Origin of the sequence: Streptomyces sp. NPDC046887 (assembly GCF_040644755.1) — a bacterium.
GTDB classification, from domain to species: Bacteria; Actinomycetota; Actinomycetes; order Streptomycetales; family Streptomycetaceae; genus Streptomyces; species Streptomyces lichenis.
In genome coordinates this window covers 56,726-166,872 of sequence record NZ_JBEYXH010000015.1, presented here as the reverse complement: position 1 = coordinate 166,872, position 110,147 = coordinate 56,726, and the positions used below count along the sequence as shown (strand labels likewise).

The following is a 110,147-nucleotide window of genomic DNA, read 5'->3' as shown; positions in this document are numbered from 1 at the left end:
GGGGGGGGGTGGGGGGGGGGGGGGGGGGTGGGGGGGGGTGGGGGGGCGGGGGCGGGGGGGGCGGGGGGCGGGGGGGCGGGGGGCCGAGGGGGTCCGGAGGGGTGGGGCGGTCACCCGATCGTCAGCGGGCGCCCGGCTTCTTCTAGGACTTCTTCACCGGCTTCTTCTCCGGCTTCTCCGGCTTGTCCTGCTTGTCCGGCAGGGAGGCCTTCAGATACTTCGCGGTGGTGGTGTCCGCGCCGGCCGCCATCTCGGCGGGGGTGCCGGTGAAGACCACCCGGCCGCCGTGCTCACCGGCGCCCGGGCCGATGTCGATGATCCAGTCGGCGTGCTTGGCCACGTCCAGGTCGTGCTCGATGGCGATAACCGTGTTGCCCGCGTCCACCAGCCGGTCCAGCAGGGCCAGCAGGTTGTCGACGTCCGCCATGTGCAGTCCGGTGGTCGGCTCGTCGAAGACGTACACACTGCCCTGCTCGTGCAGCCGGTCGGCCAGCTTGATGCGCTGGCGCTCACCGCCCGACAGCATCGACAGCGGCCGGCCCAGCGTCAGATAGCCGAGGCCCACGTCGGCGATCGGCTCCAGCTTGCGCACGATCGACTCGTCCTCGAAGTAGTCGTCGCGGGCCTGGACCACGGTGAGGTCCAGCACCTGGGCGATGTTGCGGCCCTTGGTCTCGTACTCCAGCACGTCCTGGCGGTACCGGCTGCCCTCGCAGACCTCGCACACGGTGGTGACCGGGTCCAGGAAGGCCAGGTCGGTGGTGATGGTGCCACGGCCCTTGCACTCCGGGCAGGCGCCCTTGGCGTTGAAGCTGAACAGGCTGGCGTCCACCCCGTGCTCCTTGGCGAACTGCTTGCGCACGGTGTCCCAGATGCCGGTGTACGTGGCCGGGGTGGAGCGCGGGTTGATGCCGACCGCCGACTGGTCCAGCACGATCGCCTGCGGGTGCTCCCGGGTGAACACCTTGGACACCAGCGTGGACTTGCCGGAGCCGGCCACCCCGGTGACCACGGTGAGCACCCCGGTGGGGAAGTCCGCGTCCAGCTTGTCCAGGTTGTGCAGGGTGGCGCCGCGCACCGGCAGCTTCCCGGTGGGCTCGCGGACCGAGTCCTTCAGCCCCGGGGTGGCCCGGAAGTGCCGGCCGGTGATCGTCTTGCTTTTGGCCAGCTGCTTCACGGTGCCGGTGAACACGATCTCGCCGCCGTCGGCGCCGGCCCCCGGGCCCACGTCGATCACATGGTCGGCGATGGCGATGACGTCCCGGTTGTGCTCCACGATCAGGACCGTGTTGCCCTTGTCCCGCAGGTCCAGCATCAGCCTGTTGAGCCGGTCCACGTCGTGCGCGTGCAGCCCGACGCTGGGCTCGTCGAAGATGTACGTCATCCCGGCCAGCGCCGAGCCCAGATGCCGTACGGTCTTCAGCCGCTGGCCCTCGCCGCCGGACAGGGTCCGGGTGGCGCGGCTCAGGGTGAGGTAGCCCAGGCCCACCGACTCGATCCGGCGCAGCGAGGCCAGCGCGGCGGGCACCACCGGTCCTGGCCAGCGGTCCGCGACCCGCTCCAGCTCCTCGATCAGGTCGCCGATCTCCATGGCGCAGTAGTCGGCGATGTTCTTGCCGTCGATCCGCGAGTCCAGCGCCGCCCGGTTCAGCCGGGCGCCCTCGCAGGCCGGGCAGGTCCGCTCGGTGACCACCCGCTCGGTGGACTTGCGCTCCTTGTCCTTCAGCGCGTCCAGACCCGGCTTGACGAACCGCCGGGTGAAGCGCGGCACGATGCCCTCGAAGTCGTTGATGGCCACGTTGTTGAACTCGTCGGGGCGGATGGTCTGGAAGCCCTCCCCGTACAGCAGGAGGTCCATCTCCTTCTTGGTGTACTTCCTCAGCGGCTTGTCCGGGTCGAACACCGGCTCCAGCCCTTCGTCCCGGGCCCGGCCCTTCTCGTACCGGCTGATCTGGGCGTACCGCTTCCAGTAGTTGGTGCCCACCGCGAAGTTGTCGTGCTGGATGGCACCCTCGTTGAGGGACTTGTCGCGGTCCAGCAGTTTGTCCAGGTCGAGTTGGAGGGTGGAGCCGAGTCCGTCGCACTCCGGGCACATGCCGTGCGGGTCGTTGAAGGAGTACAGGTTGGACGGGCCCGCGCTGGGCTCCCCGTAGCGGGAGAACAGCACCCGCAGCACCGGGTTGACCTCGGTCATGGTGCCCACCGTGGAGCGGGTGCCGCCGCCGACCGGCTTCTGGTCCACCACGATCGCCGGGGCCAGGTTCTCGATCAGGTCGAACTCGGGGCGCTCGTAGCGCGGCAGCCGGTTGCGGATGAACGCCGGGAAGACCTCGTTGAGCTGCCGTTGCGACTCGACCGCGATGGTGCCGAAGACGATCGAGGACTTCCCCGAGCCGGAGACCCCGGTCACCACCGTCAGGGAACCCAGCGGAATGCGCAGGGTCACCCCCTTCAGGTTGTTGGCCCGGGCCCCCGTCACCACGATGTGCTGCCTGTCCTCGCGCATGGGCGCTCTTCACTCCTTCGTGTAGCCGTCGTACCGGTCCTGCCGGGCTGGTCGTCCCGGCCGGATCACCCGCTGCCTGTCACTGTGCCCACCGGAGCCGTACCCGCCGCCTCGGCGGCCAGATCACCCAGCGAGATCCGGCCACCCCGGGTGAGCAGCTCCAGCAGGAACTTCTCCGGGGCGCCGCCCTCGGTGCCGGCCAGCCCGGCGAACCAGTCGGCGCTGGCCCGGCCGATCCGCTGGGTGTGCTCGACCGAGGGCCGCCGCCGCTCCTCGTAGGCGCTCAGCGCGGCCGGCAGGGAGCCCTCCGAGCAGAGCGCCCCGGCCAGCGCGGTGGCGTCGTCCAGGGCCAGCCGGGTGCCGGAGCCGATCGAGTAGTGCGCGGTGTGCGCGGCGTCGCCCAGCAGCACCACATTGCCGGAGGACCAGGTGGCGTTGCGCACCTGGAGGAAGCGGCTCCAGCGGGAGCGGTTCTCCAGCAGCCGTGCGCCGGCCAGCGGCTCCGCGAAGAGCCGGGCCAGCCCGGCGGTGTCCGGCAGCCCGCCGCCCCCGGGCACCTCCACCAGGAAGGTGGAGCGGTCGGGGGTGTACGGGTAGGTGTGGGCGACCACCGGGCCCTCGGCGGTGTCCGCGACCAGGAAGGTCAGCCCGGGGAACGCCCGTTCGGCGCCCAGCCAGATGTAGTCCGGGGCGGTGCGCTCGGTCTCGGTGCCGAACCGGTCGGCCCAGGCGGTACGGGTGGCCGAGCCCGCCCCGTCGGCGGCCACCACCAGGTCGTGGGCCTCGGCGAGCACGTCCGGGCCGGGGGCCGCGGCGCCCTCCTCCACCCGTACGCCCAGCTCGGCGCAGCGCCGCCGCAGTGCCGTCAGCAGGGTGCGGCGGGACAGCGCGCCCAGCCGGGGCGCTCCGACCGACAGCGGGCGGGCACCCCGGTGCACGGTGACCTCGTCCCACTCGACCAGCTCCCGGGCCAGCGCGTCGGCCGTGCCCGGGTCGGTGGGCCGGAGGGTGTCCAGGGCGGCCGACGGCAGGATGACCCCAAAGCCGTAGGTGTCCTCCACCCGGTTCCGCTCGTAGACGGTGACCTCGGCGGACAGTCCGGAGAGGCGGGCGGTCGCGGCGAACGCCAGCCCCGCCGGGCCTCCGCCGATGACGGCGATCCTCACCTGCTGCTCCTCTCGGTCGGGATGTGTCAGCGGGCGGCGCGCAGCAGCCCGGAGACCTTCTCGATCACCTCGGCGGGTGCGGGCATGGCCGCCATCTCCGCGGCGGTCTCGGCGGCCGCCTTGGCCGGCTCCGGGTCCTTCAGCAGCCAGGTCAGCGCCTCGGTGACCCGCTCCGGCCCGGCGTCGTCGATGTCCAGGACCCGGCCGGCGCCCCGGGCGGCCACCGACTGGGCGTTGCTGACGTTGACGGTGCCCGGCATCGGGATGGCCGCCTGCGGCACCCCGGCGGCGAAGGAGCTGAGCATGGTGCCCGAGCCGCCGTGGTGGACGATCGCGTCGCAGCCGTCCAGCAGCGCCCGCAGCGGCACCCACCGCTCGGGGCGGACATGCGGCGGCAGCCGCTCGGGCAGCTTCGGCAGCTCGGCGTCGGCGGTGAGCAGCACCAGCTCGGCGCCCAGGTCCCCGGTGGCGGTGACGATGTCCCGGTACAGCGCCCCCTCGCGGGTCATGCTGGCCGCCGATCCGCAGGTGGCCACCACCCGGGGGACATCGCCCCGGGTGAGCGCCCAACGCGGCAGCTGCCCGCCGTTGTTGAAGCAGCCGTAGCGCATGGTTAGCCGGTGCCGGGGGCGGCCGATGGCGGTGGGCACCTCGGTGAAGTTCGCCAGCGACGGCGGCAGCACGTCGATCTCGATCTCGGCCTCGGTGATCTCGCCCGCGCCCAGCCGCTCGGCGTGCGGGGCCAGATAGTCCAGCGCCGGGCCGAAGGTCGGCAGCGGGGTGCCGTAGCCGTGCAGCACCGCCGCGGTGCCGGCGGCCCGGGCAGCGACCAGGGCCGCCGAGTGGATGCCCGGGTAGACGATGGCGTCCGCGCCCCAGGACCGGGCGATCTCCACCAGCTCGTCCAGCATCCGGGCGCCCACCTCGCCGAACGCCCGGCCGTGCACCTCCAGCGAGGTCGCGTCGTCCGGGGCCTCGCCCGCCTCGGCCCGCTCCAGGGCGGCCAGCAGCTCGTCGTAGGGCTGCCGGGCGCCCTGCTCGGTCCCGGCGTCGGCGGTGACCAGCCCTGCCGCCTGCGCGGTACGCGCGGCGGGCCCGCTGGTGGCCACCAGCACCTCGTGGCCGGCGGCCAGCGCGGCGTGCGCGGTGGGCACCAGCGGCATCAGATGGGAGGTGACGGGCATCGAGGTGAACAGATAGCGCATGGTCGGCTCCTCGGCGGTCGGTGCGGTCGGGTGGTCAGCGCCGCAGGGCCTCGGCGCGGGGCGGCGCCACCGGCAGCCCGGCGGGGTCGGCGGAGAACTCCGGCGGTACGGCGTCGGGCACCGGCCCGCCCGCCGGTCGGCGGTCGGCCAGGTCGACCAGGTACTCCCCGTAGTCGGTGCTGGAGTGCTCCTGGCCCAGCTGCCGCAGCTCGTCGGCGCCGATGAAGCCCATCCGGTAGGCGATCTCCTCCACACAGGCGATCCGCACGCTCTGGCGCTGCTCCAGGATCTGGATGTACTGCCCGGCCTCCAGCAGCGCGTCATGGGTCCCGGTGTCGAGCCAGGTGAACCCCCGCCCCAGCTTGACCAGTTCGGCCCGGCCGCGCTCCAGGTACACCTGGTTGATGTCGGTGATCTCCAGCTCGCCGCGGGCCGACGGGGTCAGCGTCCGGGCGATGTCGACCACCTCGTTGTCGTACATGTACAGCCCGGTGACCGCGAGTTCGGAGCGCGGGTGCTCCGGCTTCTCCTCGATGCCCAGCAGCCGGCCGTCCTCGGCCACCTCGGCGACCCCGTACCGCTGCGGGTCGCGTACCGGGTAGCCGAAGATGGTGGCGCCGTGCACGGTACGGGCCTTCTCCCGCAGCAGCGCGGAGAACCCGGGCCCGTGGAAGAGGTTGTCGCCCAGGACGAGGGAGACGTCGTCGTCGCCGATGTGCTCGGCGCCGACCAGGAACGCCTCGGCGATCCCGCCGGGGTTCTCCTGCTCGGCGTAGCTGAGGTTGAGGCCGAGCCGTTCGCCGTCGCCCAACAGGGAGCGGAACAGCGGCAGATGGTCGGGGGAGGAGATGATCAGGATGTCCCGGATCCCGGCCAGCATCAGCACCGAGAGCGGATAGTAGATCATCGGCTTGTTGTAGACGGGGAGCAGCTGCTTGGAGAGCACTCCGGTGAGCGGCTTCAGCCGGCTGCCCGATCCGCCGGCCATGATGATGCCCTTCATGTCCCGTTCCTCCTTGAGCCTGTTACGGATCCTGTTGCGGAGCCTGTTCAGCGACGGTGGTGGCGGGCGGCTGGTAGGCGGGGAGCAGCCCGCGGTCCAGCGCCTCGGCCAGGGTGGGGGCCGCCCGGTCGGCGTCCGACAGGACCGGCTCCGGGTGGCGGGGGACCGGCAGCCCGAGCGCCGGGTCCAGCACCGAGACGGCCGACTCGTCCGCCGGCCGGTACGGGGTGGACAGCAGATAGAGCAGTACGGTCCCCTCGGCCCGGGCCGCGAAGGCGTGGCCGATACCGGGCGGGCAGTACACCGCCCGGGTCCGGTCGGCGTCGGCGGTGAGCCGTACGGTGTCGTGGCGGCCGAAGGTCGGCGACCCGGCCCGTACGTCCACCACCAGGTCCAGTGCCTCGCCCGCCACACAGACGACGATCTTGGCGGTGGCCGGGGCGCCGTCCCGGCCGGGCACGGCGTAGTGCACCCCGCGGACCACCCCGGCCCGGTTGACGCTCAGCCCGCTGCGTACGGCACGGAACGGCGGCACGCCGGGCAGCCCGGACCAGTCGGCCTCCTCGTACAGCGGGCGGAAGGAGCCCCGCCGGTCGGGGAAGACCGGCAGGACGACCTCCAGGGCGCCGGCCACGGCGAGTTCACGGGTCTCCATACGGCTGCCTCTTCCTTGGGAGTCCGGGGCTTGCCCGGGCGGCGTCCGCCGGACAGAACGGACACCGCCCGGCACCTCCCGGGGCAATCAGCCCCAGGTGGTCCCTGTGGCGTCAGACCCCCAACTGGCCGAGGACCGCGCGGCCCAGGGGCGTCGACGGGTCGCCGAGGTCCAGCGGCAGGTCGAAGTGGTCGCGGTCGGCCGCCACCAGCTCGGCCACCGGCCGCCCGGCGGTGCGCAGCGCCTCCGCGTACTCGCGCTGCTGCCGGGCGTACTCGGCGGTCTCATGCTCGCCGAGGGCCAGCAGCACCCGCTCGGCGTACGGCGGCCCGGTATGCAGCGGGCTCAGTGCGCGGGCCTCGGCCGGGGTCAGGCCCAGGGCCTCGTCCACATAGCTGCCGACCACCGGATCCAGGTCGTACAGTCCGCTGAGCAGCACCAGCCCGGCGAGCGGTACGCCCTCCGGGCCGGTCGTCGCCAGCGCCACCAGATGGGCCCCGGCCGAGCTGCCCGCCCCGTACACCGCGTCGCTCCGGCCGCCCAGCTCGGCGGCGTGCTCCCGGACGAAGGCCAGGCCCCGGCGTACCGAGGCGGCCATCTCCGGCAGCCGCCGGGCCGGCGCCAGCCCGTAGCCCAGGGCCACGAACCCGGCGCCGGCCGCCAGCAGCGCGGGCGCGGCGAAGCAGGCGTCCTCCTTGGACGACTCCTGCCAGTGCCCGCCGTGCACGAAGACCAGCAGCGGGCTGCCCGGGCGGCGCGGCGGGAAGTGGTGCAGCCGCTCGGCCGGATGCGGCCCGTAGGCCACGTCCGCCCGGTGCGCCAGGGTGGCGCGGGCGCTGTCGCTGAGGGTCCGGTACGCGGCGAGGGTGCCGGCCGCGTCCCGGGCGGTGGTGCTGGGCGACAACTCCCGGTCCTGATTAGCCCGTTCGCGCCCGGCCTCGGTGGTCATGGCGTTGCGGCCCGGCGGCCGGTGACCACGCCGTGCGGGGTCCAGCCGGTGCCGGTGGTGCGGCCCACCTCGGTGAAGCCCGCCTCCCGCAGCCAGCCCTCGCACTGCTCCCACCGGTAGATGGTGGAGTGCCGGAACGGCAGCGTGGTGAAGTAGACGTTGTCCAGCGCCGCGTAGAGCGGACCGGCCCCGTCGTCGTCGCTGAAGGCGTTGAACACCATCACCCGGCCGCCGGGCTCCACCGCCTGGTGGGCCTTGCGCAGCAGGGCGAGGTTCTGCTCCGGCGACCAGATCACCAGCTGGTGGGCGAAGAGCACGCAGTCATGGCCGCCCGGGTAGGGGTCGGTGAAGATGTCCGCCGCCGCGGTCTCGACCCGCTCGGCGAGACCCGCCTCGCGGATGTTGCGCTCGGCGACCTCCAGCGCCCCCGGCCGGTCCAGCACGGTGATCCGCAGCTCCGGGTGGGCGCGGGCCAGCGCGATGGCGTTGACGGCGTCGCCGCCGCCGACGTCCAGCACCCGGCGCACCCCGGCGAAGTCAGTGCCCTCAACCAGCACCGGGTTGGACAGCGCCGACCAGGAGTGCATACAGCGGTAGAACAGCTCCTCCAGGCCCGGCACCCCGGACAGCCGGGTGTACAGGTCCTTGGTGTCGCCGGGGAAGTGGCGGATGCCCACGTTCTCGCCGGTGCGCAGGGACTCGGTGTAGTCGGCGGCCGGGAGGTAGGAGACCCGGTCCTGGAACTCCACGATGTCCTTCAGCACCGGCCACAGCCCCTGGGCGAAGGCGGTGGCCACCGGGGAGCCGTTGCGGTAGGTGCCGTCGGCGACCTCGGTGAGGCCGAGCGCGGTGGTGCCCAGCAGCAGCACGTCGGCGGCCCGGCGCTCGATGTCCAGGGCCTCCGCCACCCGCTCGGCGGGCAGCGGCCCCTCCTTCTCCAGCAGGTCGAAAAGGCCCAGCCGGCAGCCCGCGTTGAGCTGCTGGAAGGCGGCGTAGCCGAAGAGCACCGGGACCAGCCGGCCCAACTGCTCGGCGCCCGTTCCGGGGGCCTTGGCGAAGACGGCGTCGGCGGCCGCGTCGGCTTCCGTCACTTGGCGCTCACCGCCCCGGTGCGCACCATCGGCTCCGGGACCGGCACGATGAAGCCGCCGTGCTCGGCCAGGAACCGCGACTCCTTGGCCAGGATCTCCTCGGCGTAGTTCCAGGCCAGCAGCAGGTAGTAGTCCGGCTGCTCGGTCACATCGCCCGGCGCCAGCACCGGGATATGGGTGCCGGGGGTGAGCCGGCCCTGCTTCTGCGGGGTGGTGTCGGTGCAGAACTCCAGCTCCTCGCTGCCCAGTCCGCAGATGTTCAGCAGGGTGGTGCCCTTCGCCGAGGCGCCGTAGCCGGCCACCCGGTGGCCCTGCGCCACCAGCCCGCGCACCAGCGCCGTCAGATCCGTGCAGGTCCGCCGCACCCGGGCCGCGAAGGCCTCGTAGCGGGCGTCGGAGAGGTAGCCGCCGTCCCGCTCGGCCGCGATCAGCTCCCGTACCCGCTCACTGGTCTGCCAGCGGCCATCGGCCCGGCCCGCCGACACCAGCACCGAGCCGCCGTGCACCGCGAGCCGCTCCACGTCCACGGTGCGCAGCCCGTGCCGGCTGAACAGCCGGTCCAGGGTGGAGATCAGGAAGTACGACAGGTGCTCGTGGTAGATGGTGTCGAACGCCAGCCGCTCGACCAGGTCCACCGCGTAGGGCACCTCGATGGTGAACAGCCCGTCCTCGGTGAGCAGTTCGCGGGCGCCCGCCAGCACATCGGCCACATCGTCGATATGGGCGAAGACATGACGCCCCAGGATCAGCGAGGCCTTGCCGTGCTCACCGGCCACCGCCCGGGCGGTGGCCGAGTCGAAGTACTCGGGCAGCGTGGGCACTCCGCGGTCCTCGGCGATCCGGGCGAGGTTGCGGGCCGGGTCCACGCCCAGCACCCGCGCCCCGACGGCTTCCCGGAAGGCCAGCAGCTGGTCACCGGTGTTGCTGCCCAGCTCCACCACCAGGTCGCCCTCGGCGAGCCCGTACCGGTCCCGGGCCAGCTCCGCCACGTTGCGCATATGGCGGGCCATGGTCTCGGAGTCGGAGGTGACGTAGGAGTAGGTGCGGTACAGCACCTGCGGGTCGACCACCGCGGTCAGGCTCAGCAGCCGGCACTCCCGGCAGGAGATCACCTCCAGCGGATAGGCCCGCTCCTGGGCGACGGAGTCGGTCACCTCCAGGAAGCCGTTGGCGAGCGGCACCTCGCCGAAGGAGACCACCTCCTGCCACTCCTCGCTGCCGCAGACCCGGCAGGTGGTCACATAGCGCACCACGTCGTCGGTGTCGGTACTGGTGTTCTGGGGCGTGGTCATGCCAGGTCCTTTCGACGGGGAGATCCGGCGGTACGGTTACGGGCCCGGGGGCCGGTGCCCGCGGGGGCCCCGGCGCCGGTACGGAAGGTGAGCAGGGCGTCCACCACCTGCTCGGCCTGTGCGTCGTCGAGCGCGGTGTGCAGCGGCAGCCGCACCAGCCGGTCGGCGACCCGTTCGGAGACCGGGCAGCCGCCGGGGGCGGAGCGCCCGTAGCGGAGGCCGGCCGGGGAGGTGTGCAGCGCCTGGAAGTGGATGGTGGCCTGGACCCCGCGCTCGCGGAGGTGGTCCAGCAGCGCCGACCGGTCCTCCTCGGCCGGCAGCACCAGGTGGTACAGATGCGCCGAGTGGGCGCGGCCCTCGGGCACCGCGGGCAGCGCCACGTCCTGCTCGGCCGCCCAGTCGGCGAGCCCGCGGTGGTAGATGTCCCACAGCCGGTGGCGGTGGCGCTGCACCGCGTCGAACTCCTCCAGCTGGGCCGCCAGCAGCGCGGCCAGCACCTCGGGCAGAATGTAGCTCGAACCCAGGTCCACCCAGCGGTACTTGTCGACCTGGCCGAGGAAGTAGCGGTGCCGGTCGGTGCCGCGGTCCCGGATGATCGTCGCCCGGTCCACCAGCGCCTCGTCGTTGACCAGCAGCGCCCCGCCCTTGCCGCAGTGCACGTTCTTGGTGGCGTGGAAGCTCTGCGCCGCCAGGGCGCCGAAGCCGCCGAGCGGCCGGTCCCGGTAGGTGGCGCCCAGGCCGTGGGCGTTGTCCTCGATCACGGGTACGCCGTGCTCGTCGGCGATCCGCCGGATGAGGTCCATCTCGCAGGCCACACCCGCGTAGTGCACCGCCACGATCGCCCGGGTCCGCTCGGTGAGCGCGGAGCGCAGCGACTCCTCGTCCAGGGTGAGGGTGTCCGGGTGGCAGTCCACGAACACCGGGACCGCCCCGCGCAGGGCGAAGGCGCTGGCCGTGGGCGCGAAGGTGAACGAGGGCATCACCACCTCGTCACCCGGCGCCAGATCCAGCAGCAGCGCCGCGATCTCCAGCGCGGAGGTGCACGAGGGCGTCAGCAGCACATGCGGGGAGCCGGTGATCCCGGACAGCAGCTCGGCGGCGCGGGCGCTGTAGGGGCCGTTGCCGTCCAGGTCGCCGGATTCCAGCACCTCGGAGAGATAGCGCTGCTGCTTGGCGGCGGTGTGCGGGACGTGGAAGGGCACCGTGCGGGTGCCGGCCGGGGCGATGGTCATCGGGTCGGCTCCAAACGGGTGGGGGCGGTCATCGGGTCAGCTCCAGGAGGGTGAAGTCGATACGGACCTGCTGCTCCGCGTCCGCGTGCGCCGCGTACACCGGGTCGGTGCCCAGCTCGGTGGCGGGCACGGTGAACGCCTCCTGGACGTGCACCCGGACGCCGAAGCCCGCCTCCGCGGCCACCTCCTTCAGCCGCTCGGCGCTGCCCATGGCGTAGCTGAAGCCCAGGAACAGCCGCCCGCCCGGCGCCAGCCGCTTGGCCGCCTCGCCCAGGAAGCGGCGGTGCATCCCGTACCCCGGGTCGAAGAAGTGGTAGGCCAGCGCCGACTCGTGCTGCTGCTCCGGCGGGGCCTCGATGAACGGCGAGTTCCAGAAGACCAGGTCATAGGTCTCGTCCGGGGGCACCGCCGCGAACAGGTCGCTGGTCAGCGCGGTCACCCGGTCGCCGACCCCGTGCCGGGAGGCGTTGAGCTCCGTGGTGCGCACCGCCGCCGGGTTGATGTCCAGCGCGGTCACCCGGGGCACCCCGGCGAGCGCGCCCATCACCGAGGCGACCCCGCAGCCGCACCCCATCTCCAGCAGGTGGCTCACACCCTCGTACGGGAGGGAGGAGGCGAACAGGCCGGTCGCGTAGTTGTACTCACCGCCCAGCACCCCGCCGAGCTGCGTCCACTCCCGGTCCAGCAGCGTGAACTCCCGCTGCTGGTCCTGGTCCGCCACGGCGTGTGCGTAGGCTTCCTGCCCCATGGTGAGGCCGAGTTCGTTCATGACTGGGTTCCTCCGGTCGGGGTTCGTGGGTTCAGGGGGGCGTCACAGCACCGAGCGCATGGTCCACAGCTCGGGGAAGAAGCGGTGCTCGTTGATCTGCCGCAGCCAGGAGGCGCCGTCGCTGCCGCCGCTGCCCCGCTTGGCGCCGAGCATCCGCTCCACCACCAGCAGATGGGTGGCCCGCCAGCGGGAGAACTGGTAGGCCACTTCGAGCAGTTGCTCGGCCAGCTCGTACACCGGCCGATGGCCGTCCGGGTCGCGGTAGACGGCCTCCCACACCTTCTCCACGCCCTCGTCGGGCGTGTACGGCACGGCGGGGTCGCGGTCCAGCAGCGGCTCCGGCACCGGCAGACCCGTACGGGCCAGATGGCGCAGCACCTCGTCGTACAGCGCGGGCCGGGCCAGCTCGGCCGCCAGCTCCGGGAAGGCCGCCAGGTCCGCCGAGCGCACCATGGCGGTGCCCCGGTTGCCGAGGGTGAACTCCAGCAGCCGGTACATGAAGGACTGGGTGCCGGATGCCTCGCCGAGGATCCCCCGGAACTCCAGGAACTCGTCCACCGGAAGCGCGTTCATCGACTCCCAGGCGTCCACCAGCACCCGCTGGCTCCTGACCCCTCGGGCCAGTGCCCGGCAGGCCGCCTCCGGCCGGTCCTCGGCCAGCCGCTGCCGCGCCTGGTCCACCTCCAGGTGCACCATCCGGAACAGCAGCTCCTTGACCTGGCTGATCAGGATGAACGACATCTCGAACGGCGAGTCGGTGCGCGGGTGCTGGATGGTGTGCAGGGTGTCCATCCGCGCGTAGTCCACATACTGGTTCCCGGTGCCGGCACCAAGGGCTGTCCCGCTCCCGGTGCCGATCCCGGTGGTCTCCCCGTGGGCGTACGGGCATCCGCCGCTCATCGCTCCCCCTCCGCTGATCGCTTCCCGCTCCCTGCCGCCGCCGCCACCTCGGCGAAGGCGGTCACCGCGTCGAAGACGTCCGTGTAGGACACGTAGAGCCCGTTCAGACAGAGCCGCAGCAGGTCCGGCGGCCGGGCGTCGGTGAACACCCCGCGCTCCATCAGCGCCGCCGACACCGCCGGGGCGTCCGGGCAGCGCAGCGCGACATGGCCGCCCCGCCGGTGGTGCTCGGTCGGCGTCACCACCTCCGGCCGTACGCCATCGGGCAACTCCCTTATCAGCGCCGCCAGATAGTCCCCGAGTCGCAGGCTCTTCGCCCGTACCGCCGCGACCCCGGCCCGCTCCAGCGGGTCCAGCGCGGCTTCCAGGGCGAGCAGCGACAGGATCTGCGGGGTGCCGGTGCGGGCCCGGGTGATGCCGTCGGCGGGCTCGAAGGTGCCGGCCATCTCGAACGGCCGGGCATGCCCGTGCCAGCCGGTGATCGGCAGATCCAGCGCCGCCTGGTGGCGGGTGGCCGCGTAGAGGTACGCGGGGGCGCCGGGCCCGCCGTTCAGGTACTTGTAGCCGCAGCCCACCGCCAGATCGACCCCGGCGGCGTCCACCTCCACCGGCACCGCGCCGGCCGCGTGGCTCAGGTCCCACACCGCGACCCCGCCCGCCGCGTGGATCCGCGCGGTCGTCCCGGCCAGGTCCAGCAGCTCACCAGTACGGAAGTCCACCGCGCCGAACAGCACCGGCCCGACCTCGCCCCGATGGGCCTGGAGCACCGCCGCCAGCTCCCCGGCCGTGCACTCGACCAGCCGCAGCCCCAGCACCCGGGCCACCGAGGCGGCCAGATAGCGGTCGGTGGGGAAGTTGGCCGCGTCGCAGACCAGCACCCGCCGGTCCGGCCGGAGCCGGGCGGCGGCGGCCACCGCGTTGAACAGCTGCACCGAGGTGGACTCACCGACCACCGTCTGCCCGGGGCCCGCCCCGATCAGCCGCCCGATCCGGTCGCCCACCCGCTCCGGCGCGTCGAACCAGCCGTCATCGAACCAGCCGCGGATCAGATGCCCACCCCACTGCCGCCGCACCACCGCGTCCAGCGCCTCCGGCACGGCCCGGGGGAGCGGGCCCAGGGAGTTCCCGTTCAGCTGGATCACCCCGTCGGGCAGGGCGAATTCCGCGCGGAACGCGGCAAGCGGGTCCTCGGCGTCCTCTTTCCCGGCCCACAGACGAGTGGATTCCACTGATCAAACTCCTCGGTATCCGATCTTCCTTCGGCTTCCTTCGGCTTCCGGCACGGCGGTGACCACGGCCGTGCGGCACATCAGCCGACTCAGTCGACGATCAATCCAAAGGTGAATGGGGCGCTCGACCGGTATGGACACAGTCGGCGCGCACTGTAGACCTTTCTATCTTCGCCCCGTCTCAAGTTTCAACGGGGTCCCGTGTCAATGGACTTCAAGAAACCGTCAGACGTGCTTCAGAGGTCCTACAGACCAGGTCAGAGAAGTCCCGCGACCGCACTGACACCGGAATTCCCGGCCATACGACCCCCGGGCGCCGATAGTGCTCGCGCCCGCCGGGCGAACCACGGACATCGGCGACAGCGTCGGCAACAGAGGGGACACGCGCATGGACACCGGGCACGACAGGACACGTCAGCTGCCGTCGCAGGGGGCCGCTCCCTGCCGGGGACCGCGCTGCACAGCGGAGCCCGATCGCGCGGCCGCCCGCGCCGTGCCCGGCACGAGTCTGTGCCTGTCCTGCCGTACCCGGCTCGCCGAAGCGCTGGTCCGGCTGCCCGGCCTCTACCGGGAGTGCGGCGAGCGCCACTTCGGCTCCCGTCGGCCCGCCTGGGAGCGTCCGCCGACCCCGGCGGGCCCCCCGGCCGTACCGCTGCACGCCCCGGCGGCGGACGTCCGCCGCGCCGTGCTCGGGGTGCTCGCCTCCTGGGCCGGACTGACCGTCCAGAGCAGCGGCCTACGGGCGCCGCGCCGCACCGTCGCCGATCTGTGCGGCTTCCTCCACCGCCACCTCGGACTGCTGGTCCGCCACCCAGCGGCCGCCGAACTCGCTGCCGAGGTCGCCGCGTTGCAGGCCCGCGCCGAGCGCGTCGCCCACCCCGACGAGACCGCCAGGGTGGCCGTCGGACCCTGCAAGGAGTCCGGCTGCGGCGGGCTGCTCACCGCCCGCCCCGCCCAGGGCCGCCGGCGGCCGGCCCGGGTCTCCTGCGACGCCGACCCCGCGCACGGCTGGAGCGTCACCGAGAGCGCGGCCCGGCACAACCGGACCGTCGCCGCCCCCGAGACGACCCGCGGCCCGCGTGAGACGGCGCCCAGCCGGGTGCCGCGCTGGCTGAGCCAGCGCGAGGTCAGCACCCTCTGGGGCGTCTCCTCCAGCAGCGTCTACCGGCTGGCCAGCGAGCGGCGCTGGCAGCGCCGCCGGGTGTCCGGCCGGGTCTACTACGCCGCCGACGACGTCCGCCGCGCCCTGGCGCCCGCCACCGCCTGAGCCCCCGCCGCCTCACCGGCCGGGTCGGTCAGCGACCCGGCCAACTCCCGCGGCGCCGCCCCGGCCACCGTCACCGTCAGCGGGTCGGCGGCCGGGGCCACCGTGCACTCCAGCACCGCCGGCCGCCCCAGCTCCACCCCCTGCACGATCCGGAACCCGTACGCCGTCTCCGCCTCCGGCTCCGGAATGCCGACGTCGGCGAGCCACACCCCCAACGCCAGCCCCACCGAGGCGCAGGCCGCGTCCTCCTCGATGGCGTACCCGGGGGCGAACAGCCGGGCCGTGGCGGTACGTTCCGAGGCATCCCAGTGGAAGACGCAGAGGTCCGGCAGCCCGTGCCGCTCCATCGCGGCCGTGTCGACCCGGGCGGCGGCCACCGCCTCGGCGCGTACCGGCAGCAGATGGAACAGCGGCCCGAACCCGGCGGCCAGCACCGGCCCCTCGCCCAGGTCGCCCGGGGACAGTCCCGCCGCGGCGAGCAGCGGGGCCGCGTCCAGCGGGCGGACCGGCTGCGGGCCGGAGGCGGCCAGCACGGCCCGCTCCCCGTCCGCCCGCAGCTCGGTCAGCTTCTCCCCGCACTGCTGCACCACCCGCCCGGCCGGCAGCCGCCCCGACCGGACCAGCGCCACCGCCGTCCCCACCGCCGAGTGGCCGCCGTACGGCGACTCCCCGGCCCGGGTGAAGACCCGCACCCGGTGGGTGGCCCCCGGCGCGGTCGGCGGCAGCACGAACACCGTCTCGTCCACCCGCAGCCGCGCCGCGACCCAGGCCATCTCCTCCGGCCCCAGCCCCTCCGCCTCATACACCACCGCCAGCGGACTCCCCCCACCACTCCCGGCGCCGAACACCCCCACCACCTCGAACGCGTACGACATCATCCCGTTCCTCCTCCCAACTCGGCGGCCGCGAAGCCCGTCAGCACGTCCTCCCGCCCCGCGAAGGGGAAGTCGGGCCGCGGCCAGTGCACCACCAGATCGGTGAAGCCCAGGTCCGCGAAGACCCCGGAGGCGTCCCGGTAGCTCTCCACCGAGTCCAGTACCCCGCCGACCGAGCCGCCACTGAGCAGCAGCCGGCGCAGGGTCGCCGGATCGCGCCCGGCCGCCTCGCAGGCCCGGTCCACCTCCGCGAGCTGCTGCTTCAGCAGCGGGACCACCTGCTCGTACGGTTCGTTGTCGAACAGGTTGGGTGCCCCGCTGGTCACCCACACCTCGGCGTACCGGGCGGTGAGTGCCATGCCCCGGGGGCCGGCGGCGGCGACCGCCAGCGGCACCCGGGGCCGGGCCAGGCACTCCGGCCGTACCACCGCGTCCTGCACGGCGTACCAGTCACCCCGGAAGGTGGTCCGCTCCTCCAGCAGCAGCCGGTCCAGCAACCCCACGAACTCCTCGAACCGAGCCCCCCGCTCCCGCCGCGAGATCTCCCGATCCCCCCGCAACCGGGAGTCGAACCCCTCCGCCCCGGCACCCACCCCGCACACGATCCGGCCGCCGGACACATCGTCCAGCGAGACCAGCTCCTTGGCGAAGTCCAGCGGGTGGCGGAAGTTGGGGCTGGCCACCAGGGTGCCCAGCCCGATCCGCGAGGTGGCCTCGGCCGCCGCCGCCAGGGTCGGCACCGCCGAGAACCAGGGCCCCTCACTCAACCAGCGCCACATCAGATGGTCATACGTCCAGGCGTGGTCGTACCCCAACTCCTCCGCCAGCAGCCACCGCTCACGAGCCACAGCCCATCGGTGCTCAGGCAGCAACAGCACTCCCTGCCTCATCACTCACCCTCCTCCGATATCGGGTCACACAGCGGCCGGCGCCCGCCGCGCCAGATCAGCCGCGAATCCGGCCGCCTCGGCCAGCACCACACCCACCCGGCGCTCGCTGCGGGCCAGCGAGCCGTTCCACACCTCGGCCTCCTCGCCGTCGTCGTCCCGGCCCAGCGGATAGAGCCCGTTGACCGCGAGGTCCAGGCCCACCGCCCGCAGCCGGCGCACCAGTTGGGCGGCCACCGCCTCGTCGGGCACCGGGCCGCGCAGCGTCATGAAGAAGTTGTCGTACAAGACCGCCGTACGCTCCGAGGGCTTCACCGGAGCCTCGTTGATCGACTGCTGGAGCAGCGAGCGGCCCCCGGGGACCAGCCGAGCCGCGACACTGTCGTGCACCGCCCGCTGGGCGCCGAGCGCGGCCACCACCCCGGCGGCCCGCGGGTCGTCGGTCCAGGGCAGTGGGCGGCCCCGCAACAGGCTGCGCACCTGGTAGAAGTCGGGCGCCCAGGTGCCGCTGAAGCCCCGGTGCTGGAGGAACATCGCCGGCCGGATCAGCCGCTGGTAGAGCGCGGTCGGGCAGGAGCCGCTGTAGAGCAGCATGGCGCTGTACCCGTGCGCGTAGCACTCCAGCCTGGCCATCGCACCCGGCCCGGGCACGGCGTCCGGCCCCTTCTCGCCCACCTCCTCCAGCACCCGGCCCATCAGCCGCCACAGCGCGAAGGTCACCTGGTGGCCGATGATCCAGCGGAACCAGAACAGCTGCTCGTACGAGGAGGCCGGGGCCGCGTCCACCAGGGCGGCCGCGCCCGGCCCGCTGCCCGTCAGCGCGCCCAGCTCCCGGGCGATCCGGTCCGGGTCGCAGGGCGGCAGCGTCACCGGTCGGTGCTCGGTACCGGCCTGCGCGCGCCCGGCCGGCGGCATGGCCAGCGGCTCCAGCCCGTACGGGAAGTCGCCGAAGTCCCAGCCGTCGACCCGGATCGCGGTGGCGGGCGTGCGGTGCGGGGTCAGGATGCTCATCGGTCCCCCTCCGGCACATACGTGAACTCGTACTCCAGCCCGTTGACGTCGTACAGATACAGACTCCACACCCCGTCGTCGTCCACCACGATCTCCGTCGGCCGCTCCTCCCGAGCGAACGCGTACCGCCCCGAGTCGTAGAGCGCATTCCACCGATCCCGCACCGCCTCCAGCTCCTCCGGCGCGTCCACCGTCAGGCAGACGTGCTGGAACTGGAAGTCCTCCTCGTGCGGCATCTCCTCGGTGTGACCGGACCGGTCGAACAGATGCAGCCGCAGATCGCCCACCGCGATCTCCACCAGCCGCCCGATCCCGGGGAGCCGGCTCAGCGTGAGGTCGGAGAAGCGGTCCAGCTCCCACTTCTTCTCCGCCCCCAGGAACTCCAGATACCACTCCAGGCAGTTGTCCAGATCGGCGGTCTGGACCCCCAGATGGTGGATACGCGGTCGCACCGCCGCCCGGAACGGGACGCGCGGTGCCGTGGTCTGCTCGGTCAAGGACATGGCGAAGCCCTCCAGGCTCTCCTGGGTTCTCGGGTCTCATTGCTTCCGGCGCACCGGGGCGCGGCGACTCGCACACGCGCCCATGAAGGTGCCGAACTCGTCACGACATGGAGGAAGTTGCTTCAACCCCAGGTCAGCATGGTGGCGAGGTTAGGCCACGCTAGCTTCGGCCGATTTCAGGGGTCAATGCAGGAACGACAGAGGGATCTGACGGGTTTGTCAGGTCCTTCACAGAGGAACCCGTGCACCTGCGCCTCCGGCCGCCGGCCTTCCCGGTCGGCCGTTTCCCCCGCCCCCTCCCCTCGTTCTGGAAGTCATGGACACCACCCCCATCCTTGTCCTGGGAGCCACCGGCTCCGCCGGCCGCCGCGTCGCCGCGCGGCTCAAGAACCTGGGTGCCCCGGTCAGAGAGGCCTCCCGGCACGGCGCCACCCGTTTCGACTGGGACGACCAGGACACCTGGGAGCCCGCCCTCACCGGCGCCGACCGGATGTTCCTGATGGCCCCCGACGGTGTGGCCGTGAACCCCGACTTCGTCCAGCTGGCCGCCGAACTCAAGCTCCACCACATCGTGCTGCTCTCCAGCCGCGGCATCGAGACCATAGGAGACCGCCGCCTGCTCGACGCCGAGGAGGCCGTCCGCTCCTCCGGCACCGCCTGGACCATCCTGCGGGCCGACTGGTTCGACCAGAACTTCGACGAGGGCCCGTTCCGCGAGGCGGTCCTCGGCGGCGAGATCGCCGTCCCCCTGGAGGGCACCCGCCAGGCCTTCATGGACCTGGACGACCTCGCCGCCGTCGCCGCGACCGTATTGACCGAGGACGGCCACACCGACCGCACCTACGAGGTGACCGGCCCGCGCGCCATGACCTTCACCGAGGTCTGCGCCACCCTCGCGGACGCCGCCGGCCGCCCGGTCGCCTACCACGGCGACGAGTCCGCCTACCGGGCCGCCCAACGCGAGATCGGCCGCGCCGAGGAGGCCGTCGAGCGCGACATCGCCTCCTTCGCCGCCCTCCGCGCCCAGGGCGACGCCACCGTCACCGACACCGTCCCCCACCTCACCGGCCACCAGGCCCGCCCCTTCGAGCAGTACGCGGCAAGGGCGGCGGCGACGGGGTGCTGGCGGGGGGAGGAGGACGGGGGCTGAGGCCCACCAGCCCCACGGCGCCCCGCCGGGTGTTTCCGGACACCCGGCGGGGCGCACTCATGAGCGCCTCGGCGTGCGGGCGCACGGGCGGGTGGCCGGGTGGGCGTCGAAGATCACCGCCCGGCCGATGCCTGCCCACCCGCTCCTACAACCGCCCCTGCATCTCCCCGCGAGGCGTCACCAGTTCCAGCCGCTCCGGCCGCTCGGATGTCCACGTCCCGGGGCCGAGTTCCGGCCGCAACACCCACACGGACCCGCCACGCACATCGGTGACGACCCCGTCCCGCCCGGCGTCCCTATCGCGCACCAGATCGCCCACCCAGGGCGTCCACTCCCCGCTCACCCGTCCCGCCTCCCGCCCAACTCGGCCCACACGGCCTTGCCGGTGGGCAGCGGAGTCGTGCCCCACTCGTCCGCCAGCGCGGTGATCAGCACCAGCCCTCGCCCGATCTCGTCCCGCGCACCGGCCCGTCGTGGCTCCGGCGGCACCTTCGACCCGTCGGCCACCGAGATCCGCACCCGCCTCCGAGCCGGTCTTTCGACCATGACCCGGATCGTGCGGCCCTCCGCATGCCGGACGGCGTTGCCCGCAAGCTCGGAGACGACCAGGACGGCGTCCTCGACCACATCCCGCAGCCCCCAGGCGGCTAACGCCAGCCGTACCAGCCGCCGCGCGGTGGCGGCGCTCTCCGGTGAGCGGGACAGTGTCTCGTGGTAGCCGGGGTGCCCGGTCGGATGGGACCGCGTCATGGATTGCGGCATGTCGGTCTGCTTCCTCGCATCAGCCGAACCCCGAGGTCGTACGCACGGCCCTCAGGGCGTTGTCCGCTTATGGAAGCGGGCAGCGAGACCGGCTGACAGGGACGCAACGTCCCACTTTCGGCACGCTATTCGCTCACCCCTCGCCCATCCCGACGAACTCCGCCAAGGAGCCGAGCCCCGGCGGGCGGTTGGGCAGCGTCCACAGGTCGCGCACGATGGCCACGGCCAGAGTGTGGTGGCGCATCCATGTCGGTGCCACCCGCCGCAGCGATTCCAGAGCCTTCACCGCCCCGGCCGCGTCGCCGAGGTCCGTATGCGCGCGGGCGACATCGAGAAGCAGCCAGGTTCGCCAGGACGGCGGGGTGTCCTTGGAGAGCCGCATGCCCTTGGCCAGCTCCAAGGCGTCCTGGGGCCGCCCGTACTGCACGGCTAGGCGGACGCGTTCGATGCGGACCGAGGATGGACTGAACACGCTGACCATGCGGTTGTCACTGCCGGGTGGCAGCTTCGCGACCTGGGCCGCCCGCTGCTCCGCCGTCTCCATCATGGCCGCCGCCCGCTCGTAGTCGCCGCTCCGCGCGGCCGAGGTGGCGGCGCTCATCGTCAGCGCGCCCCACACCTTCAGACCGTCGGCCGTGCCGATGAGCCCCTCCCGCACCAGGTCGTCGGCCACCCGGAGCGCGATGCTGAGGGCGTCCTCCAGTCGCCCCTGCCGCTGATAGGTCCAGGCCGTGGAGTTGACGATCATCGGTACCAGCAGCGGATCACCGGACATCCCCGCCGCGGCTATGGCCCGTTCCAGGCCGATCAGAGCCAGGTCGGTCTTGCCCATGCGTACGGCGACATGCCCCGCGAGCTGCAGCGCCTTGCCCAACGCCCCGAAGCCGGCCTTCCTGTCCTCCTCGTCGGACGAGGCGGTCGCGGTGCGCGCGTCCGCGATGAGATCCGGAAGCGCCTTCATCACGGTGTCGAACTCGGCCGAGTGGTACTGCGTCCAGCCGTCCGCGATCTGCTCACGCAACCGTTCCAGCGAGAACCCCGGCCCCGGCGGCTGCGGCTCGGCCGCCCAGAGCGCGGGCATGACGGCCCGTCGCACGGCCACGAAACGCGGCCCGTCACTCTCACTCGTGGAGGAGACAGCGGGCGGGTCCCCGAGGAGCGTGGTCAGCTCCACCCCGAGACCGTTCGCCAGCGCGTGCAGGGTGGGAAGCCGAGCCGAGTGCTTGCGCCGCTGTTCGAGCTGGCGGATCACATCGACGGACACGCCCGAGCGCTCCGCCAGCTCCTCCTGTGTCAACGAGGCCAGCTTGCGCAGGCGCCGCAGGGTCCGCCCAAGGTCTTCTTCTGCCACGCCGCCACCGTAGCGCCAGCATGCGGTCAGGGGGTCGCGGTCTGGGGCTGCCCCTGCTCGGCCCAGTACGAGGCCAGCATCTCGCCTGGCCAGCGCAACGCACCGCATGAGCTGGGAGCGGAAGCGCTGGACTGGTTTGCCTGGAACCCGGTTCTCGACCGAATCCCGTGAAGGGAACAGCCCAAGGCCTGCCTGCAGGGGGTGGACGATACCGATCTGACTTCGAGGGCGAGCCCGATCGTGGGGCGCCGCTCGTTCGCCCCTGACTGGTCACCCTGCACTCCTCAGCTCGAACCACGTTGTCGGTTGCGCCGCTGAGTGACCGCATAGCAGACCGGCTACGAGGTCAGGACCGTACATCGCCAGGGCCCACAGGGCGCTGATCTCACGGGCACCGGCCCATGCCCCTTCGGTGGTCGGGGTCCGAAAAAGGGTGACATTGATGCCGTGTGCGTCGAAGGGCTCTGAACGTAGATAGCGAGCGCCACCGGTTCCGCACAGGTACGAGTCTGCCCCGGCCACTTTCGCGAGGTCGGCAAGCCTCTCTGAGCGGCCGTTGCGTACGAGGCGCGCACTGCTACGGATGACGGAGCCGCGCCAGCCAAGCAGGTCGAGCAAGAGCTGTGTGGAGGCTTCTGCGGCCAGAGCGGTGCGGTCAGGGGTACCCAGGACGTCGAGGAGCGAGCCGATCACGGTGTCGAGGGAGGACCAGAACGGGCTCTTTCCGTAGTACTGCTGGAGGAGCCTGGTCATGCGCTTGCTGTTCGCTCCCGTCTCCACGATCCGCGCCTCACTAATGAGGCTTCCGCCGCCCGCTCGGTAAACGAGTCGGAAGGGTGAGCCACTGCCTCTGTCGTGGGTCCCGCAGTGCGGCGAGGCGGGCCCGGTGCTGATAGTCGCGCCGGGCGAACTGTACGTCGTCCAGCACGATCCAGCAGTCCGCCGCGTACAACTTGGCCAGTGTGGAAAGCCGGGGGAAGAGGTTGGGCTGATGGATGGCGCACAGCCTGCCCGGCGCCGAAGAGTCAGGATGTGATGAGGCGACTGGTGAATCCTGCGACGAGAAGGTTCTCATAGGCGGCATTCACGTCCTCTGGGACGTCCTGTTCGATCGAGTATCCGAGCTTCGGATACTCGATCACCCGTTGCAGATCACCGACGAGCATGTCCAGGACAAGCCTCTCATCTCCGATGCTCTTGATGTAGTCGTCCAACTTCAGGGGTTCCGAGGCACAGCGCACATCAACCTCGGGCCACAGCTGGCGCGCGGTGGCATACGAACGGCGCTCCATATAGGGCTTGGAGACAATCAGTACCGAAGTAGGGGCAAGCCCGGCGTCCGTGAGGACCTGGCGGGAGTACGTGATGTTGTGCCCGGTGTTGCCGGCGCGGGGCTCCAGGAGGATCGCCTCGTCGGGTACGCCGAGGGAAAGAGCGTGCTCCCGATAATGGACGGCCTCACCACGCGGGAATCGGCGAGCGGTAGTCGGACTGTTGCCACCCGTGAACACGATGACGGGGAAGAGCCCGGCTCGGTACAGCTCGGCGGTGGTGGTTGCCACACCGAGGTCATGACTCCCGAGTCCGATCGCCACGTCGGCCGGCCGGAGTTCGTGACCCATCTGGTGGTAGTCCCAGATCGTCTGGGCGTGCGCCCACTGCTCGTGGGTCACAGCCTGTTGGATGTCCATCGGTCCCGTCACTGGCGTCTCTCCCTGATCAGTGTCGCTCGGAGCTTTTCGCCCCACCGCTTGTGGCATGCCTGCTCTTGATGTTCTCGATGCTGCGGCGTTGATGGCTGAGACCGTAGTCAGCGGCCACCTTTGCTGCCTTGGCGAGAACGGCAAGACCATCATCCAGGGTGTCCGGGTCGGACAGGAGGATGTGGCCGTGGGCGGCGTCCAGACGAACACGTTGCATTGGTGAGTCCGCGGTACCGGTCGTGCGCGCGATGTCGATGTAGTGCAGCGCGGCGGTGAGGTCACCTGCCCCTCGGTGGGCGAGGGCCAGCTTCTGATGGGCCACGGACCAGTCCTCCGGGTCGGAGAGATCCTCGAAATCGCGTACGGCCGTCAACATGACTCGTCTGGCGTAGTCGTGGTTGCCTTCCTTGCTCAGTGCCGTCCCCACCCACAGCCGAGCCCGCGCGCGGTCACGCCGGGAGAGCCGGTCGTCAGCGGCGAGGAACTCGTACTGGTGGGCCGCTGCTTCCCACTGATCGGACATCTCCGCCACCACGGCCAGGGAGAGGTCCAGTTGAGCCACGCGCCGGGGGACATCGAGCTGAGTGAAGAGGGCCCGGGCATCGTGGTAGGAACGCCGTGCCGACAGAGGGCCCATCACGGCTCCCTGATCCTTTGGACGTCTCCCAGCAAGGCAGTCGCGCGTGCGTACAGGTAAAGGCCCTTGTCATCCAGCCCATGCGGTGGAAAGCGAGCCAGCCAGCGGCGTAGCAGGTCTTCCGCGAAGGCGAAGTCCTGCCGGGGGAGGCGAGTGAGAGCTGAGTCTCCGTACCTCGTCTTGGCTGAAGCCCCTGGCCGGGTGGTCATCGACGCCCGGCCAGGGGCTCAGTGCCTTGCCTGCTCGGCCCAGTAGGAGGCAAGCATTTCTCCCGGCCAGGCCGGCTGGCGGACCTCACCGCGAGGTCCCATCTCCTGGAAATAGGGTGCCAGGTCGTAGACCGGCGTCCCGTCCACCGCGTCAAGATCGGTGACATGCAGGTCGAGCCCGTCCACCTTGAGCAGACGCGGGAAACTGGTGGCGAGCTGATTCGGCCGCCGGTGGTTGCGGTGCACGAACGTACCGGTGGGCGGCCAGGCGGGATTGTTGCGGGGGCTACGGGCGTGCAGGGCGACGTCGTCCGCGGAGGTCTGGTCGAAGTGCCAGACGACCACCAGGTGAGAGAAGTCGGCCAGACCCTGCACCACTTCTTCGGGGTAGCTGGCGTCCAGTCGGATCACGGCTTCCACCCCGCCCCAGAAGTCGTCGGCGACGACCGTGCGACCTCCCACGACCCGTCCGATGGGCGTGATGCTCAATGGCATGTCCGTCCCTCCCCTTACGCGCAGGTGTCAAGCAATCTACGTCGCTCGTCAACCACGGCCTACCAACCCTCGCGCCGATGAACTCTCTGTGCAGTCACGCCTCTACGGCTACGAAGACCTGCCGCGCCGCCACCGTGGCGCCGAGGTCGCGAGTCGGGACCCTGCACGGCGGCCCCTACCGGACAAGGCCTTGGAGTCAGCTGCCCACCAGTCGAATGCGTTCCAAGGGCACGTCCCACTCGATGCCGCCGCCCTCAGGGCGCATGAACGCTTGTCGGCTGACGAGCTTGCCTCCCTCCCTGGTGCGCTCTTCCAGGGCGCCCACCAGGTGGCCCGTCCGCTCCGAGATCGTGTCCATCACGAGCGTTCCGCGGGGGAAGGGCAGGTCACCATGGCAGAGCGTCGTTGCGAGACGCTCGAAGGCCGTCACTGGTGGCCCCCTAGCCGAAGTGCTTCGGTCAGGCGGACGGCCACATCGGCGCGCACACTCCCCAGCTCGATGAGCCCCAGCGCCGGAGAGGCCATGTCGACCCGCAGAGAGGGGAGCGTGATCCCAACCTCCGCCAGGGCCGCTCTCAACGCTTCCGCCGCGGCGTACGGATCGACGTCCTGCTCATTCTTCGTCGTCATGGACGCGAACCTAAGAGGCGTGACACGCCTGCCGATACGTTGTTTTCGCGAGTTTGCTCGACAGTCGGCGGCGCTTGCCGACGTTTGCTCCTGGAGCCTGGCTGCCTCTATGCAGCCGAGCCGCTGACCCGGTCATGCTGGTGGTGGATCACCGCCCCGGAAAGGGAGACCTCCATGGCTCGTCAGTTACGGTTCATCGGCACGGACAGCAAGGTCGACGGCTGCCCTGCTCTGCACACGGACCTCCGTACCCACGAGGTCATTATCCAGGGGACGCCCATCACCGACCCTGAAGACCTCGCACAGCTCAAGCACTTCGGCCCGGGCGAGGCGGCGGTGGCCGTCCCGCGCGAACTGCACGTCAACTGGGGACCGAAGGAATCGGAACGGATGCCGGAACGTGTCGACCGGGCCACCTTCCGCCGCCTCTTCGAGTCCTTCGAGCACACCGCCTGGCGGCTGGAGACGCGGCGCGGATACGCCTCCGATCGCCAGGACCCCGACTATGAGGCGTTCCTGGACACCGGCTCGGCTCCCTTCGACCCCGAAGAGGCCTGGTTCGTCAACATCAGGGCCCAGACCGGCGCTGGCAAGACCGTCGGCCGCGTGCGGGTGGCCGACAGCCCGCCCACCACGGAACAGCTCTTCCTGCTTGACTACGCCCGGCACAACGCCATGGTCGGTGAGGACATCCGCTACCTGCGGCGAGAGGAGGCGGACCGGGCCGGGTTGCCCGCCGAGGACTTCTGGATCTTCGACTCACGGTTGGTCGCGCTACTGCGCTTCGACGACGAGGACAACCTGTTGGACATCGAGCTGATCACCGAGCCGGCCGAAGTGGTCCGCTACTGCATCGCCCGTGACGCGGCGATGCACCATGCGGTCCCCCGCGACCGATTCGCCGCGCAGGTGGCCACGGCCCCGTAGCGTGTGAACGGTGAGCACTGACTACCAGCGGGCACGGGACGCCCTGGGGGCGCGGCTGCGCGAACTCCGCTTCTTGTGTCCTGGTGGACGGCTCACCGGCCGGGAACTGGCCCATCGCGTCGGATGGGCGGGCTCCAAGGTGAGCAAGCTGGAAAACGGCAAGCAGACCGCCACCCCCAAGGACCTGCGGGCGTGGGCGGATGCCACGGGTCGGCCCGAGGTCTACCCCGAGCTTGCCGCCCGGCTCGCCGGGTTCGAGTCCCACATCCGGTCCTGGCGCAGGGCCCTGGCCAATGGCTTCAAGCCGTTGCACGAGGGGTTGAGCGCCGAGCTCGACCGGAGCTCGGACTTGTGGGTCTGGGAGGAGTCGGTGATCGCCGGCTTACTGCAAACCCCCGAGTACGCGCGCCATGTCATCGACCGGTACGCGCAGTTGCTGGGCGGAGCCAGTGACATCGAGGACGCGGTGCGCTCCCGGGCGCGGCGGCAGGAGTGGCTGTACCGGCCTGGCCGCACCTTGCATGTGCTGATGTGGGAGGCGGCGCTGCGTTCGCGCATCTGCCCTCCGTCCGTGCTGGCCGCCCAGCTCGACCGTCTCACCGGCATGCTGGGTATGGACACGGTCGAGCTGGGCATCGTCCCCTTCACGGCGTCCGTGAAGATCGTGCCTGCCAACGGCTTCTGGATCCTGGATGACCGCCTTGTCGTCGCCGAGGACTGGCACGCCGAGCTGTGGTTGGACGACGCGGAGAACGTCTCGCTGTATGGGAAGGTCTGGCAGACCCTGCGGGCGTCGGCCGTGTACGGAGCCGATGCCCACCGCATCATCAACGCCGCCCGACGCGACCTGATCCCACAATGACCGGTCGTCGCCGTCAGGTAGACGACCAGTCGCCTTTGCTGGGAACACCCCGCCCGGTACCGGCGTTGCCGCTGATGACGTAGTCTCGCGGCCTGTCCGGCCGTGTACGGAGAAGGGGGAGGTGAGGGGCGTGAGGCGGGAACCGCACCGCACCCTCTGCCCGCGTGCCCCGAGGGCCGCCCGCTCCGTGCTGCTAACCTCGCGCGCGCATATCGACCTCCGGCGCACGGCCGGCGCGCTCTGTCGCTGTTGACGCGAAGGCGCTGACGCGACGCCGCCCCTGAGGCGATTCCGCCCCTTGAGGCGACTCCGGCCCTGAGGCCATCCCGCTGACGCGACCGCTCTGAGGAGCGACGAGCCGTCCGCTCACATCCGGTCCCACCCCTCTTGTGGATACCGGCCTGCCCGACGGCCGTCCTCCGACGCACCCCGCTCCCGAGGCCGGGACCTCCCGTGCTCCACCCTGCCTGCCCGCCGTGCCCTCGCGGGCCCGCGCACCCTCGTCCGGAACACCCAGGAAGGCACCCACCCGTGTCCCTGACCCCTGTCTCCCCCTCCCATCTCCACCTGGCCGTCGCCCTGGACGGCACCGGCTGGCACCCGGCGTCCTGGCGCGAGCCCGGCGCCCGGCCCCGGGAGTTGTTCACCGCCGCGTACTGGGCCGACCTGGTCGCCGAGGCCGAGGCGGGGCTGCTCGACTTCGTCACCATCGAGGACGGGCTCGCCCCGCAGTCCGCCCACCCGCTGGAGCCCGACGAACGGACCGACCAGGTGCGCGGACGGCTCGACGCCGTGCTGATCGCCTCCCGGGTCGCCCCGCTGACCCGGCACATCGGCCTGGTGCCGACCGTGGTGGCCACCCACACCGAGCCGTTCCACATCTCCAAGGCGATCGCGACCCTGGACTACGTCAGTGGGGGGCGGGCCGGGGTGCGGGTGCGGTACTCGGCCCGGCCGGACGAGGCCGCGCACTTCGGCCGCCGGGTCATCCCGCGCATCGAGTCCTTCGAGAGTCCCGAGGCCCAGGGGCTGATCGACGAGTTGGCCGAGGAGGCCGCCGACTATGTGGAGGCCGTCCGCCGGCTCTGGGACAGCTGGGAGGACGGCGCCGAGATACGGAACGCGGCCAGCGGGCGCTTCATCGACCGGGACAAGCTGCACTACATCGACTTCGAGGGGCGGCACTTCAGCGTCCGGGGGCCGTCCATCACCCCCCGCCCCCCGCAGGGCCAGCCCGTGGTCAGCGCGCTCGGCCACCAGGCGCAGCCGTACCGGCTGATCGCCCGCCAGGCCGACATCGGCTTCATCACCCCGTATGACGCCGCCGACACCCGGCGCATTGTCGGGGAGATTCGAGCGGAGCAGCAGGCCGCGGGCCGGGCCGGGGAGCCGCTGCACCTCTTCGCGGACCTGGTGCTGTTCCTGGACGACAGCCGGGCCGAGGCGGAGGACCGGCGCGCTCGGCTGGATGGACTGGCCGGTGAGCCGTACACCTCGGACGCCCGGATCTTCACGGGTACGGAGGGAGAACTCGCCGACGCGATCGAAGAGTTGGCGGGGGAGGGGGTGAGCGGGGTCCGGCTGCGGCCCGGTGTGCTCGCCCATGACCTGCCCCGGATCAGCCGGCGGCTGACGCCGGAGCTGCGCCGCCGGGGCCGCTTCCGGGAGGCGTACGAGGCCGGCACCCTGCGCGGGCTGCTGGGGCTGGAACGACCGGTGAGCCGGTACGCGGCCACAGCCGCAGGGGACGCCGAAGCCGCCAACGCCCCGACCGCGACACCCGCCGTCTGAGGCCCCCGGATACCAGAGAGGACCGCGCACCATGACCGACATAGACAGGGCCGACGGTCGGCCGCTTAAGCAGATCCATCTCGCCGCCCACTTCCCCGGCGTCAACAACACCACCGTGTGGAGCGACCCGGCCGCCGGCAGCCATATCGAGTTCGATTCCTTCGTCCACTTCGCCCGCACCGCCGAACGGGCCAAGTTCGACTTCCTGTTCCTGGCGGAAGGGCTGCGGCTTCGCGAACAGGGCGGAGAGATATACGACTTGGATGTGGTGGGGCGGCCGGACACCTTCACGGTGCTGGCGGCGCTGGCCGCCGTCACGGACCGGCTCGGGCTGACCGGCACCATCAACTCCACCTTCAACGAGCCCTATGAGGTGGCCCGCCAGTTCGCCAGCCTGGACCATCTCTCCGGCGGGCGCTCCGCCTGGAACGTGGTCACCTCCTGGGACGCCTTCACCGGGGAGAACTTCCGCCGCGGCGGCTTCCTGCCCCAGGACGAGCGCTACTCCCGGGCCAAGGAGTTCCTGGACACCGCGCAGGAGCTCTTCGACTCGTGGAGGGGGGACGAGGTCGTCGCCGACGCCGCTGGCGGGGCCTTCCTGCGGGACGCCACGGCGGGCGCCTTCGTCCACCGGGGCCAGCACTTCGACATCCACGGCCGCTTCGACGTACCGCGCTCCCCGCAGGGCCGGCCGGTGATCTTCCAGGCCGGGGACTCCGACGAGGGACGTGAGTTCGCCGCCGCGAGCGCGGACGCCATCTTCAGCCGGCACGCCACCCTGAAGGAGGGGCAGGCCTTCTACGCGGACGTCAAGGCCCGGCTCGCCCGGTACGGCCGCCGGGCGGACCAGCTGCTGGTGCTGCCCGCCGCCACCTTCGTCCTCGGCGACACCGACGCCGAGGCGGAGGAGCAGGCCCGGGAGGTCCGCCGGCAGCAGGTCAGCGGGGCCACCGCCCTGAAGCATCTGGAGTTCGTCTGGAACCGGGACCTGTCCGGGTACGACCCGGACGGGCCCCTGCCGGACGTCGACCCGGTCGTAGCCGAGGAACACATCTCCCGAGGCCGCGCCCAGGTGCGGATGTACCGGGATCCGCTGGCCACCGCCCGCGAGTGGCGGGAACTCGCCGAGGCCCACCAGTGGTCCATCCGGGACCTGGTCATCCACACCGGCAACCGGCAGACCTTCGTCGGCTCCCCTCGGACGGTGGCCCGCACCATCGACCGGTTCGTCCAGGCCGACGCCTCCGACGGCTTCATCCTCGTCCCGCATCTGACCCCTGGCGGCCTGGACCCCTTCGCCGACACGGTCGTCCCGCTGCTCCAGGAGTGGGGCGTCTTCCGCACCGAGTACGAGGGGACCACCCTCCGGCACCATCTGGGCCTGGACCACCCCGACGAGCCGTCGTCCGCCGACCCGCGGGCCGTCCCGGCCGGAGAGGCGGCGGCACGGTGAAGTTCCTCGCCATCACTTTGATCGTGCACCGCCCGGACCCGGTCACCGGGGTGCTGAAGTCCACCCAGGCCCGCTTTCGGGAGGTCCTCGACAACGCCGTCCTGGCCGAGGAGCTGGGCTTCGACGGCTTCGGCGTGGGGGAGCGGCACGAGCGGCCCTTCCTCTCCTCCGCGCCGACCGTGCTGCTCGGCCATATCGCCGCGCTGACCCGGCGGATCCGGCTGTTCACCGCCGTCACCACGCTCAGCCTGCTGGACCCGGTACGCGCCTACGAGGACTACGCCACCCTGGACCACCTCTCCGGCGGCCGCCTCGAACTGATCATCGGCAAGGGCAACGGCACCGCGCAGCGGGAGCTGTTCTCCGTCACCCCCGAGGACCAGTGGGACCGCAACGCCGAGAGCTACGAGGTCTTCCGGCGGATCTGGCGCCAGGACCGGGTGACCGCCCGGACCCGCTTCCGCCCCGAGCTGACCGACGCCGAGGTGCTGCCCCGCCCCTACCAGCAGCCGGTCCGGGTCTGGCACGGCAGCGCCACCAGCAGGGAGTCGGTGGAGCTCGCCGCCCGCTACGGCGACCCGCTGTTCTCGGCCAACGTCACCCACCCCATCGAACCGTACGCCGAGCTGATCGACCACTACCGGGAACGCTGGGAGGCCCATGGCCACGACCCGGCGGAGCTGGCGGTGGGCGCCGGCTCGGCGGGCCTGCTGGTCACCCGCACCTCCCAGGAGGCGCTGGACGCCTACCGCCCCCTCTTCGAGAGCAACCTCGCATTCGCGCGGAAGGCAGGGCTGCCGGTGGTCTTCGAGACCCTGGAGGACTTCGTGGAGCGCAGCTCGGCACTGATCGGCAGCCCCCAGCAGGTCATCGAGAAGGTGCACCGCTACCACGAGCGGTTCGGCCACACGGTGCTGCATGTCCAGGCGGACGCGGGCGGACTGCCCGACAGCCGCCACCGGGACTCGCTGGAACGGTTCCAGGCCGAGGTCGCGCCCGTGCTGCGCGCCGAGATCCCCGACCCACCCTTCCCCTGGGCCCCGGTGCTGCCCGAGGCCGTACAACCGGTAGGGGGAGAAGCCGTACGGGGAGCCGGTGCCGTACGCGGAGAGGAGACCGAGTCGGTACGGGGACGGGGGGCCGAACACCGCCCCGGCACCGCGGTCGCCCGGCTGAGGACCGAAGGAGCCCGCCCATGACCTCACCCTCACCGTCCTCACCTCCGCCGCTCTCCGGTGGCGGCCGTACGCCGCTCGGTGTCCTGGACCTGGTGCCGATCTCCTCCGGGGCCACCGCCGGGCAGGCCCTGCGCCACTCCATCGACCTCGCCCGGCAGACCGAACGGCTGGGCTACACCCGCTACTGGTACGCCGAGCACCACCTCAACCCGGGTGTGGCGGGCACCTCCCCGGCGGTCCTGCTCGCCCTCACCGCCGCCGCCACCTCCACCATCCGGCTCGGCTCGGGGGCGGTGCAGCTCGGGCACCGCACCGCGCTCTCGGTGGTCGAGGAGTTCGGCCTGATCGACGCCCTGTACCCGGGCCGGCTCGATCTCGGCCTCGGCCGTTCCGGAGGCCGGCCCCCGGAGCGGCCCCCGGCCACCGAGCCCGACGGGCCGGCCGTCGAGCGCCGTGCCCCGAACGGGTTGCTCATTCCGCCGCCGTTCTCCTTCGCGCAGCTGCTCGGCTCGCCGCGCGTGGCCCTCCAGCGCCGGCTGCTCACCCTGCCGGGGGCCGAGCCGCAGGAGTACGAGGATCAGCTTGACGACATCCTCGCGCTGCTGGCCGGTACCTACCGCTCCCCGGAGGGGGTGGAGGCCCATGTCGTGCCGGGCGAGGGCGCCGACCTCCAGCTCTGGATCCTGGGCAGCAGCGGCGGGCAGAGCGCCCAGGCCGCAGGCGCCCGGGGGCTGCGGTTCGCCGCGAACTACCACGTCAGCCCCGGCACCGTACTGGAGGCGGTGGAGGGCTACCGGGCCGCCTTCAAGCCCTCCGACGTCCTGGGGCGGCCGTATGTCAGCGTCTCCGCGGACGTGGTGGTCGCCGAGGACGACGAGACCGCTCGGGAGCTCGCTACCGGATACGGCCCCTGGGTGCGCAGCATCCGCACCGCCGAGGGCGCCATTCCGTACCCCACCCCGGAGGAGGCCCGCGCCCTGCCCTGGACCGACCGGGACCAGGCGCTGGTGCAGGACCGGCTGGACACCCGGTTCGTCGGTTCCCCGGCCCGGGTCGCCAGCCGGCTGGAGCAGCTGAGGGACGCCACCGGCGCGGACGAGCTGCTCATCACCACCATCACCCATGACCACGCCGCCCGGTTGCGGTCCTATGAACTGCTGGCACGGGAGTGGGCCGCCAGGTGAGGAGAGGAGAGGAGGGCGGGGCCCGATGGGGGGAGAAGAGGGGATTCGGCTGAAAATCGCAGTGGCCTGCGCCACACTCTAGTTCCGGCGTGAGGACGGAAGCGGGGGCGCATGGCAGACGCGTGGGGCCCGAAGAGTGAGGCGACCGGAAGAGCCGAAGAGGCCGAAGAGGCCGAAGAGGGCAATCAGGTTGAAGAGCCGGGAGAAGACGAAGAGGGCTGGGAGAAGGGCGGGAGGCCGTTGGGAGGGGGCGCCGCCGTACTGGGTCCCCGTCCGACGTACTACAACCACCAGGAGGTCCTGGGGACGCTCGCCGCACCGGTGCGGCGCCGGCTGACCTGGCTGCTGGCGGTCCCGCTGGTGGCGGTGCTGCTGATGGTCTTACGCCCCTGGACCTATCTGCCGGACACCGGCGACGAGGACATCGCCGACCAGGGGCAGGGCGCTCCCTACGACCCGTCCACGGAGGGCGACGACGGCGTGGGCGGCGACGAGGAGAGCGCCCCCGGCGAGGAGCCCACCCCCACCGAGGAGAGTTCGACGGGCACGGCGGCCGCCCAGGCGACGGAGGTGGACCGGATCCTGGAGGAGTCGTCCGGATACCGGGAGTCGGTCAGTACGGCCGTCGCGGACGCCACCGCCTGCGGTCCGCAGGCCGGCCTCGCCGAGGACGCCGCGGACTTCCAGGCCGCGGCCGTCGCCCGAGAGGGGCTCTCCACCCGGGTGGAAGGCCTCGCCGTGGACCAGATCGAGCAGGGGACCGAGGTACAGCGCCTGCTGAGGGAGGCCCTGGACCAGTCGGCCGCCGTCGACTACGACTTCGCCAGCTGGGCCCGAGGGTTGCAGGACGGCGGCTGCCTCCCGGACACCGCCACCGACGCCGAGCCCTATCGCACGGCGGTGGCGGACAGTGCCAAGGCCAGCGCCGCCAAGGAGGCCTTCCTGGAGATGTGGAACCCGATCGCCGAGTCCCACACGCTGCGGTCCTGGCAGGCCGACCAGTTCTGACCGGCCCGTTCCGACCGGCCAGTTCTGCCTGGACCGTTCCGGCTCGCGCGCATCCGCACACCACCGACCATCCGTCCGAAGGAGAGGCATGGCGATCGCATCCGGCATCGCGCCGCCGCCCGGAGCCGACCGGTCCGGAGCCGAACCACCCGCGCCGGGGCCTCCCGTGACCGACCCGATTCCCCCGGCCATGACCGAGGTGACCCGGCTGCTGTCCATCGGCGCCCATCTGGACCGGGAGTTCGCCGACCGGGTGATCGACGAACTGCTGGAGAACCGGCAGCGGAAGGCCGCGCCCGCCTACGGCTACGACGCGGCGACCGTCCTCGGGCACGCGCTCGCGGCCCGCCGGCTGCGCGGTACCCGGCGGGGCGTGATCGCCACGGCCCTCCTGCTGTGGTTCGCGGTCGGGTTGCTGGGCTCGGTGTGGGGAGACTTCGGCGCGACGGTCTTCTGGACGGCGACCGTCATCGCCCTGTGGGCCGCCTGGGCGTCGCTGCTCATCGAGAAGATCGTGGTCCGGCAGATCGTCACCGTCCACCTCCGGGCACGGCCGCGCCCGGGCGCCCGCTACGGCTTCGACGGCGAACCGCCCCAGGACCCCGAGGACATGGAGGAGCAGTACCGGGAGATCAGGGAGGAGCAGGACCCGGCATCCGGTGTCGTCCACTACGGCGGGTACGTCCCGTTCGTCGGCGCGGGCGACCTCCAGCGGTCCTGGTCCTTCGCCGTACTGCTGGACGGCCGCGCGGCCGGACCGCACTCCGCCCTGCGCCCCACCGGCACGGCACCGGACGGACCACCGCCCGCCGAGGAGGCCGGTGCCCGCCGACCCGACCCGCGCCCCTTCACCGGCGCGGAACTCACCGCGTACGTCAGGGACCGGCTCACCTCGCATCTGCTGACCGACGTGGACATGCCCGACCAGCGGCTCGACGGGCTGGAGGTCACCAAGCGCCTCTACGTCCGCGCGGACGGCCCGGCCCCGCCCGACACGGTGACCCTGGCGTCCAGCGAACGGTACGACGAGGCGCGGGAGTTCCTGGTCGTACGGGTCGGCTCCTGGCAGCAGGAACTGGTGCTGACGGTGTTCCTCAACGTCGACCTCAAGGGCCGGGTGCTCTACACCCAGCTGCACGGCTACCAGTTGCTGCCGATCCGGGCCGCCTACCACGAGGCCGACCGGCTGTCCCGCGGGGTGGACGCCAAGGTGCTCGGCATACTGGCCGTCAAGGCGCTGACCGAGACCCTGCTGGGCGGGCTCGCCTCGGTGTTCCGCTCGCCCCGGCCGCTGGTGACCTCGCTGAAGCGGCGGCAGGGGTGGACCGGCGGGCTGAGCGCGATCACCGGTTCCGATGAGGAGGAGCAGGCGTTCGGCGACTGGGGGGCGCTGCACAGTGTCCGCGACCTGGGCGCGAGCGACGGCTACCACCACTACTACCAGCAGATGGACAGCGCCAAGTACCTCAAGGTCATCGAGCGGCGGACCCTTGAGGTGATCTTCGACTTCCTCGATTCCAAGGACGTCGACACCGCCGAGTTCCGCGCCCGCCAGGCCGAGGTGCTGAACGTCGGCATCCTCCAGACCGGCGGCGGCACCATCGTCAACAGCGGCGCCACCGCCGTCGGGCCGGACGCCAGCGCCTCCGCCACGACCGCCCGGAAGGCCGCCAACCGTCCGTAGGCCGCCAACCGTCCGTGAGCCGCATCCGTCCGTAGCGCCGCCAACCGGCTGTAGAGCCAAGAGAAGCGAGTAGAGGAGACAGGGTCCATGAGCACCAGCGGTGAGCACAGCGTCGGCATCCACCAGACCGGCGCCGGCCGCATCCACAACTCCGGCGCGGTCGCGGCCGGGCGGGGCGCCAGGGCGTCCGTCGTCTCGGACGGGGGAGCGGCGGGTCAGGACGGCCCGACTCCGCAGGAGGCCCTGGAGGCGCTGCGCGGGCTGCTGGCGGAGCACGGCCGGGAGCTGCCCGACGCCGACCGGGCGCGGGCGCGCGGCGAGGTGGAGGAGGTGGCCGACGAACTGGCCGCCGAGGAGCCCGACCGCGGCCGGCTGACCGGTGCGCTCGACCGGCTGGCCGCCGCCCTGTCCTCGGTCGCCGCACTGGCGGCCGCCGCCGACGCGCTGCGCACCGCGGTGGCGGGGCTCCTCGGATGACGGGCCCGATCGCCGGACCCGTCTCCGCTCAGCCGACGATGGCGACCGGGGCGTCCCAGGCGTTGCGGTCGACCACGATGGTGTGACCGCCGCGGGTCTCCTTGCTGTTGGCCTTGTACTGGTGGCCGCGGCTGTGGTCGGTGTACAGCTGCGGGTCCCAGGGCCAGTCCTTGGTGGTGGTCTCCTGGCCGTTCCACAGCGCGTACCAGAGGTTCCCCGGCAGGTCGGTGCGGTCCTTGGCGGTGGCGACCGCCTTGGCGCTGGAGGTGCTGAAGCCGTAGAGGCCGGCCCGGTAGGTCTTGGCGCGCAGGGTCTTGGTGAAGGACCGCACATACGTCAGCGTGGCGTCGTTGCACGCCTTGTCGGTGATGTCGTACGACTCCATGTTCAGATAGATCGGGCTGCCGGCCTTCATCCCGAGCGCCGAGGCCTTGGCGACCGCGTCGTTGGCGTTGCTCGCCCCGACCGAGGCCGCGGTGGCCGCGGTGAACCGCTCCTTGCTCAGGCTCTTCTGGCAGAACGGCTGGGCGCCGACGTACAGCGGGATGATCCGCCAGCCCAGGGAGTCCACCGACTTCACCCAGGACCTGGTCAGATTGGGCTGGGCGCAGCCGCGGTTCTTGCCGCCCGCGTAGACCGCGATGCCGCCGTAGTAGCCGTCCTTCTTCCAGGCCTTCATCGCGGCGAGCGAGGGCGCCGTGCAGGCGTCGAACGCCCGGCCCGTGTACGTCTTCTGGGCCGGCCAGGCGGGGGCCGCCATCGAGGTCTGCGCCGCGAACCCCGCCCCGGCGGCCACCACGATCCCCGTCGTCGCCAGGGCGATGTAGCGGCCTCTTCTGGACAACCGGTGCTTCGGCATTTCCCCACCCCATCCGACATCTGGGCTCCGGCCCTCCGGAGCCCGCTCACCCTACTCGTCGGCGGCCGGGCCGAGCGCCCGGGCCAGGGCGGTACGCGAGGAGACGCCCAGCTTGCGGTAGACGCTGCCCAGATGGGAGTCGACGGTGCGGTGGCTGAGGAAGAGGCGCTCGGCGATCTGCCGGGAGCGCAGCCCCGCGGCGGCCAGATCGGCGACCTCCCGTTCGCGCTCGCTCAGCGCGGACCGCAGCTCCGCGGATCGGAGGACCGGCGGGGGAGGGAAGTCCCCCGTCCGGGAATCCGCGGGCCGGGGAGCCGTGGACTGGGAAGCCCCCGCCCGTGAATTCCCCGTCCGGGAAGCCCCTGCCCGGGAATCCGCGGGCCGGGGAGCCGCCGCCGCTCGTGAAGCGCCTGCCCTGGGGTCCCGTGCCCGGATGTCCGCGGTCGGGGAGCCGGCGGCTCGGCGGTCCTCGGCGCGGGGACCCGCGGCCCGGCGATCCTCGGTCCGGGAATCCGCGGCCCGGCGATCCCCCGCGCGGGAATCCGCGGACCGGATGCCCGCGGCTCGGGAATCGGCAGACCGGACGTCCGCGGCCCGACGACCCTCGGCCTGGGGACCGGCAGCCCGGCGGCCATCCGGTCGGAGGCCTCCGGTACGGGAAGCCGCGGCCCCGGAAGCCCCGGCTCGGGGACCCGCGCTCTGGCCGCCGCCCCGGACCGGTCGGGCGCCCGGGGCGAGCCGGGCGCGGATGCGTTCCGCCTCCTCCAGGACCAGTGCCGCCCCGCAGGGCCGGGCCAGGGCCTCGGCCCGGGTCAGGACGTCCAGCGCGGCGGCCGGGCCGCGTACCGCCGCGGTCACCGGTATCGAGGCGATCAGCGTCCACGCGTGCTGCACGGGCAGCCCGCCACCCCGGAAGCCCTCCGCGGCCCGCTCGAACAGCTCCAGCGCCTTGGCGCGCTCGCCGTGTGCCATCCGCAGCTGGGCGGACGCCCGGTGGACGCAGGCCCACTGCAAGGGCAGACCGAGCCGGCCGGCGTCCGCCTCGGCGTCGGCGAGCAGCCGCTCGGCGTACCCGGTGTCCCCGGCGGCCAGCGCGGCGTTCGCCATCAGGGCGAGGAGCGAGGGCCGGAAGGCGGGCTGCACCTGGGGCAGGCCTTCACCGCCCCCGCCGTCCAGCAGTGTCCGCAGACAGCCGGCGGCGTCCCCGCCGACCAGCTGCGCGTGCGCCAGCAGACTGATCGCGGAGGTGGCCCACCAGCCCCGGCCGAGCGCGGCGGTGTCCACCGCCCGGGCCGCGAGCGCGATCGCCTCGCCCGCGTACCGGCGCCCCCTTGCCCAGACCAGCGTCATGGCGCGCATCGCCGTCGCCAGCGTCACCACGTCGGGGGCGCCGACCGCACGGGCCAGCTCCTCCGCCTCGGCGGCCCGGCGCTCCGCCGCGTCGAGCCGGCCGCCCCACTGGTCGATCATGGTCAGGCCCAGCAACTGGTGGGCGCGGATGTGCTTCTGCGCGCCGCCGGTCGCCGCGTCCAGCCCCCGCCGGAGGTGGCGGCGGGCGTCCGGGAACCGCTCCAGGTACAGCTCCGCGCAGCCGAGCAGCGCGAGGACGTCCGGGGTGTGGCCGGCCACCCCGTCCGGCAGCGCGTCCACCAGCGCGGCGCAGCGGGCCACTTCGGGCGCGCCCCGGGCGATGTCGCCGGAGAAGACGTCGCAGAAGGCGATGAGCACACCGAGGGCCGCCGAGGCGACGGGCCCGGCCTCGGTCCGCGCCCGGGCGGCCTCCCGCAGCAGCGGGCGGATCCGGTCGTGGGTGCCGCGCAGGACGTGCACCAGCCCGTACTCGTAGATCAGCTCGGTGGCCTCGGCGGACAGCACGGCGGGCAGCGGCCGGGGCAGCAGCGCCATCCCGGTGCGGGCGATGGCCTCCGCCTCCTCGTACCGGCAGAGCAGCCGCTCCGCGTCGGCGCAGACCGCGTACGCCCGCAGCAGCAGCCGAGGGGTCAGCCGCGCGCCCCCGTCGGCGGCCTGCCCGGTGAGCCGGGGGCCGCCTTCGGCGAGCAGCTCATGGGCGAGTGCGCGGGCCTCCCGGAGGCGTCCGGAGGCGATCAGTGCCCGGCAGTGGGCCAGCTCCCAGGCCGCCCGCTCCTCGACCCCCGGGTCACGGGCGGGCAGCGCGTCCAGGGCGAGCCGCAGCCAGCGGGCCGCGTACGCGGGTGCCTGGGTGACCGCCTCCGCGGCCCCCTCGGCGAGGACGCGCGCCGCGGTGGCCCCGTCGGTGTGCACCAGGTGCTCGGCGTGCCGGGCGCGCTCCCGGGCCGGGGCACCGCGCTCGGCGGCGATCCGCAGCGCCCGGCGGTGGGCGTCCAGCAGGAAGGGCAGCTCGCAGTCGGCGTGGGCGACCTGCCCGACGACCGGATGACGGAACGCCAGCCGCCCGCCGTGGCCCGCCGGACGCACCAGGTCGGCGCGGACCAGCTCGGCGCACGCCTCCAGGCCGTCCCGCGCGCCGAGCCCGGCGATCCGGGCGGCGTCCGCCGGCCGGAAGGCCCCGCCCAGCACGGCCGCCGCCCGCGCGGCCGCCCGGGCGGGCTCGCTCAGCGCGCCCAGCTCGGCGAGCAGCGGCGCCGCCTCGCGCAGCAGCCCGTCCTCGTCCGCGCCCGCCCGCTCCGGCCACAGTCCGGCCTCGAAGCCCGCCGCGACCAGTAGCCGGAGATATCCGGGAAGCCCCTTCGACGCGGCATGCAGGGCCGCCGCGGAGGACCCCGTCCCGCCGGCCGCCACCTCGGGTGCGCGGGTCGGCTCGGCCACCCCGGCCACCCCGGCTACCCGGGCCACCCCGGCTATCTCGGCTGCCTCGGCTGCCTCGGCTGCCTCCGCTATGGAGGCCGCCGTCCCGCCCGGGGTCCCGGAGACGGGGGCCAGGTCCGGGCCCGGCGCCTCGGTCGCGGAGGCCGCGTAGGCCGAGGTTCCGCCGGGACACGCCCCTTTCCCGCCCGCGCCCCCCGGCGCGGAGCCCATGTCCGGGTCCGGAGCCCCGGCCCCGTACGCCATCGATCCGGCCCTGTAGGCCATCGATCCGGCCCCGTAGGCCGCCGCCCCGCCCGCGCCCCCCGGCGTGAAGCCCATGTCCGGGCGCGCCGCCCCGGCCCCGTGCACCACCGCGCCAGCCCCGTACTCCGGCGCCCCGGGCCCGTACTCCACCGCCCCGCCCCCCGTCACATAGGCCAGCGGTCCGGCCGGGCGGTGCCAGTGGTCGAGCAGGGCCGCCACCGCCGCCACATCCAGCGGGCCGGCCTCCACCCGGACGATCCCGTCCGTCCGCACGCCGAGGTCCAGCGCCTCCAGCAGGGCGGGCGGGCTCTGCCGGGGCCGGTGCGCCAGGGCCAGTACGAAGGGGGCGGCGACCGGGGAAGCGGAGGAGGGGGAGTGCATCAGCCGGAGCACCACCTCCAGCGAGGACGGGTCGGCCCGGTGCAGGTCATCGACTAACAGCACGCCACCGGCGGCCCGCCGACGTATCAGCTCGCACCAGGCCGCCGGGTCGGACGGCTCGGCGGCCCCGGTCGACCCCACGGCGGCGCGGAAGACCCGGAACGGACCGTCCTCGCCCGAGCGGGGCGCCCGGGCCCAGATCACCGGCAGCCCGCGGCGCGCCGCCAGGTCCGCCAGCCGGCAGGCCAACTGGGTCTTGCCGGCGCCTGGTTCGCCCGCTATCTCGACCACGGCCCCCCGGCCGCGCTCCAGCCCGTCCAGGAGCCGGGCGAACCGCTCGCTTTCGGCCTCACGCCCCACCACTGGGCCGTCCGCCTTCGGTGACGGCACAACGAACACCGCGCCTCCCCCCTGCGGCCATCTGCACACCCTGGCCAAAGCCACGGCGCGACCGCACGTCAGTTTCGGAACTTCTCCCCCGCTTCCTGCTTCGAATTCAAAGTAACGCGCCGCACTGACAACGGCCCGTCATCGCCCGCGCCTCATTCCGGCACATCCCAGGTGAACCGGTGCACATGGATGCCGAAGTAGGGGAAGGACTCCACCTCGCGCACCCCGGGCACCCTCCGTATCTCGTCGTTGATCAGCTCGAACAGCTCGTCCATGCTCCGGCACACCACCTCGGCGAACAGGTCGAAGGAGCCCGCGGTGGACACCAGGTAGACCACGCCCGGCAGTTCCTCCAGCGCCGCCAGCACCTCGCGCGGGGCGCCGTCCACCCGTATGCCGAGCAGGGCCATCACCGGCAGCCCCAGCCGCAGCGGATCGGTCACGGCGGCGAACTGGAGCAGTCCGCCGTCGGTCAGCCGCTGTATCCGCGCCCGTACGGCGGGTCCGGACAGCCCCACCTCCCGGCCGAGATCGGTGTACGAGGCGCGGCCGTCCTGTTGCAGCAGGCGGATCAAGGCCCGGTCGACGGAGTCCAGTTCGATACGGGCCGCCACGGGACCGCCTTTCGTTCGCAAGGGCGCGAGGGAGCAGGGGCCGCAAGAGCCGCGGGATCGCGCGGCGGCACGGGCGCGGACCGCCGGTCGTCGACCGTACCAACGGCCGCGCCCGCGCCCACCGCTACGTAGCCGGTTCCGTAGTTCTACGGCTGTGCGGGGCCGGGGGTGCCCGGAAGACTGCCGTGCCGTCAGCCCGTAACCACCCCCGACCTGGGAGAACCCGTGAAATTGAGATCCATGGCCGCGACCGCCGTGCTCGGCGCCGTCGTCTTCACCGCGGTGCCGGCCGCCGCGGTCCCGTTCACCGCCTACGCCTGCGGCGGCTCCACCCTGTGCCAGGACGAGGACCCGGGCGACGGGGAGGGCGGCGGCGACTCGGGTGACTGGGGCGGTGGCGACTGGGGTGGCGGCGACTGGGGCGGCGAAGGCGGTGACGGCGGCGGTGGCGATGCCGGCGATGACGGCGGCGACTGGAGCGACGATCCGGGCGACGCCGGTGAGCCGGGCGACCCCGGCGATCCGGGCGACTCCGGTGACCACGGGAACCCCCCGTCCGAGCCCTCGAACCCCGGGATCGAGATCCTGGACGGGCCGATCGGCGAACCCATCGACGCGACGCTGCCCGAGGTCGTGGTGACCGGGCACGCCATCCGCCCGGCCACCCCGCCCAGCCCGGGTATCGCGACGTCCCCCGCGGGTGGCGGCGCCGGTGCCCAGGTCAGAGTGCACAGCCGGGGCAAGGTGTGGGAGGAGCGCGGGGGGAAGTGCTACCGCAACCAGTCCCCGACCGTCGAGGCCAAGTACAGCCGGGGGATCACCTACACGCTCTCCACCCAGACCAGCACCAACATCTCCGCGACGGCGCTCGGACAGCTCACCAACGAACTGAACACGCAGCTCAACACCACCGTCACCGAGACCTACAACTCCGAGCTCACCCTCAAGCCGGGTGAGTCCTGGGCCCTGTTCGTCGAGTACCAGACCAATGTCTACGCGATCACCACGCACGACTTCTGGGGCAACTACTCCACCGAGTTCGTCAATGTCACCGCGCCCACCGGCATCGTGACCGGCCGCGCCTGCTGAACCGGCGGGCCGACTCCCACCGGGGCGGGGCGGCGGTACGGCGGGGCTCAGCCTCCCGTACCGCCGCCCCGCCCTTCTCGTACCGCCACCGCCGCGCTGCCCAGCAGCATCTCCAGCGCCGTGGGGTACGCGCTGTCGTTCATCCGGGCCACCAGCAGCTCAGCGGTGGCCGCGATATGCGGGTGGGTCTCGGCCGGGAGCCGGGCGTAGGTGGAGCGCCAGACCGCCTCGTCGTCGGCGCGGGCCGCCTCCGGCAGGGCGAGGCTGGCGGCGTCCAGCGCCGCGAAGGCCAGCGCCTGGTCGACGAACGCCTGGTAGATCCGTACCACCTCCGGATCGGGCAGCCCGGTCGAGCGCAGTACGCCCAGGATGGCCTCGTCCCCGGCGATCTCGTTGGCCCGTCCGCTCACCCGGTTGGCGGTGAGCACCGCCGCCTCCGGATGGGCGAGGTAGGCCCGGTAGATCCGCAGCCCCACCTCGCGCAGGTCGGCCAGCCACTCCCCGGACGGCTCCCATCCCCGCAGCGCGCGTCCGACCAGCTCGTCCCCGATGGCCAGGGTCAGCTCGTCCATGCCCCGGAAGTAGCGGTAGAGGGTGCTCGGATCGGCGCCCAGTGCCGTGCCCAGCCGCCGCGCCGTCAGCCCCTCGCGGCCGTGCTCGTGCAGCATCCGCAGCGCCGTCTCGACGATCGTGCGCTCCGAGAGGACCGCGCCGCCCTTGGTCGGCCGGCGCCGCCGCCGCTCCGCCTCCGGCACCACCCGCTTGGCCATGCCCGACCCTCCGTCCACCCTTATGCCAACGCCATTGACCTTAACTCCACCCGGCGCCTTTCATGACGGAACCAGGGCTTCACCCTCCCCGGAGCCCGCTGCGAAAGGCACAGCACCATGCGGATCCTGCTCGTCGGCGCGGGCGGCGTGGGCACCGCGATCACCCGGATCGCGGCCCGGCGCTCCTTCTTCGACCACTTGGTCGTCAGCGACTACGACCTCGCCCGGGCCCAGGCGGCCGTGGCGGCGCTCGGGGCGGAGGAGACCCGGTTCAGCGCGCGGCGCATCGACGCCTCGGACCAGGCCGCGGTCACCGCGCTGCTGGCGGAGGAGCGGTGCGACGTCCTGCTCAACGCCACCGACCCGCGTTTCGTGATGCCGCTGTTCGAGGCGGCGCTGGCGGCGGGCGCGCACTATCTGGACATGGCCATGTCCCTGTCGTCCCCGCACCCGGAGCGGCCCTACGAGGAGTGCGGTACGAAGCTGGGCGACGGGCAGTTCGACCGGGCCGCCGCCTGGTCGGAGGCCGGCCGGCTGGCGCTGGTGGGGGTCGGTGTGGAGCCGGGCCTCTCCGATGTCTTCGCCCGCTACGCCGCCGAGGAGCTCTTCGACGAGATCGAGGAGATCGGCGTACGGGACGGCGCCAACCTCACCGTCGAGGGCTATGACTTCGCGCCCTCCTTCTCCATCTGGACCACCATCGAGGAATGCCTCAACCCGCCGGTCATCTGGGAGAAGGAGCGCGGCTGGTACACCACCGCCCCGTTCAGCGAGCCCGAGGTCTTCGACTTCCCCGAGGGCATCGGGCCCGTGGAGTGCGTGAACGTCGAGCACGAGGAGGTGCTGCTGATCCCGCGCTGGGTGGACGCGAAGCGGGTGACCTTCAAGTACGGGCTGGGGGACGAGTTCATCGAGACGCTGAAGACCCTGCACCGGCTGGGCCTGGACCGCACCGCCAAGGTCGCGGTCGGGGGAGTGGAGGTGGCACCCCGGGACGTGGTCGCCGCCTGTCTGCCCGACCCCGCCACGCTCGGCGACCGGATGCGCGGCAAGACCTGCGCCGGCACCTGGGTGAAGGGCGTGAAGGACGGCGCCCCGCGCGAGGTGTACCTGTACCACGTGGTCGACAACGAGTGGTCGATGGCCGAGTACGGCTCCCAGGCCGTGGTCTGGCAGACCGCGATCAACCCGGTGGTCGCCCTGGAGCTGGTGGCCGGCGGCGTCTGGAGCGGCGCCGGGGTGCTGGGCCCCGAGGCCTTCGACCCGCGCCCCTTCCTGGACCTGCTCAACGACTACGGCTCGCCGTGGGGGCTGCGCGAGCAGTGACGGCCGGACCGCGCGAGCAGTGCCGGCCGCTCGTCGGCGGGCGGCCGGCACCGGCGCGGCGCATCGTAGAAGAACCCCCGGCGCGCCGTGGCAGGACACCGAGACACCCCAGGTGAGGCAAGAGATGACCAAGGACCAGACCGAGGGCACCAACGGCCCGCCCCGGCTGAAGGCCGGTGCCATCGGGTTCACCGACGCGCTGGTCATCGGGCTGAACTCCACCTCACCCGCGTACTCCCTCGCCGCGGTCATCGGCCCGCTGGTGGTGCTGGTCGGGGTCTACGCGCCCGGGGTGATGCTCGCTTCCTTCGTACCGATGCTGCTGATCGCCTCCGCGTTCTACTACCTCAACAAGGTCGACCAGGACTGCGGCACCACCTTCTCCTGGGTGACCCGGGCGATGGGCCCGTGGGCGGGCTGGCTCGGCGGCTGGGCCGTGGCGATGACCGGGGTCCTGGTGGTCGGCTCGCTCGCGGATGTCGCCGTCACCTACGGGCTGCTCACCCTCGGCCTGGACGGGCTCGCCGACAACGAGGTGGTACGCCAGGGGCTGACCGTGGCGCTCATCGTGGCGATGACGGCGGTGTGCGTCATCGGCACCGAGGCGTCGGCCCGGGTGCAGGACGTGCTGATCCTCGCCCAGGTGGTCTGCCTGCTGGTCTTCGCCGCGGCCGCCCTCTACCAGGTGTCCGCCGGGACGGCGCCGTCCGGTTCGCTCACGCCCGAGGTCGACTGGCTGAACCCCTTCGGGGCCGGCGGGGCCGCCCTCACCGGCGGGCTGCTGCTGGGCGTCTTCATCTACTGGGGCTGGGAGTCGGCGGTCAACCTCACCGAGGAGGTCAAGGACTCCGCCAGCGCCCCGGGCAAGGCGGGCGTCTGGTCCACCATCGTGCTGCTGGTCACCTACCTCTCGGTGGGCACCGCCGTGGTGGCCTACGCCGGGACGGCCTTCCTCTCCGAGAACGCCGACGAGGAGGAGGCGGTCTTCGCCACGCTGGCCGACCAGGTCATGGGCGGCTGGGACTGGGTGGTGCTGCTCGCCATCTGCACCTCCGCGCTGGCCTCCACCCAGACCACGATCATCCCCGCCTCCCGGACCATCCTCTCCATGGCCCGGCGGCAGGCGCTGCCGAAGGGCCTGGCCCGTATCCACCCCCGCTTCCGCACCCCGGACACCAGCACCTGGTGGGTCGCGGTGGTGGCGGCCGGCTGGTACCTGGTGGTCAACCAGATCAGCGAGAACGCGCTCTTCGACTCCCTGACCGCGCTCTCCCTCCTCATCGCCTTCTACTACGCCCTCACCGGGCTGGCCTGCGCCGTCTACTACCGCCACCACCTCCTCAAGGACCTGCGCAGCTTCCTCTTCATCGGCCTGGGCCCACTCGTCGGCGCCGCCCTGCTGGCCTGGCTGCTGGTGGAGTCGATCGGCGACATGGCCGACCCGGCGAACTCCTACAGCGGCACCTCCTGGTTCGGCCTCGGCCCGCCCCTGGTGATCGCCCTCGGCATCGCCGCCACCGGTGTGGTGGTCATGGTCGTCCAGCGCCTGGTCTCGCCCGCCTACTGGTCGGAGCGCCCCGGCACCGCCCCGCCCGACGCCACCGCCCGCCCCGATGCCCCCGCCCGCCGGAACGGAGGCTGATCCATGTCCATCGTCCTCGGTTACGACGAGTCCGCCGGCGCCGCACGCGCCCTCACCGTGGCCATCGAGGAGGCCCTGGCCCACACCGAGCCCCTGGTCCTGGTCTACGGCGCCGCGGCCCCCGGCGGGGTGGGCGAGGAGTACCGCAGCCACCATGACGCCCTCCGCCAGGTGGGCCGCACCGCCCTGCGCCACGCCGCCGAGGCCGCCGAGGCGGCGGGCGTGCCCACCACGGTGGAGATCCTGGACGACAAACCCGCCACCGCCCTCCTCGCCGCCGCCGAACGCCACCGCGCCCGCCTCATCGTGGTCGGCAGCTGGGGCGAGAGCCCCATGCGCGGCGCCCTCCTCGGCTCCACCCCGCACAAGCTGCTGCACCTGTCGACGGTCCCGGTGCTCTGCGTGCCGACCGAAGGCTGACCCCGGGGGAGAGGGGGAGCTGTTGGCAGCGGTGACATCCTCGGCCGCGGTTCCGGCCGTCAGGCTCCGGGGACTGCCGCGGGGCCGCCGGCGGGGGCGGTGCTGGCGCGGATGACGAGCTGGGGCTCGACCGTCTCCGGGAGGGCCACCGCGTCCGGGGCGGCGATATGCCGCAGCAGGTGCGCGACGGCGAGTTCCCCGGTGCGGGTGAAGGGCTGGGCGACGGTGGTCAGCGGGGGGCTGCAGTAGGCCGCCAGCTCGATGTCGTCCACGCTGACCAGGGAGACGTCCTCGGGGACCCGCCGGCCCAGCTCGGCCAGGGCCCGGATCACGCCGAAGGCCATCTCGTCGCTGGCCACGAAGACCGCGGTGGCGTCGGGGATGCGGCCGAGGATGAGTCCGTTGCGGTATCCGGAGGCGGGCGACCAGTCGCCCTCCAGCGGGGGCGGTACGGGCCGGCCGGCCTCCTCCAGCGTCGCGCGCCAGCCGTCGCAGCGGCTGCCGGCCTCCAGCCACCGCTCGGGCCCGGCGATATGCCAGACGGTCTCATGGCCCAGGTCGAGCAGATGCCGGGTGGCCAGCCGGGCGGCGAGCGTCTGGTCGACGGCGACGACCTCGGTGGTGTCCGTGCGGGAGCCGTCGATGGTGATCGTGGGGACCGCGCGGGTCAGCTGCTCGATGCGCGGGCTGGTGTGGACCAGCGGTACGGAGAGGATGACGCCCTCCACGCCCTGGTCGGCCAGCCGGGACAGCGCGGCCTCGATGGCGGAGGTGTCCAGGGAGGTGGTGGTGGCGGTGCTCACCGCGTACCCGGCCGCCTGGGCCGCGTGCTCGATGCCGGAGGTGACCGCGGCGCGGGAGTAGAAGGTGGTCTGGAGGGTGACCACGCCGATGGTGCGGCTGCGGCCCGAGGACAGCATCCGCGCCGCGTTGTTGCGGCGGTAGCCGAGCTGCTCCACCGCGGCCAGCACCTTGGCGCGGGTGCGCTCCTGCACATGGGGGTGGCCCGAGAGCACCCGCGACACCGTCTGCGCCGACACTCCGGCCGTACGGGCCACATCCGCCATCCCCGGCGGCCGTGCCCCGGCCTGGGCACCCTTCTTCCCCATGACGCCCCTCTCCCGGCCCGCGATCCATGCATGATACCGGCGTTCATCACCGCGCCGAAGAAGCGGACTTTCGGCGAAACAAGCCCTTCACAGCTCTTGGCATCGATAACAACGGCTGCCATAGTCGCAGTCATCGAAGCGCGCCGGCCGCTGTCCCCGGCGGCGCCCCATCTCTCCCCGCGGTCCCTTCGGAGCTGCCAGCTCGGCCTGCCGCGGTGCTCAGGAGGAACCGTGAACCTGACCAATGCGCGCAGAATGGGCGCATGCGGCGTGCTGGTACTCGCTCTCGCCGCCGCCGGATGCTCCCCGTCGACGGAGGGCAAGCCGGCTGCGAACGGCAAGGCATCGATCACATTCTGGGGCTGGGCCCCCGGGTACGCGGATGCCGTGAAGGCCTTCAACGCCTCTCACCCGGACACCGAGGTCACGTACCAGGCGGTGCAGCCGGGCGCCAAGGGCGGCTACCAGAAGATGCTGAACGCGGTAAAGGCGGGCAACGCGCCCTGTCTGGCGCAGGTGGGCTACGAGACGCTGCCCAGCTTCGCCGCCCAGGGCGCCCTGGAGAACGTCGCCGAGCACGCCGCCGCGTCGAAGGACGACTTCCAGGAGGCGGCCTGGAAGTCGGTCACCCTGGGCGACCAGGTCTTCGGCGCCCCGGTGGACACCGGCCCGATGGCGCTCTTCTACAACAAGAAGGTCTTCGACTCCCTGAAGCTCCAGCCCCCGGCCACCTGGGCCGAGTACCGCACCGCGGCCGAGAGGATCCACGCCTCGGACCCCGACCGGTACATCTCCTCCCCGTATCTCAACTACGACTACGCGGGTCTGGCCTGGCAGACGGACGCCACGTGGTTCGGCGTCCAGGGTGACTCCTGGAAGGTCAGCATGGCCTCCGCGGAGAACCGGAAGGTCGCCGACTACTGGCAGGGCCTGGCCGACGACAAGCTGATCAGCGGCGCCCCGATGTACGACCAGGCCTGGTACACCGGCCTGGGCAACGGGAACATCGCCACCGTGGTCGGCGCGGTCTGGCAGGCCGGGGTCATCAAGGGCGGCGCCAAGGACGGCGCCGGGCAGTGGGCGGTGGCCCCGATGCCCCAGTGGGACGCCTCCGCCCCCCGGGTGGGCAACGCCGGCGGCTCGGCCACCGCCGTACTGAAGGGCTGCGGCGACACCAGGGCCGCCTGGGAGTTCGCCCACTGGCTCTCCACTGACCCCGGCACCTACGGCGCCCTGGTGGACAAGGCCGCGCTCTACCCGGCCGCCAAGAAGCTGCTCGACCTGCCCCAACTGCGCCGGAGTGACCCGTACTTCGGCGGCCAGAACATCTACCCGGTGTTCGCCGACGCCGCGCCCAAGGTCGGCACCGAGTGGACCTGGGGGCCGCTGATGACCAAGACGGCAGCCGATCTCGACGACGGCCTGGGCAAGGCCTGGTCCGGCACGTCCACCATCGGCGCCGCTCTGCGCACCGCCCAGGACCAGACCCTGGCGGAGATGAGGAAGCAGGGGCTGCGGACCGCCGAGTAGCCCCCCGGCCGGTGCGCTGCCGGACGCGCCCCCTGACCCCGTCCGGCAGCGCACCCCTCCACCCCCACGCCTCCGGCCCCCCGGCAGCGCACCCCCCCACCCCCACGCCTCCGCCCCCCCGGCAGCGCACCCCCCCACCCCTCGCCCCCTCCCCGCGCCACCACGAAGGAATCCGCACGTGTCCCATGCCAGCCCCCGCGCGCAGCTCCGGGCCCGCCCCCCGGAAGAGCCGCCACCCACCCGCCCGCCAGGGCCCGCCGCACCGGCGAAGGCACCGGCGCGGGCGCCCCGCCGAAAGGCGCGGACGCCCCTGCTCTTCTGCGCGCCGTTCCTGCTGCTCTTCGCGGGCATGTATCTGGCGCCGATCGTCTACGCGGCGGTCAGCAGCCTGTACGCGGTGCGCCGCTCCGGACTCGGACTCACCGCCCCGACCCGGGTGTTCGACCCGCTGGCCAACTACGTACGGGCCTTCCAGGACGGCGCCTTCACCGGCTCCCTCGGCCGGGTCGCGGTCTTCGGCCTGGTGCAGGTGCCCGTCATGCTCGGCCTGGCCCTCGGGCTGGCCCTGCTCATCGACGCCAAGTCGGCGCGCGGCAAGGGCTTCTTCCGGCTGTCGAGCTTCGTGCCGTACGCCATCCCCGGGGTGAGCGCGGCGCTGATCTGGTCGTTCATGTACTCGACCCAGTCCAGCCCGGTGAACCGGCTGCTGGCCCCGCTCGGGTTCACCGTCCCGTTCTTCGACGAGGACCTGGTGCTCTGGTCGGTGGCCAACATCGTCACCTGGAGCTGGGCCGGCTACAACATGATCATCATCTACGCGGCCCTGCAGTCCATCCCGGCCGAGGTGCTGGAGGCCGCGAAGATGGACGGGGCCTCGGCGCTGCGGATCGCCTGGAGCATCAAGATCCCGGCGGTGCGCGGGGCGCTGGTGCTGACCGCCGTGTTCTCGGTCATCGGCTCGGCCCAGCTGTTCAACGAGCCCGCCGTACTGCAACCCGTCTCCGCCGGGGCCATCCCCTCCACGTACACCCCGATCATGTCCGCCCAGAGCGCCGTGGCGGCCGGCAACTACCCCTACGCGGCGGCTCAGTCGGTGGTGCTCGCCCTGCTGGTCGGTGCCGTCTCCTTCGCCTTCTTCAAGCTCACCAGCCGGGGAGACTCCGCATGAGCGCCATCGAGACCGCAGGGCTCACCCGGCCGGAGGCCGCCGGGTCCGCGCCGAACGGGCCGCGCCACCGGGCCGGGGGCGGGTCCGCACCGCGTACGCACCGGCTCCCGCCCTCCGCCCGCCGGGAGACGACCTTCACCAGCCGGGCCACCGTGACCGCGCTGCTGGGGCTCTCGGCCTGCTACTTCCTGTTCCCGCTGTGGTGGCTGCTGGTGTCGGCGACCAAGCCGTTCGGCGAGCAGTTCAGCGGCAGCGGCCTCTGGTTCGACGGTTTCGACCTCTTCGGCAACATCGCCCGGCTCGGCGCCCAGGACGGCGGGATCTTCTGGCGCTGGATGCTCAACAGCCTGCTCTACTGCGGCACCGGGGCGCTGCTGGGTACGGCGTTCTCCGCGCTCGCCGGGTACGCGTTGGCCACGTTCGACTTCCCCGGCCGGGGCGCCGTCTTCGGGCTGGTGCTGGCCGCCGTACTGGTGCCGAAGGTGCTGTTCACCCTGCCGCTGTATCTGATGTTCTCCGGCGCCGGGCTCATCGACAACCCGCTGGCGGTGCTGCTGCCCAGCGCGGTGAGCCCGTTCGGGGTCTATCTGGCCCGGGTGTTCGCCGCCCAGTCCATCCCCGAAGAGGTGCTGGAGGCCGGCCGGCTGGACGGCGCGGGCGAACTGCGGATCTTCCGCTCCCTCGGGGTGCGGATGATGCTGCCCGCCCTGGTCACCATCTTCCTCTTCCAGTTCGTGGAGATCTGGAACAACTACCTGCTGCCCGCGATGGTCCTCGGCGACGACCGGCTGCAACCCGTCACCGTCGGCCTGGTCGGCTGGAACGCCAGCCATGTCGCGGTGCCGCCGCCGCTGGTCGTCATCGGCTCACTGGTGTCGATCGTGCCGCTGCTGATCGCCTTCCTCGCCCTCCAGCGCTTCTGGCGCGCGGGCATGACCGCCGGAGCCGTCAAATGACCATCCAGGCCGACCCGTCCACGCCCACCCGGCTCGCGCCCGGCGGTGAGCCGCCCGCGTCCGGCGGTGATGAGCCGCCCGCGCTCACCCACACCGGCCGCACCCTGCTGCGCCACGGCCGGCCGCACCGGGTGCTCTCCGGCTCGCTGCACTACTTCCGGGTCCACCCCGGGCAGTGGGCGGACCGCCTGGAGCGGCTGGCCGCCCTCGGACTGAACACCGTCGACACCTATGTCCCCTGGAACTTCCACGAACGCGCCCCCGGGCAGGCCCGCTTCGACGGCTGGCGCGACCTGGAGCGGTTCGCCCGGCTGGCCCAGCGGGCGGGGCTGGACCTGATCGTCCGCCCCGGCCCGTACATCTGCGCCGAGTGGGACAACGGCGGGCTGCCCGCCTGGCTGACCGGCACCCCCGGGATGCGGCTGCGCACCTCCCACCCGCCCTTTCTGGACGCGGTCGGCCGCTGGTTCGACGCCCTGATCCCCCGTATCGCCGCGTTGCAGACGGCCCGCGGCGGCCCGGTGGTGGCGGTGCAGATCGAGAACGAGTACGGCAGCCACGGCGACGACGCCGGCTATCTGCGCTGGGTACGCGACGCCCTCACCACCCGCGGGATCACCGAACTGCTCTACACCGCCGACGGGCCCACCGACCTCATGCTCGACGGCGGCACCGTCCCCGGCCACCTGGCGGCCGCCACCTTCGGCTCCCGCCCCGAGCAGGCCGCCGCGCTGCTGCGCGCCCGCCGGCCGGAAGAGCCCTTCTTCTGCGCGGAGTTCTGGAACGGCTGGTTCGACCACTGGGGCGAGAAGCACCATGTACGCGGCGCCACCGACGTCGCCCGGACCGTCGGCCGCATCCTGGACGCGGACGGCTCGGTGAGCCTCTATATGGCGCACGGCGGCACCAACTTCGGCCTGTGGGCCGGCGCCAACCACGACGGGGACCGGCTCCAGCCCACCGTCACCAGCTACGACTCCGACGCCCCCGTCGCCGAACACGGCGCCCTCACCGCCAAGTTCCACGCCATCCGGGAACGGCTCCTCGACCCCGCCGCCCCGCCCCGCCCACTGCCCGCCCATCCGCCCCTGCTGCCACCCCGCACCCTCCCGGTGACCCCCGGCGCGCCGCTCCTGGACGCCCTGCGGACGACCGCGGAGCCGGTGACGGCCCCCCTGCCGCTCAGCTTCGAGGAGTTGGGCCAGGCCTCCGGGCTGATGCTCTACACCGCCCATCCGCTGCTGCCCACCGGCGAGCACCAGCTGACCGTCACCGGGCTGCACGACCGGGCGCAGGTCTTCGTCGACGGCGCCCCCGTCGCCGTACTCGACCGGGAGACCGCCTCCTGCCCGGTGACCGGGACGGGGGAGCGGGTGCGGCTGGACCTGCTGGTGGAGAACCAGGGCCGGATCAACTACGGGCCGCTGCTCGGCCAGGGCAAGGGCATCCTCGGCGGAGTACGCGTCGAGCGGCGGCTGGTGCACGGCTGGGAGATGCGGCGGCTCCCGCTGGACGAGTGGACCCCCGGGCAGCTGGAGCGCGCCGTCTCCCTCGCCCCGCCCGGTGGCCCGGCCGGCTTCGCCACCGCCCGTCTCACCGTGGACCGGCCCGCCGACACCTTCCTCGCCCTGCCCGGCTTCGCCAAGGGCTTCTGCTGGGTCAACGGCGAACTGCTGGGCCGCTACTGGGAGATCGGCCCGCAGACCACCCTCTATCTACCCCACCCCTTCCTCCGGCCCGGCGAGAACACCCTCACCGTGCTGGAGCTGGAACGCCTCGGTGACCACATAGCCCTGCGCGAGCACCCCGCCCTCGGACCCACCGAGGAGTACATCGAGACCTTCGACTGAGCCCCCGGGCGATCCCACGCCCCTCGGACGCCCGGCGAACCCGACGGCCGCCCAACCCCAGGCGGCCGGAGACCCCCACGAAGGAGCAGCAGTGTCCGTCCCACGCACACGCATCCATACCCGCAGAAGGATCACGGGCGGGCTGGTCGCGGCCGCGCTCGTCGCGGTCGGCAGCGCCGCGCTCACCACCCCACCCGCCGCCACCGCCGCCGCACCCACCTACACCGTCAGCGTCGGCGCCAAGGGCCCCTGGAACCGCCCCGACGACACCCCCGCCGCCCCGTACATCGACAAGGACGGCACCTTCTACTACCAGCAGGCCCACGCCCTCTACGGAGCGAACGACGGCCGCTCCTGGTCCTTCTACTCCGGCCCCGACTTCGACAACACCACCAAGCACGCGATCAGCAACGCGGTCAACCCGGCCAACGCCAACGACAAGAACAACGACACCACCTGGCGCTGCAACAACAGCGTCACCGGGGTGAAGTCGACCAACGCTCCCTCGGGCTCCGGCTACGCCCACCGCAACTACTGCGACCCGGCCGGCGGCACCTGGGTGGACCCTGACACCGGCCACTGGTACACCCTGATCCACAACGAGTTCACCCCCCAGCCCTTCGGCGACGGCCTCCACTACGACGGCATCGACTACGCCGTCTCCACCGACCAGGGCAGGACGTGGACCATCAAGGACCACGTCATCACCTCCCCGTACAGCACCAAGCGGGGCGACAACGCGGCCTTCCCGCAGAAGACCTACCACTACGGCGACGGCGACCCCCGCCTCTTCGCCGACACCGCCTCCGGCTACTTCTACGCCTTCTACGGCTCCCGGATCGTGGACAAGAACGGCGGCTGGAAGGCGTTCCACGCCCATGTCGCGCGCTCGCCCATCTCCGCCAAGATGGCGCCCAACTCCTGGCAGAAGTGGTACGACGGCGCCTGGTCCCAGCCCGGCACCGGCGGCAAGGAGAGCAACATGGTGCCGGTGGACTCCGCCAGCAACGGCACCGGCTACACCCCCGCCAACAAGGAGTACGACCCGGCTGCCACCGGCACCACCGCCGAGCAGGTCGCGGCCGGCAAGACGCCCCCCACCTCACCCCTGTTCGTCATGGACATCACCTTCAACGCCCACCTCGGCCTCTACATCGGCCAGCCCCAGGCGGTGGACCAGTCCGGCAACGCGCCCCAGCAGCTCTACGCCACCGACAACCTCGCCACCCAGAAGTGGAAGCTGATCGGCGACACCGGCGGCTACACCAACGCCTCCTGGTACCGCTGGTTCCTGGACAGCGCCAGCAAGACCAGCTCCGCCATCGTCGGCCGCGACTTCCGCTCCTACTGCTCCTTCGGCTGCTCGAACGGGGCCTCCGCCGAGTACCTCAACCTCTCCATCGACACCAGCGCCCCCGCCGCACCGGTCGACACCACCCGCACCTACCGGATCGCCGGCGCCGGCAACCGGGTCCTCGCCCAGGTCTCCGGCGGCTCCGCCACCACCTCCCAGACCGCAGGCGGCGCCCACCCGGACGTCTGGACCTTCAGCCCCAACGGCGACGGCTCCTACCGCGTCGCCAACACCGCCACCGGCCATCTGCTGGGCGTCGGCACCACGCCCGCCCAGCGCGCCTGGGGCACCAAGCCCACCGCCACCCCCGCCGGGACCGGCGGCCCCACCGTCGGTCAGCAGTGGTGGGTGATCCGCAACGCCTCCGGCGGCACCTACCGCCTGGTCAACCGCCACAGCGGCCTGGTCATCGGGATATCGGCGGACTCCTCCCGGCTCGCCGAGACCACCCCGGCCCGCTTCTGGACCGGCTCCGGCACCGTCGGCGGCTCCCGCACCGCGGCCGAGCAGACCCTCACCCTCACCGCGGTCGGCACCGCTCCCACCAACCTCAACGGCGTCCGCACCCTCACCGCCGGCGGCAAGGCCCTGGACAACCCGGGCCACAGCACCACCCCCGGCACCCAGCTGACCACCTACACCGCCAACGGCGGCGCCAACCAGCAGTGGCGCTTCACCCAGCAGGCCGGCGGCTCCTACGAGGTCGTCAACGCCGAGTCCGGTCTCTGCGCCGACGTCAGCGACGGCTCCACCACCGCCGGGGCCAAGGTCGTCCAGTGGACCTGCAACGGCGGCGCCAACCAGCGCTGGAACGCCACCCGCCGCCCCGACGGCACCTACACCCTGACCTCCGTCAAGAGCGGTCTGGCCCTCACCACCGCCTCCACCGCCGACGGCGCCCCGGTCACCCAGCACCCCGACACCGGCACCACCCTCCAGAGGTGGACCGTCACCTGACCCCGTGGACCACGCTGCGCCGGCCCCCACCCGGGGACCGGCGCGGCCCGGCCGCCCACCACCGGGCTCAGCACTCGATGATGTTCACCGCCAGCCCGCCGCGGGCCGTCTCCTTGTACTTCACGCTCATATCGGCGCCGGTGTCCTTCATGGTCTTGATGACCTTGTCCAGGGAGACCTTGTGGCTGCCGTCGCCGCGCAGCGCCATCCGGGCCGCGGTGACGGCCTTGACGGCGGCCATGCCGTTGCGCTCGATGCAGGGGATCTGGACCAGGCCGCCGACCGGGTCGCAGGTCAGGCCCAGGTTGTGCTCCATGCCGATCTCGGCGGCGTTCTCCACCTGCTCGGGGGAGCCGCCCATCACCTCGGCGAGCGCGCCCGCGGCCATCGAGCAGGCGGAGCCGACCTCGCCCTGGCAGCCGACCTCGGCGCCGGAGATGGAGGCGTTCTCCTTGAAGAGCATGCCGATGGCGCCGGCGGCCAGCAGGAAGCGGACCACGCCCTCGTCGTCGGCGCCGGGCACGAAGTTCACGTAGTAGTGCAGGACCGCCGGGATGATGCCGGCCGCGCCGTTCGTCGGGGCGGTCACCACCCGGCCGCCGGCCGCGTTCTCCTCGTTGACCGCCATCGCGTAGAGGGTGATCCACTCCATGGACAGCGCCAGCGGGTCGCCCTCGGAGCGCAGCTTGCGGGCGGTGTGCCCGGCCCGGCGGCGCACCTTCAGCCCGCCCGGCAGGATGCCCTCCTGGGACAGGCCGCGCTCCACGCAGGACTGCATCACCCGCCAGATCTCCAGCAGACCGGCGCGGATCTCCTCCTCGGTCCGCCAGGCCTTCTCGTTCTCCAGCATCAGCGCGGAGATGGACAGGCCGGTCTCCCGGGTGAGCCGCAGCAGCTCGTCGCCGGTGCGGAAGGGGTGCCGGAGGGCGGTGTCGTCGGGGACGATCGGGTTCTCGCCGGCGACCGCGTCCTCGTCCACCACGAAGCCGCCGCCGACCGAGTAGTAGGTCTTCTCCAGCAGGGTGGCCCCGGAGGCGTCGAAGGCGACGACCGTCATGCCGTTGGCGTGGTACGGCAGCGCCTTGCGGCGGTGCAGTATCAGGTCCTCGTCGAAGTCGAAACCGATCTCGTGGGCGCCGAGCAGGTTGAGCCGCCCGGCCTCCTTGATCGCCTCCACTCGCGCGTCCGCGCTCTCCACGTCCACGGTGCGCGGGGAGTCGCCCTCCAGCCCGAGCAGCACCGCCTTGGGGGTGCCGTGCCCGTGGCCGGTGGCGCCGAGCGAGCCGAACAGCTCGGCGCGGACCTTGGCGGTGTGGGCGAGCAGCCCCTCGTTCTTCAGGCGCCGGGCGAACATCCGGGCCGCCCGCATGGGGCCGACCGTGTGGGAGCTGGACGGGCCGATGCCGATCGAGAACAGGTCGAAGACCGAGATGGCCACGGAAGTCTCCTTGGTGGGTAGACGTCGCTGTCTGCCGGGGTGGTGCAGGGACAAGCGGGGGATGGAAGAGCTGCGGGGCCGGCCCCGGGCGGTCCGGGGGCAAGCCACGGGGCACCGCACTCACTCTTCAGTGTGCGCGGTGCCCCGCGAATCAGTCTGTGTGCTACGTAACCTTCACGACAATCGGCAAAAGTTACGTATACCTAGCAAAGGCTACAGGCTGGGGTACAGCGGGTGCTTCGCGGCGAGCGCGGAGACCCGGGCCTTCAGTGCCTCGGCGTCGTACGCCGGCTTCAGCGCCTCGGCGATCACGTCCGCGACCTCGGCGAAGTCCTCCGTGGTGAAGCCGCGGGTGGCCAGCGCCGGGGTGCCGATCCGCAGGCCCGAGGTGACCATCGGGGGGCGCGGGTCGTTCGGGACCGCGTTGCGGTTGACCGTGATCCCGATCTCGTGCAGCCGGTCCTCGGCCTGCTGGCCGTCCAGCTCGCTGGAGCGCAGGTCCACCAGGACCAGGTGGACGTCGGTGCCACCGGACAGCACGGAGACGCCGTGCTGGGTGACGTCGTCCTTGACCAGGCGCTCGGCCAGGATCCGGGCGCCGTCCAGGGTGCGCTGCTGGCGCTCCTTGAAGTCGTCCGAGGCGGCGATCTTGAAGGAGACCGCCTTGGCGGCGACCACATGCTCCAGCGGGCCGCCCTGCTGACCGGGGAAGACCGCGGAGTTGATCTTCTTGGCCAGCTCGGCGGTGGAGAGGATCACGCCACCGCGCGGGCCGCCGAGGGTCTTGTGGGTCGTGGTGGTGACCACATGGGCGTGCGGCACCGGGTTGGGGTGCAGCCCCGCCGCGACCAGGCCCGCGAAGTGGGCCATGTCGACCATCAGATAGGCGCCGACCTCGTCCGCGATCCGGCGGAAGGCGGCGAAGTCCAGCTGGCGCGGGTACGCGGACCAGCCGGCCACGATCAGCTTCGGCTTGGACTCCTTGGCCAGCTTCTCGACCTCGGCCATGTCGACCTGGCCGGTGGCGTCGTCCACGTGGTAGGCGACCACGTTGTAGAGCTTGCCGGAGAAGTTGATCTTCATGCCGTGGGTCAGGTGACCGCCGTGGGCCAGGTTCAGGCCCATGATCGTGTCGCCCGGCTTGAGCAGCGCGAACATCGCGGCGGCGTTGGCCTGGGCACCGGAGTGCGGCTGCACGTTGGCGTGCTCGGCGCCGAACAGGGCCTTGATCCGGTCGATGGCGATCTGCTCGACCACGTCGACGTGCTCGCAGCCGCCGTAGTAGCGGCGGCCCGGGTAGCCCTCGGCGTACTTGTTGGTGAGGACCGAGCCCTGGGCCTCCATGACCGCGACCGGAGCGAAGTTCTCCGAGGCGATCATCTCCAGGGTGGACTGCTGGCGGTGCAGCTCGGCGTCGACGGCGGCGGCGACGTCCGGGTCCAGCTCATGCAGGGGGGTGTTCAGAAGCGACATCGATCTGGCTCCTCAGGCGCCGGAGAACTGGGCGTACTCGTCCGCGGAGAGCAGGTCCTTCGGCTCCTCGCTGACACGTACCTTGAACAGCCAGCCGCCCTCGAACGGCGCGGTGTTCACCAGGGACGGGTCGTCCACCACGTCCTGGTTGGACTCGACGACCTCACCGCTCACCGGCGAGTACAGGTCGCTGACGGACTTGGTCGACTCCAGCTCGCCGCAGGTCTCGCCCGCGGTCACCGTGTCGCCGACCTCCGGGAGCTGGGCGTACACCACATCGCCGAGCGCGTTCGCCGCGAACTCGGTGATGCCGACCGTCGACACGCCGTCCTCGGCGGGCGACAGCCACTCGTGCTCCTTGCTGAAGCGCAGCTGCTGGGGGTTGCTCATGACCTGGATTCTCCTGTACGCGGGGGAGTGGTGGTGAACGGGGGAGCGGTGGCGCGGGCGTGCCTCACCCGTGCTACGGGGCCGGATGCGGCCGTACGGGTACGGGCTGACCCTTCCGTACGGCTACGGGCTACCGGCTACGCGGTCACTTCTGCCGCTTGTAGAACGGCAGCGCGACGACCTCGTACGGCTCATGGGTACCGCGGATGTCGACGCCGACGCCCGCGGTGCCCGGCTCGGCGTGCGCCGCGTCCAGGTAGGCCATGGCGATCGGCTTGCCGAGGGTGGGGGAGGGGGCGCCGGAGGTGACCTCGCCGACCACCTCGCCGCCGGCCACCACGGACATCCCGGCGCGCGGCACCCGGCGGCCCTCGGCGACCAGCCCGACCAGCTTGCGCGGCGGCTTGGCGGCGGCGCGCTCGGCGGCCGCCTCCAGCGCGGCCCGCCCGACGAAGTCGCCCTCCTTCTCGAACTTGACCACCCGGCCGAGCCCCGCGTCGAACGGGGTCAGCGCGGTGGTCAGCTCGTGCCCGTACAGCGGCATGCCCGCCTCCAGGCGCAGGGTGTCCCGGCAGGACAGCCCGCACGGGATCAGCCCGGCCTCCGCGCCCGCCTCGGTCAGCGCGGTCCACAGGGTCTCGGCGTGCTCGGGGGCGGAGAACAGCTCGAAGCCGTCCTCGCCGGTGTAGCCGGTACGGGCGATCAGCGCCGGCACCCCGGCGACGGTGCCGGGCAGCCCCGCGTAGTACTTCAGCCCGTCCAGGTCGGCGTCGGTCACCGAGGCGAGGATGCCGGGGGAGGCCGGGCCCTGCACCGCGATCAGCGCGTAGGCGTCCCGGTCGTCGCGCACCTCGGCGTCGAAGCCGGCCGCCCGCGCGCTCAGCGCGTCCAGCACGGTCTGGGCGTTGGAGGCGTTGGCGACGACCATGTACCGCCGCTCCTCCAGCCGGTAGACGATCAGGTCGTCCAGGATGCCGCCGTCCTCCTGGCAGATCATGGTGTAGCGGGCGCGGCCCACGGCGACCGAGGAGATGTTGCCGACCAGCGAGAAGTCCAGCAGCGCGGCGGCCTGCGGCCCGGTGACGGTGATCTCGCCCATGTGGGACAGGTCGAACAGCCCGGCCCGGCTGCGGACGGCCTGGTGCTCGTCCCGCTCGCTGCCGTAGCGCAGCGGCATGTCCCAGCCGGCGAAGTCGGTCATGGTCGCGCCCAGCGCGCGGTGCACGGCGTCGAGGGCGGTCGTACGGGGGGCGGTGCTCATCGGATGTGGCTCCCAGGTCCGGGGCATGCTGGCGAGGACGATCCTCCCCATCTGTCATCGGAACCTGAGAGGTTCGCCGCGACCACGGCGGGTCGGGGCTTGCACCTTGGGTGGAGCCGGCGGAGCGGCTCGCTTTTCAGATCTGCCTCATCGCGTGCGGTACGGGGCCTGAGAGATTCAAGGGAGGGACTTGCTCCTTCGGCGCCCGGGGCGTGCGGTGTACCTCTCGGTACGGCCCCGGAACTCTCCCGCGCGGATTCGAGCGGCCGGTATGCGGTTGTCAGCACGGTCGAGCGGTCGAGCTGTCCAACTGTGCGCGTGGCGGGCACATCATCGCACGAGCACTGCCATCGGAAAAGGTCCGGATTGCCGGGGCCTCAGCGTGGGGATGGTCATATCACTTGTGCCTTATTACCGATTCTTTACACTTCAGGGGCAAAGCTCGGAACACGGCGAGCCCCTGGCGTGAGACAGCTCGGGAAGCTGGGCCCGACGGGGCCCGTTGGACGGGGGAGTGAGCGATGAGGACGCAGCGCACCGAGGCGTACGCGACGGGCGCGGGCCCGGCCGGCGCGGCCGGCACCGGGTCCGGCGGCGCCGTGCGGCCCCGGCTGCCCGCCCGCGCCCGGGCCACCGCCGCGGATCCGGCCGCCCGCCCCGCCCTGCCCACCGTGCGCGATCTGCGCGAGCGCTCCGGCCGCGGCCCGCGCGCCCTCACCTTCGCCCCCGGTGACCTGGTCGTCGTCTCCGGACTGCCCGGCAGCGGCAAGTCCACCCTGATCGCCCGCGCCGCCCAGGGCCGCGGCATCGACTCCCAGGACGCCCGCGAGCGCTGGGAGCACCGGATGCCCGCCGCCCTGCCGTATGCGGTCTACCGCCCGCTCGCCCGGCTCGCCCACTACGCCGGGCTGCGCCGGGCGCTGCGCTCCGGCGAGCCGGTGGTGGTCCATGACTGCGGCACCCAGGCCTGGGTGCGCCGCTGGCTGGCCCGGGAGGCCGCCAGACGCGGCCGCCGGCTGCATCTGCTGCTCCTGGACGTCACCCCGCGCACCGCCCGCCAGGGCCAGCGCGACCGGGGCCGGGGCGTCTCCGGCTACGCCTTCGCCCGCCACCGCCGGGCCGTCGGCCGGCTGGTCGGCGACGCCGAGCGCGGCATCCTCCCGGCCGGCTGCGGCTCCGCGATCCTGCTGGACCGCCCCGCCGCCTCCGCCCTGCGCCGGATCGCCTTCGACGGCTGACGGGCCCCGCTCGCCCGGGTAGGCAGCCCCTTCCCGCCCGGGCTGACAGCCCTCGCCCGCCCCGCGTTAGGGTGCAGCCACCGGTGACCCGACCGGGGCGGAGGCGCGCGCGGCGCGGGGAAGGACAAGGGCAGCAGTGGACACCGCATGGCCGGCCAACGAGCTGGAGGAGGCGCTCGCCGCCTCGCTCGGCACGCCCGAGGCGGGGGCCCGCCTGATCGAGGTGCTGGGCCGCAGCCAGGTCTGGGTGCCGCTGCCGGGCGGCGGCGGCCCCGACAGCCGCGATCTCGACCTGCCCACCCTGGAGCTGGACGGCCAGGCCTACGTCCCGGTCTTCAGCTCCGCCGAGCAGTTCCAGCGCTGCGCCGGCCCCCGCCTCCCGCACGCCGTGGCGCCCGCCGTGGAGTTCGCCCGGGGGCTGCCCCCGCAGGTCGGCATCGCCGTCAACCCGGGCGGCGCCGTCGGCGTACCGCTGCCGCCCCCGGCCGTCGCCGAGCTGTGCCGCATCGGGCACACCCCGCTGGACGGGCCCGCCTCCGGCGGCCGGGTGCGGCTCTTCGAGCCCGACTGGCAGGACGACCCGGTGGACTTCCTGGCCGCCGCGGCCGCCGAGTTCGACGCCGCCGGCACCGTGCTCACCGCCCGCCGCTGCCTGGCCAGCGTCGAGGGCGGCGACCCGGTGCTCTTCATCGGCGTCCAGCTCTCCTCCTGGGAGGGCCCCGAGCGCACCGCCCCGATGGACGCCCTGGGCCGGGCGCTCGGCCGCGTCCCGGTGCGCTGGCCGGTCAACCTGGTCCTGCTCGACGTGGCCCAGGACCCGGTCGGGGACTGGATGCTGGAGCGGGTCCGCCCCTTCCACCAGCGCGGACCGGCCTGACCGCGCCCGTCGCACATAAGCTTGCCGGGTGGGCCGGGTGGCCCGTAGAGGGGCGGGAGAACGAGTGAGCGGGTCAGGCACCGCGGCGACCGGTGGGGTCGAGGAGCTGCTCGGACGGGTCGTGCCCGGCCGGTACGACGCCTACGAGGCGCTGCTGCACGCCCTCGCCGACGGCCGGCTGTGGATGCTGCTGTGGCAGGGCCGCCCCGGCTCCTCGGACGCCCAGTACGGGAACATGGAGGTCGACGGCCACGGCTACGCCCCGTGCGCCACCTCCGAGCGGGAGCTCGCCGCCTCCGGCTGGGACCGCGCCCACGAGGTGGTCACCGGGCGGGACATCGCCCGCGCCCTGTACGCCGAGCGCTGGGGCCTCTGGCTCAACCCGCACGCCCCCGGCGGCGGTGTCGGCGTCCCCTGGCCCGACCTGCGCCGGATCGCCGCCGGCCTGGACCGGATGCCCGCCGGACCGCTGCGGCTCTCCGAACCCACCATCGCCCTGCCGCAGTTCTACGCGCTGCTCGCACAGAACGCCCACCGCACCCCGGCCGTCCGCTCGCTGCGCCGCGCCTGGGTGCAGCCCGCCGCCGGCACCCCGTACCTGGTCATCGGCCTCGACCTGTACGACTCCGGCCAGGGCGCGGTGGACGCGGTGCGGGCCATCATGAGCCAGTCGGTGGCCGCCGTCCCGGACGGGCTGCCGGTCTCCACGGTCGCCATGTCCGACTCGTACGACCCGGTGGCGCTCTGGCTGCGCGCCCACGCCCGCCCCTTCTACGACCGCGAGGCCCACGCCACCGCCCCGGTCGTCCCCCACACCGGCTACGGCTACCCGCCCCGTACGCTCTGAGCTTTCTGACGCCGATTCAGGCGGCGGGTGCACCGCACGCGCCGAAACCGCATCCTCCCGGACGACCGACACCCATGCCGGTCAGTCGATCCAGTCGATCCAGTCGATCCAGTCGGTCCAGTCGACCCGGTCATCCGAGAGGGCACCCATGTCTTTCCCGCCTCCCCGTCCGTCCCGCCGCGCCCGCCGCACCGCCTCCGGTCTCGCCACCGCCCTGCTCGCCCTGGCCGGCCCCCTGGCGCTCCCGGCCGCCCCCGCCGTCGCCGCCGCCCCGGTCAAGGCCGGGCCGATCAGCACGGTGACCTACCCCGCGGCCGACCAGGGCGCCGCCCTCCGCTACTGGACGCCCGAGCGCATGAAGAAGGTCGGCGGCACCGTCGACCTGGGACCGAGCGGGCCGCTCGGCAAGCCCTGGACCGGCAAGGCCGTCCCCAGCGTCGGCCGGCTCTTCTTCGTCAACCACAAGGGCCAGGACACCTGGTGCACGGCCACCTCCGTCACCAGCGGCAACGGCTCGGTGATCATGGCCGCCGCGCACTGCGCCCGGCTCGGCTCCTCGCCGGTGAACACCTACACCGACCTGGTCTTCGCCCCCGGCTACGCCAAGGGCAAGGCCCCGTACGGGCGTTACGCCGTCAAGGCGACCATGACCCCGCGCAGCTGGGCCGAGGACACCGTCAACGACGTGGCGGCGATGGTGGTCGCCACCCCCGTCAAGGGCAAGCGGCTGGCCGACGCGGCCGGGGCGCAGCAGATCGCCTTCGGCCGCAAGGCCGGTGAGCGGGTCACCGCCTTCGGCTACCCGGCCACCACGCCCCAGCGGGGCGAGGAGCTGATGCACTGCGCCGGCACCACCAAGCCCGCCCCCGGCAACGAGCTGCTCCTCCCGTGCGACCTGGCCGGCGGCTCCAGCGGCGGCCCCTGGCTGGCCGGCTTCGACCCCGCCACCGGCAAGGGCACCGTGGTGTCGGTCCTCAGCCACGGCGAGGACCTCGCGAGCAGCAGCCCGATCTACGGGCCGGTGCTCGACCAGACCGCCCGGGCCGCCTACGACGCCGCCCAGCGCGGCTGACCTGCTCCGTCGCTCCGGCCGGTCCGCGACCCCGGGCCGGCCGGAGCGCCCCGCCCGTCCCGATCCAACTCAAGGACCACCCGCCCCGCCCCCGCCGCCCGCCCGCCGATGTGCCCGCACATGGGTGCCGATGACCGCGTGGCGGCCCTATCTCCCGTATACGTCCGGTTGGTTCGGTGTCCGGGTCTCGACTGGGTATCACCGCTATGCGGACTGTTCTCCTCGGTCAGAGGCGTGGGTAGTGTTCGGCCAATCGAACCCAGCGACCATGCGCACATACCAGGGGTGGGCTATGCACACGTATCGATCACGATCCATCCGGGCGGTCACGGCGGTGGTCGCCGTCGGGCTGATCGCCTCTGGTTGTGCCAGCGACCGCGACAAGGACGGTGACAAGGGCGGCGCCAAGGACACCTTCGTGTTCGCCGGCGCCGGCGACCCCGGTTCGCTCGACCCCGCGCTCGCCACCGACGGCGAGACCTTCCGGGTCACCCGGCAGGCGTTCGAGGCGCTGCTGGAGCACGAGTCCGGCGGCAGCAAGCTGACCGGCGGCCTGGCCGAGACCTGGTCCAGCAACCCGGCCGGCACCGTGTGGACCTTCAACCTCCGCAAGAACGTGAAGTTCCACGACGGCGAGCAGTTCAACGCCGCCGCGGTCTGCGCCAACTACGACCACTGGTTCAACTGGAAGGGCACCTACCAGTCGAGCGCGGTCTCCTACTACTGGCAGGCCATCATGGGCGGCTTCGCCAAGAACGAGGACCCCGAGACGCCCAAGGCCAACTACAAGTCCTGCACGGCCAAGGACGAGAACACCGCGGTCATCGAGGTCAACGAGCCCTCCGCCAACCTGCCCGGCGGCTTCTCCCTCCAGGCGCTGGCGATCCACTCGCCGAAGGCGCTCAAGGAGTACGCGAAGCAGGACGCCTCCGCCAAGGGCGACGCGATCACCTACCCCAAGTACAGCCAGGAGGCCGGCACGGTCGCCGGCACCGGCCCGTACAAGATCACGAAGTGGAACAAGGGCAACAAGGAAGTCAGCCTGTCCCGCTTCGACGACTACTGGGGCGACAAGGCCAAGATCAAGAACCTGGTCTTCCGCACGATCTCCACCGAGGAGACCCGCCGCCAGGCGCTCCAGGCCGGTGACATCAACGGCTACGACCTGGTCGCTCCGGCCGATGTGAAGACGCTGGAGAAGGAGGGCTTCCAGGTCCCCACCCGCGACGTCTTCAACATCTTCTACGTCGGCATGACCCAGACCGCCAACCCGGCGCTGAAGAAGCCCGAGGTGCGGCAGGCCATCTCGCACGCCATCGACCGGGAGAACCTGGTCAAGACCCAGCTGCCCGAGGGCGGCAAGGCGGCCACGCAGTTCATGCCCGACACGGTCGCCGGCCACTCGGACAAGGTGAAGACCTACGCCTACGACACCGCGAAGGCCAAGGGGCTCCTCAAGAAGGCCGGCGAGGAGAAGCTGAAGGTCCAGTTCTGCTACCCGACCGAGGTCACCCGCCCGTACATGCCCGCCCCGCAGGACATGTTCGAGCTGATGAAGGCCGACCTGGAGAAGGCCGGCATCACCGTGGAGCCGAAGGCCATGAAGTGGGCCCCGGACTACCTGGACGCCACCGAGGCGGGCTCCTGCGCCCTGTACATGCTCGGCTGGACCGGTGACTTCAACGACGGCTACAACTTCATCGGCACCTGGTTCGCCGGCTTCGACAAGCAGTGGGGCTTCAAGGACAAGAAGGTCTTCGACGCCGTCACCGCCGCCTCCAAGGTGACCGACCCGGCCGGCCGCGTCGAGGCGTACAAGAAGGCCAACGAGATCATCGCCGAGTACGCCCCCGGTGTGCCGATCTCCTCCTCGCCGCCGGCCATCGCCTTCGGCAAGAACATCAACCCGCCGAAGGTCTCCCCGCTGACGCAGGAGAACTTCGCCGAGGCCAGCTTCAAGTAACCGCACACCTTGCGGGTCCGCCCGGCCACTGAGACCTCCGTGGCCGGGCGGACCCGCTCCAACGTGAGAAAGGGGCACGCGGGGTGCTGCGACTCGTCGTACGAAGACTGCTACAGCTGATACCCACCCTGCTCGGCCTGTCGGTCCTGCTGTTCCTCTGGCTGAACCGACTGCCCGGCGGACCCGCCTCAGCGATCCTGGGCGAGCGCGCCACCGAGGCCGAAGTGGCACGGATCAACCGGGCCCTCGGGCTCGACCAGCCGATCACCGTCCAGTACTGGCGCTTCCTCAAGCGCATCGCCGAACTGGACCTCGGCACCTCCACCCAGACCGGCCAGCCGGTGTGGGACGAGTTCACCCTGCGCTTCCCGGCCACCGTGGAGCTCAGCGTCGCGGCGATCCTGCTCGCCGTGGTCGTCGGCATCCCGCTCGGCTACCTCGCCGCCAAGCACCGCGGCGGCTGGCTGGATGTGGCCTCCGTCTCCGGCTCGCTGGTCGGCATCTGCATCCCGGTCTTCTTCCTCGCCCTGCTGCTCCGGGCGCTCTTCTCCGTCCAGCTCGGCTGGTTCCCCAGCTCCGGGCGGTTGTCCACCGGGCTCGACGCCACCGTGGTCACCGGCTTCGCGGTCCTCGACGGGCTGCTGACCGGCGAGATCGACGCCAGCTGGGACGCGCTGGTGCACCTGGTGCTGCCCGCCGTCGCGCTCGCCTCCATCCCGCTCGCCGTGATCGTCCGGATGACCCGCGCCAGCGTGCTGGAAGTGCTCGGCGAGGACTACGTCCGCACCGCCGAGTCCAAGGGCCTGCAGAAGCGGACCGTGCGCGGCCGGCACGTCCTGCGCAACGCCATGCTGCCCGTCGTCACCGCCGTCGGCCTGCTCACCGGCAGCCTGCTGTCCGGCGCGGTGCTCACCGAGTCGGTCTTCGACTTCGGCGGCATCGGCTCCTTCATCCGCACCGCGATCGACGCCCGCGACTACCCGGTGCTCGTCGGGTTCATCCTCTTCATCGCCATGGTGTACGTCCTGATCAACCTGCTGGTCGACCTCGCGTACAGCCTCATCGACCCGAGAGTGCGGGTGCACTGAGTTGACCACCCTGACCAAGAAGGCGGACAAGGTCGACCGGCTCGCGGAGCTGATGCAGACCTCCGAGTCCACCACCGGTGCCAGCCTCTGGCGCGAGGCCGCCCGCCGGCTGCGCGACAGCAAGATGGCCATCATCGGCGCGGTGATCATCGCGGTGTTCGTGGTCCTGGCGGTCATCGGCCCCTGGATCGCCCCGTTCACCCCCACCGCGCAGACCTGGCGCGGCGAGGTCTTCCCCAACCGCGGCGAGTTCGTCGGCATGCGCGGCGAGAACTGGTTCGGCCTGGACCACCTGGGCCGCGACCTGTTCTCCCGGATGCTCGTCGGCGCCCGGCAGACCCTGCTGGTCGGCGTGGTGTCCATGCTCATCGGCCTGGTCATCGGCGCCCTGGTCGGCGTGGTGTCCGGCGCCGCCGCCACCCTCGGCGGACCGATGGGCCGGCGCCTGGACACCGTGATCATGCGGATCACCGACATCATGCTGTCGCTGCCCTCGCTGCTGCTGGCCGTCTCCATCGCCGCCGTGCTGGGCCAGTCGCTCACCACCGTGATGATCGCGGTCGGCGTTGTCCAGATCCCCATCTTCGCCCGGATGCTGCGCGGTTCGATGCTCGCCCAGGGCGGCTCCGACTACGTGCTGGCCGCCCGCGCCCTCGGCGTACGGCGCAACCGGATCGTGCTCACCCAGATCCTGCCCAACTCCCTCAGCCCGGTCATCGTCCAGGCCACCCTGAGCCTGGCCACCGCCATCATCGAGGCGGCCGCCCTGTCCTACCTGGGACTGGGCAACCCCGACCCGGCCGTCCCCGAGTGGGGCGTGATGCTCTCGCAGGCCCAGCGGTTCTTCGACAACGAGCCGATGATGGCGGTCTACCCGGCGGTCGGGATCATCATCACCGCCCTCGGGTTCACCCTGCTCGGCGAGGCCATGCGCGAAGCACTCGACCCGAAGCTGCGAGGCTGAACCACCATGCCACTGCTCTCCGTTGACGAACTCAGCGTCACCTTCACGGCCAAGGGCCGCAAGGACTCCACGGCCGTGGACGGCGTCTCCTTCGACGTCGACCAGGGCCAGGTCGTCGGCCTGGTCGGCGAGTCCGGCTGCGGCAAGTCCGTCACCTCGCTGGCGCTGATGGGCCTGCTGCCCGCCAAGGGCGTACGGGTCGGCGGCCGCGCCGAGTTCGACGGCACCGACCTGCTGAAGCTCGGCCCCGCGAAGATCCGCGACATGCGCGGCCGCCATCTGGCCATGATCTTCCAGGACCCGCTGTCCTCCCTCAACCCGGTCGTCCCCATCGGCGTCCAGGTCACCGAGATCCTCCAGCGCCACCGCGGCCTCAAGGGCGAGGCGGCCCGCAAGGAGGCCGCCCATCTGCTGGACCGGGTCGGCATCCCGGACCCCGCCCGGCGGCTCAAGGAGTACCCGCACCAGCTCTCCGGCGGGATGCGCCAGCGCGCCCTGATCGCCATGGCGGTCGCCTGCGCGCCCCGGCTGCTCATCGCCGACGAGCCGACCACCGCGCTGGACGTGACCATCCAGGCCCAGATCCTGGAACTCCTCAAGGAACTGGTCGACCAGGAGGGCACCGCCCTGCTGATGATCACCCACGACCTGGGTGTGGTCGCCGGACTCTGCGACGAGGTCAATGTCCTCTACGCCGGCAAGGCCGTGGAGACCGCGGGCCGCCGCGAGCTGTTCGCCCACCCCACCCACCCCTACGCGCACGGGCTGCTGGGCTCCATCCCCCGCCTCGACGCCCCGCGCGGCGAGCCGCTGAACCCCATCCGCGGCTCCATCAACGACAAGATCGCCTGGGCCGACGGCTGTGCCTTCGCGCCCCGCTGCGACCACTACACGCTGGAGTGCCTGACCGGCACCCCCGAACTGACCGAGCCCCGCACCGCCGGCCACCAGGTCCGCTGCGTCAACCCGGTGCTGCCCCCGGTCCGGCCCGCCGCGGAGGTACCGGCATGAGCCTGCTCGAACTGGACAACCTCAAGGTCCACTTCCCCATCCGCAAGGGCGTGCTCTTCGACCGCACGGTCGGCCATGTCTACGCGGTCGACGGCGTCTCCCTCAAGGTCGAGGCCGGCCAGACCTACGGCCTGGTCGGCGAGTCCGGCTGCGGAAAGACCACCCTGGGCCGCGCGGTGCTGCGGCTGGTCGACGTCACCGAGGGCGAGGTCGTCTTCGACGGCACCGACCTGGCCAAGCTGGACGAGGAGGCCATGCGCCGCTTCCGGCGCCGCCTCCAGATGGTCTTCCAGGACCCGCTGGGCAGCCTCAACCCCCGGCAGAACATCGAGTCCATCCTCGCCGAGGGCATGGCCGCCCACGGCATCGGCGCCGACCAGGCCGAGCGCCGCGAGAAGATCAAGGCCATCCTGGCCAAGGTCGGGCTGCCCGCCAACGCGCTCTCCCGCTACCCGCACGAGTTCTCCGGCGGCCAGCGCCAGCGCATCGGCATCGCCCGCGCCCTGGTCCTGGAACCGGACGTGATCATCTGCGACGAGCCGGTCTCCGCGCTGGACGTCTCCATCCAGGCCCAGGTCGTCAACCTCCTCGAAGAACTCCAGGAGTCCCTGGGCCTCACCTATCTCGTCATCGCCCACGACCTGGCCGTGGTCCGCCATATCTCCGACGTCATCGGGGTGATGTACCTCGGCTCGCTGGTCGAGGAGGCGCCCAGCGACGCCCTGTACGAGGGGCCCCGCCACCCGTACACCAAGGCGCTGATGTCGGCGGTCCCGGTGCCGGACCCCGACCTGGAGGACCGCCGCGAGCGCATCCTGCTCCACGGCGACCTGCCCTCCCCGGCGAACCCGCCCGCCGGCTGCCGCTTCCACACCCGCTGCCCCTGGGTGCAGGAGACCAAGTGCGCCACCGACCGCCCCGAGCTCACCGACACCGGTGACGGGCACCGGGTGGCCTGCCACTGGACGGCCGAGATCGAGGCGGGCACCCTGGCCCGCACCCGCGCCACCGGCGTCGAGGCGGTCACCGAGACCGCCGCCGTCGCCGAGGAGCCGGCGGTCGCGGACGTCGTACGGGAGAAGGAGAACGGCAAGGCGGTGGCGGACGCCGAGCCGGAGCTCCCGGTGCCGGGTGTCGCCGCCGGCGCCCCCGCCTCCGACGCCTCCACCGCCGTGCCCCGCCCGGCCGAGGCCCCGGCCGACGAGCGCTCGCCCTCCGCCGAGGGCGGCGGCAAGCGCTGACGGCGTACGGGGGCGGGTGCGGCGACCGCGTACGGTACGGGCCGCCGCACCCGCCCCCTCCCGGCCGACAGGTGGCCGGCGCCCGCCCCCCCCGGAAGCCGAGGGGCGGCCTGCGCCCGGCACGATCCCCTCCCCGCGCCCGGCACAATAAGGCGTGCTCCAGGACTTCTTCACGCCCTCCGTCCAGCACGCACTGGACCTCGTGGGCATCTTCGTCTTCGCCATCTCCGGCGCCCTGCTCGCCGTGCGCAAGAACTTCGACGTCTTCGGCATGGCGGTGCTCGCGGAGGTGACCGCGCTGGGCGGCGGGCTCTTCCGGGACCTGGTGATCGGCGCCGTACCGCCCGCCGCCTTCACCGACCTGGGCTTCTTCCTGATGCCGCTGGTCGCCACCGCCCTGGTCTTCTTCCTGCACCCGGTGGTCGAGCGCACCCAGGCCGCCGTCAACGTCTTCGACGCCGCCGGACTCGGACTGTTCTGCGTCACCGGGGCCACCAAGGCGTACGAGTACGGGCTCGGGCTCACCGCCTCCGCCGTGATGGGGCTGGCCACCGCGGTCGGCGGCGGTGTGCTGCGGGACGTGCTCGCCAACGAGGTGCCCTCGCTGCTGCGCTGGGACCGCGACCTCTACGCCGTACCGGCGATCGTCGGCGCCACCCTGGTGGTGCTCTGCATCCGGTTCGAGATGCTCAACCCGTTCACCAGCGGGGTCGCCGCCGTCACCGCCTTCGTGATCCGCATCCTGGCGATGCGCTACCACTGGCGGGCCCCGCGCGCCTGGAACCGCCGCTCCTCGGCGGCCGAGGAGGTCATCCCGGAAAAAGCTACCGCTTAGTAACGCACCCGTTGTACGGTTCCGCCATGGACAGCTCGAACAGCGTGCGGAGCCACGGACCGGGCAGCGCTCCCGCCCTCGTACCGGACGGCCCCGCCCTCGCGACCGGCAGCGAATTCGACCGCGACACCGCGGTGACCCGGCGCGAGCCCGGTGTCTACGACGCCGACCTCTCCGCCGGATGGACGATCATCCAGGCGGTCAACGGCGGCTATCTGCTCGCCCTGATCGGCCGGGCCCTCGCCGACGCCCTGCCGCACCCCGACCCGTTCACCGTCTCGGCCCACTACCTCACGCCCTCCCTGCCCGGCCCCGCGGTGGTCCGCACCGAGACCGTCCGCACCGGCCGCACCCTCTCCACCGGGCAGGCCTCCCTCCTCCAGTACGCGGAGGACGGCACCGAGATCGAGCGCATCCGGGTGCTGGCCACCTACGGCGACCTCGACACGCTCTCCGACGACATCCGCACCAGCGCCAAGCCGCCGGCCATCCCGCCGCGCGAGCACTGCCTCGGCCCGGCCGACGGACCGGCCCCGATCGCCGGCTCCACCGCGATCATGGACCGCCTGGACATCCGCCTGGACCCGACCACCCTCGGCTGGGCCGTCGGCGCCCCCTCCGGCAAGGGCGAGATGCGCGGCTGGTTCGGCCTCGCCGACGGCCGCGAACCCGACCCGCTCTCCCTGCTGCTCACCGTGGACGCGCTGCCGCCCACCTCCTTCGAGCTGGGTCTGCCCGGCTGGACCCCGACGGTCGAGCTGACCACCCATGTCCGCTGCCGCCCCGCCCCCGGGCCGCTGCGGGTCGCCATCACCACCCGCAACCTGGCCGGCGGCTTCCTGGAGGAGGACGCCGAGATCTGGGACAGCGCCGACCGGCTGGTCGCCCAGTCCCGCCAACTCGCCCGCGCCCCCCGCGCGTAGCGCGCCGCGGGTCTTCGTCAGGGTCGGCCGGTGCGCGGCCCGGTCCGGTGCCAGGGTCGGCCGGTGTGCGGCCCGGTCCGGTGCCAGGGCCGGCCGGTGTGCGGCCCGCGCGCGTAGCTCCTCCGGCTAGGGTCGGCCGATGTGAAGTCCGACCGGCTGCTCTCCCTCCTGCTGCTGCTCCAGACCCGCGGCCTGGTCTCCGCGACCGAGCTGGCCGAGCGCCTCGATGTCTCCGTACGCACCGTGTACCGGGACGTCGAGGCGCTCTCCGCGTCCGGGGTGCCGGTCTACACCGAGCGCGGCCGGCACGGCGGCGTCGCCCTGCTGCCCGGCTTCCGCACCGATGTCACCGGACTGACCGCCGACGAGTCCCGCGCCCTGTTCGTGCTCGCCGCCGAGGGCACCCACGCCGCCCTGGGCCTGGACACCGCCCTCGGCTCGGCGCTGCACAAGGTGATGGCCGCGCTGCCCGCACCGCACCGCCCGGCCGCCGAACTGACCCGCCGCCGGGTGCTGGTCGACCCCGACCGCTGGCTGCGCTCCCCGACCGCGCCCGGGGTCCCGGTGGACGCCCTGCACGACGCGGTGCTCAGCGACCGCCGGCTCCGGCTGCGCTACCGGCACAGCGGTACGGCGGTCCCGAGGACGTACACCGTCGATCCGTACGGCCTGGTGGCCAAGGCGGGCGTCTGGTACCTGGTCGCCGACCACCGGGGCCGCCCCCGCCTCTTCCGGGTGGACCGGACACACCGGGCGGACCCCCTGGGGGAACCGGTGCGCCGCCGCCCGAGGGTGGAGCTGGCCGAGGTGTGGGAGGTGCTGCGCCGCCGGGTGGAGCGGCGCCCGGCGGGCCTGCGGGTACGCGCCCGGGTCCGGGCCGACCGGCTCGACCTCTTCCTCCGGCTGCACGGCGGACTGCTGACCGCCCCGCCCACGCCACCTGGTTCCGGGGAGTGGTCCAGGATCGAGTTCGAGGTGCCCGATCTGCCGCACATACGCCAGTTCCTCGCCTACGGCCCGAGCCTGGAGGTGCTCGACCCGCCCGACGCCCGCGCCGAACTCGCGCGCTCCGCCGCCGCGGTGACAGCCCTGTACGAGGGGCGGGGCGGTGGGGTCAGTCCAACCAGTGGCGGCGCCCCAGGCTGATCAGCCGCATCCGCCGCCGCGCCACCCGGGCGACCTCCGCCCGCGCCTCCGCCCCCGGACCGGCCGCCAGCAGGGCGGACGCCGTCATCACCATATGGTCCACATACAGCCCCGCCAGCATCAGCAGATCGGCCCGCGACCAGCCCGCCGCCTCCGGCACGTCCGCCAGCGCGTCGGCCACCTCCGTACCGAACAGGGCGAGTTGGCCGGAGATCGCCGCCCGCACCGCTGTTACCCCGCCATGCTGCTCCCGTGCGATGAAACGGACGTGAGCGGGGTACTCGCGTACCAGCGCGTCGATCAACTCCACCGCGGCGTCGATCCGTTCGTCGCCGCCGTCCTCGCCGTCCCCACCGCCCTCCGGGCCGGTGCCGTCGCGGACGGTCGCAGCCAGCGCGGTGCGGATGGTCGTGTGCAGGCTGCCGAGGGCCTCGTCGACAAGGGCGACGCCGAGGTCCGCGGTGTCCCGGAAGTGCCGGTAGAAGGCGGCCGGGGTGACTCCGGCCGCGCGGGTCACCTCACGCAGCCCCAGGCTGGTCAGGCTCTGCTCCTCCAGCAGGGTCAGGGCGGCGTCCAGCAGGGCCCGGCGCGTGCGCAACTTCTGCGCCTGCCGGACGCCGGGGGCTCTGTCCCGGGCGGTGTCGGCGGTGTGACTCATTCCACCGAGTAAACAACCGTTCGCCGACTCCGGCCAGTGTCAAGCTAATTAGACCGGGTAGTCAGTAAACAACCGTTCCTCACGTACGACCCTCCACCGGCCCCTAGCGAATCCCCTAGCGAAGAAGGAGGCACCCCCATGCTGTTCATCGTCGCCGCCCTGCTCCTGCTGGGTGTCGTTCTCGGCACCGTGGCCCATATCCCGCTGCCGGTCAGTCTGGCCCTGGCCGCCGTGATCGGCGTCTGGCTGTTGATCTTCACCGCCCGCGAGCGCCGCCGCCGTCCGCTCCAGCGCGGCCGCTGACCCCCTCCGCCCAGAGACAGGGAGATCACCATGGAGCTCACCCGCCCCAACACCGCCTCCACCTCCACCGCCCGCGCCCGGCGCCGGTTCGACGCCAACGGCATGGCCGTCGCCTCCTTCGTGCTGGGGTTGGTGGGGCTGCTGGTGATGAACATCGTGCTCGGCCCCATCGCCATCGGCCTCGCCGTCCTCGCCCTGCGCCGCGGCACCGTCCGCCGCACCCGCGCCTTCCTCGGTCTCGGCCTCGGTGTCGCCGACCTGGTGGTGCTCGCCGTCGTGATGAGCACGTCCAACGGGAGCGCCTGGAGCATCGCCTGAGCCGACGGGGACCATCCCCGGACCCGGCCCGACGCCCCCGGCCCGACGCCCCCGTCCGTCCTCCTCCCCGGCCTCGTAGAATCGGGGCACCATGGCCTACCTCGACCACGCCGCGACCACTCCGATGCTGCCGGAGGCGATCGAGGCGATGACCGCCCAGCTCGCCGCGACCGGCAACGCGTCCTCGCTGCACGCCGCCGGCCGCCGGGCCCGCCGTACCGTCGAGGAGGCCCGCGAAAGCCTTGCCGAGGCGTTCGGGGCGCGCCCCAGCGAGGTGGTGTTCACCTCCGGCGGCACCGAGTCCGACAACCTCGCCGTCAAGGGCCTCTACTGGGCCCGCCGGGACGCCGACCCCCGCCGCGTACGCGTGCTGACCAGCCCCGTGGAGCACCACGCCGTGCTGGACGCGGTGCACTGGCTCGGCGAGCACGAGGGCGCCACCGTCGAGTACCTCCCGGTGGACGGCTACGGCCGGGTGCATCCGGACGCGCTGCGCGAGACGATCGCCCGCGAGCCGGAATCCGTCGCCCTGGTCACCGCCATGTGGGCCAACAACGAGATCGGCACCATCTTCCCCGTCGCCGAACTGGCCGCCATAGCGGCCGAGTTCGACATCCCCATGCACTCCGACGCGGTCCAGGCCGCAGGCCAGCTACCGGTCTCCTTCGCCGACTCCGGTCTCGCCGCCGCCACCCTCTCCGGCCACAAGATCGGCGGCCCGTACGGCATCGGCGCGCTGCTGCTCGGCCGTGACCAGACCCCGGTCGCCGTACTGCACGGCGGCGGGCAGGAGCGCCATGTGCGCTCCGGCACTCTGGACGTACCGGCCGTCGCCGCCTTCGCCGTGGCCGCCGCCCTGGCCCGTCAGCGGCAGCCCGAGTTCGCCCGCGAGATCGGCGCGCTACGGGACGAGCTGGTGGACGCCGTACGCTCCGCCGTCCCGGACGCCGTCCTGGGCGGCGACCCCGACCCGGCCGGCCGGCTGCCCGCCAACGCCCACTTCTCCTTCCCCGGCTGCGAGGGGGACTCCCTCCTCCTGCTGCTGGACGCCCAGGGCATCGAGTGCTCCACCGGCTCCGCCTGCACCGCCGGCGTCGCCCAGCCCAGCCACGTCCTGCTGGCCACCGGCACCGACCCCGACCTGGCCCGCGGCACCCTGCGCTTCAGCCTTGGCCACACCTCCACCCGGGCCGACGTCGAAGCCCTGGCCAAGGCCATCGGCCCCGCCGTCGAACGCGCCCGCACCGCCGGCCTGAGCTGACCCGGCCCGGCTGGCCCGGCGCCAGGTGCGGGTCCGGCGCCCCCGGGCCAAGCTGGGAACATGACCGATCCGCTGGTACCGCCCGGAGAGACCCCACCCGTCGAGGGCTCGACCGCCGAGGCCCACGAGGAACGCCCCGACGGCGGCCCCTGGGAGCACCCCGGGGTGTGGGTGTGGCTCGTCATCATCGTCGCCGTCGCCGTAGCGGCCTTCTTCGTAGCCCGCTTCGCCTCCCTCATCTAGCCCGCCGGTCCGGGCAGTGGCCGCTCACTCCCCGCCCGCCGCCCGAGTGGGCTCCGCAGTGGTGGCCGGACCGGTCGAAGCCGCCCGCACCAGTTTCAGATACCGCGGCCAGTCCCAGTGCGGCCCCGGATCGGTGTGGTCGGTGCCCGGCACCTCCACATGGCCGATGATGTGCTCGCGGTCCACCGGTATCCGGTAGCGGGCGCATATCCCCGCCGTCAGCCGGGCCGATGCCAGGTACATCGCGTCCGTGAAATCCTGCGGCCGGTCCACGAACCCCTCGTGCTCGATGCCGATGCTGCGCTCGTTCACCGACCGGTTGCCGGCGTGGTACGCCACATCCAGCTCCCGGATCATCTGCGCCACATGCCCGTCCTTGCGCACCACATAATGCGTGGCCGCCTGATGGCTCGGGTCCTGGAACACCCGCAACGCGGTCGCGAAACTTCCCTGCACCACATGGATCACCACCCGGTCGATGGTGTAGTCGTCCGGCCGGTCCGCCCGCCGCCAGTTCCCCTCCGAGGCCGCCGTCCACTGGGCGCCCGCGTGATCCAGCGCGCCCGGCACCCGCTCCTTCTCCACGCCCGGCACCCGGTACCAGGCCCCGCGCAGCTCGTCCCAGCCCAGCACGGCCGCACCGCCCAGCACCACCGCGCCCCCGCCGACCAGTACCGCCCGCCGACCGACCCGCCTGCCCTTTTCCGCTGCCTTCTCCGCCGCCCTCTTCTCACCCATGTGATCGTGAACGCTTATCCCCGCGACCGTGGTTCCCGGCGGCCCGTACCCTGGTAGGGCTATGACACAGACTTCCCAGCGCCCCCTGCGTGTGCTCGCCGCCATGTCGGGCGGGGTGGACTCCGCCGTCGCCGCCGCCCGTGCCGCCGAGGCGGGCCATGACGTCACCGGGGTGCACCTCGCGCTCTCGGCGAACCCGCAGTCCTTCCGTACCGGCGCGCGCGGCTGCTGCACGATCGAGGACTCCCGCGACGCCCGCCGCGCGGCGGATGTGATCGGCATCCCGTTCTACGTCTGGGACCTGGCGGAACGGTTCCGCGAGGACGTCGTGGACGACTTCGTCGCCGAGTACGAGGCCGGGCGGACCCCCAACCCCTGCCTGCGCTGCAACGAGAAGATCAAGTTCGCGGCCCTGCTGGACAAGGCGCTCGCCCTGGGCTTCGACGCCGTCTGCACCGGCCACTACGCCACCGTCGTCGTCACCGAGAACGGCAGCCGAGAGCTCCACCGCGCCAGCGACATGGCCAAGGACCAGTCGTACGTCCTCGGCGTGCTGGACGAGAAGCAGCTCGCCCACGCGATGTTCCCGCTCGGCGACACCCTCACCACCAAGGACGAGATCCGCGCCGAAGCCGAGCGCCGGGGATTGGCCGTGGCCAAGAAGCCCGACAGCCACGACATCTGCTTCATCGCCGACGGCGACACCCAGGGCTTCCTGGCCCAGCGGCTCGGCCGCGCCGAGGGCGACATCGTGGACGAGTCCGGCGCCCGGGTCGGCACCCACGAAGGCGCGTACGGCTTCACCATCGGCCAGCGCAAGGGCCTGCGCATCGGCCACCCGGCGCCCGACGGCAAGCCGCGCTACGTCCTGGACATCTCCCCGGTGAGCAACACCGTCACCGTCGGCCCCGTCGAGGCCCTCGATGTCACCGCCCTCACCGCGATCAGGCCCCGCTGGTGCGGCACCGCCCCCACCGGCCCCGGCACCTACACCGCCCAGCTCCGTGCCCACGGCGGCGAGACCGAGGTCACCGCCGAACTGCTCCCCGACGCCGAGCTGCGCGTCTCCTTCACCACCCCCGTCCGCGGCGTGGCCCCCGGCCAGGCGATCGTCCTCTACGACGGCACCCGAGTGGTCGGCTCCGCCACCATCGCCACCACCGAACGACGGACCACCGTCACCGCCTGACCCCACCCCCACCCCCGAAACGCCTGTACGGGCGGCGGGCCCCTTCGCCCGCCGCCCCAACCCCCACCGCCCTCCCGGTCCCCTCCTACCTCCTCCCCCTCACTCCCCGCACCACTACCCTCACTCTCCGTGATCCGCGGTGGGTCGCTTCCCGAGCGCAGGGGGTCCCATGGGGCAGCAAACAGCCCACAGCCACTCCGGCAGTCCGTCGGCACCGCCTCTCCAGCACAGCCGCGGCCCCTGGACCAGTGCCTCCGCCACCGCCGCCGAGCTGCACACCAGCACCGCCAACGGCCGCAACGTCCTACGCCCCGTCCATGCCCCCCTGACCGCCTGGGCAGGCCTGACCACCTCCGCCGCCCTCCTCACCCTCCTCACCTCCTGGGAGGAGCGCCTCGCCGCGATCCGCGACGAGTGCGACCACCTGAGCGGTGCGCTCCGCCAGGTGGCCACCCACCTCGGCGAGATCGACACCACCACCGGCACCTCCCTGAAGGCCGTCCCCGTCCCGATCGCCGCAACCCGATGACCGAGACCGCCCTCGACTGGCAGCGCCTGCACGAACTGAAGCCCGCCGACTTCGAGGCCGCAGGCAACCGCTGGCACGCCGTCTCCAGCCGCGCGGGTGCCGACGCGTTACGGGTCGGCCAGGCCATGTCCGCCCAGCTCCGCGAGACGCAGCGCGGCGACGCGGCCGAGGCGGCGCTGCGCAGACTGGACCGCCTCCACCGCAACTTCGACTACGTACGCACCGAGTGCGGCCTCATCCGCACCACCCTCAACGGCCTCGCCGCGGACCTCGCCGAGCCCCAGCGCCAACTGCGGCTGGCTCTGGACGAGGCAGCCGAACTGGGCTTCACCGTCCGTCCCGACGGCTCGATCACCTACCCCGCCTCCACCGTCCACACCCTCCTCGGCCCCCAGGCCACCCCCGCCGGCCAAGCCAGTCCCCGCGCCGCCCTCCCCCTGGACCGAGCCCTTTCATCCCCCATCCGTCCCCTTAACCCCCACGCCGAGAAGGCTCAGGCCCTCGCCGACCGCATCGCTCGCGCCGTGCGCGCCGCCGTGGAGATCGACGCCCGTTACACCCGCACCCTCAACGGCCTCCGAGCCGCCAGGGGGCTGGACATCACCGCGGCCACCCTCCGCGACGTACGGCGCGACACCGCCGACGTACGCCACACCGCGAGCGCCTACCTCGCCGCCGACGTCCCTTTCGACGCCACCCCCGCCGAGCGCAAGGCCTGGTGGGACGCCCTCACCGACGAGCAGCGCCAGGAGTTCCTGCGCATCGCCCCCGACCTCATCGGCAACCTCGACGGCATCCCCGCCGTCACCCGTGACCAGGCCAACCGGGCATACCTGCCGACCCTCATCGAGGAGCTCGCGGGCAGGCCCGACGACGCCTCCCAGACCAAACTGGAGGCCCTGCGCCTGCTCCAGGCCCGCCTGAACCAACCGGGCGGTCTGCCCATGTACCTCCTCGGTATCGGCGACGAGGGCAACGGCCGCGCCATCGTCGCCTACGGCAACCCGGATACGTCCCGGAATGTGGCGGCGTATGTGCCGGGGCTGGGGACGGCGCTGGATGCGGATTTCGTGGAGGACACGATGGTCCGAGCAGAGGATACGGCCATCGGCGCCCGCGACGTCGACCCTTCGAGCGCCGCCATTATCTGGCTCGGTTACGACGCCCCTCAGAGCGCGGACGTCATGAGCACGGGTGACGCCGAGCGAGGAGCGCCGGTTTACAGCACCTTCATGGACGGTCTCACCGCGACGAACGACTCTGCAGATCCTCACCTGACTGCAGTCGGACACTCTTATGGGTCGCTGGCCGTAGGCACAGCGGCTCGGCAGCCAGGTGGCATCCCTGGTGTCGACGACATCATCCTTCTTGGCAGTCCCGGCGTGGGTGTGGAGAGAGCCGAAGACTTGGGTGTCGGGCGTGACCGCGTGTTCGTAGGTGCGGCGGACAATGACCCGGTCACCCATCTGCCCAGTAAGGAGGAGTTCCTCCTTGCCGGGCCGGGAGCGTTGGTCTACGGAGACGTTTATGACAAGGATAACGATGACATCTACTTCGGTAAGGACCCTGCGAGTGCGGCTTTCGGAGCTCAGCGCTTCGCGGTCGATCCTGGGCCCAGGCCGCTGATGGAACTGGGAGGCTTTGAAGCGCACTCTCAGTACTTCACACCTGATAAGGATGAAGTGTCGACTCAAAATATCGCTTCTATTATTGGCGGTCGTCCCCAAGACTTGGTCCGGAAGGCTCCCCGATGAGAGTAGCCGGATCTGCTCGGTACGGGCTGCTTCTAGCAGGCGCTCTAATGGCCTCTTTAATTGCGTCCTGCGGGGACTTTGAGTCGAGAGGCGCCGGCAGTAGAAGGGAAGCGAACGTGGATATGCAAGATGCCGCCAATCGGGCCGACCAAATGCTTGATGAAGCCTTCGTGGCGATCCGTCCGGAAGTGCAGTGGGCCCATCACATCACTACGAGTCGGCGTTGCAGCGTGTCACGTCGCAGAAAAGTGCTAACCATCATCTCTGAGCAGCGTCGAGGTAGTTTCCTTGGTGTCGTAGAACGTCATTGGAAGCAGAGTGGTTACACGATCACGGCCGTGCGTCGAAGCAGCGAGCGCCCGGCGGTTATCGCTCGCTCGCCCACGGGCTTTGGTATCAGTCTGCTTTTCGGCCACGCCGGACAGGCATCGTTCGAAGTCGCCACGCCCTGCGTGGCCAAGTCCCCCGTAGACGCCCCCCGCACCCCACCCAACGGCCCCGCCTACCCACCGGCCGAGATCCCGACCCCCAACGTCCACTCGGCCTTCTGGTCCGCCGAGACCCCCGTACCCAGCGCTTCCCCGTCCCCTACCCCTACCCCACCACCTCCGTCTCGTAGAAGCACAGGTGGTCCTTGATCCCGGCGACCTCCGGCTTGGGGTCCGGGTAGGCCCAGACCGTGTCGTCGGCGCCGGGGAGGGACCAGTAGGAGGCGTCGCCCTTGAAGGGACAGTGCGTGTGGGTGTCCGAGGGGGTCAGCAGGTCGGTGCGGACGTCCTCGGGGGGCAGGTAGTAGCGCGGCGGGCAGCCGGTCTCGCGCAGCACCAGGGGGCGGCGGCTCTCCGCCACCACCTGGCCCTCGTGGACGGCCCTCACATGCTCGGTGCCCTGTTCGACGGTGATGCGGTGTCCTGAGGTCATACAAGGGCAACGCCGAGCCCCGGCGGCTCGTTCCCCGGACCCCGTCCCTCACCCGTACGGGTGGCCCCGGCCTCCCGTACCGTGGCGCCATGAACATCTGCGTCTTCCTCTCCGCCGCCGACCTGGACGAGCGCTACACCCGGCCCGCCCGCGAGTTCGCCGAGCTGCTCGGCAGGGGCGGGCACACCCTGGTGTGGGGCGGCTCCGACGCCGGTCTGATGAAGGTCGTCGCCGACGGGGTGGAAGAGGCCGGCGGGCAACTGGTCGGCGTCTCCGTCGAGTTCCTGTCGCACAAGGCCCGTCCCGGCCTGGACTCCATGGTCGTGGCCAAGGACCTGTCCGAGCGCAAGGCGCTGCTGCTGGAGAAGGCGGACGCCATCGTGGTCATGGTCGGCGGGATGGGCACACTGGACGAGGCCACCGACATCCTGGAGCTGAAGAAGCACGGGCACCACACCAAGCCGGTGGTCCTGCTCAACGCGGCCGGGTTCTACGACGGGCTGAAGGAGCAGCTGCGGCGGATGGACCAGGAGGGCTTCCTCCCGCTGCCCCTCACCGAGCTGGTGTTCTTCGCCGAGGACGGGGTCTCGGCCCTGGCCTACCTGGAGGAGGCGGCCGGTCTGCGGTGACGCCCGGCCCGGGTGCGAGCATGGCACCCATGGCTACACACATGATCACAGGCGCCGGTTCCGGCATCGGCGCGGCCGTCGCGCGCAGGCTCCATGAGCGGGGCGACGACCTCGTACTGCTGGCACGCGACGCCGGGCGCGCCAAGGAGTTCGCCGAGCGGTACCCGGGCGCCCGCACGCTCGTCGGGGACCTGGCCAACCCGGACCGGCTGTCCTGGGCGTTCTCGCACCAGGAGCTGCCGGACCGGGTGGACTCGCTGCTGCATATCGCGGGCGTCGTGGACCTCGGCGAGGTCGGCGAGCTGACCACCAAGGCGTGGCGGAGCCAGTTGGAGGTCAACCTGGTGGCACCGGCCGAGCTGACCCGGCTGCTCCTGCCGCAGCTGCGGGTCTCCCAGGGCCACGTCCTCTTCGTCAACTCGGGCGCCGGACTGAACGCGCACGCCGGCTGGTCCGCGTACGCCGCCTCCAAGCACGGACTGAAGGCACTGGCCGACGCGCTGCGGCACGAGGAGCACGGCAACGGGGTGCGGGTCACCTCCGTGTACCCGGGGCGGACCGCGAGCCCGATGCAGGCGAAGGTCCACCAGCAGGAGGGCAAGGAGTACGACTCCGCGCGCTGGATCGACCCGGAGTCGGTGGCGACCGCGATCCTCACCGCGATCGACCTGCCGAGGGACGCGGAGATCAACGACCTGACCGTCCGACCAGGACGCTGACCCGGACAGCCGGACAGCCGGACAGCCGGACAGCCGGACAGCCGGACAGCCGGACAGCCGGACAGCCGGACAGCCGGACAGCCGGGCGGGGGAGGGCCCACCGGCGGACGAACCCGCCGGTCGGGGCCCCACCACCCCGCCTCCGTGGCCGCCCCGGCCACCCCGCCGCCCCCGGCGGCGCCCCGTACGCTTCCCCGGTGAGCGAGACCACCGAAACGACCGAGAAGACCGAGCCGAACACCTTCCCCTGGGGCCCCGCGACCGGTGTCGGGTCGATGCCCGGCGGTGACGCGCGGGAGGCGGCCAAGACCGTCACCGGGTCCTTCGAGGACTTCCCGTTCCTGGCCGAGCTGCCCGCGCGCGGGCCAGGGGCCGACATGATCGGGCGCAGCCTCGGACTGCTCGTGGAGATGTACGCGCATGTGGAGCCGAGCGGCTGGCGGATCAGCGACCGGCCGGGGCGGGACACCCGGCGGGCGCGGTCCTGGCTGGGGGAGGACCTGGACGCCCTGGAGGAGTTCACCCAGGGGTACCGGGGCCCGCTGAAGGTGCAGGCGGTCGGGCCATGGACGCTGGCCGCCGCGCTGGAGCGGAGGAACGGGGAGGCGGTGCTGGGAGACGCCGGCGCCTGCCGGGACCTCGCCGCCTCGCTGGCTGAGGGGCTGCGCGGGCATCTGGCGGAGGTACGCCGGCGGGTGCCGGGGGCGCGGGTGGTGCTCCAGCTGGACGAGCCCTCGCTGACCGCCGTACTGCGCGGCCAGGTCCGTACCGCCAGCGGCTACCGCACCCACCGCGCGGTGGACCGGCAGGTGGTGGAGAGCGCCCTGCGGGATCTTGTCGGTGTGAACGAGGGGCAGGGGCCGGTCGTCGTGCACTCCTGCGCGCCGGACGTGCCGTTCGGCCTGCTGCGGCGGGCCGGGGTCGCCGGGGTGTCGTTCGATTTCAGTCTGCTCACCGAGCGTGACGAGGAGGCGATCGGTGAGGCGGTCGAGGGCGGGACCAAACTGCTCGCCGGTGTGGTGGGGTCGCTCGACGGCCCGTTGTCAGACCCGGGCGGTAGCGTCATGGGTGTCAGAACGCTGTGGCGCAGGCTGGGGCTGTCTCCGGGGATCCTCGCGGATTCCGTGGTGATCACCCCGACGTGCGGGCTGGCGGGCGCCTCGCCCGCGTACGCCCGGGCGGCGCTCGCCCACTGCGCCAAGGCGGCACGCTCACTCGCGGACAACCCTGAGTGACCGATTGACCGAGTAGTAGGACGTCGGCGAGACGTGGCAACGGGAGGAACGACGGTGGCGATCGAACAGCAGGACGTGGTGCCGGCCGAGGCACGGGAGCAGCACACCCGGCTGGCCGAGCAGATCGAGGAGCACCGCTTCCGGTACTACGTGAAGGACGCCCCGGTCGTCAGCGACGCCGAGTTCGACCGGCTGCTGCGCGAGCTGGAGGCGCTGGAGGAGGAGTATCCGGAGCTGCGTACGCCGGACTCGCCGACCCAGAAGGTCGCCGGGCAGTACGAGACCGACTTCACCGCCGTCGAGCACCGCGAGCGCATGCTCTCGCTGGACAACGCCTTCGACGAGGAGGAGCTGGCCGGCTGGGCCGAGCGGGTGGAGAAGGAGGTGGGGGCCTCCGCGCACCACTTCCTCTGCGAGCTCAAGGTGGACGGGCTGGCGGTCAACCTCACCTACGAGAAGGGGCGGCTGGTGCGGGCCGCCACCCGCGGGGACGGGCGTACGGGTGAGGACATCACCCCCAACGTCCGCACCATCACGGACATCCCGGAGCGGCTGCGCGGGGAGAACATCCCCGACCTGGTCGAGATCCGGGGCGAGGTCTTCTTCCCGATGGAGAAGTTCGAGGAGCTGAACGCCCGGCTGGTGGAGGCCGGCGACAAGCCCTTCGCCAACCCGCGCAACGCCGCCGCCGGTTCGCTGCGGCAGAAGGACCCCAAGGTCACCGCCACCAGACCGCTGCACATGGTGGTGCACGGCATCGGCGCCCAGCAGGGGCTGCGCTTCGACCGGCTGAGCGAGGCGTACGGGCTGCTGAAGGAGTGGGGGCTGCCCACCGCCCTGCACAACAAGGTGGTGGACGGCCTCGCCGGGATCCGGGAGTTCATCGCCTACTTCGGCGAGCACCGGCACTCGGTGGAGCACGAGATCGACGGCGTGGTCGTCAAGCTGGACGAGATCCGGTTGCAGGGGCGGCTGGGCTCCACCTCGCGCGCCCCGCGCTGGGCGATCGCCTGGAAGTACGCGCCGGAGGAGGTCAACTCCAAGCTGATCGACATCAAGGTCGGGGTGGGGCGCACGGGCCGGGTCACCCCGTTCGCGCAGGTGGAGCCGGTCACGGTGGCCGGCTCGGAGGTGGAGTTCGCCACCCTGCACAACCAGGAGGTCGTCAAGACCAAGGGCGTGCTGATCGGCGACACCGTGGTGCTGCGCAAGGCCGGCGACGTCATCCCGGAGATCCTCGGCCCGGTGGTGGACCTGCGGGACGGCAGCGAGCGCGAGTTCACCATGCCCTCCGAGTGCCCCGAGTGCGGTACGCCGCTGCGGGCCATGAAGGAGGGCGACATCGATCTGCGCTGCCCCAACGCCCGCACCTGCCCGGCCCAGCTGCGCGAGCGGCTGTTCTACCTCGGCGGCCGCTCCAGCCTGGACATCGAGCACTTCGGCATGGTGGCCGCCGCCGCCCTCACCGGCCCGCTGGAGCCCGCCGAGCCACCGCTCACCGACGAGGGCGACCTGTTCGACCTGCGCGAGGAGCAGCTGCTCGACATCCGGGCCTATGTCCTGGACCCGGACAGCGGGCTGCCCAAGCGGGACCCGAAGACCGGCGAGGAGAAGATCGCCCGGGTCTTCGCCAACCAGAAGGGCGAGCTGAAGAAGAACGCCCGCGCCATGCTGGACAACATCGCCGCCGCCAAGGAGCGGCCGCTGGCGAGGATCGTCAACGGGCTGTCGATCCGTCATGTCGGCCCGGTCGCCGCCCAGGCGCTGGCCCGCGAGTTCCGCTCGATCGACCGGATCTTCGAGGCCAGTGAGGAGGAGCTGGCCGCCACCGAGGGCGTCGGGCCGACCATCGCCGCCGCCATCAAGCAGTGGTACGAGGAGGAGTGGCACCGCGAGATCCTGCGCAAGTGGAAGGCGGCCGGGGTCCGCTGGGAGGAGGAGTCCACCGGCGAGGACGAGGGGCCGCGCCCGCTGGAGGGGCTGGCGGTGGTCGTCACCGGCACCCTGGACGACTACACCAGGGATGGCGCGAAAGAGGCGTTGCAGAGCCGTGGGGCGAAGGTCACCGGCTCCGTTTCCAAGAAGACGTCCTTCGTGGTGGTGGGGGACAACCCCGGATCCAAGTACGACAAGGCCGTCCAGCTGAAGGTCCCGGTGCTGGACGAGGCCGGCTTCGGCGTCCTGCTCGAACAGGGGCCCGACGCCGCCCGCGAGGTAGCCGTTTCGGCCGAACAGCCGCCCGAATAAGGCCACTCCAGCTCACCCGTTCAGCGCATACCAGACGGATAAGGGTGGCTGGGTCGCATTCGGGCAAGACCAGTAGTGCGCTGCCCGTGGAAGCCTCCCGACGCCTACTGTTGAGACGTGCGTCCGTCATGCACGGCCGTCGGGGAGCGCTTCCCCTCGCGAACGAGCGGGGAAGGGCCACCACCGCGGTGGCACGGCGACGGGCCACCGCGTGGCATCGGCACCACCGCCGGCTGTGAGAGGGACCGAATGAAACCCACCGAGAGTGCCGCCCCGGCCTCACGGCCGCGCGTCCGCACGGCCGTCGCGGGCGTCACCTCCAGGCTCCCGTCCGTCGTGATCGCCGCCGCCGCCGTCGCCCTCCTCACCGGGCTGACGGGGGCGCTGCGCTCCGGCCACGCCCTGTTCCCCGGCGGTGCGGCCGGCTGGTCGCTCGCCGTCCTCACCGGCATCGTGGTCGGCCATCTGGTCGCCCTCGGCCGGGACCGCTGGTGGGGCGGCACCGGCTCCGGCGCCGCCCTCACCCTCGCCGTACTGCTGCTCTACGGCTGGGTGCCCGCCGGACTGGTCAGCCTCGCCGTCGTCGTGCTCACCGGCACCGCCCGCCGCCACCGCTGGCGACAGGGCCTGCTGCACGGCGCCGCCGACATCCTCGGCATCGGCGCCGCCGCCCTCGTCCTCGCCCTCTTCGACGACGCCCCCACCGTCGAGACACCCTGGCGGCCCCTCGAATGGGGCATCGAAGCCGTCCCCGAGGTCGCCCTCGCCGCCACCGCCTACCTGGTGGTGACCAGGACACTGCTGTGGTACACCCTCGCCCCCCAGGCCGGCGGACTGCCCAGCGCGGAACGCACCGCACTGCTGCGCCAGGGCCTGGTCGCCGTCGCCCTGCTCGGCATCGCCCCGCTGATCTGCGTGGTCGCCGTCAGCCTGCCGGTGCTGCTGCCGCTGTTCGCCGTCCCGCTCATCGCCCTGGACTCCACCCTGTGGATCGCCCGCGCCCGCGCCGAGGAGCAGCTGCGCGACCCGCTCACCGGACTGCCCAACCGCCAGTGGCTGCTGGAGCGCACCTGGTCCGCGCTGGAGGAGGCCGAGGGGGAGGGCCTGCGGGCCGCCCTGGTCCTCATCGACCTCGACCGCTTCCGCTCCGTCAACGACACCCTCGGCCACCTCGCCGGCGACCGGCTGCTGCTCCAGATCGCCGACCGGCTCCAGCACGCCCTGCCCCGCGGCGCGGAGGCCGCCCGGCTCGGCGGCGACGAGTTCGCCGTACTGCTCCCGGTCGCCGACTCCACCACAAGCGCCCAGCGGATCGCCCGCCAGCTGGTCGGCGACCTCTCCTCCCCGCTCGACCTCGACGGCCTCACCCTCGTCCTGGAGGCCAGCGCCGGGGTCGCCGTCTTCCCCGACCACGCCCTGGACGCCGAAGGGCTGCTCCAGCGCGCCGACGTCGCCATGTACCAGGCCAAGCGGGACCGCACCGGCGTCGAGGTCTACGAGTCCAAGCGCGACTCCAACACCCCCGACCGGCTCGGCCTCCTCGGCGACCTGCGGCGCGCCCTGGACGCCGGCGACGTGGAGCTGCACTACCAGCCCAAGGTCCGCTTCGACGGCGCCGTCGCCGGTCTGGAGGCCCTGGTCCGCTGGGTGCACCCGGAGCGCGGACGCGTCCCCCCGGACGAGTTCATCGCCATCGCCGAGTCCTCCGGGCTGATGCCGCACCTCACCGAGTACGTCCTGGACACCGCCCTCGCCCAGGTCGCCCGCTGGCGCGCCCAGGGCATCGAGGTCCCGGTCGCGGTCAACGTCTCCCCGCGCGACGTCCACACCCCCGGCTTCGCCGGCTCCGTCGCCGCCCGGCTGGCCCGCCACGGGGTGCCGGCCGGCTCCCTCCAGCTGGAGATAACGGAGCACGTCCTGCTGGAGGACCCGCAGCGCGCCGCCGACACCCTCGCCGGGCTCACCGGGCACGGCGTGAAGATGTCCCTGGACGACTTCGGCACCGGGTACTCCTCCCTGGTCCATCTGCGCCGCCTCCCGGTCAGCGAGCTGAAGATCGACCGCTCCTTCGTCGCCCGGCTCGCTGTGGACACCGAGGACGCCGAGATCGTCCGCTGCACCGTCGACCTCGCCCACTCCCTCGGCCTCCTGGTGGTCGCCGAGGGTGTGGAGGACGACGAGACCTGGGGCCGGCTGCGCGACCTCGGCTGCGACGCGGTCCAGGGCTGGCTGGTCGCCGCCGCGATGCCGCCCGCCGAGTGCACCTCCTGGCTGCACGCCCGCGGCGAGGGCGTCTGGATCCGCCCCCCGGCCGCCCTGCCCCCCTCCCAAGCCGACGCCGCCGACCAGGTCGTGCCGTAGGCCCCGGCCGGTACCCGCGTCACCCAGGGCCCCCGCCGGGACACCCACCCCGGCACCGCACGCCCGGCATACGCGCTCGGGGGCGGGCAGCCACGATCACGGCTGCCCGCCCCCGACGCGTACCCGCCCCCGGCACCTGTCCGGACGCCCGGGGACAGCCCCCGCTGCGTACGGGGGACAGCCCCCGGGAGAAGACGGGGGCAAACCGTTTCACGGTCATCGATCCCCGCCCCATAGGATTGGGGGCGAAAGTCATTCGCTGTACCCATCGCACTCACCCTGAGGATCGCTGCATGCCTGGCATCACGCGCGAGGAGGTCGCCCACCTCGCCCGGCTGGCGCGTCTGGAGCTGAAGGGCGAAGAGCTCGACCACTTCGCCGGACAGCTCGACGACATCATCGGCGCGGTCGCCCGCGTCTCCGAGGTCGCCGACCAAGACGTCCCCCCGACCTCCCACCCGCTGCCGCTGACCAACGTCATGCGCGCGGACGAGGTCCGTCCGTCGCTCACCCCCGCGCAGGCGCTCTCCGGCGCCCCGGCCCAGGAGCAGCAGCGTTTCAAGGTGCCGCAGATCCTGGGGGAGGACTGACCGATGACCGACATCATCAAGCTCACCGCCGCCGAGACCGCGGCGAGGATCGCCTCCGGCGAGCTCACCGCCGTCGAGGTCACCGAGGCCCATCTGGCCCGGATCGAGGCCGTGGACGAGAAGGTCCACGCCTTCCTGCACGTCGACCGGGAGGGCGCCCTCGCCCAGGCCCGCGCCGTGGACGCCAAGCGCGAGCGCGGCGAGACCCTCGGCCCGCTGGCCGGCGTACCGCTCGCCCTGAAGGACATCTTCACCACCAAGGACATGCCGACCACCGTCGGCTCCAAGATCCTTGAGGGCTGGCTGCCGCCGTACGACGCCACCCTGACCCAGCGCCTGCGGGACGCCGACGTCGTCATCCTCGGCAAGACCAACATGGACGAGTTCGCCATGGGGTCGTCCACCGAGAACAGCGCCTACGGCCCGACCGGCAACCCCTGGGACCTGACCAGGATCCCCGGCGGCTCCGGCGGCGGGTCCAGTGCCGCGCTCGCCTCGTTCCAGGCGCCGCTGGCCATCGGCACCGACACCGGCGGCTCCATCCGCCAGCCGGCCGCCGTCACCGGCACCGTCGGCGTCAAGCCCACCTACGGCGGGGTCTCCCGCTACGGCATGGTGGCCTTCTCCTCCTCCCTGGACCAGGGCGGCCCCTGCGCCCGCACGGTCCTGGACGCGGCCCTGCTGCACGAGGCGATCGCCGGCCACGACCCGCTGGACTCCACCTCCATCGACGCCCCCGTGCCACCGGTGGTCGATGCCGCGCGCAACGGCTCGGTGGCCGGGATGCGGGTCGGCGTGGTCAAGCAGTTCCGCGGCGAGGGCTACCAGGCCGGTGTCCTCCAGCGGTTCGACGAGAGCGTCGAGCTGCTGAAGGAGCTGGGCGCCGAGATCGTGGAGCTGGACTGCCCGTCCTTCGACCTGGCGCTCTCCGCGTACTACCTGATCGCCCCGTCCGAGTGCTCCTCGAACCTCGCCCGGTTCGACGGCCTGCGCTACGGGCGGCGCACCGGCGACGACGGCTCGCGCTCCGCCGAGGACGTCACCGCCCTCACCCGCGAGGCCGGCTTCGGCGACGAGGTCAAGCGCCGCATCATGCTCGGCACCTACGCGCTCAGCTCCGGCTACTACGACGCGTACTACGGCTCCGCGCAGAAGGTCCGCACCCTCATCACCCGGGACTTCGAGAAGGCCTTCGAGCAGGTCGACGTGATCGTCTCCCCGACGACCCCGACCACCGCCTTCCCGATCGGCGAGCGCGCCGACGACCCGATGGCGATGTACCTCGCCGACCTGTGCACCATCCCGACCAACCTGGCCGGGAACGCCGCCATGTCGCTGCCCTGCGGCCTGGCCCCCGAGGACGGCCTCCCGGTCGGCCTGCAGATCATCGCCCCCGCCCTGAAGGACGACCGCCTCTACAAGGTCGGCGCGGCCGTCGAGGCCGCGTTCCTGGCGAAGTGGGGACACCCGCTGCTTGAGGAGGCTCCGTCGCTGTGAGCGCACTGACCAAGGCCAAGGGCTTCAAGAAGTCCCGGACCGGTACGTATCTGTCCATCGGCACCACCGCGTTCGGCGCGCTGAGCATCATCAAGCAGGTCCGCAAGGCCCGCTCGGAGAGCGACGCCCTGCTGCTGCTCGACGCCGTCGTGTCCGCCGCCGCCATCGGCACCGGCCTCGCCATCCTGCTGCGCGAACTCAAGCGCATCGGCGACGACGACGTGCTGTTCGGCTGAGAGGGAAGCAACACCGTGACCGTCATCACCGAGCTGGTGCCGTTCGACGAGGCCCTCGCCGCCTACGACCCCGTCATGGGGCTTGAGGTCCACGTCGAACTGGGCACCAGGACCAAGATGTTCTGCGGCTGCTCCACGGAGCTGGGCGCCGACCCCAACACCCAGACCTGCCCGGTCTGCCTCGGCCTGCCCGGCGCCCTCCCGGTCGTCAACGCCATCGGCGTCGAGTCCGCGATCAAGATCGGCCTCGCGCTGCACTGCGAGATCGCCGAGTGGTGCCGCTTCGCCCGGAAGAACTACTTCTATCCGGACATGCCGAAGAACTTCCAGACCTCCCAGTACGACGAGCCGATCGCCTTCAACGGCTACCTCGACGTGCAGTTGGAGGACGGCGAGATCTTCCGCGTGGAGATCGAGCGCGCCCATATGGAGGAGGACACCGGCAAGTCGACCCACGTCGGCGGTGCCACCGGCCGTATCCACGGCGCCTCCCACTCGCTGCTGGACTACAACCGCGCCGGCATCCCGCTGATCGAGATCGTCACCAAGCCGATCACCGGCGCGGGCGCTCGCGCCCCGGAGGTCGCCAAGGCGTACGTGGCCGAGCTGCGCGAGCTCATCCGGGCGCTCGGCGTCTCCGAGGCCCGGATGGAGATGGGCCAGATGCGCTGCGACGTCAACCTGTCGTTGCGGCCCAACGGCACCGAGAAGTTCGGCACCCGCTCCGAGACCAAGAACGTCAACTCGCTGCGGAGCGTGGAGCGGGCCGTCCGCTACGAGATCGGCCGCCACGCGGGCGTGCTCAACGCGGGCGGGACGATCATCCAGGAGACCCGCCACTTCCACGAGGACGACGGCTCCACCACCTCGGGCCGGGTCAAGGAGGAGGCCGAGGACTACCGGTACTTCCCCGAGCCCGACCTGGTGCCGGTGGCCCCGTCCCGCGAGTGGGTCGAGGAGCTGCGCGCCACCCTGCCCGAGCTGCCCCGCGTACGCCGCAACCGGCTGCGCGAGGAGTGGGGCGTCACCGAGCTGGACATGCAGTCCATCCTCAACGCGGGCGCGGTCGACCTGATCGTCGCCACCACCGAGGCGGGTGCCGACTCCGCTTCGGCCCGCAAGTGGTGGCTGGGCGAACTGGCCCGCAGCGCCAACGAGTCCGGCCGCCCGCTGGATGCCCTGCCGATCACCCCGGCGCAGGTCGCCCGGGTCAGCGAGCTGGTCGCCGCCGGCGACCTCAACGACAAGCTGGCCCGCCAGGTCATCGAGGGCGTGCTGGCCGGCGAGGGCGACCCGGACACCGTGGTGGAGAAGCGCGGCCTGAAGGTCGTCTCCGACGAGGGCGCGCTCGGCACCGCCGTGGACGAGGCCATCGCGGCCAACGGCGCCATCGCGGACAAGATCCGCGGCGGCAAGGTCGCGGCGGCCGGCGCGCTGGTCGGCGCGGTCATGAAGGCCACCCGGGGCCAGGCGGACGCGGCCCGGGTCCGGGAGCTGATCCTGGAGCGCCTCGGCGTCGAGGGCTGAGGGGCCGCGCTGCGCGCGGGGGAGCCGGTGGCGGGATCGCCGGCCGGCGGCCCCCGCGCTCGGTCGGCCGCCGACCGCCAGCCGTAGTCGGGGCCGGCCGTCGGTCGCGCGCTCGGCCGGTTGCCGGTGCCAGGTGCTGGGTCGGCCGCCGGCCACCGGCGAGGTCGGCCGTCGGTGCCAGTCGGCGGGTCGGCCGTCGGCGCTATGCGCTGGGTCGGCCGCCGGTGTCGCGTGGCTGGTCGGCCGTCGGCCACGCGCTCGATCGGGCGTCGGCGCCGCGTGTCGGGTCGGTCGCCGGTCTCAGGTGCGGGGTCGGCCGTCGGTGCCTCGTGGTCGGTCCGGCTGCCGGGCCATCGGCAGGGTCGGCCGCCGGGCCATCCGCAGAGGACGGCCGCCTGTCCCCTGCCGGGCCATGTGCCGGAGGCCGTACGCGGGGTGTCCATCTAGGGCACCCCGCGTTGCCCTGTGCGGGGGCGCGATGGGGGATGCCTTGCGTGGGTTGCCGTGGGGGTGGGGACGCGAGGCGGCGGGCGGGGGCGCGGGCTGGCGGCCTGTACCAACCCCCGCCCCCACCTGGGGTCTCGCGCGGCCCCCGGCGTCCCGCCGACTCCGGGCCCGCCCCGCGATCTCGGGGCTACTTGGATTCGACCCGCCCCACGCGGTCGGGGCCGGTCGTCAGGGCCTTGCTCGCGCTCTGCCAGGTGGGGGCGCCGGGGTGGAGCTGGGTGTGGAGGTAGGCCGCGGTGAGTTCGGCGAGGGCGCTGACCCGCTCGGGGTTCTCGTCGGTGGTCTCGGCGGCGTCGTATCCGGCGATCCCGCCGAGTCCGTGCTCCGCGTCGAACAGGGTGAGCAGGGACTTGGGGCCGGGGGCGAGGGTGTAGGGGTCGGCGTGCCAGTCCGGACCCATGTCCGTGAAGTGCCGGGAGTCGTCCTTGTCCCCGGCGACGACCAGCGCGGGTGCGGTCATGGTGGAGAAGTCGACGGCCCCGATGATCGGCCACTGCTCGGCCATGGGCCCGTTGAGGACTTCGCCGCCCCTGCCGGGCGCGGCGAGCAGTACGCCCGCCTTGATCCGGGGCTCGACCAGGTGCACCACGCTGCCGGTGTCGGGGTCGGTGAGCCCCGCGCCGAGAAGAAGGGCGGCGGTGAAGCCGCCGAGCGAGTGCCCGGCGAGGCCGACCTTGGTGGGGTCGATCCGTCCGGCGAGCTGCGGCACGCTGCGTTCGATCACGTCGAGCCGGTCGAGGATATGGGTCATGTCCTCGGCGCGGGAGCGCCAGAAGTCGGGTGCGCCGGGTGCGTCGGCGACCAGGTGGCTCAGCGTCCGGGAGGTGAGGTGGGTGGGCTGGAGGACGACGAACCCGTGTGCCGCCCAGAAGTCGGCGAGCGGCGCGTAGCCGTTGAGCGAGGAGAGGTTGTTCGAGGGGCCGTGGCCGTGGGAGAGCAGGATGACGGGGAGGCCGGTTCCGGTCGCGGGTGCGGAGACGCGCAGGTGCAGGTCCACGGGACGTCCGGGCACGGAGAGGACTACCGGGCTGAAGGACAGGACCGGGGCGGGCGTGCCCAGGGTGGAGGCGCTGGTGGCTGTGCTCACGAGGGGGTTCCCTTTCGGTGGGCACCCGCCGTCGCGGGTCTTGGAGACCGGCGGCGGACAGGGCGGTCAGGAGCGTCCCGTTTCGGCTAACCTGAAACGGAGCATCGCTCCCTTTAATATTCGGAGCGCTGCTCCGTTTTGTCAATCGGTGTGGAAGGAGGGCGTGATGGCCCCCGAAAGTCCTGCTGGGGAGTCGCCGTCCCGAGGCAAGCGGGCCGACGCGCAGCGCAACCGGCAGACGGTGCTCACCGCCGCCGCCGAGGTCTTCGTCACCTCCGGCGTCGATGCGCCGATCCGCCAGATCGCGGCCCAGGCGGGCGTCGGGATGGCCACGATCTACCGCCACTTCCCGACCCGGGCGGACCTCGTCACCGCCGTCTACCGCCACCAGATCGAGGCCTGCGCCGAGGCCGGACCGGACCTGCTGGCCCGTGCCGACTCCCCGCTCGACGCGCTGCGCCAGTGGATCGACCTCTTTGTGGACTTCCTGGTCACCAAGCACGGACTCGCCGACGCCCTGCAGTCCGACGACGACCGTTTCGCCACGCTGCACGCCTACTTCCTCGACCGCCTGCTGCCCGTCTGCGCCCAGCTGCTGGACGCCGCGGTCGAGGCCGGCGAGATCAGGCCCGGCACGCAGCCCTACGAGCTGATGCGCGGCATCGGCAACCTCTGCGTCGGACGTGACAACGACCCCCGCTACGACCCCCGCCGCCTGATCACCCTCCTTCTTCGGGGGCTCCAGCTACCTCGGGCGTCCTGATGTCTCGGGACGCCGGGCGCCCCGGCGCGGGAGCGGCCGGGTAGGGCGTCCGACGGTGGCTCAGGGGGAGGCGCGTCGGCGGGACAGCAGGAGGCGGGGGAAGTCCGGGTCGAGCGCGAGGACGGTGACCCGGACCTCGTCCCCGACCCGTACCGCCTCTTCCGGGGAGCAGCCGGGTCGCCCGGCGGGTCAGGGGTGCCCGTCCCGGTTGGGCCGGAGGAGCCGGAGACCCCGGGCGGCCGAGGGCCCCGCCACTGGGGGGAGTGGTGGCGGGGCCCGCTGCCGGCCCGGGGGCCGTGCCGTCCCGTGGGGGGTGGCGTTGTGCTTTCTGCCCGTGCGGCCACCGGGCAATCCCGGATGGCGAGTTCTCGCCACGGAGGCATAACGCAGGGGCGAGGAGGAGGCGGCAGGCGGCTTGGACGGAAGGGTCGGGCTGTTGGACATTCACCAAGGGGTCGCCGGGAGGCCTTTTCGGGGCCATCGGATCTGACTACCGTCCCGGGCAACCACGTCAATGGTCCGACGGAAGACCATTGGCCGTCGATGGGAGGTCGGGCTTGTCACCGCAGCGCGCGTACGGGATGGATGGCACGGCAGGACCCCAGCCCGCAGGAGTGAGCCGGCGGCGGGCGCTGGCGCTCGGCGGGGGTGTGGTCGGCGCGGCGGCGGCCGGGTCGCTGCTGCCGCCCTCGCTGCGGGAGGCGATGGCCGCCGCACCGCCCACCGGCGGGCTCAGAGCGGTCAAGCACGTGGTGGTCCTGATGCAGGAGAATCGTTCCTTCGACCACTACTTCGGCACCCTGCGCGGCGTACGCGGCTTCGGCGACCGCAACGCCGTCGAGCTGCCCTCCGGCCGCCCGGTGTTCGAGCAGCCCGGCCCGGGCGGCACCGGCTCCGTACTGCCGTTCCCGATCCGCGGTGCCGCCGAGACACAGGCCAAGGACCTCCAGTACATCGGCGACCTGGACCACTCCTGGGGCGGCGGCGCCAAGGCGTGGCGGGACGGCTGGATGGACGGCTGGGTCTCCGCGAAGACCGCCGCGACCATGGCGTACTACGACCGCCGGGACATCCCGTTGCACTACGAGCTGGCCGACACCTTCACCGTCTGCGACGCCTACCACTCCTCCGTCCACACCTCCACCAGCCCCAACCGCAACCACCTCTGGTCCGGCTGGACCGGCTACGAGGCCGACGGCAGCCGGGCGGTGACCAACGCCGCGTACGCCGAGGACACCCACCCCGGCTACCCCTGGACCACCTACGCCGAGCGGCTGGAGCGGGCCGGGCGGAGCTGGCAGACGTACACCGAGTGGGAGAACTTCACCGACAACAACATCGAGTTCTTCACCACCTTCAAGAAGATCGCCCGCAAGGCGCTGGCCCGGACCGGCGGGCACACGTACATGGAGTCCTTCTACGCCGCGGTGCGGACCGCTCCGGCGGCCGAGCGGGAGCGGCTGCTCGCGGCGCTGGAGGAGGGGGTGGCGACACTGACCGCCGCCGAGCGCTCGCTGTTCGAGCGGGGGCTGCGCCGGGTGGAGAGCGGCACCCTGGCGGACCGCTTCCGGGCCGATGTGGCCGCCGGGCGGCTGCCGGAGGTCTCGTATCTGGTCCCGTCGGCGGTGGACTCCGAGCACCCGGGCTCCTCCTCGCCGATCGCCTCGGCCACCCTGGTCTACAAGATCCTCGACGCGCTCGGCTCGCACCCGGAGGTCTGGCGGCACACCGTGCTGCTGATCAACTACGACGAGAACGACGGCTTCTTCGACCATGTCCCGCCGCCCGTCCCGCCGGTCGACGACCCCGACGAGCGCTGGCAGGGCCGCCCCACCGGCCTGGGCATCCGAGTGCCGCTGCTCGTCGTCTCGCCCTGGACCACCGGCGGCTATGTCTGCTCGGAGGTCTTCGACCACACCTCGGTGATCCGCTTCCTGGAGAACTGGACCGGGGTCCGCGAGCCCAACATCACCCCCTGGCGGCGCCGGGTCACCGGTGATCTGACCGGCGCCTTCGACTTCCGCCGGGGCCGCCCTCGCCCCGCCCTGGAACGTCCGGGCCCGATCCCCCCGTTCACCGGCCGCTGGCGCCCGCAGCCGCCCGCCGAGCAGCGGATGCCGGTCCAGGAGCGGGGCACCCGGCCGGCCAGGCCGCTGCCGTACCAGCCGGACGTCCACGCTCGCACGGGCAACGGCACCGTGGAGCTGAGGCTGAGCAACACCGGCCGCTCCCATGTCCCGCTCGCGCTCTACCCGTACGCCGGTGAGTTCGCCGCCCCGCAGCACCGGGACCTCCGGGGTACGGCACGCTGGCGGGTGCCCGTCACCGGCGCCGCGTACCGCTTCACCGTCACCGGCCCGGGTGGCTTCCGCCGCGAGTTCGCCGGACCGGCCGACGGCGGCTGCGAGCTCACCACCCGGCTCGCCCCCGGCGAGCGCGCGCTCCATCTCACCCTGGAGAACACCGGAGCCGAACCGGTGACCTTCACGGTCCGCCCGCTCGGCTACGCGGAGGGCCGCCCGTACACCTCCGCGTCCGGCCGCCCCGCCCGGCCCCGTACCGTCACCGTCCGGCCGGGCCGCAGCCGCACCCTCACCCACTCCGCCGCCGGGGCGCACGGCTGGTACGACCTGGAGGTCACCGCCCCGGGCGGCTTCCGGCGCCGGCTGATGGGCCATCTGGAGAACGGCCGGGAGAGCGTCTCGGGGTGAGGGGGAGGGGAGACGGACGAGGGGCAGGAGGAGACGGGCACTCCGTACGAGACACGCGCGGACGGTGAGGAGCGACACCAAAGGGACAAAGGATCTCGTTAGGGTGCGAGAGTCCTGTGCGCAGGTCACGCGTTCCTCGCGGGCGGTCCCCTGGTGCCACGATCAGCGGCACTCCCCGGTGAGGATCCACGAACCATCCAGGGAGCGAACCCGTTGGCAGCCCTCGCCCGGTGGTGTGTCAGCCACCGACTCGCCACCGTCCTGCTCTGGCTGCTGACCCTCGGCGCCGTCTCGGCCGCGGCGGCCGCCGCCGGTCCCACGTACAGCAACGACTACGAGGTGCCGGGCACCGAGTCCGGCCGCGCGGCCGAACTGCTGACGGCCGGATTCGGCGGGGCCGGCGGCGAGGGCGACACCCTGGTCTGGCACAGCGGGACGGCCGGCGGGGTGCGCGCGGCCGCGGTCGAACGGCGGATGACCGCGATGCTGGGGAAGGTGGCGGAGCTGCCCGGAGTCGCCACCGTGACCAGCCCGTACGCCGTGCCGGGCCCCACCTCCGGGGCGAACGGGTCCGCCAAGGGCACCCGACCGGCGGCGGCCCTGCTCCCCGCCCCCGGCACGCTCAGCGCGGACGGCCGTACCGCCTACGCCCAGGTCGCCTTCGACCGCCCGGCGGCCGAGCTGACCCCCGCCCAGGTCCGGGCCTATGTCGCCACCGCCCGGGCCGCCGCCGGGGACGGGGTACGGGTGGAGTTCGGCGGCACCGCGGTCGCCGCCGCCACCGAGGTGCCCACCTCGCACACCGCCGAGCTGGTCGGGGTGGCCGTGGCCGCCGCCGTGCTCTTCCTCGCCTTCGGCTCGCTCGCCGCCAGCCTGCTGCCGATCGCCACCGCACTGGTCGGCGTCGGCACCGCCTACGCCGGGATCGGACTGCTCGGCCACGCCATGATCGTGGCCGACTTCGCGCCCATGCTCGGCATGCTCATCGGCCTGGGCGTCGGCATCGACTACGCGCTGTTCCTCGTGACCCGGCACCGCAAGGGGCTGAAGCGGGGACTGCCGGTCGCCGACGCCGCCTGCGAGGCGGTCGCCACCACGGGCCGGGCCGTGGTCTTCGCCGGCGCCACCGTCTGCATCGCGCTGCTCGGCATGCTGGTGCTGCGGCTCGGCTTCCTCAACGGTGTCGCTCTCGCCGCCGCGCTGACCGTCGTCCTCACCGTGGCGGCCTCCATCACCCTGCTACCCGCCCTCCTCTCGTCCATCGGCCCGCGCGCCCTCTCCCGCCGGGAGCGCGCCCGGCTCGCCGTCCAGGGACCGGTGCCCGAGCGGGTCACCGGGCCGGCCGCGCGCTGGGCCGCGTTCGTCGAGCGCCGCCCCACCCTGCTCGGGCTGCTGGCCGCCGCCATCATGCTGGTGCTGGCGCTCCCCGCGGCCGGGCTGCATCTGGGCACCTCCGACCAGGGCAGCGCACCGGCCGGCTCCACCGCCCGCAATGCCTACGACCTGCTCGCCGACGGCTTCGGCCCCGGCGTCAACGGGGCGCTGACGCTGGCCGCCGAGGTGGACGGCGCGGACGACCGGGTCGCCCTCAGCCGGCTGCCGCTGATGCTGCGCGCCACCGACGGGGTCGCCTCCGTCGGCCCGGTGACCTACGGCGGCGCCGGTACGGCCGCGCTCACCGTGGTCCCCGCCACCGCCCCGCAGTCCCGGGCCACCAGCGAACTGGTGGAGCGGCTGCGCACCGAGGTGCTGCCCGCCGCCCAGCACGGCACCTCGCTCCGGGTCCATGTCGGCGGCATCACCGCCGGCTACGACGACTTCGCGCGGGTCATCGTCGGCAAACTGCCGCTGTTCACCGGGGTGGTCATCGGACTCGGCTGCCTGCTGCTCCTGCTCGCCTTCCGCTCGGTGGGCATCCCGCTGAAGGCCGCCGTCATGAACATCGCGGCCGTCGCCGCCGCGTTCGGGGTGGTGGTCGCCGTCTTCCAGTGGGGCTGGGGCAGCGAACTGCTGGGCCTGGGAGGGGGCGGGCCCATCGAGCCCTTCCTGCCGGTGATCATGGTGTCGGTGCTCTTCGGGCTCTCCATGGACTACCAGGTCTTCCTGGTCAGCCGGATGTACGAGGAGTGGCTGGAGACCGGCGACAACCGGCGGGCCGTCCGGGTCGGGCTGGCCGAGACCAGCCGGGTCATCAACTCCGCCGCGGTGATCATGATCGCGGTCTTTCTCGCCTTCGTGCTCACCGGTGACCGGATCATCGCCATGTTCGGGGTCGGGTTGGCGGCCGCGGTCGCGCTGGACGCCTTCGTACTGCGCACCCTGCTGGTGCCGGCGCTGATGCATCTGCTCGGCCGCGCCAACTGGTGGCTGCCGCGCTGGCTGGACCGGCTGCTGCCGCGGATCAGCATCGAAACCCCGGCGACCGGCGACGACGACCATGCGAAGATCCCCTGGCAGCGCGCGAGCGGCAGCGACGACGAGCAGGACGAGCAGCTCGTGCCCTGACCGGGCGGCCGACCGGCCGCGATCCGGGTGTGCGTGGGAGACGGGGAGAACGGGCCGGATGTACGCGATACCGCTGGGCGTGGACGGGGCGGAACTGGGCCCGCTGGAGCCGTGGCAGGCCGAGGAGCTGCTTGTCCACATGGACCGGGGCCGGGAGTACATCGGGCGGTTCGTCCCGCTGCCGGAGGTCAACAAGGACCTGCCCTCGGCCCGCGCCTGGCTTCAGGTGTACGCCGACGGGGCCGCCGCCGACACCCGCCGGCTGTGGGGCATCCGGCTGGACGGGACGCTGGTGGGCGGGGTCCTCTTCCGGGTCTTCGACACCGAGCGCGGGGTCTGCGAGGCCGGCTGCTGGCTGGAGCCGTCCGCCGCCGGGAAGGGCCTGGTCACCCGGGCCTGCGAGGTGATCATCGACTGGGCCGTGGAGCGGCGCGGGATGCACCGGGTGGAGTGGCATGTCGACCCGGAGAACACCGCCAGCGTCAACGTCGCCAAGCGGCTCGGGATGACCCGCGAGGCCCGGCTGCGCGAGGTCGACGTCCACCGCGGCGCCCGCCGGGACGTGGAGATCTGGGCGGTGCTCGCCCCCGAGTGGCGCGAGCACCGGCGTACCGCGGAGCACCGGGGTACTGGCGAGCACCGGCGTACGGGTGGCGGTACGGACCCGGTGGCGGGCGGCGGCCGGGCTTGAGACCGGGTGGCGGGCGGCCGGGCCTGAGGCCCGGCGGGGTGTGACTGAGGCCCGCCCGGGCCCGCCTGAGTCCCCCTTACCCGCGGCTGAGGAGGGTCTGAGTCCCCGTACCGCCGCCTCTAAGGACCCTCCCCCGCCAGGAATGCGGCAGGCGCCCGATGTGGCGGGGCCCGCTGGGGGACGAGAGTGGTGGATGTCAGCAGGAAGACCACCACCGGCTCCCAGGAGGACCCGATGTTCCCGTACGAGACGCACCCCACCCGCCACACCGAGCTGGTCCGCGAGGCCCGCGCCGAGGGACTGGCCAAGGCGGTCCGGGCGGCCCGCAAGGCCGCCCGCGGCTCCGGTCGCGATGAAGCCGAGGGGCGGGTGGACCCGGGCTGGAGGGACCAGCTCGCCACCGCCGCCTGACGTTCGGTCAATGTCCGCCGATCGTTCGAACACCGACCCTTTGTCAGACGCCTGTGCGATGCTCTGCGACGTGGAGACCAAGTCCTTCAGCCCGGTGTTCGTCGGCAGGACCGGCGAGCTCGCCACGCTCACCGAAGCGCTCTCCCGCGGATCCGCGGGAGAGCCGCAGGTGCTGCTCGTGGGCGGCGAGGCCGGGGTCGGCAAGACCCGGCTGCTGGAGGAGTTCCTCGGCGAGGCGACCGCCCGCGGCGCGGTCGTCGCCGTCGGCGGCTGCGTCGAGGTCGGCGCGGACGGGCTGCCCTTCGCCCCGTTCTCCACCGCGCTGCGCGCCCTGCGCGGACTGCTGCCCGAGGAGCTGGCCGCCGCCGCCGAGGGCCAGGAGGGCGAGCTCGCCCGGTTGCTGCCCGAGCTGGGCGAGGCCCGTTCCCACGACCCGTACGGCGAGGACAGCACCGCCCGGCTGTTCGAGCTCACCGCCCGGCTGCTGGAGCGGGTCGCCGCCGAGCGCACGGTCGTCCTCGCCCTGGAGGACCTGCACTGGGCCGACGCCTCCACCCGCCATCTGCTCGCCTACCTCGTCCGCACCCTGCACCGGGGGCGGCTCACCGTCATCGCCACCTACCGCGCCGACGACGTCCACCGCCGCCACCCGCTGCGCCCGCTCCTCGCCGAGCTGGACCGGGTGCGCGCGGTGCGCCGCGTCGAACTGCCCCGCTTCACCCGCACCGAGGTCCACCGCCAGCTCATCGGCATCCTCGCCGCCGAGCCCGCCGCCGCCCTGGTCGACGACATCTACGCCCGCTCCGAGGGAAACGCCTTCTTCGTCGAGGAACTGGCGATGGGCCACGACTGCGGATACGAACCGGGCGCGCTCAGCGACTCGCTGCGCGACCTGCTGCTGGTCCGGGTGGAGCGGCTCGGCGAGGACACCCAGCGGATCGTGCGGATCGTCGCCGAGGGCGGCTCCACCGTCGAGTACGGGCTGCTGGCCGCGGTCGCCGGGCTCCCGGAGGACGAGCTGATCGAGGCGCTGCGCGAGGCCGTCGGCGCCAACATCCTGCTCCCCGCGGCGGACGGCGAGGGGTACCGCTTCCGGCACGCCCTGGTCCGCGAGGCGGTCAGCGACGACCTGCTGCCCGGCGAGCGCTCCCGGCTCAACCGGCGCTACGCCCAGGCCCTGGAGGCCGACCCCGCCCTGGTCCGCGCCGACGCCCGCACCACCCGCCTCGCCGGATACTGGTACCACGCCCATGACGCGGCCAAGGCGCTGCCCGTGGTGCTCAGGGCCGCCGTGGAGGCGCGCAAGCGGCACGCCCACGCCGAGCAGCTGCGGCTGCTGGAGCGGGGGATGGAGTTGTGGGACGGCGTCCCCGAGGACGTCCGCGACTCCCTGCGGCCCATGGACGACGCCGAGGCGTACCCGGCCTGCGGCCGCGACCCCGGCACCAGCCCGCTGCGCTTCATGGACCTGCTCGCCGAGGCGGCGGTGGCGGCCCGGCTGTGCGGGGAGCGGGAGCGCGCCCTGAAGACCGTCAAGCGGGCCCTGCGGCTGCTGGACGACGGGGACCGCGGCGACCCGGCCCGCGATCCCCTGCGCGCCGCCTGGTTCAGGGCCGAGCGCTCCCGGCTGACCGACGCGCTGGGCCGCGGTGACGGCTGGGAGGACATCGCCGCCGCTCAGGAACTGCTGCGCGGGCTGCCGCCGTCGCCCGTGCACGCCCAGGTGCTCGCGGTCGCCGCCGGCTGGGGCATGCTGCACGCCCCCGGACGGGACAGCCTGGCCGCCGCCGAGCGGGCCGTGGAGTACGCGCGGCTGGTCGGCGCCGAGCCGGTCGAGCTCAACGCCCTCACCACCCTCGGCTGCATCACGGCCGACGCCGGCGACACCGAGGCCGGGATCGCCATGGTCCGCGCGGCCGGACGGCGGGCCCTCGCCCTGGACCTCACCAGCGAGGCCTCCCGGGGCTTCGTCAACCTCACCAACTGCCTGGAGGCCGTCGGCCGCTCCCGGGAGGCCGTCGAGGTCGGCCGCGACGGCGTCGCCTACGCCCGGCGGTGCGGACTGCGCGACGGCGAGGGCTGGTCGCTGGGCAACCTCACCGAGTCGCTGGTCTCGCTCGGCGAGTGGGAGGAGGCGGAGGAGGGGGCCGAGCGGCTGCTGCACACCTCCTACAGCGTCATGCCGCGGGGCATGGCCCATCTGGTCTTCGCCGAACTGCGGCTGGCCCGAGGCGAACCGGAGTCCGCCGCCGCCTCCCTGGCACGTGCCAGGGTGGCGTACGGCAAGCACGACCGGGTCCTGCAGCACCGGCTGCCGATGGCCCGGATCGAGCTGGCCGTGGCCGCCGCCCAGGGGCGCTTCGCCGACGCCCGGGCGGTGCTCGCCGCCCATGTCGGCCAGGGCATCCCCGTCGGCAGCCACCGCTACGGCTGGCCGCTGCTGCTCGCCGCCGCCACCGTCGAGGCGGACGCCCGCGGGCTGCCCGCCGCCGAGCCGGGGCGCGCCGAGGCGTTGGCCGCGATCCGAGGCGCCGCCCGGCATCTCACCGCCCCGGTCCCGCTCTGGCAGGCGTACGGGCTGTACGTCTCCGCCGAGACCGCCCGGGCCGAGGGACAGGACGACCCGGAGCGCTGGGCGGAGGTGCTGGCCGTCTTCGAACCGCTGGAGCGGCCCCACCCGCTGGCCCTGGTCCGCCACCGCCGGGCCGACGCGCTGCTCGCCGCGGGCGGTTCCCGCGACGAGGCCGCGACCCTGCTGAGGCAGGCCCAGCGCACCGCGCTGCGGCTCGGCGCCCGGCCGCTGCGCGAGGAGGTGGAGCTGCTCGCCGCCCGCGCCCGCCTGCCGCTCACCGAACCGGCCGCCCCGGCGCCCGTCGAGCGGCAGCCGGACGACGGCTTCGGGCTCACCCCGCGCGAGCAGGACGTGCTGCGCCTGGTCGCCGAGGGCCGCACCAACCGCCAGATAGCCGAGGAGCTGTTCATCTCGCCGAAGACGGCCAGCGTCCATGTCTCGAACATCCTCGGCAAGCTTGGCGTCGCCGGCCGGGGCGAGGCCGCCGCCCTCACCCACCGGCTCCGCCTGCTCCCCGAGGTGCCCGTCTGACCCCCTGAGGACGGGGGCCTCTACTCCCCGCTACGACACCTTCAGCCGCAGCAGCCGGTCGTCGCCGTCCTCGGGGGTGCCCCGGGTGTCGGTCTCGCTGGTCAGCAGCCACAACCGGTCGCCGCCGGGGGCCAGTACGGTGCGCAGCCGCCCGTACTCCTCCTCCAGGAAGGACTGCGGGTCGGCGGCGGTCTTCGTGCCGTCCAGCGGGATCCGCCACAGCCGCTCACCGCGCAGCGCCGCCATCCAGAGGGAGCCCTGGGCGTAGGCGATGCCGCTGGGGGAGGCCTCGGAGGTACGCCACTGGGCGACCGGCTCGGTGAACCCGCGCCGCTCGCCCTTGCCCTCGGTCTCCGGCCAGCCGTAGTTCTTGCCCGGCTCGATCAGGTTGAGCTCGTCCCAGGTGTTCTGGCCGAACTCCACCGCCCACAGCCGCTTCTCCGTGTCCCAGGCCAGTCCCTGCACATTGCGGTGGCCGAGGGAGTAGACCAGCGAGTCCGGATCCGGGTTGCCGGGCGCGGGCTCGCCGTCCGGGGTCATCCGCAGGATCTTGCCGCCCAGCGAGGCCTTGTCCTGCGCCAGCCCCGTCTCCCCGGTCTCCCCGGTGCCCGCGTACAGCATCTTGTCCGGGCCGAACGCGATCCGGCCGCCGTTGTGGATCGTGCCCTTGGGGATGCCGCGCAGCACCGTGTCCGGCGCCCCGAGCTGCTGCCCGGCGGGCTTGCGCTCGTCGTAGAGCAGCCGGGCGATCCGGTTGTCGGAGTCGGTGGTGAAGTACGCGTAGACCTGGCGGTCCGAGGCATACGCGGGAGAGACGGCCAGGCCCAGCAGCCCGCCCTCGCCCCCCGGAGCGACCCCCGGCACCGAGCCGATCTCGGTCTTCTTGCCGCTCTCCGCGTCGACCCGGGTGATCGTCCCCTCGTCGCGGGAGGAGACCAGCAGGTCCCCGTCCGGCAGGGCGGCCAGCCCCCAGGGCGACTTCAGCTCCTCGGTGAGGGTGGCCACCACCGTGGCGGTGCCCTTGGCCGGCGGCACCGAGGCGGAGGGCGCCCCCGAGGGCGCGGGGGAGGAGGCCGCCGGCGAGGTGCGGCCGCCCCCCTGCCCGGGGGCCTCGCCCCCACCGGAGGAGCACCCGGCCGCCAGCATCAGTACGGCGGTCGCCAACACGGCAATCACAGCTGGACGTTGCACGTTCTCGATCCCTTCGACACGGCGGCGGCAGCAGCCCGTGCCCCCTTCATACACCGCCCACGCCACCGCGTTCGGCCCCCCGCGACGAAGATCCCGCCCCGGGGCCGCGCGGTCGCGGGACGGGGTCCTGGCGCCCAGCGCCCATCCGGCCGCCGGGCCGGTTGGGCGTCAACCACCCGGCGGGTACCACCGCCATCGGGCGCCAACCGCCCCCATCTGCCGTCTCGTGCCCTCATCCGCACTGATCCGCCGCCATGCGCCATTCCCCGGCGCCGGGGAACGCACCGTCGCTCAGTCCCAGGAGCCCCGGGCCGGGGGCAGCGCGGCGATCTCGGCCAGGTCGGCCGGGGTCAGTCGCAGGGCGGCGGCGCCTGCGTTCTCCACGGCCCAGCGGGCCTGTTTGGTGCCGGGCACCGGGACCACCTGGTCGCCCTGGGCCAGCGTCCAGGCCAGCGCCACCCCGGCCGGGGTCACCCCCGCCGCCGCGCCGCCGTGCCGCTCGGCGACCCGGCGCAGGCCGGCCACCAGCGGTTGGTTGGCGGCCATCATCTCGGCGGTGAACCGGGGGTGCCGGGCCCTCGGGTCGTCCGGCTCGAAACCGCCGCCCGGGGTGAGCGTCCCGGTCAGGAAGCCGCTGCCCAGCGGCATCGCCGCCAGAAAGCCGACGCCCCGCTGCGTACACCAGGGCAGCAGCCGGGCCAGTGCCTGCGGCGACCACACCGACAGCTCCGCCTGCACCGCGCTCACCGGGAAGACCTGCTGCACCCGCTCCAGCTGCCGAATCGTTCCCGCGTACAGGTCCTCGACCGGGGACCCGGCGGGCGGCGTACGCCATCGGCCGGCCCGGCCCGGGGCCACCGGGCGGCGCGGGGCGCGTACGCCCACGGCGCACAGGCCCAGGGCCCGTACCTTCCCCGCCCGCACCAGCTCCGCCAGCGCGCCCCAGGTCTCCTCCACCGGCACCTCCGGGTCGGCCCGGTGCAGCTGGTACAGGTCGATGACATCGGTCTGGAGGCGGCGCAGTGAGGCGTCGCAGGCCCGGCGGACGTACCCGGGGCGGCCGTTGGCCACGATGTGCCCGTCGCCGACCAGCAGCCCGCACTTGGTGGAGACGAACACCTCGTCCCGCCGCTCCTTGAGCACCCGGCCGAGCAGCAGCTCATTGGTGAACGGCCCCCACATGTCGGCGGTGTCCAGCAGGCTCACCCCGGCGTCCAGCGCCGCGTGCACGGCCCGCAGCGAGCGGTCCCCGCGCTGCTGGGAGGAGGTGTACGCCCAGCTCATCGGCATACAGCCGAGGCCGACGGCGCCCACCTGAAGCGCGCTCGCGCCGATCGTCCTGCGCTCCAACTCCCCGTACCTCCCCGAAGGCCCTCGCACCGCGCCCCCAAACTAACCAATGGCGGCAGGAGCCCTTGGCATAGCCTCGGGGACCATGACGTACGACGTGTGGCTCCCCATCCCCGCCGACGAGATCGACGGGCTGCCCGCTCCCTCCGCCCCCGGCGGCGGCCCGCGCTACCGCTTCTGGGACGGCGGCCCCGACTTCCCGGCCGACCCGGCCGACTGCGCCTTCTATGTGGTGCCGTACATGAAGGGCAGCGAGATCGCGGTCCGGCCGATGGCGGAGATGACCTCGGTACGGGTGGTGCAGACGCTCTCCGCGGGCACCGACCATGTCACCCCGGGGCTGCCCGCACTGCCGCCCGGGGTGGCGCTGTGCAACGCCAAGGGCGTCCACGAGGCGAGCACCGCCGAGCTGACCGTGGCCCTGATACTCGCCTCGCTCCGGGGCTTCCCCGGCTTCGTCAGGGGCCAGGACGCCGAGGAGTGGCGGGACGGCTTCTACCCGGCGCTCGCCGACAAGTCGGTGCTGATCGTGGGCTACGGCTCGATCGGCGCGGCCATCGAGGACCGGCTCGCGCCCTTCGAGCTCGCGCGCGTGGAACGCGTCGCACGCTCCGCGCGCACCACCGCGCGCGGGCCGGTGCGGGCCCTCACGGAGCTGCCCGCGCTGCTGCCGGAGGCCGATGTGGTGGTGCTCTCCACCCCGCTGACCTCGGACACCCACCATCTCGCCGACGCGGCGTTCCTCGGCCGGATGAAGGACGGCGCGCTGCTGGTGAACGTGGCGCGCGGACCGGTGGTCGACACCAAGGCGCTGCTGGCCGAGACCGGGAGCGGGCGGATCACCGCGGCGCTCGATGTCACCGACCCCGAGCCGCTGCCGAAGGGCCATCCGCTGTGGCACGCCCCAGGTGTTCTGATCAGCCCGCATGTGGGCGGTTCCACCTCCGCGTTCATGCCCCGGGCCAAGCGGCTGATCGCCGGCCAGCTGACCCGTTTCGTACGCGGGGAGGAACTGCGCAACCGAGTCCTGACCACCGGCTGACCCCCCCCGTCCAATTCCCGGCCCCCGGCTCCCGGCCCTCGGCTCCCGGCCCCCGGTGTCCGGCCTCGGCGTCCGGCTCCGGGCCGCTGGCGTCCGGTTCCTGGCGTCCGGCCCTCGGTGCCCGGCTCCTGGCGTCCGGCCCTCGGTGTCCGGCGCCGCCGTCTCGGCTCAGGCCCGCGGTTGTCGTCTCGGCCCGGGCCCTGGGGCATCGTCCGGCCCGGGCCTCGGGGCATCGTTCCGGCCCGGCTTCCGGCCGTCGTCTCGGCCCGGCTGCCGGCTGCCGGCGGCCGGCTCGTCCGGCTTCCCGCTCTCGGCCGTCGTCTCGGCCCGGATCCCGGTCGATGTCCCGCCTCCGGCCCCGGGTCGCCGCCGACGACTTTCGGCCGCCGCTTTCGCCACCCAGTCGCCGGGCTCCGGGGCCGGACCGCCGCCTCGGTCGGGGGGCCGCGAACACCGGTCGTCGCCCGGGCGGGGAGGCCCGCGAGTCCCAGCCGCCGTCCTCGGCGCGGAGGCCTGCGGGCACCAGCTGCCCGCCTCGGTCGGGAGGCTCGCGGATACCGCCTGCCGGCGCCGGTCCGGGCCGAGGGGCGCCGAACGATGCTCCCGGCCGGGGCCCCGTACGCACCGGTCGCCGCCCGTGCCCGGGGCCGCGGGCACGGGCGGCGCCTGGGCCCTGGGGGTGCGTACAAGAGGCCGCCACCCCCGTCCGGACGGCCCGCGGACACGCGCCTCATCCCGGCCCCGGGGCTCCGCCGCCATCCGGCCCCGGGGCTCCGCGGACACCGGTCGCCACCCCCGGCCCGGGGCCTCGGACGCACCGGTCGCCACCCCCGCCCGGGGCCCCGTCCGCACCCGTCGCTACCCCGCCCCCGGCCCCCCGCGCCCAGCACAATCCGGCCAATTTCGTGATCGTCACGGAGCGTAGAGAACCCCTGTCCCTGTGTGACGGGACTGGTGTATCGTCCCGATCTGGGGGGAGGCGTCGAACAGATACCGGCGCAGGGGCACGACGTGACAGCCGATCAGGAACCGAGGGGGGCGACGGGTGATGCACGGTCGATGGGCAACCGATCCGACGCGGCGGGACGGGCGTACACCGTCCCCGGGCGCACCGCGCCCGCCGCGGAGCACGACGCACATGTCACCGCCGCGCACCCGGACAGCGCGGTGAGCGCCCCGGGAGTGCTCGTGGAGCGCCCGCCCGCCGCCACCGGTGGCGGCACCGCGGGGCCGCGGGCCGGCGGCGGACTGGGCACCCAGCTGATCCTCGCGGTGCTGTGCGGTGGGTACGCCACCGGCGCCGCCCTCGGCTGGGGTTCCCCCGAGATGGCCCTCGTCATGGGCGACTTCGGGCTGAGCGGGGCCGCGCTGGTGGCCTCCGTCTCCTGCCTGGTGTACGCGCGGACCAGGGACGGCCGGTTCCGGCCCGCCTGGCTGCTGTTCGCGTTCTCCTCCGCGATGGCCGCCGCGGGCAACGGGGTCTGGGGCTGGTACGAGGTGGTCCTCGACCGCCCGGTGCCCACCCCCTCCCTGGCGGACCTGTTCTTCCTGCTCTTCGCGCCGCCCGCGATCGTCGGGCTGCTGGTGCTCGCCAAGCGCCCGGTCACCCGGGCCGGCTGGGTCTGCCTGGGGCTGGACTCCTGGCTCATCGGCGGCTCGCTACTGACCCTCTCCTGGAGCCTGGCGCTCGCCCACACCGCGCACTTCCGGGGGGAGACGGTGGCCCGCGCGGCGCTCTCGCTGGCCTATCCGCTGCTGGACATCGTGCTGGTCAGCATGGTGCTGGCGCTGCACTTCCGGCGCTCCCAGGCGGGCCGTTCGGCCGTCCACACGGCCGTCGCCGCGCTCGCCCTGACCGTGCTGTGCGACGCGCTGTTCACCTCACCGCTGCTGCGCGAGCACTACGCCTCCGGGCAGCTGCTGGACGCCGGCTGGTTCGCCGGATCGCTGCTGCTGGCGTACGCGCCCTGGGGCGCCCGCCGGGCCGGGGTGCGGCCCCCGCCGCGCCGGCCGGCGCCCGAGGCCAGGGGCGCGGGCCGCTCGGCCAGCCGCCCGGTGGCCGGCTCGCTGGCCGCCCTCACCCCGTACCTGGCCGCCGCCGTCTGCACCCTGGGCATCCTGTACAACGCGGTCGAGGACCGCTCGGTGGACCGGGTGGTGGTCTTCACCGCCTGCACGGTGGTGCTCGCCCTGGTGATCCGCCAGGGCATCATGCTGATGGACAACATCGCCCTCACCCATGAACTGGCGCAGAAGGAGAACCACTTCCGCTCCCTGGTGCAGGGCTCCAGCGATGTGATCATGATCGCCGCGCCCAACGGCACCCTGCGCTACGTCAGCCCGGCCGCCTCCGGGGTGTACGGGCGCGAGGCCGACGAGCTGATCGGCTCCGAGCTGGCCGCCCTGATCCACCCCGACGACCTCGGCGGGGTGGTCCACGAGGTGCGCCGCTTCCTGGCCGCGCCGCCCACGGACGAGCCCACCACCCGGATCGAGTGCCGCTTCCGCTCCGGCACCGGCGACTGGCTCAACGTCGAATCCACCGTCAACCGCCACC

96 protein-coding genes, 1 pseudogene and 1 riboswitch (1 of these 98 cut by a window edge) are annotated in these 110,147 nt (G+C 72.8%); of the genes and pseudogenes, 57 read left to right on the top strand and 40 right to left on the bottom strand.

Annotated elements, in window-relative coordinates; translation table 11 throughout:
- Positions 1-142: 142 nt before the first annotated feature.
- The 12 genes from ABZ945_RS17015 to ABZ945_RS16960 form a co-directional block, all read right to left on the bottom strand.
- On the bottom strand, positions 143-2,506 hold the full coding sequence (locus ABZ945_RS17015; RefSeq protein ID WP_361269623.1) for an excinuclease ABC subunit UvrA: 2,364 nt from the start codon (positions 2,504-2,506) through the stop codon (positions 143-145).
- A 65-nt stretch (positions 2,507-2,571) separates the two neighbouring features.
- Positions 2,572-3,672, bottom strand: coding sequence for an FAD-dependent monooxygenase (locus ABZ945_RS17010; protein WP_361269620.1), 1,101 nt, complete (start codon positions 3,670-3,672; stop codon positions 2,572-2,574).
- 26 nt (positions 3,673-3,698) lie between these two features.
- On the bottom strand, positions 3,699-4,877 hold the full coding sequence (locus ABZ945_RS17005; protein WP_361269617.1) for a glycosyltransferase: 1,179 nt from the start codon (positions 4,875-4,877) through the stop codon (positions 3,699-3,701).
- A gap of 34 nt (positions 4,878-4,911) precedes the next feature.
- On the bottom strand, positions 4,912-5,880 hold the full coding sequence (gene rfbA, locus ABZ945_RS17000) for a glucose-1-phosphate thymidylyltransferase RfbA (RefSeq protein ID WP_361269614.1): 969 nt from the start codon (positions 5,878-5,880) through the stop codon (positions 4,912-4,914).
- Positions 5,881-5,902: 22 nt separating this feature from the next.
- Positions 5,903-6,535, bottom strand: coding sequence for a dTDP-4-dehydrorhamnose 3,5-epimerase (gene rfbC / locus ABZ945_RS16995; RefSeq protein ID WP_361269612.1), 633 nt, complete (start codon positions 6,533-6,535; stop codon positions 5,903-5,905).
- 112 nt (positions 6,536-6,647) lie between these two features.
- Positions 6,648-7,484, bottom strand: coding sequence for an alpha/beta hydrolase (locus ABZ945_RS16990; protein WP_361269610.1), 837 nt, complete (start codon positions 7,482-7,484; stop codon positions 6,648-6,650).
- Positions 7,481-8,575, bottom strand: a complete 1,095-nt coding sequence (locus ABZ945_RS16985) for a methyltransferase (protein ID WP_361269607.1) — start codon at positions 8,573-8,575, stop codon at positions 7,481-7,483. The genes ABZ945_RS16990 and ABZ945_RS16985 overlap by 4 nt, the downstream gene beginning before the upstream one ends.
- Positions 8,572-9,867, bottom strand: coding sequence for a class I SAM-dependent methyltransferase (locus ABZ945_RS16980; protein WP_361269604.1), 1,296 nt, complete (start codon positions 9,865-9,867; stop codon positions 8,572-8,574). Before ABZ945_RS16980 ends, ABZ945_RS16985 begins: the two co-directional genes overlap by 4 nt.
- Positions 9,864-11,099 (bottom strand): dTDP-4-amino-4,6-dideoxygalactose transaminase, encoded by a 1,236-nt coding sequence (rffA, locus tag ABZ945_RS16975; RefSeq protein ID WP_361269602.1) that lies wholly within the window; start codon positions 11,097-11,099, stop codon positions 9,864-9,866. Before rffA ends, ABZ945_RS16980 begins: the two co-directional genes overlap by 4 nt.
- A 28-nt stretch (positions 11,100-11,127) precedes the next feature.
- A complete protein-coding gene (locus ABZ945_RS16970) occupies positions 11,128-11,868 on the bottom strand; it encodes a class I SAM-dependent methyltransferase (protein ID WP_361269600.1) in 741 nt (246 codons plus the stop codon).
- A 42-nt stretch (positions 11,869-11,910) separates the two neighbouring features.
- The gene (locus tag ABZ945_RS16965) at positions 11,911-12,768 is read right to left on the bottom strand and encodes a tryptophan 2,3-dioxygenase family protein (protein WP_361269598.1); all 858 of its coding nucleotides are present in this window, start codon (positions 12,766-12,768) and stop codon (positions 11,911-11,913) included.
- Positions 12,765-13,997, bottom strand: coding sequence for an aminotransferase class V-fold PLP-dependent enzyme (locus ABZ945_RS16960; protein ID WP_361269596.1), 1,233 nt, complete (start codon positions 13,995-13,997; stop codon positions 12,765-12,767). The genes ABZ945_RS16965 and ABZ945_RS16960 overlap by 4 nt, the downstream gene beginning before the upstream one ends.
- Before the next feature lie 493 nt (positions 13,998-14,490).
- Here ABZ945_RS16960 and ABZ945_RS16955 point away from each other — a divergent pair, with 493 nt between their 5' ends.
- Entirely contained in the window at positions 14,491-15,264 is a 774-nt protein-coding gene (locus tag ABZ945_RS16955) for a hypothetical protein (protein ID WP_361269593.1), read from the top strand.
- Here the strand turns inward: ABZ945_RS16955 and ABZ945_RS16950 are convergent.
- The 4 genes from ABZ945_RS16950 to ABZ945_RS16935 are packed head-to-tail and all read right to left on the bottom strand — an operon-like array spanning position 15,216 to position 18,540.
- Positions 15,216-16,142 carry a PhzF family phenazine biosynthesis isomerase gene (locus tag ABZ945_RS16950; protein ID WP_361269591.1) on the bottom strand — a complete coding sequence of 309 codons (927 nt, stop codon included), beginning with the start codon at positions 16,140-16,142 and terminating at the stop codon, positions 15,216-15,218. The two genes, ABZ945_RS16955 and ABZ945_RS16950, sit on opposite strands and share 49 nt — an antisense overlap.
- Positions 16,139-17,029, bottom strand: a complete 891-nt coding sequence (locus ABZ945_RS16945) for an LLM class flavin-dependent oxidoreductase (protein ID WP_361269588.1) — start codon at positions 17,027-17,029, stop codon at positions 16,139-16,141. Before ABZ945_RS16945 ends, ABZ945_RS16950 begins: the two co-directional genes overlap by 4 nt.
- A gap of 24 nt (positions 17,030-17,053) precedes the next feature.
- Positions 17,054-18,037 carry a hypothetical protein gene (locus ABZ945_RS16940; protein WP_361269585.1) on the bottom strand — a complete coding sequence of 328 codons (984 nt, stop codon included), beginning with the start codon at positions 18,035-18,037 and terminating at the stop codon, positions 17,054-17,056.
- Entirely contained in the window at positions 18,034-18,540 is a 507-nt protein-coding gene (locus ABZ945_RS16935; protein WP_361269583.1) for a VOC family protein, read from the bottom strand. Before ABZ945_RS16935 ends, ABZ945_RS16940 begins: the two co-directional genes overlap by 4 nt.
- A 316-nt stretch (positions 18,541-18,856) precedes the next feature.
- On the opposite strand from ABZ945_RS16935, the gene ABZ945_RS16930 reads away from it, so the two are divergent.
- A complete protein-coding gene (locus ABZ945_RS16930) occupies positions 18,857-19,690 on the top strand; it encodes an NmrA family NAD(P)-binding protein (protein ID WP_361269580.1) in 834 nt (277 codons plus the stop codon).
- A 339-nt stretch (positions 19,691-20,029) separates the two neighbouring features.
- On the opposite strand, the gene ABZ945_RS16925 is transcribed toward ABZ945_RS16930, so the two are convergent.
- The 9 genes and pseudogenes from ABZ945_RS16925 to ABZ945_RS16885 form a co-directional block, all read right to left on the bottom strand.
- Entirely contained in the window at positions 20,030-20,440 is a 411-nt protein-coding gene (locus ABZ945_RS16925) for an ATP-binding protein (RefSeq protein WP_361269578.1), read from the bottom strand.
- A gap of 145 nt (positions 20,441-20,585) precedes the next feature.
- On the bottom strand, positions 20,586-21,803 hold the full coding sequence (locus tag ABZ945_RS16920; RefSeq protein ID WP_361269576.1) for a helix-turn-helix transcriptional regulator: 1,218 nt from the start codon (positions 21,801-21,803) through the stop codon (positions 20,586-20,588).
- Between the two features lie 270 nt (positions 21,804-22,073).
- Positions 22,074-22,583: a WbqC family protein gene (locus ABZ945_RS16915; RefSeq protein WP_361269574.1), complete on the bottom strand. Its 510-nt coding sequence runs from the start codon at positions 22,581-22,583 to the stop codon at positions 22,074-22,076.
- A gap of 13 nt (positions 22,584-22,596) precedes the next feature.
- Entirely contained in the window at positions 22,597-22,878 is a 282-nt protein-coding gene (locus ABZ945_RS16910) for a WbqC family protein (protein WP_361269571.1), read from the bottom strand.
- Positions 22,829-23,494, bottom strand: coding sequence for a YdcF family protein (locus tag ABZ945_RS16905; protein ID WP_361269639.1), 666 nt, complete (start codon positions 23,492-23,494; stop codon positions 22,829-22,831). Before ABZ945_RS16905 ends, ABZ945_RS16910 begins: the two co-directional genes overlap by 50 nt.
- Positions 23,495-23,522: 28 nt before the next feature.
- Positions 23,523-24,292 (bottom strand): annotated as a pseudogene (locus ABZ945_RS16900) (hypothetical protein); the annotation flags it as partial.
- 78 nt (positions 24,293-24,370) lie between these two features.
- Positions 24,371-24,847, bottom strand: a complete 477-nt coding sequence (locus ABZ945_RS16895) for an SAM-dependent methyltransferase (protein ID WP_361269569.1) — start codon at positions 24,845-24,847, stop codon at positions 24,371-24,373.
- A 196-nt stretch (positions 24,848-25,043) separates the two neighbouring features.
- Positions 25,044-25,277 carry a hypothetical protein gene (locus ABZ945_RS16890; protein WP_361269566.1) on the bottom strand — a complete coding sequence of 78 codons (234 nt, stop codon included), beginning with the start codon at positions 25,275-25,277 and terminating at the stop codon, positions 25,044-25,046.
- The gene (locus ABZ945_RS16885) at positions 25,274-25,477 is read right to left on the bottom strand and encodes a hypothetical protein (protein WP_361269564.1); all 204 of its coding nucleotides are present in this window, start codon (positions 25,475-25,477) and stop codon (positions 25,274-25,276) included. Before ABZ945_RS16885 ends, ABZ945_RS16890 begins: the two co-directional genes overlap by 4 nt.
- A 174-nt stretch (positions 25,478-25,651) precedes the next feature.
- Here ABZ945_RS16885 and ABZ945_RS16880 point away from each other — a divergent pair, with 174 nt between their 5' ends.
- The 10 genes from ABZ945_RS16880 (at position 25,652) to ABZ945_RS16835 (ending at position 36,041) form a co-directional block, all read left to right on the top strand.
- Entirely contained in the window at positions 25,652-26,404 is a 753-nt protein-coding gene (locus ABZ945_RS16880; RefSeq protein WP_361269562.1) for a DUF6879 family protein, read from the top strand.
- 10 nt (positions 26,405-26,414) lie between these two features.
- Positions 26,415-27,266: a helix-turn-helix transcriptional regulator gene (locus ABZ945_RS16875; RefSeq protein ID WP_361269560.1), complete on the top strand. Its 852-nt coding sequence runs from the start codon at positions 26,415-26,417 to the stop codon at positions 27,264-27,266.
- 121 nt (positions 27,267-27,387) lie between these two features.
- Positions 27,388-27,519, top strand: a complete 132-nt coding sequence (locus tag ABZ945_RS16870) for a putative leader peptide (RefSeq protein WP_361269558.1) — start codon at positions 27,388-27,390, stop codon at positions 27,517-27,519.
- Between the two features lie 278 nt (positions 27,520-27,797).
- Positions 27,798-29,057, top strand: a complete 1,260-nt coding sequence (locus tag ABZ945_RS16865) for an LLM class flavin-dependent oxidoreductase (protein WP_361269556.1) — start codon at positions 27,798-27,800, stop codon at positions 29,055-29,057.
- 31 nt (positions 29,058-29,088) lie between these two features.
- On the top strand, positions 29,089-30,510 hold the full coding sequence (locus ABZ945_RS16860) for an NtaA/DmoA family FMN-dependent monooxygenase (protein WP_361269553.1): 1,422 nt from the start codon (positions 29,089-29,091) through the stop codon (positions 30,508-30,510).
- Positions 30,507-31,709: an LLM class flavin-dependent oxidoreductase gene (locus ABZ945_RS16855; RefSeq protein WP_361269550.1), complete on the top strand. Its 1,203-nt coding sequence runs from the start codon at positions 30,507-30,509 to the stop codon at positions 31,707-31,709. The genes ABZ945_RS16860 and ABZ945_RS16855 overlap by 4 nt, the downstream gene beginning before the upstream one ends.
- On the top strand, positions 31,706-32,872 hold the full coding sequence (locus ABZ945_RS16850; protein ID WP_361269547.1) for an LLM class flavin-dependent oxidoreductase: 1,167 nt from the start codon (positions 31,706-31,708) through the stop codon (positions 32,870-32,872). The genes ABZ945_RS16855 and ABZ945_RS16850 overlap by 4 nt, the downstream gene beginning before the upstream one ends.
- A 111-nt stretch (positions 32,873-32,983) precedes the next feature.
- Complete coding sequence (locus ABZ945_RS16845) at positions 32,984-33,880, top strand: hypothetical protein (protein WP_361269544.1); 897 nt, start codon at positions 32,984-32,986, stop codon at positions 33,878-33,880.
- An 88-nt stretch (positions 33,881-33,968) separates the two neighbouring features.
- Positions 33,969-35,564, top strand: coding sequence for a hypothetical protein (locus ABZ945_RS16840; protein WP_361269542.1), 1,596 nt, complete (start codon positions 33,969-33,971; stop codon positions 35,562-35,564).
- Positions 35,565-35,651: 87 nt separating this feature from the next.
- Entirely contained in the window at positions 35,652-36,041 is a 390-nt protein-coding gene (locus tag ABZ945_RS16835; RefSeq protein WP_361269539.1) for a DUF5955 family protein, read from the top strand.
- A 28-nt stretch (positions 36,042-36,069) separates the two neighbouring features.
- Here the strand turns inward: ABZ945_RS16835 and ABZ945_RS16830 are convergent, their stop codons facing one another.
- The 3 genes from ABZ945_RS16830 to ABZ945_RS16820 all read right to left on the bottom strand — a co-directional run bounded on the left by ABZ945_RS16830 (position 36,070) and on the right by ABZ945_RS16820 (position 41,318).
- Entirely contained in the window at positions 36,070-36,900 is an 831-nt protein-coding gene (locus ABZ945_RS16830) for a glycoside hydrolase domain-containing protein (protein WP_361269537.1), read from the bottom strand.
- A 51-nt stretch (positions 36,901-36,951) separates the two neighbouring features.
- Complete coding sequence (locus ABZ945_RS16825) at positions 36,952-40,731, bottom strand: LuxR C-terminal-related transcriptional regulator (RefSeq protein WP_361269535.1); 3,780 nt, start codon at positions 40,729-40,731, stop codon at positions 36,952-36,954.
- 143 nt (positions 40,732-40,874) lie between these two features.
- Positions 40,875-41,318, bottom strand: a complete 444-nt coding sequence (locus tag ABZ945_RS16820) for an Lrp/AsnC family transcriptional regulator (RefSeq protein WP_361269637.1) — start codon at positions 41,316-41,318, stop codon at positions 40,875-40,877.
- A gap of 258 nt (positions 41,319-41,576) precedes the next feature.
- Between ABZ945_RS16820 and ABZ945_RS16815 the strand changes: the two genes are divergently transcribed.
- On the top strand, positions 41,577-42,425 hold the full coding sequence (locus ABZ945_RS16815; RefSeq protein ID WP_361269532.1) for a DUF6426 family protein: 849 nt from the start codon (positions 41,577-41,579) through the stop codon (positions 42,423-42,425).
- 47 nt (positions 42,426-42,472) lie between these two features.
- Here ABZ945_RS16815 and ABZ945_RS16810 read toward each other — a convergent pair whose 3' ends face one another.
- Entirely contained in the window at positions 42,473-43,195 is a 723-nt protein-coding gene (locus ABZ945_RS16810) for a TetR/AcrR family transcriptional regulator (RefSeq protein WP_361269530.1), read from the bottom strand.
- A gap of 117 nt (positions 43,196-43,312) precedes the next feature.
- On the opposite strand from ABZ945_RS16810, the gene ABZ945_RS16805 reads away from it, so the two are divergent.
- The 3 genes from ABZ945_RS16805 (at position 43,313) to ABZ945_RS16795 (ending at position 46,583) form a co-directional block, all read left to right on the top strand.
- Positions 43,313-44,521, top strand: a complete 1,209-nt coding sequence (locus ABZ945_RS16805; RefSeq protein ID WP_361269528.1) for a saccharopine dehydrogenase C-terminal domain-containing protein — start codon at positions 43,313-43,315, stop codon at positions 44,519-44,521.
- A gap of 124 nt (positions 44,522-44,645) precedes the next feature.
- On the top strand, positions 44,646-46,163 hold the full coding sequence (locus ABZ945_RS16800) for an APC family permease (RefSeq protein ID WP_361269525.1): 1,518 nt from the start codon (positions 44,646-44,648) through the stop codon (positions 46,161-46,163).
- 3 nt (positions 46,164-46,166) lie between these two features.
- The gene (locus tag ABZ945_RS16795) at positions 46,167-46,583 is read left to right on the top strand and encodes a universal stress protein (RefSeq protein WP_248635180.1); all 417 of its coding nucleotides are present in this window, start codon (positions 46,167-46,169) and stop codon (positions 46,581-46,583) included.
- A gap of 59 nt (positions 46,584-46,642) precedes the next feature.
- On the opposite strand, the gene ABZ945_RS16790 is transcribed toward ABZ945_RS16795, so the two are convergent.
- Positions 46,643-47,692, bottom strand: a complete 1,050-nt coding sequence (locus ABZ945_RS16790; protein ID WP_361269522.1) for a LacI family DNA-binding transcriptional regulator — start codon at positions 47,690-47,692, stop codon at positions 46,643-46,645.
- A gap of 231 nt (positions 47,693-47,923) precedes the next feature.
- Between ABZ945_RS16790 and ABZ945_RS16785 the strand changes: the two genes are divergently transcribed.
- The 5 genes from ABZ945_RS16785 to ABZ945_RS16765 all read left to right on the top strand — a co-directional run bounded on the left by ABZ945_RS16785 (position 47,924) and on the right by ABZ945_RS16765 (position 55,507).
- Positions 47,924-49,222, top strand: coding sequence for an extracellular solute-binding protein (locus tag ABZ945_RS16785; protein WP_361269519.1), 1,299 nt, complete (start codon positions 47,924-47,926; stop codon positions 49,220-49,222).
- Between the two features lie 178 nt (positions 49,223-49,400).
- The gene (locus ABZ945_RS16780; RefSeq protein WP_361269517.1) at positions 49,401-50,390 is read left to right on the top strand and encodes a sugar ABC transporter permease; all 990 of its coding nucleotides are present in this window, start codon (positions 49,401-49,403) and stop codon (positions 50,388-50,390) included.
- Positions 50,387-51,346 (top strand): carbohydrate ABC transporter permease, encoded by a 960-nt coding sequence (locus tag ABZ945_RS16775; RefSeq protein WP_361269514.1) that lies wholly within the window; start codon positions 50,387-50,389, stop codon positions 51,344-51,346. Before ABZ945_RS16780 ends, ABZ945_RS16775 begins: the two co-directional genes overlap by 4 nt.
- Entirely contained in the window at positions 51,343-53,196 is a 1,854-nt protein-coding gene (locus ABZ945_RS16770) for a glycoside hydrolase family 35 protein (RefSeq protein ID WP_361269511.1), read from the top strand. The genes ABZ945_RS16775 and ABZ945_RS16770 overlap by 4 nt, the downstream gene beginning before the upstream one ends.
- 91 nt (positions 53,197-53,287) lie before the next feature.
- A complete protein-coding gene (locus ABZ945_RS16765; protein WP_361269508.1) occupies positions 53,288-55,507 on the top strand; it encodes an RICIN domain-containing protein in 2,220 nt (739 codons plus the stop codon).
- Between the two features lie 67 nt (positions 55,508-55,574).
- Here ABZ945_RS16765 and ABZ945_RS16760 read toward each other — a convergent pair whose 3' ends face one another.
- The 4 genes from ABZ945_RS16760 to gcvT all read right to left on the bottom strand — a co-directional run bounded on the left by ABZ945_RS16760 (position 55,575) and on the right by gcvT (position 60,069).
- Positions 55,575-56,945, bottom strand: coding sequence for an L-serine ammonia-lyase (locus ABZ945_RS16760; protein WP_361269507.1), 1,371 nt, complete (start codon positions 56,943-56,945; stop codon positions 55,575-55,577).
- Positions 56,946-57,158: 213 nt separating this feature from the next.
- Positions 57,159-58,418, bottom strand: a complete 1,260-nt coding sequence (gene glyA / locus ABZ945_RS16755) for a serine hydroxymethyltransferase (protein ID WP_361269505.1) — start codon at positions 58,416-58,418, stop codon at positions 57,159-57,161.
- 12 nt (positions 58,419-58,430) lie between these two features.
- Complete coding sequence (gene gcvH, locus ABZ945_RS16750; protein WP_361269504.1) at positions 58,431-58,808, bottom strand: glycine cleavage system protein GcvH; 378 nt, start codon at positions 58,806-58,808, stop codon at positions 58,431-58,433.
- A 145-nt stretch (positions 58,809-58,953) separates the two neighbouring features.
- Entirely contained in the window at positions 58,954-60,069 is a 1,116-nt protein-coding gene (gene gcvT, locus ABZ945_RS16745; protein ID WP_361269501.1) for a glycine cleavage system aminomethyltransferase GcvT, read from the bottom strand.
- A 147-nt stretch (positions 60,070-60,216) separates the two neighbouring features.
- A riboswitch (glycine riboswitch) is annotated at positions 60,217-60,330 on the bottom strand.
- A 260-nt stretch (positions 60,331-60,590) separates the two neighbouring features.
- On the opposite strand from gcvT, the gene ABZ945_RS16740 reads away from it, so the two are divergent.
- From ABZ945_RS16740 to ABZ945_RS16685, 12 genes are all read left to right on the top strand, one after another.
- Positions 60,591-61,307: an AAA family ATPase gene (locus ABZ945_RS16740; RefSeq protein WP_361269498.1), complete on the top strand. Its 717-nt coding sequence runs from the start codon at positions 60,591-60,593 to the stop codon at positions 61,305-61,307.
- 136 nt (positions 61,308-61,443) lie between these two features.
- Complete coding sequence (locus ABZ945_RS16735) at positions 61,444-62,184, top strand: enhanced serine sensitivity protein SseB (RefSeq protein WP_361269496.1); 741 nt, start codon at positions 61,444-61,446, stop codon at positions 62,182-62,184.
- A 64-nt stretch (positions 62,185-62,248) separates the two neighbouring features.
- Entirely contained in the window at positions 62,249-63,031 is a 783-nt protein-coding gene (locus ABZ945_RS16730) for an enhanced serine sensitivity protein SseB C-terminal domain-containing protein (RefSeq protein ID WP_361269494.1), read from the top strand.
- Positions 63,032-63,179: 148 nt separating this feature from the next.
- A complete protein-coding gene (locus tag ABZ945_RS16725; protein ID WP_361269491.1) occupies positions 63,180-64,103 on the top strand; it encodes a peptidase in 924 nt (307 codons plus the stop codon).
- 292 nt (positions 64,104-64,395) lie between these two features.
- Complete coding sequence (locus ABZ945_RS16720) at positions 64,396-66,066, top strand: ABC transporter substrate-binding protein (RefSeq protein ID WP_361269488.1); 1,671 nt, start codon at positions 64,396-64,398, stop codon at positions 66,064-66,066.
- Positions 66,067-66,149: 83 nt separating this feature from the next.
- Positions 66,150-67,154 carry an ABC transporter permease gene (locus ABZ945_RS16715; RefSeq protein WP_361269486.1) on the top strand — a complete coding sequence of 335 codons (1,005 nt, stop codon included), beginning with the start codon at positions 66,150-66,152 and terminating at the stop codon, positions 67,152-67,154.
- A 1-nt stretch (position 67,155) separates the two neighbouring features.
- Complete coding sequence (locus ABZ945_RS16710) at positions 67,156-68,118, top strand: ABC transporter permease (protein WP_361269484.1); 963 nt, start codon at positions 67,156-67,158, stop codon at positions 68,116-68,118.
- A 6-nt stretch (positions 68,119-68,124) separates the two neighbouring features.
- Positions 68,125-69,129 (top strand): ABC transporter ATP-binding protein, encoded by a 1,005-nt coding sequence (locus ABZ945_RS16705; protein ID WP_361269482.1) that lies wholly within the window; start codon positions 68,125-68,127, stop codon positions 69,127-69,129.
- Positions 69,126-70,370 (top strand): oligopeptide/dipeptide ABC transporter ATP-binding protein, encoded by a 1,245-nt coding sequence (locus ABZ945_RS16700; protein ID WP_361269479.1) that lies wholly within the window; start codon positions 69,126-69,128, stop codon positions 70,368-70,370. Before ABZ945_RS16705 ends, ABZ945_RS16700 begins: the two co-directional genes overlap by 4 nt.
- Positions 70,371-70,524: 154 nt before the next feature.
- On the top strand, positions 70,525-71,205 hold the full coding sequence (locus ABZ945_RS16695; protein WP_361269477.1) for a trimeric intracellular cation channel family protein: 681 nt from the start codon (positions 70,525-70,527) through the stop codon (positions 71,203-71,205).
- A gap of 26 nt (positions 71,206-71,231) precedes the next feature.
- Positions 71,232-72,128 (top strand): thioesterase family protein, encoded by an 897-nt coding sequence (locus ABZ945_RS16690; RefSeq protein WP_361269475.1) that lies wholly within the window; start codon positions 71,232-71,234, stop codon positions 72,126-72,128.
- Between the two features lie 141 nt (positions 72,129-72,269).
- On the top strand, positions 72,270-73,274 hold the full coding sequence (locus ABZ945_RS16685; RefSeq protein ID WP_361269472.1) for a YafY family protein: 1,005 nt from the start codon (positions 72,270-72,272) through the stop codon (positions 73,272-73,274).
- Here the strand turns inward: ABZ945_RS16685 and ABZ945_RS16680 are convergent.
- Complete coding sequence (locus ABZ945_RS16680; protein WP_361269469.1) at positions 73,243-73,932, bottom strand: TetR family transcriptional regulator; 690 nt, start codon at positions 73,930-73,932, stop codon at positions 73,243-73,245. The two genes, ABZ945_RS16685 and ABZ945_RS16680, sit on opposite strands and share 32 nt — an antisense overlap.
- 138 nt (positions 73,933-74,070) lie before the next feature.
- Here ABZ945_RS16680 and ABZ945_RS16675 point away from each other — a divergent pair, with 138 nt between their 5' ends.
- The 4 genes from ABZ945_RS16675 (at position 74,071) to ABZ945_RS16660 (ending at position 76,057) form a co-directional block, all read left to right on the top strand.
- The gene (locus ABZ945_RS16675) at positions 74,071-74,235 is read left to right on the top strand and encodes a hypothetical protein (protein ID WP_361269467.1); all 165 of its coding nucleotides are present in this window, start codon (positions 74,071-74,073) and stop codon (positions 74,233-74,235) included.
- A 30-nt stretch (positions 74,236-74,265) separates the two neighbouring features.
- Positions 74,266-74,553 carry a DUF4190 domain-containing protein gene (locus ABZ945_RS16670; RefSeq protein WP_361269464.1) on the top strand — a complete coding sequence of 96 codons (288 nt, stop codon included), beginning with the start codon at positions 74,266-74,268 and terminating at the stop codon, positions 74,551-74,553.
- A 91-nt stretch (positions 74,554-74,644) separates the two neighbouring features.
- A complete protein-coding gene (locus ABZ945_RS16665; protein ID WP_361269461.1) occupies positions 74,645-75,814 on the top strand; it encodes a cysteine desulfurase family protein in 1,170 nt (389 codons plus the stop codon).
- A 60-nt stretch (positions 75,815-75,874) separates the two neighbouring features.
- Positions 75,875-76,057: a DUF6480 family protein gene (locus ABZ945_RS16660; RefSeq protein ID WP_248635159.1), complete on the top strand. Its 183-nt coding sequence runs from the start codon at positions 75,875-75,877 to the stop codon at positions 76,055-76,057.
- A gap of 24 nt (positions 76,058-76,081) precedes the next feature.
- Here the strand turns inward: ABZ945_RS16660 and ABZ945_RS16655 are convergent, their stop codons facing one another.
- Entirely contained in the window at positions 76,082-76,795 is a 714-nt protein-coding gene (locus ABZ945_RS16655; RefSeq protein ID WP_361269459.1) for an N-acetylmuramoyl-L-alanine amidase, read from the bottom strand.
- Between the two features lie 61 nt (positions 76,796-76,856).
- Here ABZ945_RS16655 and mnmA point away from each other — a divergent pair, with 61 nt between their 5' ends.
- The 3 genes from mnmA (at position 76,857) to ABZ945_RS16640 (ending at position 80,267) form a co-directional block, all read left to right on the top strand.
- Entirely contained in the window at positions 76,857-77,984 is a 1,128-nt protein-coding gene (gene mnmA, locus ABZ945_RS16650) for a tRNA 2-thiouridine(34) synthase MnmA (RefSeq protein ID WP_361269456.1), read from the top strand.
- Positions 77,985-78,153: 169 nt separating this feature from the next.
- Entirely contained in the window at positions 78,154-78,513 is a 360-nt protein-coding gene (locus ABZ945_RS16645) for a hypothetical protein (RefSeq protein ID WP_361269453.1), read from the top strand.
- Positions 78,510-80,267, top strand: coding sequence for an alpha/beta hydrolase (locus ABZ945_RS16640; RefSeq protein WP_361269450.1), 1,758 nt, complete (start codon positions 78,510-78,512; stop codon positions 80,265-80,267). The genes ABZ945_RS16645 and ABZ945_RS16640 overlap by 4 nt, the downstream gene beginning before the upstream one ends.
- A 594-nt stretch (positions 80,268-80,861) precedes the next feature.
- Here the strand turns inward: ABZ945_RS16640 and ABZ945_RS16635 are convergent.
- Positions 80,862-81,188 (bottom strand): DUF427 domain-containing protein, encoded by a 327-nt coding sequence (locus ABZ945_RS16635; RefSeq protein WP_361269448.1) that lies wholly within the window; start codon positions 81,186-81,188, stop codon positions 80,862-80,864.
- Between the two features lie 89 nt (positions 81,189-81,277).
- Here ABZ945_RS16635 and ABZ945_RS16630 point away from each other — a divergent pair, with 89 nt between their 5' ends.
- The 9 genes from ABZ945_RS16630 to gatB all read left to right on the top strand — a co-directional run bounded on the left by ABZ945_RS16630 (position 81,278) and on the right by gatB (position 92,229).
- Positions 81,278-81,817, top strand: a complete 540-nt coding sequence (locus ABZ945_RS16630) for a TIGR00730 family Rossman fold protein (RefSeq protein WP_361269446.1) — start codon at positions 81,278-81,280, stop codon at positions 81,815-81,817.
- A 29-nt stretch (positions 81,818-81,846) separates the two neighbouring features.
- Complete coding sequence (locus tag ABZ945_RS16625; protein WP_361269444.1) at positions 81,847-82,536, top strand: SDR family oxidoreductase; 690 nt, start codon at positions 81,847-81,849, stop codon at positions 82,534-82,536.
- Positions 82,537-82,733: 197 nt separating this feature from the next.
- Positions 82,734-83,771 carry a methionine synthase gene (locus ABZ945_RS16620; protein ID WP_361269441.1) on the top strand — a complete coding sequence of 346 codons (1,038 nt, stop codon included), beginning with the start codon at positions 82,734-82,736 and terminating at the stop codon, positions 83,769-83,771.
- Between the two features lie 54 nt (positions 83,772-83,825).
- Positions 83,826-86,018, top strand: a complete 2,193-nt coding sequence (ligA, locus tag ABZ945_RS16615; RefSeq protein ID WP_361269438.1) for an NAD-dependent DNA ligase LigA — start codon at positions 83,826-83,828, stop codon at positions 86,016-86,018.
- Positions 86,019-86,267: 249 nt separating this feature from the next.
- Positions 86,268-88,379, top strand: coding sequence for a bifunctional diguanylate cyclase/phosphodiesterase (locus ABZ945_RS16610; protein WP_361269436.1), 2,112 nt, complete (start codon positions 86,268-86,270; stop codon positions 88,377-88,379).
- 293 nt (positions 88,380-88,672) lie between these two features.
- Positions 88,673-88,969 carry an Asp-tRNA(Asn)/Glu-tRNA(Gln) amidotransferase subunit GatC gene (gene gatC, locus ABZ945_RS16605; protein ID WP_003966094.1) on the top strand — a complete coding sequence of 99 codons (297 nt, stop codon included), beginning with the start codon at positions 88,673-88,675 and terminating at the stop codon, positions 88,967-88,969.
- A 3-nt stretch (positions 88,970-88,972) separates the two neighbouring features.
- Complete coding sequence (gatA, locus tag ABZ945_RS16600; protein WP_361269433.1) at positions 88,973-90,466, top strand: Asp-tRNA(Asn)/Glu-tRNA(Gln) amidotransferase subunit GatA; 1,494 nt, start codon at positions 88,973-88,975, stop codon at positions 90,464-90,466.
- Positions 90,463-90,702: a hypothetical protein gene (locus tag ABZ945_RS16595; RefSeq protein ID WP_361269431.1), complete on the top strand. Its 240-nt coding sequence runs from the start codon at positions 90,463-90,465 to the stop codon at positions 90,700-90,702. Before gatA ends, ABZ945_RS16595 begins: the two co-directional genes overlap by 4 nt.
- A gap of 15 nt (positions 90,703-90,717) precedes the next feature.
- Positions 90,718-92,229 (top strand): Asp-tRNA(Asn)/Glu-tRNA(Gln) amidotransferase subunit GatB, encoded by a 1,512-nt coding sequence (gatB, locus tag ABZ945_RS16590; RefSeq protein WP_361269428.1) that lies wholly within the window; start codon positions 90,718-90,720, stop codon positions 92,227-92,229.
- Positions 92,230-92,863: 634 nt separating this feature from the next.
- On the opposite strand, the gene ABZ945_RS16585 is transcribed toward gatB, so the two are convergent.
- Positions 92,864-93,823, bottom strand: a complete 960-nt coding sequence (locus tag ABZ945_RS16585) for a chlorophyllase (protein ID WP_361269426.1) — start codon at positions 93,821-93,823, stop codon at positions 92,864-92,866.
- Positions 93,824-93,989: 166 nt separating this feature from the next.
- Between ABZ945_RS16585 and ABZ945_RS16580 the strand changes: the two genes are divergently transcribed.
- The 6 genes from ABZ945_RS16580 (at position 93,990) to ABZ945_RS16555 (ending at position 104,007) form a co-directional block, all read left to right on the top strand.
- A complete protein-coding gene (locus tag ABZ945_RS16580; RefSeq protein WP_361269423.1) occupies positions 93,990-94,586 on the top strand; it encodes a TetR/AcrR family transcriptional regulator in 597 nt (198 codons plus the stop codon).
- A gap of 581 nt (positions 94,587-95,167) precedes the next feature.
- Positions 95,168-97,297 (top strand): phosphocholine-specific phospholipase C, encoded by a 2,130-nt coding sequence (locus ABZ945_RS16575; protein ID WP_361269634.1) that lies wholly within the window; start codon positions 95,168-95,170, stop codon positions 97,295-97,297.
- Between the two features lie 213 nt (positions 97,298-97,510).
- On the top strand, positions 97,511-99,802 hold the full coding sequence (locus ABZ945_RS16570) for an MMPL family transporter (RefSeq protein WP_361269420.1): 2,292 nt from the start codon (positions 97,511-97,513) through the stop codon (positions 99,800-99,802).
- 58 nt (positions 99,803-99,860) lie between these two features.
- On the top strand, positions 99,861-100,493 hold the full coding sequence (locus ABZ945_RS16565) for a GNAT family protein (protein WP_361269418.1): 633 nt from the start codon (positions 99,861-99,863) through the stop codon (positions 100,491-100,493).
- 189 nt (positions 100,494-100,682) lie between these two features.
- The gene (locus ABZ945_RS16560) at positions 100,683-100,904 is read left to right on the top strand and encodes a hypothetical protein (RefSeq protein WP_361269415.1); all 222 of its coding nucleotides are present in this window, start codon (positions 100,683-100,685) and stop codon (positions 100,902-100,904) included.
- A gap of 58 nt (positions 100,905-100,962) precedes the next feature.
- A complete protein-coding gene (locus tag ABZ945_RS16555; RefSeq protein ID WP_361269631.1) occupies positions 100,963-104,007 on the top strand; it encodes an AAA family ATPase in 3,045 nt (1,014 codons plus the stop codon).
- Between the two features lie 30 nt (positions 104,008-104,037).
- On the opposite strand, the gene ABZ945_RS16550 is transcribed toward ABZ945_RS16555, so the two are convergent.
- Together ABZ945_RS16550 and ABZ945_RS16545 are read right to left on the bottom strand one after the other, a co-directional pair.
- Positions 104,038-105,183: a PQQ-dependent sugar dehydrogenase gene (locus ABZ945_RS16550; RefSeq protein ID WP_361269412.1), complete on the bottom strand. Its 1,146-nt coding sequence runs from the start codon at positions 105,181-105,183 to the stop codon at positions 104,038-104,040.
- Between the two features lie 306 nt (positions 105,184-105,489).
- On the bottom strand, positions 105,490-106,548 hold the full coding sequence (locus ABZ945_RS16545; protein ID WP_361269410.1) for an aldo/keto reductase: 1,059 nt from the start codon (positions 106,546-106,548) through the stop codon (positions 105,490-105,492).
- An 85-nt stretch (positions 106,549-106,633) separates the two neighbouring features.
- Between ABZ945_RS16545 and ABZ945_RS16540 the strand changes: the two genes are divergently transcribed.
- Both ABZ945_RS16540 and ABZ945_RS16535 read left to right on the top strand, forming a co-directional pair.
- Positions 106,634-107,590 (top strand): 2-hydroxyacid dehydrogenase, encoded by a 957-nt coding sequence (locus ABZ945_RS16540; RefSeq protein ID WP_361269407.1) that lies wholly within the window; start codon positions 106,634-106,636, stop codon positions 107,588-107,590.
- 1,167 nt (positions 107,591-108,757) lie between these two features.
- Positions 108,758-110,147, top strand: partial view of an EAL domain-containing protein gene (locus ABZ945_RS16535; protein WP_361269628.1) — the 5' end (the start) only. 1,988 nt of this gene lie beyond the right edge of the window; the window shows 1,390 of its 3,378 coding nt (coding positions 1-1,390); it begins with the start codon at positions 108,758-108,760; its stop codon lies off the right edge, out of view.

Coding starts and splice junctions, on each gene's coding strand:
- ABZ945_RS17015 (WP_361269623.1), bottom strand. CDS start 2,506: ATGCGCGAGGACAGGCAGCACATCGTGGTGACGGGGGCCCGGGCCAAC.
- ABZ945_RS17005 (WP_361269617.1), bottom strand. CDS start 4,877: ATGCGCTATCTGTTCACCTCGATGCCCGTCACCTCCCATCTGATGCCG.
- rfbA (WP_361269614.1), bottom strand. CDS start 5,880: ATGAAGGGCATCATCATGGCCGGCGGATCGGGCAGCCGGCTGAAGCCG.
- rfbC (WP_361269612.1), bottom strand. CDS start 6,535: ATGGAGACCCGTGAACTCGCCGTGGCCGGCGCCCTGGAGGTCGTCCTG.
- ABZ945_RS16990 (WP_361269610.1), bottom strand. CDS start 7,484: ATGACCACCGAGGCCGGGCGCGAACGGGCTAATCAGGACCGGGAGTTG.
- ABZ945_RS16980 (WP_361269604.1), bottom strand. CDS start 9,867: ATGACCACGCCCCAGAACACCAGTACCGACACCGACGACGTGGTGCGC.
- rffA (WP_361269602.1), bottom strand. CDS start 11,099: ATGACCATCGCCCCGGCCGGCACCCGCACGGTGCCCTTCCACGTCCCG.
- ABZ945_RS16970 (WP_361269600.1), bottom strand. CDS start 11,868: ATGAACGAACTCGGCCTCACCATGGGGCAGGAAGCCTACGCACACGCC.
- ABZ945_RS16965 (WP_361269598.1), bottom strand. CDS start 12,768: ATGAGCGGCGGATGCCCGTACGCCCACGGGGAGACCACCGGGATCGGC.
- ABZ945_RS16950 (WP_361269591.1), bottom strand. CDS start 16,142: ATGATGTCGTACGCGTTCGAGGTGGTGGGGGTGTTCGGCGCCGGGAGT.
- ABZ945_RS16945 (WP_361269588.1), bottom strand. CDS start 17,029: ATGAGGCAGGGAGTGCTGTTGCTGCCTGAGCACCGATGGGCTGTGGCT.
- ABZ945_RS16940 (WP_361269585.1), bottom strand. CDS start 18,037: ATGAGCATCCTGACCCCGCACCGCACGCCCGCCACCGCGATCCGGGTC.
- ABZ945_RS16935 (WP_361269583.1), bottom strand. CDS start 18,540: ATGTCCTTGACCGAGCAGACCACGGCACCGCGCGTCCCGTTCCGGGCG.
- ABZ945_RS16930 (WP_361269580.1), top strand. CDS start 18,857: ATGGACACCACCCCCATCCTTGTCCTGGGAGCCACCGGCTCCGCCGGC.
- ABZ945_RS16925 (WP_361269578.1), bottom strand. CDS start 20,440: ATGACGCGGTCCCATCCGACCGGGCACCCCGGCTACCACGAGACACTG.
- ABZ945_RS16910 (WP_361269571.1), bottom strand. CDS start 22,878: ATGAGAACCTTCTCGTCGCAGGATTCACCAGTCGCCTCATCACATCCT.
- ABZ945_RS16905 (WP_361269639.1), bottom strand. CDS start 23,494: ATGGACATCCAACAGGCTGTGACCCACGAGCAGTGGGCGCACGCCCAG.
- ABZ945_RS16895 (WP_361269569.1), bottom strand. CDS start 24,847: ATGCCATTGAGCATCACGCCCATCGGACGGGTCGTGGGAGGTCGCACG.
- ABZ945_RS16885 (WP_361269564.1), bottom strand. CDS start 25,477: ATGACGACGAAGAATGAGCAGGACGTCGATCCGTACGCCGCGGCGGAA.
- ABZ945_RS16880 (WP_361269562.1), top strand. CDS start 25,652: ATGGCTCGTCAGTTACGGTTCATCGGCACGGACAGCAAGGTCGACGGC.
- ABZ945_RS16860 (WP_361269553.1), top strand. CDS start 29,089: ATGACCGACATAGACAGGGCCGACGGTCGGCCGCTTAAGCAGATCCAT.
- ABZ945_RS16850 (WP_361269547.1), top strand. CDS start 31,706: ATGACCTCACCCTCACCGTCCTCACCTCCGCCGCTCTCCGGTGGCGGC.
- ABZ945_RS16845 (WP_361269544.1), top strand. CDS start 32,984: ATGGCAGACGCGTGGGGCCCGAAGAGTGAGGCGACCGGAAGAGCCGAA.
- ABZ945_RS16840 (WP_361269542.1), top strand. CDS start 33,969: ATGGCGATCGCATCCGGCATCGCGCCGCCGCCCGGAGCCGACCGGTCC.
- ABZ945_RS16835 (WP_361269539.1), top strand. CDS start 35,652: ATGAGCACCAGCGGTGAGCACAGCGTCGGCATCCACCAGACCGGCGCC.
- ABZ945_RS16830 (WP_361269537.1), bottom strand. CDS start 36,900: ATGCCGAAGCACCGGTTGTCCAGAAGAGGCCGCTACATCGCCCTGGCG.
- ABZ945_RS16815 (WP_361269532.1), top strand. CDS start 41,577: ATGGCCGCGACCGCCGTGCTCGGCGCCGTCGTCTTCACCGCGGTGCCG.
- ABZ945_RS16810 (WP_361269530.1), bottom strand. CDS start 43,195: ATGGCCAAGCGGGTGGTGCCGGAGGCGGAGCGGCGGCGGCGCCGGCCG.
- ABZ945_RS16805 (WP_361269528.1), top strand. CDS start 43,313: ATGCGGATCCTGCTCGTCGGCGCGGGCGGCGTGGGCACCGCGATCACC.
- ABZ945_RS16800 (WP_361269525.1), top strand. CDS start 44,646: ATGACCAAGGACCAGACCGAGGGCACCAACGGCCCGCCCCGGCTGAAG.
- ABZ945_RS16795 (WP_248635180.1), top strand. CDS start 46,167: ATGTCCATCGTCCTCGGTTACGACGAGTCCGCCGGCGCCGCACGCGCC.
- ABZ945_RS16790 (WP_361269522.1), bottom strand. CDS start 47,692: ATGGGGAAGAAGGGTGCCCAGGCCGGGGCACGGCCGCCGGGGATGGCG.
- ABZ945_RS16775 (WP_361269514.1), top strand. CDS start 50,387: ATGAGCGCCATCGAGACCGCAGGGCTCACCCGGCCGGAGGCCGCCGGG.
- ABZ945_RS16770 (WP_361269511.1), top strand. CDS start 51,343: ATGACCATCCAGGCCGACCCGTCCACGCCCACCCGGCTCGCGCCCGGC.
- glyA (WP_361269505.1), bottom strand. CDS start 58,418: ATGTCGCTTCTGAACACCCCCCTGCATGAGCTGGACCCGGACGTCGCC.
- gcvH (WP_361269504.1), bottom strand. CDS start 58,808: ATGAGCAACCCCCAGCAGCTGCGCTTCAGCAAGGAGCACGAGTGGCTG.
- gcvT (WP_361269501.1), bottom strand. CDS start 60,069: ATGAGCACCGCCCCCCGTACGACCGCCCTCGACGCCGTGCACCGCGCG.
- ABZ945_RS16740 (WP_361269498.1), top strand. CDS start 60,591: ATGAGGACGCAGCGCACCGAGGCGTACGCGACGGGCGCGGGCCCGGCC.
- ABZ945_RS16725 (WP_361269491.1), top strand. CDS start 63,180: ATGTCTTTCCCGCCTCCCCGTCCGTCCCGCCGCGCCCGCCGCACCGCC.
- ABZ945_RS16720 (WP_361269488.1), top strand. CDS start 64,396: ATGCACACGTATCGATCACGATCCATCCGGGCGGTCACGGCGGTGGTC.
- ABZ945_RS16705 (WP_361269482.1), top strand. CDS start 68,125: ATGCCACTGCTCTCCGTTGACGAACTCAGCGTCACCTTCACGGCCAAG.
- ABZ945_RS16700 (WP_361269479.1), top strand. CDS start 69,126: ATGAGCCTGCTCGAACTGGACAACCTCAAGGTCCACTTCCCCATCCGC.
- ABZ945_RS16690 (WP_361269475.1), top strand. CDS start 71,232: ATGGACAGCTCGAACAGCGTGCGGAGCCACGGACCGGGCAGCGCTCCC.
- ABZ945_RS16680 (WP_361269469.1), bottom strand. CDS start 73,932: ATGAGTCACACCGCCGACACCGCCCGGGACAGAGCCCCCGGCGTCCGG.
- ABZ945_RS16675 (WP_361269467.1), top strand. CDS start 74,071: ATGCTGTTCATCGTCGCCGCCCTGCTCCTGCTGGGTGTCGTTCTCGGC.
- ABZ945_RS16670 (WP_361269464.1), top strand. CDS start 74,266: ATGGAGCTCACCCGCCCCAACACCGCCTCCACCTCCACCGCCCGCGCC.
- ABZ945_RS16665 (WP_361269461.1), top strand. CDS start 74,645: ATGGCCTACCTCGACCACGCCGCGACCACTCCGATGCTGCCGGAGGCG.
- ABZ945_RS16660 (WP_248635159.1), top strand. CDS start 75,875: ATGACCGATCCGCTGGTACCGCCCGGAGAGACCCCACCCGTCGAGGGC.
- ABZ945_RS16655 (WP_361269459.1), bottom strand. CDS start 76,795: ATGGGTGAGAAGAGGGCGGCGGAGAAGGCAGCGGAAAAGGGCAGGCGG.
- mnmA (WP_361269456.1), top strand. CDS start 76,857: ATGACACAGACTTCCCAGCGCCCCCTGCGTGTGCTCGCCGCCATGTCG.
- ABZ945_RS16645 (WP_361269453.1), top strand. CDS start 78,154: ATGGGGCAGCAAACAGCCCACAGCCACTCCGGCAGTCCGTCGGCACCG.
- ABZ945_RS16640 (WP_361269450.1), top strand. CDS start 78,510: ATGACCGAGACCGCCCTCGACTGGCAGCGCCTGCACGAACTGAAGCCC.
- ABZ945_RS16635 (WP_361269448.1), bottom strand. CDS start 81,188: ATGACCTCAGGACACCGCATCACCGTCGAACAGGGCACCGAGCATGTG.
- ABZ945_RS16630 (WP_361269446.1), top strand. CDS start 81,278: ATGAACATCTGCGTCTTCCTCTCCGCCGCCGACCTGGACGAGCGCTAC.
- ABZ945_RS16625 (WP_361269444.1), top strand. CDS start 81,847: ATGGCTACACACATGATCACAGGCGCCGGTTCCGGCATCGGCGCGGCC.
- ABZ945_RS16610 (WP_361269436.1), top strand. CDS start 86,268: ATGAAACCCACCGAGAGTGCCGCCCCGGCCTCACGGCCGCGCGTCCGC.
- gatC (WP_003966094.1), top strand. CDS start 88,673: ATGCCTGGCATCACGCGCGAGGAGGTCGCCCACCTCGCCCGGCTGGCG.
- gatA (WP_361269433.1), top strand. CDS start 88,973: ATGACCGACATCATCAAGCTCACCGCCGCCGAGACCGCGGCGAGGATC.
- ABZ945_RS16580 (WP_361269423.1), top strand. CDS start 93,990: ATGGCCCCCGAAAGTCCTGCTGGGGAGTCGCCGTCCCGAGGCAAGCGG.
- ABZ945_RS16575 (WP_361269634.1), top strand. CDS start 95,168: ATGGATGGCACGGCAGGACCCCAGCCCGCAGGAGTGAGCCGGCGGCGG.
- ABZ945_RS16565 (WP_361269418.1), top strand. CDS start 99,861: ATGTACGCGATACCGCTGGGCGTGGACGGGGCGGAACTGGGCCCGCTG.
- ABZ945_RS16555 (WP_361269631.1), top strand. CDS start 100,963: ATGCTCTGCGACGTGGAGACCAAGTCCTTCAGCCCGGTGTTCGTCGGC.
- ABZ945_RS16540 (WP_361269407.1), top strand. CDS start 106,634: ATGACGTACGACGTGTGGCTCCCCATCCCCGCCGACGAGATCGACGGG.